The organism is Roseomonas sp. USHLN139, assembly GCF_037145735.1.
Classification (GTDB): Bacteria; Pseudomonadota; Alphaproteobacteria; order Acetobacterales; family Acetobacteraceae; genus Pseudoroseomonas.
Genome location: NZ_JBBCWY010000003.1, coordinates 388,111 through 490,846 on the forward strand (window position 1 = coordinate 388,111; position 102,736 = coordinate 490,846).

A 102,736-nucleotide genomic window follows, 5' to 3' on the forward strand; every position below is an offset into this window, starting at 1 on the left:
CGACGGCGGGCATCGCGCTGGGCTTCGACCGGCTGGCGATGCTGGCCGCAGGGGCGGAAACGGTGGCGGAGACGCTCTGGCTGGGCGGCTGGCCCTACGGGGCGGCCACCGGCTGACCCCCCGGCTGGCCCACCGGCTCCAGCGTCGGGCCGGCATAGGCCTCGATCGGCCGCCAGGCGCCGTTCAGCAGGATCTCGCTGGGCTGGAAGCGGGCCTTGTAGGCCATTTTGCGGCTCAGCGGCACCCAGTAGCCGAGATAGACATAGGGCAGGCCGAGCTGCAGCGCGCGCTCGACCAGCCAGAGCACGGCATAGGTGCCGAGCGAGCGCTTCTCCAGCCCCGGCTCGTAGAAGGAATAGACGGCGGAGAGCCCGTCGCTCAGCCAGTCGGTCAGGCAGGCACCCATCAGCCGGCCGTCGGGGTCGCGGAACTCGATCAGCCCGGTGGTGATCGGCGTGTCCTCGACCATGGCGCGGTAGTCGTAGAAGCCCATGGCCGCCATGTCGCCATCCTGGTGCCGCGCCTTCTGGTAGCGCTGGAACAGGGAGAACTGCTCGGCCGTGGCGCGGGCCGGCACCGTTTCGCCGCGCAGCAGGGCATTGGCGCGGGCGATGCGGCGCTGGGTGCGGTCGGGGGTGAAGCGGGCCGCGTCGATGCGGATCGGGATGCAGGCGTTGCAGCCCGGGCAGACCGGCGAATAGGCGATGTTGTGGCTGCGGCGGAAGCCGGCGCGGGAGAGGCGGTCATGCAGCGGCTCCGCGTCCGGGCCGGTCAGCTCGGTCACGATCTTCCGCTCCGTCCGGCCCGCCAGATAGGGGCAGGGCAGCGGCGCGGTCGTATAGAAGAACTGGGGGCGCTTGGTCGAACGGTGCAGCATGGCTTTGGCGCTCAGTGTCGCGGGCCGCGCGCCCGGACGCAACGGGAGAAGCGGCGGCCGGCCGCCACGCGGCAGAATTGAACGCCGCGACGCCCCCGTCCAGGCTAGCGCGGCGCCAGCACCAGGCTGCCGCTTGAGGCCTCCGGCACCGCGCCCAGCCGCAGCAGCTTGACCCCGTCCGGCGCCAGCCCGGCCCAGATCCGCGCCTGGTCGTCCCAGTGCGGCGACAGCGGATGGCCCGACTGGCCGGTTCCGATCACCGCCCAGATTCCGTCCGGCGAAGCCAGGTCGGCGACCAGGCGCAGCCCCGGCCCATGCACCTGGCGGAAGTCGCCATCCATGGCATGGCTCATGCCACCGCGGTTGACGGTCTGGTCGTCGCCGGGGCTGGGCAGGCTGATCGACGTCCAGTCGCCGAGGCCGGGGACGAAGCGCAGCAGCGGATGCTCGAAGCGGGTGCGGTGCGCGGCGCCCCAGCGCCAGGCGGTGGGATCGGGGCCGTGGATCGGCGACAATTCCTCCACCGCCTGGCGCAGGGCGGTGGCGACCAGCGCGGTGCAGGCGCCGCCCTGGCCGAAGGCGGGGACGGGCTGCGGCTGGGCCTCGCCCTGCGGCCTGCACCAATGCGCGCCGCGGCCATCAGGATTCAGCGCGAAGCGCAGGAACTCGCCCATCACCGGCCAGCCGCCCTCGGGCACGCCGCCATTGGCCATGGCCAGCCGCGCGGCGATCGGCCACCAGGCGTTGAAGATCAGCGGCTGCGGCCGGTCGATGGCGGCCTCGCCATCCCAGGCCAGCAGCAGGTCGCGGGCGACGCCGGCGGCGCCGGCCGGGCGCGGGATGGCGCGCAGCGCCGGCAGCAGTTCCTCCGCGAAAAGGCTGCGGGCGTCGCGCTGGATGGCGGCCAGGTCCTCCGGGCGGTGCCGGGCGCGCTGGCCGAGCAGCGCGTGGATGCGGCGGAAGCGCCAGTCGCCGAACCAGTCGCGGCCCAGATAGGGCTCGGCCCCGGCGGGCTGGATGCGGTTGTTGGCGTTCACCAGCGTGCCGCCGGCCGGGTTCTCCGCATGCGGCAGGTCGTCGAACGGCACGAAGCCGGTCCAGTCATGGCTGCCGTCCCAGCCGGGGGCGGGCAGGCTGCCATCGCCGGCGCGGCGGATCGGGGCGCGGCCGGTCAGGTACAGGGCGATGCCGCCGGCCGCATCGGCCACCATCAGGTTCTGCGGCGGCGAGGTGATGGCCTCGGCCGCCCGGCGCGCCTCGGCCAGGCTGGCAGCGCGGTTCAGCTGGTGCAGCCCCGCCGCCGCCCGGTCGCCGGGCTCCAGATTGGCCATGGCGACGGCCAGCACGGTGCCGGCCTGCGGGGTGGCGCCCAGGCCGGCGCCGAGGTCGCTGACCACCGGGCCGTGCCGCGTCTCGCGCACCGTCAGCTTCTCCGGCTCGGCGATGCCGCGCACCCGGATCAGCTCCTCGCGCAGCGTGAAGGGGCGCGGGCCGTCCGGGGTCTCGTAGCCGTCCGAGCCGGCCAGCCGCTCGACGAACAGGTCCTGGGTGTCGGAATGGGTGGTGGTGAAGCCCCAGGCCAGGCGCTCGTTGCGGCCGATGACGATGAAGGGCACGCCGGGCGAGGAGGCGCCGGCCAGGAAGCGGCCGCCCGGCAGCTCGATCCGCACCAGGTACCAGAGGATCGGCGCCTGGAAGCCCAGATGCGGATCACTGGCCAGCAGGGCGCCGCCGCTCTCCGAGCGCGCCGCCGAGAGCGTCCAGGCATTGGAGGCGGAGCTGGGCAGCGGCGCCTCCTCGGGGAAGCGCGGGATGGCGGCGGCCAGGCGGTCCAGCATGCCCTGGTCGAGTGCCGCCATCTGGTCCGGGCGGCCGGGGCTGTCGTCGGCGGGCCAGAGCTCGGCCAGGCGCTCGGGCGCGATGCGCTGGGCCAGGCGGGCGCGGTCCAGCTCGGTGCGCCAGTTGCCGGAGAGCCAGAGGCCCATGGTCTTGGCCCAGAGCAGGCTCTGCCAGGGCTGCCACTTCTCCGGCGCGCCGAGCGCCAGGAATTCCGGGGCGGCCAGCATGCCCTTGGCCTCGATCCAGCCGTTCACCCCCTCGGCATAGGCCTCGAGCACGGCGCGCGTCTCGGCGGGCAGGGCGGCGAAATCGGCCTCGGCGCGGCGCGGCAGGCCGAGGGTGCGGTTCAGGCGATCGAGCCGCAGCGCGGCGCCGCCGGCGATCTCGGCCAGGCGGCCGGAGGCGTTGCGGCGCATCAGCTCCATCTGGAACAGGCGGTCGCGGGCATGCAGCCAGCCCAGCGCGCGGGCGGCGTCCAACTCGTTGGCGGCGGTGATGCGGGGGATGCCTTGGGCGTCCTCCAGCACGGTGACCTCGGCCGAGAGGCCGGCCAGGTCGATGCGGCCCTCGCGCGGCGGCAGGCTGAGCCAGAGCAGCCCGCCGGCACCCGCCAGCACCAGGACCACCAGGAGCATGGCCGTGATCAGGCCACGCTTGAGGAAACGGCGCAGCCGGCCGGGGCGTCTCTGCATGGCCTCCGGTGTAGGGCAAGAACGGGTGTCCCGCAGCCCGGCTTGCGTGGAGTCGCGACCGCGTGAAGACTGGCGCCATGCCGCCACCCTCCCGCGCCGAGGCCGAAGCACGGGGCCGCCTGGCCGAGGCGCGCGTCGCCGAGCGTCTGTCGTCAGAGGGTTGGCAGATCCTGCAGCGCCGCTTCCGCAGCGGCGGCGGCGAGATCGACCTAATCGCCGAGCGCGACCATCTCCTGATCTTCATCGAAGTGAAGCAGCGAGCGACGCTGGCGGCGGCGGCCGGGGCGCTGACGCCGCGCCAGCAGGCGCGGCTGTGGCAGGCCGCGGAAATCTGGCTGGCGGCGAATCCGGGTCACGGTGCGGCGGGGATGCGTTTCGACGTCGTCCTGGTCGACGCCACGGGCGCGATGCGCCGGATCCGCGACGTCATCCGCGCCACCTGAGAACGGGCAGAAAAAAGATGGGGGTCCAGGGGGAATTCCTTCCCCCTGGCCTTGCTTCTCTCAGATCGGCGCGATCCGCACGGCCGAGATGATCACGACCGCCTGCGCGTAGGGGTATTCATCCGTCATGGTGAGCGTGATCTGCGCCCCGTGCCCCTGCGGCGTGATGGCGTCGAGCCGCTTGGCGGCGCCCCCCGAGAGCCGCAGCGAGGGCTGCCCGGTCGAGAGGTTGATCACGCCCAGGTCGCGCCAGAAGACGCCCTGGCGGAAGCCGGTGCCGAGCGCCTTGGAGGCGGCCTCCTTGGCGGCGAAGCGCTTGGCGTAGGTGGCGGCGCGCAGGCTTTCGGTGCGGCTGTCCGCCTTGCGGCGCTCGGCCGGGGTGAAGAGCCGGTCGATGAAGCGGTCGCCGTGCCGGGCCAGCACCTTCTCGATGCGGCGGATGTCGATGATGTCGTTGCCGAGGCCGATGATCATGGCGTCAGGTTACTCCCGCCCCTGGTGACTGTCGCCCCTGGTGATTGCCGCACTGGCGGCGCGTCACCCCTTGCTGCGCTCGACCTGGATGATGCCGGGGCAGGCGCGCAGCGCGGCGATGACATTGGACAGGTGGCGCAGGTCGGAGACCTCGAGATCGACCACCACCTCGGCGTAATCGGCGGCGCGATGGGCGAAGCGCAGGTTGTGCAGCTTGCCGTTCTGCTTGGCGATGGCCACCGTCATGGCGGCGATGGCGGAATCCTCATTGCTGGTCAGCACGTCGAGGCGGCCGAGATGCGCGCCGGCCGAGCCCGCCTCGTAGTCCCAGTCGATGTCGATGAAGCGCTCCGGCGTCGCGGCCAGCGCCTCCAGGTTATGGCAGTCGTTCTTGTGGACGGTGACGCCCTTGCCGGTGGTGACGATGCCGACGATGCGATCGCCCGGCACGGGATGGCAGCAGCCGGCGAACTGCACCGCCATGCCGGCGACCAGGCCGCTGATGCCGGAGGAGGCCTCGCGCCGCCGCTCGGTGCGGACCACGGTGGCGCCGGGCTTGCCGCGGGCGCGCGCCAGCGGCAGCACCTCCATCGGCCGCGGGGGGCCGCGCAGCTCGGGGATGGCGGCGTGCAGCACCTCGCGGGCGCCGATATTGCCGTTGCCGACGGCGACGCAGAGCTCCTCGAAGCCGGGCTGCTTGAAGACCTTCAGCGCCGGCTCGACCAGCTTCTCGGAGAAGTCGAGGCCTTCCTGGCGGAAGGCGCGGGCGATGGCGCTGCGGCCCTGCTCCTGGAACTCGCTGCGCTGGCGGGCCATGGCGAAGCGCTTGATGCGCGCCTTGGCCTTGCCGGTGACGACGAAGCGTTCCCAGGCCGGGTTGGGGGTGCCGCCGCGGGCGGTGATCACCTCGACCTGGTCGCCATTCTCCAGCTGGTGGCGCAGCGGCACGATGCGGCCGTTGATCTTGGCGCCGACGCAGGCGTCGCCGACCTGGCTGTGCACCTGGTAGGCGAAGTCGATCGGCGTCGCGCCGCGCGGGAGCGCGATCAGGTCGCCCTTCGGCGTGAAGCAGAAGACCTGGTCCTGGTGCAGCGCCAGCTTGGTGTGCTCGAGGAAGTCGCCGGGCTCGGCGGCTGTCTCGAGGATTTCCAGCAGCTCCTTGACCCAGGGGTAGCGGCGGCGCTTCGGCGCGTCGTCGGGCGCGCCCTGCTTGTACATCCAATGCGCGGCAACGCCGTATTCGGCGACCTCGTGCATGTCGGGGGTGCGGATCTGCACCTCGATCTTGGCGTTGCGGCGCTCGGGGACCGTCACGCCGGTGTGCAGCGACTGGTAGCCGTTCGGCTTCGGAGTCGAGATGTAGTCCTTGAAGCGCCCCGGCACCACGCGATAGGCCGAGTGGATGGCGCCGAGCGCCGCGTAGCAGTTGGTGCGGTCGGTGGTGACGACGCGGAAGGCCATGATGTCCGAGAGCTGCTCGAACTCGACCTTCTTCTCGTGCATCTTCAGCCAGATCGAGTAGGGCGACTTCTCGCGCCCGGTGACCTCGATGATCGGCACGCCGGCGGCGGCGAGCTTGGCCTTCAGGTCGGCGGCGATCTCGTCGATCAGGTCGGCGCCCTGGCCGCGCAGAAAGGCCAGGCGCGCGGTGATGGTCTGGTAGGCATCCGGCTGCAGCTCGCGGAAGGAGAGCGACTGCAGCTCGGTCTTGACCGCGTCCATGCCGATGCGCTGGGCCAGCGGCGCATAGATCTCCATGGTCTCGCGGGCGACGCGGGCGCGGCTTTCCGGCTTCGGCTTGAAGCTCAGCGTCCGCATGTTGTGCAGCCGGTCGGCGAGCTTGACCAGCAGGACGCGGATGTCCTCGCTCATCGCCAGGACCAGCTTGCGGAAATTCTCCGCCTGCTTGGTGCGCTCGGATTGCAGCTCGAGGCGGGTCAGCTTGGTGACGCCGTCGACCAGGCGGGCGATGTCGGTGCCGAAGCGCTTCTCCAGCTCGGCCAGGCCGAAGCTGGTGTCCTCCACCACATCGTGCAGCAGGGCCGTCGCGATGCTGCCGGTGTCCAGGCGATAGCCGGCCAGGATGCCGGCGACGGCCAGCGGATGGGTGATGTAGGGATCGCCATTCTCGCGCGACTGCGAGGCATGGGCGGTCGCGGCGAGATTGTAGGCCGCCTCGATCAGGGCGACGTCGGCGCGCGGGTCATAGGCCGCGACGCGGCGGGCGAGCTCGGTGCCCGGGGTCTCGATCGGCGGGGGCGCCTGGATCGGCGCGGGCGGCAGGGGTGCCGCAGGAAGCGTCGGCGTGGCCGGGGTGCCGGCCAGCCCTTCGGGCGCGCGGGGCGCCGGGGCAGAATCGATCCCGGCGCCGGCTTTCAAGCGCGCCCCCGGCTCAGCGGCGGCCGCCGGCGAGCTCGGCGGCGATCGCCGCCTCGATATCGTCGGGCGAGAGGTCCTCGAGGCCGGCGGCATCCGGCAGCGGCTCGTCGTTCACGTCCATCACGCCGAAGATGTTCTCGTCGGTGGCGATCAGGTCGATGACCTCTTCCTCGACCGGCTCCGGCTCCGGCGCGCGCAGCAGCGACTTGATCAGGTCCTGCTCCAGCTCGGCCAGCGAGACGGTCTCGTCGGCGATCTCGCGCAGCGCGACGACCGGGTTCTTGTCGTTGTCGCGGTCGACGGTCAGCTCCTCGCCGCGGCTGATGTTGCGGGCGCGCTGGGCGGCGATCAGAACCAGCTCGAAGCGGTTCGGGATCTTCAGGATGCAGTCTTCGACCGTAACGCGGGCCATGGGGCGGCCTCCAACTTCAATACCGACGGAACCCCTCAGATAGCCACCGCACCCGCGAAAGGCAAGCGCGCCGGTGGGCCCAGGGCAGGGGGAGCAGGCTGGCGCAGGGCAGGGTCAGAGCGGCAGCATGGCCGCTTCGGGCAGCGATGCCAGCAGCGCCTCGACGCTCTGGCCCAGCGCCGGATGCACCCAGCCGGGGGCGACCTCCGCCAGCGGCTGCAGCACGAAGCGGCGCAGATGGGTGCGCGGATGCGGCAGGATCGGGTCGGGTGCGTCGCGGACGAGCCCGCCCATGGCGATGATGTCGAGGTCGAGCGTGCGCGGCGCATTGGGGAAGGGGCGCTGGCGGCCGGCGGCGTTCTCGATGGCCTGCAAGGCGGCCAGCAGCGCCTCGGGCGTCATCGCCCCTTCGCAGCGGACCAGGCCGTTGACGTACCAGGGCGCGCCGGGGCTGGGCGGCTCCGGCGCGGTCTGCCACCAGCGGGAGACGGCCTGGAGGCGCAAGCCGGGGATGGTGGCAATGGCCCGGACCGCGGCCTCGCAGGAGGCGCGGGGGGCGCTGCCGTCGATCCCGGGCAGGTTGGCGCCGAGAGCGATCAGGATCATCGGCCGGCGAAGTCCGGCGCGGTCTGCAGCGCCTCCGGCGTGTCGAAGTCGCGCAGCACGGCGTCGTCGCCCATCTCCACCTCGACCACCCGCTCGGCATGCCGGGCGGCGAGATGCCGGGCGCCGACATCGCCGGTCAGCGCCAGCATCTCGGGGATGAATTCGCGCGCCCAGAGCATCGGATTGCCCTGCTTGCCGCGGAAGGTCGGCATGACGATGGCGCGGCCTTCCTCCGGGTCGAAGGCGGCCAGCATCCGGTCCAGCATGGCGCCGGTGACCAGCGGCATGTCGCCCAGGCAGACCAGCACGCCCTCGGCCTCCGGCGGCAGTGCCGCCAGCCCCGCCTTCAGCGAGGCGGAAAGGCCCTCGGCATAATCCTCGGCCTCGGCGAAGAGGACACCCTTGCCCTGCAGCGCCGCCTCGACGCGGGCGCGCTCATGGCCGGTGACGACGACCACCGGGCGGGCGCGGCTGTCCAGCACATGGGCGACGACGCGGGCGACCATGGCGCGGCCCTCGCGGTCCTCGACCAGCAGCTTGTTCAGCGGCGCCATGCGGCGGGAGCGGCCGGCGGCCAGTACCAGCGCGGCCACCTGGCGCGGCCGGCGCGGCGCCTTGCCGGGGGCAGGGGCGTTGCGCGGCGCGGCCTCGCGCGGCAGCGGGCGCAACTCGATCTCCTTCAGCAGGCCGCCGACGCCCATGCCGGCGATCTCGGCGCGGCCGACCGGAAGATCCGCGAAGAGCCGCTGCAGCACCCAGTCGAAGCCGTTCAGCTTCGGGCTGCGGGCGCAGCCGGGCAGGACCAGCGCCGGGATTGGGCCGATCCGGCCCAGGCAGATCAGGTTGCCGGGATCGACCGGCATGCCGAAATGGACGATCCGCCCGCCGGCGCGGACGATCGCCGCCGGGCCGGCATCGCGGCGGTCAACCACGGCCGAGGCGCCGGCGATCAGCAGCAGCTCGGCGCCGGCCCTCTGCAGCCGGGCCAGCGCCTCGGCGATGGCGGCTTCCTCGTGCCGGCAGCGCTCGGGCGGCAGCATGGTGCCGGTCAGGCCGGTGACGCGCTCGGTGGTGGCCTCGACGGCCCCCTCCATGATGCTTTCCTTGAGGCCAGGCAGCTCGGTCAGCACCAGCCCGACCTTCAGCGGGCGGAAGGGATGCACGCGCAGCGCCGTGCCGCCGCGGATCACCGCCTCGGCCACCTGCAGCACCATGCCCGGCACGGCGAAGGGGATCACCTTGACCGTGGCCAGCATCTCGCGCGCGGTGACCGGGGTGTAGTTCGGCAGGGTCGCCAGGGTCAGGCTCTCGTCAATGGCGTTCAGCCGGTCGACCAGCGCCGCATCCACCACCAGCAGCCCGGCGGAATCGGCCAGGAGATTGACCCGGCCGGTGGCGGCGCGGGAACGGGCCATGAGAGGGGCCAGCAGCGCCTCGCCCAGGCGGTGGGCGGCCTCGTTCTCGGGCACGTCGCCGGGTTCGAGGCGCGCGGCGATGACCTCGCGCTTCCCCGCCTCGCGCAGCGCCGCGATGGACTCGGCGTCCAGCACCGTGCCCTTCTTCAGCACGCGGCCGGGCAGGCGCTGGGTATGCGCCAGCACCGCGCCCTGGGCCTCGTCCAGCCGGGTCGCGCCGAATATCATGTTTTTTCCAATTCAGGCGCGCTGCGCCTGCCAAGGGCGGCGCCGCGCCGGGCGGCGACCACCTCGGCCATGATCGACAGCGCGATCTCGGGGGCGGTGACGGCGCCGATGGCCAGGCCGACGGGCGCGGCGATGCGGGCGCCGTCGGTGGCGGTGAGCCCGGCCTCGGCCAGCCGCGCCAGCCGCTTGGCATGGGTCTTCCGGCTGCCCAGCGCGCCGATATAGAAGGCGGGGCTTCTCAGCGCGACCTCGAGCGCCGGGTCGTCCAGCTTGGGGTCGTGGGTCAGGGTGACGACCGCGGTGCGGGTGTCGGGGGCGAGGCGCGCCATGGCCTCGTCCGGCCAGTCATCGACCAGGGTGACGCGGGGGCCGAAGCGTTCCTCGGTGGCGAAGGCGCGGCGCGGATCGACCACGGTCACCGCATAGCCCAGGCCCACCGCCATCGGCACCAGCGCCTGGGCGACATGCACGGCGCCGACCACGATCAGCCGCAGCGGCGGGTTGTGCGGCTGAATGAACCATTTCTGGCCGTCGTCATCGACGGTCCTTGCCGCATCCGCCGCCAGGGCCGCCTCGGCCGCCGCGGCGAGCGCCGGCGGCAGGGTGTCCTCCGGAAACAACCGCTGCTCGCCATCGGGCAGGCGGGTCAGCAGCGCGACCGGGCGGCCCCCGGCACGGGCGGCCTGCAGCCGGGCGAGGGTCTCGGCCTTCATGCCCGGGCGCCTTCCAGCTTCTCGACAAAAACCTTCAGCTTGCCGCCGCAGGCCAGGCCGACCTCCCAGGCGCGCTCGTCGCTGATGCCGAAGTCGAGCAGCTGCGGCTGGCCGCTGGCCATGGTCTGCTGGGCGACCTCGGCGACGGCCCCCTCGATGCAGCCGCCCGAGACGCTGCCGGCGAGTTTCCCGGAGGCCGTCACCGCCAGCTGCGAGCCGGCCGGGCGCGGGGAGGATCCCCAGGTCTCGACCACCGTCGCCAGCGCCACGGTCTCGCCGGCCTCGATCCAGCCGGCGGCCACCGCAAGAATATCGTCCTGGTCGCTCATGCACCCGATCCCCTGAAAGGGCGCGGCGGGGCGGCCGAGAGGCTGGCCACCAGCGCGCGCAGGCTGTCTATGTTGTGGACCGGCCGGTGCTCATGCACCAGGGGCAGCATGGTCCGCACCCCCTGCGGCCGCGGCTGGAAGCCGGAATAGCGCAGCAGCGGATTCAGCCAGATCAGCCGGCGGCAGGAATGCCGCAGCCGGTCGGTGGCGGCGGCCAGGCGCGCCAGGTCGTCGGCATCGCCGCGCTCCAGCCCGTCGGTGATCAGCAGCACCACCGCCCCCTGGCCCAGCACGCGGCGGCCCCATTCGCGGTTGAACCGGTCCAGCGCCGCGCCGATCCGGGTGCCGCCCGACCAGTCGGGCACGATCTGCCCGACCATCTGGAAGGCGACCTCGGCATCGCGGTGGCGCAGCTGCCGGGTGATATTGGTGAGCCGGGTGCCGAAGAGGAAGGTGGTCACCCGCTCGCGGTCATTGGCCACCGCATGCAGGAAGGTCAGCAGCACCTGGGCATAGCGGCTCATGCTGCCCGAGATGTCGCAGAGCGCCACCAGCGGCGGCGGCCGCTCCACCCGCTCGGCATGGCTGATGGAAAAGATCTCGCCGCCCTGGCGCAGGCTGGCGCGCAGCGTGGCGCGCAGATCGGCGCGCTGGCCGGCCGGGTCGGGGCGGAAGCGGCGGGTCGGGCGGGCGTCCAGCGGCAAGGCGAGGCGGCGGATCTCCTGCCGCGCGGCCGCCAGCTGCGCCGCGTCCATCGCCTCAAAATCCATTTTTTTCAGCGCCTCGCCGGCGCTGACGGTCAGGCTGGCATCGACTCTCTTCTCGCTCTCCGGCGGCGGGGGCGGCGGCGGCGCCATGCCGCCCAGGGCTTCCGCCAGCCGTCGTGCCCCGGCCCCCGGTTTCCGCTCGGCGCCGTCCTCGTCCTCGCCCGCCAGCTCCGGCTTCGCCGGTGCCCGCCACCACAGCCCGAAGGCATGGTCAAACAGGAAAAAGAATTCGGCGCGGTGGACCAGGGTGGCGCGCAAGGCGGCCTGGACCTGCGCGCGGTCGCCGAGCTCGATGTGGGTCAGCGCCTCGGCGCCCGCCAGCAGCTCGGCCGGGCCCACCGGCACCCCGGCGCGGCGCAGCAGCCGGCCGAAGCCCAGCAGATTGGCGGCGAGCCGGCCGCCCTCCGCCGGCGCGTCCATCAGAAGGGCAGGGCGGCGGCGGGCGCCTGCTTCACCGCCTCGACCAGCCGGGCGGCCTCGGCGCCGCGCAGCTTGGCGATGTCGTCCTGGTATTTCAGCAGGGCGCCCAGCGTCTCGTCGACCAGCACCGGCTCCAGCTCGGTGGCGTCGAGTGAGGCGAGCGCCGCCGCCCAGTCCAGCGTCTCGGCGACGCCGGGGAACTTGAAGAAATCGCCGCCGCGCACCTGCTGGACGAAGTCCACCACCTGGGCCGAGAGCCGCTCGGGCAGGCCCGGCATCCGCTGCGCCAGGATGGCGCGCTCCCGCGCCGCATCCGGGTAGTCGACCCATTGGTAGAGGCAGCGCCGGCGGATGGCGTCATGCACCTCCCGCGTGCGGTTGCTGGTCAGCACGACGATCGGGGGCGTCTCGGCGCGGATGGTGCCGAGCTCGGGGATCGACAGCTGGAAGTCGGCGAGAATTTCGAGAAGGAAGGCCTCGAAGGGCTCGTCGGCGCGGTCGAGCTCGTCGATCAGCAGCACCGCGGGCGGGCCGGAGAGGGCGGCCAGCAGCGGCCGCTCCTGCAGGAAGCGGCGGTCGTAGATGCCGGCCTCGCTGGCGGCCTCGCCGCCCAGCTTGCCATTGGCCTCGGCCAGGCGGATGGCCATCAGCTGGCGGGCATGGTTCCACTCATAGGCGGCGGCCGAGAGGTCGAGCCCGTCATAGCATTGCAGCCGCACCAGCCGGCGGCCGAGGCCGCCCGCCAGCACCTTGGCGATCTCGGTCTTGCCGGTGCCCGGCTCGCCCTCGAGGAAGAGCGGCCGGCCCATCGACAGCGCCAGGAAGACGGTGGTGGCCAGCGCCCGGTCCGCGACATAGCCGCCCGCCGCCAGCAGCCGCTCGGTCTCGGCGACGGAGGCCGGAAAGGACGCGGCCATGCCTCAGCCCAGCACGAAGAGCAGGAACAGCACCACCATGAACACCGCCGAGCCGCCCCAGAACAGCAGCGGCAGGCCGAAGACCTCCTCCGGCAGCAGCGAGAAGATCGACAGCGCCGGGGCCGGGGCGGCGACCGGCTTGGCATAGCCGCGCGCGGCCACCGGGGCAGCCTGGCCATGGCCGGCCGGGGTCCCGTTCGGCGTGCTCACCGGGGCCGGGCGGCCGCCGGGCGGCGTCTCGCCGGAATGCTCGGTGAGGCCAGCGCCCACCAGGGTCGCGGCGCCCAGCCGCTCGACCGGGCTGGCATCGCCCACCTCGGTGCCCGGCGCCGGGGTCGGCACCGTGCCCTCGGGCAGCGAGGCGGTGTGGCTCGGCCGCACCGGGGTGCCGTCGGGCAGGGTGGTCGGCTCGGCCGCGGCCGGGGTCGAGACGGTGGCGGCGAAGCGGTCGAAGAACTGGTCCGCCATCTGCTTGGCCGTGCTGTCGATCAGCCGGGCGCCCAGCTGCGCCATCTTGCCGCCGACTTGGGCCTTGACCTGGTACTTCAGCAGGGTGGCGGAGGGGCCAACCTCCTCCAGCGCCACATCGGCGCCGCCCTTGGCGAAGCCCATGGCGCCGCCATTGCCCTCGCCGCTGATGGTGTAGCCGGCCGGCGCGTTGATGTTGGACAGCTGCACCTTGCCGGTGAATTTCGCCGCCATCGGGCCGATCTTCAGCGCGACGCGGGCCTGGAAGGCATCCTCCGCCGTGCGCTCCACCGATTCGCAGCCGGGGATCGAGGCGCGCAGCACCTCGGGGTCGTTCAGCCCCTGCCACACGGTCTCGCGGGGCGCCTCGATGCGCCGTTCACCCGTCATTTCCATCCACTGTCTCCCCGGAATGCAGTCCCGCGTCCTGGCATGGAAGCTAGGGCGCCCGGACGGGTTCGGAAAGGGTGGGGCTGACCGGGCCGCGGTCCGGGTGTAGGGCGGGGGGGCAATCCGACGGAGGGAGAGGGGCATGCGAGGGGCCGGCAGGACAGGGTTGGCGGGCGCGGCGGCGCTGCTCGGCATGGCGGCGATGGCACCGCCGGCGGCCGCGGCCGAGGCGGGCGGGGCGATGACCAGCCTGGCCTGGGGCCTGCCTTTCGCCGGGCTGCTGCTGTCGATCGCGCTGCTGCCGCTGCTGGCGCCGAAGCTGTGGCATCCGCATTTCGGCAAGATCGCCTTCGCCTGGACCGCGCTGTTCCTGGTTCCCTATGCCGGTGTCTTCGGCCTGGGGGCGGCGGGGGATGAGCTGGCGCATGTCATGCTGGGCGAATACCTGCCCTTCATCGCGCTGCTGCTGGCGCTGTTCACCACCGGCGGCGGGGTGCTGCTGCGCGGCCACCTGGTCGGCACGCCGGTGGTCAACACCACCATCCTGGCGGTCGGCACGCTGCTGGCCAGCGTGATGGGCACCACCGGGGCCTCGATGCTGCTGATCCGGCCGATGCTGCGCGCCAATGCCGGGCGCCGCCACCGCATGCACAGCTTCGTCTTCTTCATCTTCCTGGTCAGCAATATCGGCGGCGTGCTGACCCCGCTCGGCGACCCGCCGCTCTACCTCGGCTTCCTGCAGGGCGTTTCTTTCTTCTGGCCCACTCAGCACCTGTTTGGCGAATTCCTGTTCTGTGCCCTGCTGCTGCTCGGTGTCTATTTCGTCATCGACTCGCTGGCCTATGCGAAGGAGAAGCGGGCCGAGGTCGAGGCGGGGGCCGAGGCGGCGGAGCATGCCGAGCATGCCGAGGCGCCGCCGGGCGAACGCCTGGCCATCTCCGGCTGGGTCAATGTGGCGCTGCTCGGCGCCGTGCTGGCGGTGGTGCTGATGCAGGGGCTGTGGCAGCCCGGCGTTATCTCGCTCGCCGGCCAGTCGATCGGCGTCGAGCGGCTGGTCGCCATGCTGCTGCTGCTGGCCATCACCTTCGCCTCGATCCACTGGACGCCGAAGGCGCTGCGGCACGAGAACGACTTCAGCTGGGACGCCATGCAGGAGGTCGCGAAACTCTTCGCCGGCATCTTCCTGACCATGGCGCCGGTGCTGGCGATGCTGAAGGCGGGCACCGCGGGGCCGCTCGGCGGGCTGGTGGCGCTGACCTCGGACGCCGCCGGGCGGCCGGTGCCCTGGGTGTATTTCTGGCTGACCGGGGCGCTGTCCAGTTTCCTCGACAATGCGCCGACCTATCTGGTCTTCTTCAACCTGGCCGGCGGCGACGCGGCGCGGCTGATGGCGGAAGGCGCGCCGGTGCTGGCGGCGATCTCGGCGGGGGCGGTCTTCATGGGCGCCAATTCCTATATCGGCAATGCCCCCAACTTCATGGTCAAGGCCATCGTCGAGGCGCAGGGTGTCCGGATGCCGAGCTTCTTCGGCTATTGTGGCTGGGCCCTGGTCTTCCTGGTGCCGAGCTTCGCCCTGGCCACGCTGATCTTCTTCGTCTGAACGATAAGGGAAAAACCGTCCAATGCCCTATGTCATCGCCGACGACCTGCCCGAGGCGCCCGCCGGCCAGCGCTTCCGGGCGCTGCTGGAGCGGCCGCAGATCCTGCGCATGCCGGGCGCGCATCTGGGCATCGCGGCGCTGCTGGCCAAGCAGGCGGGGTTCGAGGCGCTCTACATGTCGGGTGCCGCCATGTCGGCCACCATGGGCCTGCCCGATCTCGGCATGATCACGGTGGACGACGTCGCCTGGCACATCCGCCAGGTGGCGCGCGCCAGCGCCCTGCCGGTGCTGGTCGATGGCGACACCGGCTATGGCGAGGCGCTGAACGTCATGCACATGGTGCGCAGCTTCGAGGAGGCCGGCGCCGCCGCCGTCCACCTGGAAGACCAGCTGCTGCCGAAGAAATGCGGCCATCTGAACGACAAGAAGCTGGCCGATGCGCATGACATGGCGGCCAAGGTCGCCGCCGCCCGCAAGGCGCGCCGCCACCTCTATCTGATCGCCCGGACGGACGCCGCCGCCTCCGAGGGCATGGACGGCGCCGTCGCCCGCGCCAAGCTCTATCTGGAGGCCGGCGCCGACGCGATCTTCCCCGAGGCGCTGACGACGAAAGAAATGTTCGTCGAATTCGCCCGCCGCATGCCGGGGGTGAAGCTGCTGGCCAACATGACCGAGTTCGGCCGCACGCCCTTCTTCACCGCCGAGGAATTCGAGGCCATGGGCTATTCCATGGTGATCTGGCCGGTCAGCCATCTGCGCGTCGCGGCGCGCTCGATGGAGGAGCTCTACGGCGCCATCAAGGCCGATGGCGGCACCCACAACATGCTGCCGCGCATGCAGACCCGGGCGCAGCTCTACGAGACCATCCGCTACCACGACTACGAGGCGCTCGACAGCACGCTGGTCAGGACGGTGATCCCGACCGGCATGCCGCAGGACGCCTGAGGCGGGCGGGCGGGGGAGGCTTCTCCCCCGCCCGGAGGCGCGGGCTGCCCCGCCTGCGCCTGGTGGAGATTCGATGGTCCACCGCGCGGGGCCGGTGACGAGGCTTGCCGTCGTTGCGACAGGGTGACAGCCTCTGGCGCGAAACGTGCAAGCCACCGGGGTCCATGACGCCTGCGCTGGAGGTCACCGACCTCGCCATCACCTTCCGCACCGACCGCGGCCCCTTCACGGCGGTGCAGGGCATTTCCTTCGCCGTCGAGCCGGGCCGGACGCTCGCCATCGTCGGCGAGAGCGGCTGCGGCAAGTCGGCCACCAGCCTGGCCATCATGGGCCTGCTGCCCGGCAGCGCCCGCATCGAGGGCAGCATCCGGCTTGCCGGGCAGGAGATCGCCAGCCTGCCGCCGGAGCCGCGCCGCCGCCTGCGCGGCCCCGCCATGGCGATGATCTTCCAGGAGCCGATGACCAGCCTGAACCCGGCCTTCACCGCCGGCGAGCAGGTGGCGGAGGCGCTCCGCCTGCATCGTGGCCTGTCCCGCCGCGAGGCCGCGAAGGCCGCCGTCGCCGCGCTGGAGCAGGTGCATATCCCCGAGCCCGGCCGCCGCGCCGCGCAATACCCGCACCAGCTCTCGGGCGGCATGCGGCAGCGGGTGATGATCGCCATCGCGCTCGCCTGCCGGCCGAAGCTGCTGATCGCCGACGAGCCGACCACCGCCCTCGACGTCACCGTCCAGGCCCAGATTCTTGCTCTTCTGGCCGAGCTGAAGCGGGAAACCGGGACAGCGACCATCCTGATCACCCATGACCTCGGCGTGGTGGCGGACCAGGCCGACGAGGTCGTCGTCATGTATGCCGGCCAGGTGGTGGAGCGCGCGCCCGCCGCCCGGCTCTTCGCCAACCCCGAGCATCCCTATACCGTCGGCCTGCTCGGCGCAGCGCCGCGGCTGACCGGCGGGCGCGGCCGGCTTGCCAGCATCGAGGGCACCGTGCCCGATCTGATGGCACCGCCCCCCGGCTGCCGCTTCGCCGCGCGCTGCCCCTTCGCCGTCACCCTCTGCCACCTGACGGCGCCGCCGCTGCGCAGCCTCGCCCCCGGCCACCAGGCCGCCTGCCACCGCGCGCCGCTCTCGGCCATCCTGGGCGAGGCCGCATGACCGCCCCCATCCTCGCGCTGTCCAAGCTGAAGAAGCACTTCCCAGTGCGCGACGCCTTGGGAAGGAAACGCGGCGCGGTGCATGCGGTGGATGGCGTGGACCTCTCGATCCGCGCCGGCGAGGTGCTGGCCGTGGTCGGTGAGAGCGGCTGCGGCAAGTCGACGCTGGGCCGGCTGATGCTCGGCCTGATCGAGCCCGATGCCGGCGAGGTCCGCTTCCGCGGCGAGGCGCTGGGGGAACTCTCCGCCAGGGCGCTGCGGGCGCGACGGCGCGACATGCAGCTGATCTTCCAGGACCCCTATGCCAGCCTGGACCCGCGCATGACGGTGGAACAGGCGGTGGCCGAGCCGCTGATCCTGCACCGCACCGTCCCCCGCGCGGAAATCCCCGCCCGTGTCGCCGCGCTGCTGGAGCGCGTCGGCCTTCGCCCCGAGCTGGCCGGCCGCTGGCCGCATGAATTCTCCGGCGGGCAGCGGCAGCGCGTCGCCATCGCCCGCGCGCTCGCCTCCGGCCCGGCGCTGGTGGTGGGCGACGAGCCGGTCTCGGCGCTGGATGTCTCGGTCCAGGCCCAGGTGATCAACCTGCTGCAGGGGCTGATCCGCGAGCTCGGCCTGACCTTCGTCCTCATCAGCCACGACCTGGCCGTTGTCCGCCATGTCGCCGACCGCGTCGCGGTGATGTATCTCGGCCGCATCGTCGAGGCCGGCCCGGCGGCCGAGGTCTTTGCCAACCCGCGCCACCCCTATACGCGGGCGCTGCTGGCCGCGGTGCCGGGGCAGGGGCGTCCGGCCGCCCCGCTGGCCGGCGACATGCCGAGCCCGATCGAGCCGCCCGCCGGCTGCCGCTTCCACACCCGCTGCCCGCATGCGGTGGCGCGCTGCCGCAGCGAGACGCCGCTGCTGCCTGACGCCCCGCACGCCGCCGCCTGCCATCTGCAGGACAGCCTGCCCCCCGCCCTCCCGCCGGCCGAGGCCGATCCGGGGGGCGCGCGGCTGCGCCGGCTGCAGGCCTTCTTCAACCCCGACACCCAGGCCGCCAGGCCGCCTGCCGGAGCATCCCGATGAGCCGACCTTTCCTTGCCGCCCTGGCGCTGGGCCTCGGCCTGGCCACCGCCGGCACTGTGCTGGCGCAGCCGGCCTCGCAGCTGCGCATCGGCCTGCGCGAGGATCCCGACATCCTCGACCCGACGCTGGCGCGCACCTTCGTCGGCCGCATCGTCTTCGCCAGCCTTTGCGACAAGCTTTTTGATATCAACGAGAAGCTCGAAATCGTTCCGCAGCTGGCGACGGGGTACAGCTGGGAAGACCCCAAGACGCTCCGTATCACCCTGCGCCCAGGGGTGAAGTTCCATGACGGCGAGGCGATGGATGCCGAGGCGGTGCGCTATTCGCTCAACCGCCACCTGACCCTGCAGGGCAGCTTCCGCCGCAGCGAGATCGGCACCATCGACGCCATCGAGGTGGTCGACCCGCTGACCGTGCGCATCCGGCTGAAGGCGCCGTCCTCGCCCTTCGTCTCGCAGTTGACCGACCGCGCCGGCATGATCGTCAGCCCGAAAGCGGCCGAGGCGGCGGGGCGCGACTTCGGCGCCCGCCCGGTCTGCGCCGGCCCCTACCGCTTCGTCGAGCGCGTGGCGCAGGACCGCATCGTCGTCGAGAAATTCGCTGACTACTGGGATGCGGGGCGGATCCACATCAACCGCATCTCCTACCTGCCGATCCCCGACAGCTCGGTCCGCGTCGCCAACCTGCAATCGGGCGCGCTGGACATCGTCGAGATCGCCCCCTCCGACCTGCCGGCGGTCAAGGGCAATCGCCGGCTGCGCGTCGCCACCCGCGAGGACCTCGGCTACCAGAGCATCATCTACAATGTCGGCAACGGGCCGCGCGCCGACACGCCCTTCGGCCGCGACCCGCGCGTGCGCGCCGCCTTCGAGCTGGCGATCGACCGCGAGGCGCTGAACCAGGTGGTCTTCGAGGGGCTGATGGTGCCGACCGCCCAGCCGGTTCCGCCCGGCAGCCCCTTCCACGACCCGAACTTCAAGCCCGAGCCGCGCGACCTGGCCCGCGCCCAGGCCCTGCTGAAGCAGGCCGGCGTCGCCCTGCCGGTGGTGGTCGAGATGACGGTGCCGACCAATCCCGAGCTGCGCCAGGCGGCCGAGGTGATCCAGGCCATGGTCAAGGAGGCCGGCTTCGATCTGCGCATCGCGGCCATGGAATTCGCCTCCTCGCTGCAGGCGGCGCAGCGTGGCGAGTTCCAGACCTATCTCTCCGCCTGGTCGGGCCGGCCGGACCCCGACGGCAACACCTGGGCCTTCCTGCACAGCCGCGGCGCGCAGAATGACGGCAAGTCGGCCAATCCGGAGGTCGACCGCCTGCTCGACGCCGCCCGCGAGGAGACCGACGTGGCCAAGCGCCGCGCCCTCTACGCCCAGGTCTGGGCCATCGCGCTGCGCCAGGACCGGGTGCGCGCCTATCTCTGGCACCGCGAGATCATCATGGGCTACGCCGCCCGCGTCGCCGAGTTTTCGCTGCTGCCCGACGGCATCATCCGCCCCCAGGGCATCCGGCTGAACTGAGGGGCTGACAGAAAGATGGGCATCTGGCTGCTGCGCCGGCTGGGGCAGATCATCCCCACCCTGCTGATCCTCTCGGTGCTGATCTTCGGCCTGCAGCAGCTGATGCCCGGCGACCCGGCGCTGATCCTGGCCGGCGAGGAGCGCGGCGACCCGCAGGTCCTGGCCGAGATCCGCGCCGAGCTGCTGCTCGACCGGCCGCTCTGGCAGCAATACCTGGCCTGGCTGGGCCGCGTGCTGACCGGCGATTTCGGCTTCTCCTGGCGCATCCGCATGCCGGTGGCGCAGCTGATCCTGGAGAAGCTGCCGGTCACCCTGCAGCTCGCCCTGATGGCCTTCGTCATCGCCGTGCTGATCGGCGTGCCGCTCGGCATTGTTTCCGCCGTCTGGAAGGACCGCCCCGTGGACTGGGCAGCGAACGGCGTGGCGCTGGCCGGCATTTCCACGCCGAACTTCTGGCTCGGCATCATGCTGATCCTGCTGTTCAGCGTGCAGCTCGGCTGGCTGCCGCCCTCGGGCTATGTCTCGCTCTTCGAGGACCCCTGGCAGTCGCTGGCGACCACCATCATGCCGGCCTTCGTGCTGGGCAATTCCATCGCCGGCGTGCTGATGCGCCACACCCGCGCCGCCATGCTGACCGCGCTGAGCCAGGATTATGTCCGCACCGCCCGCGCCAAGGGCCTCACCGAGCGCATGGTCGTGGTCAAGCATGCGCTGCGCAACGCGCTGATCCCGGTCGTCACGCTGGGCACCATCGAGCTCGGGCGGCTGCTGGCCGGCGCGGTGCTGACCGAGCAGATCTTCACCATCCCAGGCTTCGGCAAGCTGATCGTCGATGCGGTCTTCAACCGCGACTACCCGGTGGTGCAGGGGGTGGTGATGGCCACCGCGCTGATCTTCGTGCTGCTCTCGCTGCTGGCCGACCTGCTCTACATGGCGATCAACCCGCGGCTGAGGTCGGCATGAGCTCGACCCTGGACAGGCTGCGCCAGGCCGCGCCGCCACCCCCGGCGCCCCAGGCGGCGCCGCCCGCGCCGCCGCGCCGGGCGGCGCAGGACAGCCCCGGCCGCCGTGCCCTCCGCCGCTTCGCCCGCCACCGCCTGGCCATGCTCGGGCTGGCGATCGTCCTGGTCTTCGTGCTGGTGGCGCTGCTGGCCCCGCTGATCGCGCCCTATGACCCGATCGCCACCTCCTGGTCGCGCATCCGCAAGCCGCCCTCGGGCGCCTTCTGGTTCGGCACCGACGAGAATGGCCGCGACGTGCTCTCCCGCGTCATCTGGGGGGCGCGCGCCTCGCTGATGGCCGGCATCGTCTCGGTCGCCGCCGCCATCGGCCTCGGCGTGCCCTTCGGCCTCTGGGCGGGGCTGGCCGGCGGCTGGGTGGATGCGGTGATCAGCCGGGTGGCCGATGCCATGCTCTCGGTGCCCTTCCTGATCCTGGCGATCGCGCTGGCCGCCTTCCTCGGCCCGGCGCTGGAGAACGCCATGCTGGCCATCGCCATCTCGGCGACGCCGATCTTCGTCCGCCTGGCGCGCGGCATGGCGCTGGAAGCCAAGGCGGCCGACTGGGTCGAGGCCGCCCGCGCGCTGGGCAACCCGCCCTGGCGCACGGCGCTGCGCCATGTCCTGCCCAACATCGTCCCGCCGCTGCTGGTGCAGGGGACGCTGGCCATCGCCGAGGCCATCATCGCCGAGGCCTCGCTGTCCTTCCTCGGGCTGGGCCAGCAGCCGCCATCGCCCTCCTGGGGCTCGATGCTCAACGCGGCGCAGCGCTTCCTGACCCAGGCGCCCTGGATGGCGATCTATCCGGGGCTGGCCATCTTCCTCGTCGTGCTGGCCTTCAACCTCGTCGGCGACGGGCTGAGGGATGCGCTCGATCCCAGGAGCGACAAAGGCAAGTAAGGTCGGGGGAAAGAATTCCCCCCGCGAACCTGCAGGTTCGCGCCCATCTTTTTTCTGACTCCCGGCGGCGCCGAATAAACTTGCGCGGCCACCCGGCAAGGCCAAACTCAGGACCATGCGCGCCGCAGCCCTCGCCATCCTCCTGCTCGCCGCGGCCCCCGTGGCACAGGCCCAGCCGGCCGCCACGGCGGAAGCCCGCCGCAGCGAGCTCAACCGCCTGCTCGATGCGCTGCCCGCCGCGCCCGACGACACCGCCGCCGCGGCGCTCGAGGCGCGCATCCGCGGCCTCTGGGCGCAGGGTGCCTCGCCGGCCGTGATGCTCCTGCTGCGCCGCGGCGCCCGCAACATGGAGAGCGAGGCCCCGGCCGACGCGGTGGAGGATTTCGACGCCGCGCTGATCCTGCAGCCCGACCATGCCGAATCCTGGCTGCTGCGCGCCCAGGCCCAGGCCGCCACCGGCGACATGCAGGCGGCGCTGCGCGACCTGCGCCAGGTGCTGGTGCTGGAGCCGCGGCATTTCGGCGCGCTGGCCGTGCTCTCGGCCTTCCAGGAACAGCTGGGCGACAACGAGGCCGCGCTGCGCTCGATGCAGGAGGCGGTGACCCTGCACCCGCGCCTCCCGGGCGCGGCCGAGCGGCTGAAGCGCCTGCACGCCAAGGTCCATGGCGAGGATGCCTGATCGGCCGCCTGCCCGCAGGTGACGGCGGGTGCCGGGCGCCCCGCGGCATCGTGACCCGGCCGCGGTTGCCGGGCCTGACGCCCTGCCTATCCTGCCCGGCGCATGACCGAGATCGATCTCGCGACCCTCCCGGCCCGCCCCGAAGCGCTGACGGAAAACCTCGACTGGCTGACCGCCCTGCCGCCGGCCCTCGAAGGCGGCGATGCCGAGCGGCCCCGCCTGCCGCCTGAAGGGGCGCTGGGCCTCTTCCTCGGCGCCCGCGTCCTGCTGCGCGGCGGCCGCGGCGCCGAGGCCTGGGACTGGATCGAGGCCGCCATCGAGGCCTATGCCCGCGCCCATCCGCCCGGGCACCGCTACCATGTCTGGGGCTCGGCGCTCGGCAATGCGCTGGGCGGCTGCAACAATCTGCGCCTGGTCGTGGTCGAGGCGCTGATCGCTGGCGGCCGCTGGGCCGAGGCCGCCCAGGCCATGGCCGATCTCTCGGCCGCCGCGCTGCGCCATGACAGCCCGCCACATCTGGACCCGGCCCTGCTGCGGGAGCATCCGCTCGGCCCGCTCTGGCACGACCTCGACTGGCAGATGGCGCAGCTCTGCCAGCTCTGCGCGCCCGGCCGGCTGGATCCGCGCAAGGCCACCACCTGGTCGCTGCGTGCCGATTTCTTGATCGTTGCCCTGAAGACCGGCGCGACCGACGAGGCGCGGGCCTTCGTCGAACGCCACGCCGTCGAAGCCTGGCCGGTCGAGGACCGCAGCCATTACGGCTTCAACGCGCTCTGCGTCCTGGCCCATACCGCGCCCGAGGCGCAGGCGGTGGCGGCAGCGCGCGAGCTGGTCCGCCGCGGCTACGACCTGCTCTGGCGCTTCGACCGCGCCGCCGTCGAGCAGATGCCCTGGACCAGGGCCACCGGCCAGCTCGACTGGCTGGCGCCGCTGGAGGCTTCCGCCGGCTTCGCCGCCCTGCGCGCCGTCCAGCTCGGTCCGGCGCCGGCGGCGATCGCCACGCCGCGGCCCGGGCCTTTCAAATCGATCCGGCGCGACACGCTGGGCGGCAAGGCGCGCAAGCGCTGCGCCCTGTCGCGCCGGCTGATCGCGCCGGGCGAGCCGGTGGTCCGCTTCCGCCTGTTCCACGAGCAGGTCCAGGACGCGCCCACCATCGCCGCCGCGGAAGCCTTCGAGGCCTCGGAGCTGGCTCCCTGGCGCGACCGGCACGAGGCCGACAACTATGCGCCCGCCGATTTCGCCCGGCCGCGGCATCGTGGCGCCCGGCCGTCGCTTGATGCGCCGGCGGCCGCGGCCTTCCTGTTCGACCTGGGGGAGGGGGCGGCTTTCGATGCCGCGGCCTTCCTCGAACTCATCACCACGGCGCCGGTCAATCCGATGCGCTTCTACTGGCTGCAGGGCCGGGCGCAGCGCGAGGCGGCGCCGCCGGACGGCTTCTGGTGCAACGACGCGCATGCCGGCGATTATGTGTCCCTGACCTGGATGATGCTGCGATCAGGCCGTGGCGAAGAGATCCTGGAGCGGCTGCGCGGCTGGCCGACGGAGCGCGCCGATCCGGTGATGGCGATGCTCGCGACCTTCGACCGTCCGGCGCTGCGCGCGGCAGCGGCGGCACATTTCGCCGCGCCCGACCTGCCGGACGTCCTGTCGCTGATCTTCCAGAGCCGGCACGGCCTGAAGGATGTGCTGCGGATCTCGGCCTTCGGGCGCGACCAGCCGCGCTTTGCCGCAGCCATGGCGGCGGCGATGGCGCGCTGGAACCTGCACCTCTATTCCAATGGCCATCCGCAGGTGGACTGGTACCTGCAGGACCTCGAGCATTACAGCGTGGCGCATGGCACCCGGCTGGCCTGGCTGTTCATCGAGGCGCCGGAGCGGCTGCCGGTGCTGGCGCGGATGCTGGAGACGGGCTGGCTGCCGACGGGCGTCGGCGCCGGCGGCTATGACGGCTACAGCAACACCAGCCATGCGCTGTTCCGCGCCGCCGCGATGAACCGCGCGCTGCTGGCGCCGGAGGAGGTGGCCTATTGGCTGGAGACCGAATGGATCACCCGCCTGATCCATGCGCCGGTCCTGCGCGAGGTGCAGAAGCAGACGGCCGCCATCGGCGGCCGTCCCTGACAGAAAGAGAAGGGGGTTGCAGGGGGAATTCCTTCCCCCTGCCGCTTGCCTACTTGATGGCGGCGACCCGCAGTGCGTTGGTCGTCCCCGGCGTCCCGAAGGGCACGCCCGCGGTGACCACGATCTCGTCCCCCGCCTGCGCGAAGCCTTCCGCCTGCGTCGCGCGGATCGCCTTGGCGACCATGTCGGTCATCGAGTGGGGCTCGGCCGAGACCAGCGGGTGGACGCCCCAGACCACGGCCATGCGGCGGGCGGTGGCCTCGCTGCTGGTCAGCCCCAGGATCGGCGAGGCCGGGCGCTCGCGCGCCACGCGCAGCGTGGTCGAGCCGGTGGAGGTGAAGGTGGCGATGGCCTCCGCCTCGATGGTCTCGGCCACCTGGCGGGCGGCGGCGGCGATGGCGCCGGCCGAGTTCTTCTCCGGCGCGGGCCGGGCGGCGTCGGTGATCTGCCGCCAGCCGGCATCCTGCTCCACGCGGGAGAGGATGCGGTCCATCATGTTGACCGCCTCGAAGGGGAACTGGCCGGCGGCCGATTCCGCCGAGAGCATCACCGCATCGGCGCCATCGAAGACGGCGGTGGCGACGTCGGAGGCCTCGGCGCGGGTCGGGGCAGGGGCGGAGATCATGCTCTCCAGCATCTGGGTGGCGACCACCACGGGCAGGCCGCGGGCGCGGGCCTCGCGGACGATGCGCTTCTGGATCAGTGGCACCTCCTCGGGCGGGCATTCGACGCCGAGATCGCCGCGGGCGACCATGACGCAGTCGGTGAGATCGAGGATGCCTTCCAGGTTCTCGACCGCCTGGGGCTTCTCCATCTTCACCATGACCCAGGCGCGGCCATCGGCGATGGACTTGGCCTCGGCCACGTCCTCGGGGCGCTGCACGAAGGACAGGCCGATATATTCGATGCCCAGCGGCAGCACGAAGTCGAGGTCGGCGCGGTCCTTCTCGGTCAGCGCCGGGATGGCCAGCGCCACGTCGGGGACATTGACGCCCTTGCGGTCGGACAGCGCGCCGCCGACCAGGATCTCGGTCTCCAGGTGGTCGTCGCGCTTGTGGACCACACGCAGGCGCAGCTTGCCGTCATCCAGCAGCAGGGTGGTGCCGATGCGCGCCGCCTCCATGATCTCCGGATGCGGCAGCTGAACGCGGCGGACGTCGCCGGGGGTCGCCGACATGTCCAGGCGGAAGCGCTGGCCGGTCTGCAGCTGCACCCGCCCGCCCTGGAAGCGGCCGACGCGCAGCTTCGGGCCCTGGACGTCGGCCAGGATGCCGATCGGCCGGCCGACCTTCTTCTCGAGCTCGCGGATCATGAGGATGCGCGACGCATGGTCCTCATGGCTGCCATGGCTGAAGTTCAGGCGGAAGACATCGGCGCCGCCGCGATAGAGGCGCTCGATCACCTCCAGCGTGGAGCTGGCCGGGCCGAGGGTGGCCACGACTTTGGTGCGGCGGTGGCGGCGGAGCGGGATGCGCGGGGCCAAGGTGTCTTCCTTCAGTCTGCAGTGTCGCGCCCCGAGAGGTGGGGCCAGGCGTCAGGCGATCAATATCGCCCGGAAATCATTCACATTCGTCAGCGTAGGACCGGTCACGATGCAGTCACCCAGGCGATCGAACAAGCTCTGGCTGTCATGCCCGGCCAGCATGGCGCGCGGATCGAGTCCCAGGCGGCGGGCGCGGGCCAGGCTGTCGGGGGCGAGGAGGGCGCCGGCATTGGCCTCCGAGCCGTCGATCCCGTCGGTATCGCCCATCAGCGCCCAGATTCCTTCTGTCAGTTCCGGCGCGGTGGCGGCGGCCAGCGCCAGGCCGAGCAGGCATTCGGTGTTGCGCCCGCCGCGCCCCGGCTTCTGGCCCGGCCGGATGGTGACGGTGGTCTCGCCGCCGGAGAGCAGCACGGCCGGGCCGGCGACCGGCTGGCCATGCGCGCGGACGCTGCGGGCGATGCCGGCCAGCGCGGTGCCGAGGATGGCGGCCTCGCCCTCCAGCGCGTCGCCCAGCAGCAGCGGCGTCAGGCCGAGCGTGCGGGCCTCGGCGGCGGCGGCTTCCAGCGCCAGCTGCGGCGTCGCGATCATGCGGTATTCGGCCCGCGCCAGGCGCGGGTCGCCGGGCTTCGGCGTCTCCTCGGCGGCGGCTTCCAGATGCGCGGCGACGGCGGGCGGCAGGTCGATGCCGTAATGCGCGACCAGGGCGCGCGCCTCGGCGAAGCTCGACGGGTCGGGCACGGTGGGGCCGGAGGCGATCACCGTCGGGTCGTCGCCCGGCACGTCGGAAATCGCCAGCGTCACCACCCGCGCTGGGTGGGCCGCCGCCGCCAGCCGCCCGCCCTTGATCGCCGAGAGATGCCGGCGGAGGCAGTTCATCTCCTGGATGGTGGCGCCCGAGGCCAGCAGGGCGCGGTTCACCGCCTGCTTGTCGGCGAGCGTCAGGCCCGGCGCGGGCAGCGCCATCAGCGCCGAGCCGCCGCCGGAGATCAGGGCAAGGACCAGGTCGTTTTCCGTCAGCCCCTGCACGGCGGCCAGCACGCGGGCGGCGGCGGCCTCGCCGGCGGCATCGGGGACGGGGTGCGAGGCCTCGACCACCTCGATCCGCTGCGTCGGCACGGCATGGCCGTAGCGGGTGATCACCAGCCCGGAGAGATCGCGGTCGGGCCAGGCCTCCTCCACCGCGGCGGCCATGATGGCGGCCGACTTGCCGGCGCCGACCACGACGATGCGGCCCCCCTGCGGCGGTTCCGGCAGGTGGCCGGCCAGGATGGCGCGCGGATCGGCGGCCCGGATCGCGGTGTCGAACAGGCGCCGCAGCGCGGCACGGGCGGTCTCGTCGGTCCAGGGCATGGGGGCGGCTTTTCCTCCGGCGGTCGGGACCATTCTGGCCTGCCCGGCTGCCGCCGGCCAGGGGCAGGGGGTGGCCACCGGGGGGCAGGCCGCCAGAAACCCTGCCCCCCGCCACGGCAGCCCGCTGCCTCAGCCCAGCCGCCTGGCCACCAGCGCCGGCGACTGCATCACCAGGGCGGAATAATCATCCATCAGCGCCGTGGTGATCCGCCCCGGCGTGTAGGACAGCGCGCCGATCGCCCGCACCGGCGTCACCTCGGCCGCCGTGCCGGTGACGAAGACCTCGCTGGCGCGGGCGATCTCCTCAGGCGCGATCATCCGCTCGACCACCGGGATCTGCTGCTGCCGGGCCAGCGCCATCACCGTCTGCCGGGTGATGCCGTTCAGGAAGCCGTCCGGCTCCGGCGTGTGCAGCGCGCCATCCATGACGAAGAAGATATTGGCCCCCGTCGCCTCGGCCACCGCGCCGCGATGGTCGAGCATCAGCGCATCGTCGAAACCCTCGGCCTCGGCCTTGTGCTTGGACAGCGTGCCGATGGTGTAGAGGCTGCCCGCCTTGGCCGCCGTCGGCGCGCTCTGCGGCGAGGGGCGGCGCCATTCGGCATGGCCCAGGCGGATGCCCTTCATCCGCGCCTCGCCGAACAGGTTCGGCCAGGCCCAGCAGGCGATCGCCAGATGCGTCTTCGTGTTCTGCGCCGAGACCGCCAGCATCTCCGTCCCGCGCCAGGCCAGCGGCCGCAGATAGGCGTCCGTCAGCCCGTTCGCCGCCATCACCGCCACGCAGGCGGCATCGATCTCCTCGGCGCTCCAGGGCATCGCCATGCCCAGGATGGAGGCCGAGGCGATCAGCCGCTCGGTATGGGCGCGCAGCCGGAAGATATTTCCGCCGTAGGCCCGTTCGCCCTCGAAGACGCTGCTGGCATAATGCAGCCCGTGGGTCAGAACATGCAGCTTCGCTTCCCGCCAGGGCAGCATCTGCCCGTCCATCCAGATCCAGCCGTCGCGGTCGTCGAAAGGAGCCAGCGCCATGTGTGCCATCCTTCAAAGGGTTTCCACGAAATTTTGTTTCGTGGAATAGCCAGACCGTAAAACTTTCAACGAAGAAACGTCAATGACGCTGACCCAAAAGGGAAGCATGCCAGCCATGTCCGAAGCCCCGGAGTCCAAGCCCGTCGGCGCCGGCCGCCAGCTCCTCTTCCTGCGCGAGGAGGAGCTGCGGCTCGCGCAGGACCTGCTGTTCTTCGGCTATCGCGACTTCACCGCCGGCCCCGACGCCATCCTGGCCGAGCTCGGCATGGGCCGCGCGCATCACCGGGTGCTGCATTTCGTCGGCCGCCGGCCGGGCATCACGGTGGGCGACCTGCTGGCCATCCTCGGCATCACCAAGCAGTCGCTCGGCCGCGTGCTGACGCCGCTGGTCGAGGAGGGCTATGTCACCCAGGCGCCCGGCCGCAACGACCGCCGCCAGCGTCTGCTGTCGCTGACCGAGAAGGGGGAGGCCATGGAACGCCGGCTGTTCGAGCGGCAGCGCGAATGGGTGATGCGGGCCTATCGCGAGGCCGGCCCCGTCGCCGTCGAGGGCTTCCGCCGCGTCATGCTCGGGCTGATGGGGGCCGAGGCGCGCGCCCAGCTCGACCGCGCCCAGCCGGCCGCTTCCCCCGCCTCGCCGCGATCGCGGAGCGCGGCATGAGCGGCGAGCCGCATCTGCTGGTCGTCGATGACGATGCCCGGCTGCGCAACCTGCTGCAGCGCTTCCTGTCGGAGCAGGGCTTCCGCGTCACCGCCGCGGCGGATGCGGCGGCCGCCCGCCAGGCGCTGCACAGCATGGCCTTCGACCTGCTGGTGCTCGACGTGATGATGCCGGGCGAATCCGGCCTCGACCTGACCGAGGGCCTGCGCCGCGAGGGGCAGGACGTGCCGATCCTGATGCTGACCGCCGCCGGTGCCCCCGACGACCGCATCGCCGGCTTCGAGCGCGGCGCCGACGACTACCTGGCCAAGCCCTTCGACCCGCGCGAGCTGGCGCTGCGCATCCGCACCATCCTGAAGCGCGCCACGCCGGCCCTGCCGGCCAGCCTGCCGCTGGCGCCCGTGCAGCTCGGCCCGCACTGGTACGACCCCGAGCGGGGCGAGCTGCGCGGCCAGGACGGCACCCACCGGCTGACCGGCGGCGAGGCGGCGCTGCTCTCCGCGCTCGCCCGCCGCGCCGGCGAGGTGCTGACGCGCGAGGAGATCGCCGCCGCGCTCGGCACGCCCGAGGCCGGCGAGCGCGCCGTCGACGTCCAGGTCACCCGGCTGCGCCGCAAGATCGAGCCCGACCCGCGCGAGCCGCGCTTCCTGCAGACGGTGCGGCACCGCGGCTATGTGCTGAAGCCCGGCACGTGAGGGCCGGCCGATGAAGCCGACGCCGCAGCCGCTGCGTCCGGTGCTGCGCCTGCTGGCGGCGCCCTTCCGCCTGCTGTTGCCGCGCGGGCTGCTCGGCCGCGCGCTGCTGATCATCCTGCTGCCGCTGCTGATCCTGCAGGGCGTCGCGCTGCAGCTGTTCTATGGCGGGCATCTCGACGTCATCTCGCGGCGGCTGGCCGGCGGCGTCGCCGGCGATGTCGGCATGGTCACCGAGCTGCTGACCCGCCACCCGACCGAGCATGAGCGCGACTGGATCTTCCGCGAGGCGGCCTGGCGGCTCGACCTGTCGCTGGCCTTCGAGCCGGGGGCGACCATGGGCATGCCCGGGCAGCCGCGCTCCAGCTGGATGCCGATCCTGCCGCTGGAGGACGACCTGTCGCATGCGCTGCGCGAGCGCGTCGGCCTGCCCTTCGACACCGACTGGCAGTCCGACCCGCGCAGCGTGATCATCCGCGTGCAGACCCCGGACGGCGTGCTGCATGTCGAGGCGCCGCGGAAGAGACTGTTCTTCGGCACGCTCTACCTGTTCGTCATCTGGCTGGTCGGCACCTCGCTGCTGCTGTTCATCGTCGCCGCCCTGTTCATGAAGAACCAAGTGCGCGCCATCCGCCGGCTGGCCAGCGCCGCGGAGGCCTTCGGCCTGGGCCGCGAGCTCGGCCCGATCAAGCCGGAAGGCGCGGCCGAGGTGCGCCAGGCGGCGGCCGCCTTCAACCAGATGCAGAACCGCATCCGCCGCTTCATCAACCAGCGCACCGAGATGCTGGCCGGCATCAGCCACGATTTGCGCACGCCGCTGACGCGGCTGCGCCTCGGCCTCGCCATGCTGCCGGCCGGCGCCGAGCAGGACGCCGCCGAGATGACCGAGGATGTCGCCGAGATGGAGCGCATGATCGCCACCTATCTCGCCTTCGCCCGCGGCGAGGGGATGGAGCAGAGCCAGCCCGCCGATCTGGTCGAGCTGGTGATGGATATGGCCCGCCGCACCCGCCGCGACGGCGCCGAGGTCAGCGTCGAGGCGCCCGACAGCCTGGTGCTGCCGCTGCGGATCGACGCGCTGCGCCGCTGCCTGGGCAATATCCTGGACAATGCCCGCCGCCATGCCCGCCGCATCGCGGTCGGCCTGACCGAGAGCCCGCGCACCGAGCCCGGCCGCCCGGCCGGCCGCTGGGTCCACATCACCATCGACGATGACGGCCCCGGCATCCCCGGCGCCTCGCGCGAGGAGGCCTTCAAGCCCTTCACCAGCTTCTCCGCCGGCGGCACCGGGCTGGGCCTGGCCATCGCCCGCGACATCGCCCGCGCCCATGGCGGCGATATCGCGCTGGAGGCGAGTCCGCTGGGGGGCTTGAGGGCGCATATCCGGCTGCCTGCCTAGGCGGCGCGGCCGCATCGGCGATGGGCGGGAAGCGGACAGGACGCCGTTCCCATCGTCAAACATTGGGAAAGTCAGTAAGAGCAGGCGGCCGTATTCGGAGAGATGGACATGCGCCTGCGATCTGCCGTCCTGTCGTTGATGCTCAGCGGATCATTGGTGTCCTGTGGGACGGGTTCGGTTGCTCCCCAGGGAACGGACCGCGCATCAGCCGAGGCCGGCCAGGCATCCGATCCCACGCGCATGACGACGGCGCTGGCCATCCGTGTTTTCCGTGACCTCTGCATGGCCAATCCCACCCGTGAAGACGCCAGGCAGGTCTGGCTGCAGAAGATGGGCTTCCAGAGGGTGTCCGCCCCGCTCGCCAGCGTGCATCTCTCGGCGGGGCCTGGCACTGTCTGGCTGCGGCCGGACCCGGCGCCGGTTGGCTTTCCCATCGTCGTGGTGACCCGGCCCTCAGGCATTCAATGCGAGGTTCGCTCGCCCGTCGCGGAACCGGATTCGGCGGCCCAGGCTTTCGCCGACGCGGTGCAAGGGATCGCCACGCCAGGCCTGGTGATCCGCAAGGATGCTGATAGCCAGAGTCACCCTGCTGGTGGTCCTGGTCGCTACGTCGCCTTCCGCGTCGGAGCAGCACCCATCGAGAAGGGTGGGTTTCATTTCGCGATGTCCGCGCGCCCGCCGGAGCGAGGTCGCCTGGCCCTGCTGATGACCGCATCGCCCGCGGCGCCGGAATAGGCCCGGAAAGCCCCTTGCATCACGGTTCCAGGGCGCCCCTGGGGCGAAGGCGGTCGCTGGTGGCAAGATCACCAACGGCCTGGATCGTACGCGTGAACTAAGCCGCCCGCGTCACCCGCAGCGCCTCGTCCGCCATCCGCTCGGCGGCTTCGGCGACGGCCTCGACATCGACCGACCAGGCCTGGGTCGCGGCATTCGGCCGCACCAGGTACTGGACGTGCCGATGGCCGCGCAGGGCGGAGATCCGCGCGAAGCAGTGGCGCAGCGGGATGGCGGCGGACAGCACCGGCATCAGCTCCAGCACCGCAAGGCCGCGCCGCGGCCCGAGCAGATGTGCCAGCCCCGCGCCATGTGGCGCCACCACCAGCGCGGCATCCTGCACCAGCCCGATCTGCTGCGGCAGGCTGAGGCCGGCGAAGGTGGCGCAATGGAAGCCGGCGCGGGCCAGCCGCGCCTCCAGCGCCGCCTCGTTGCCCAGGGAGCGCTTCGGCGCGTCGCGGCGCGACAGGTAGAGCAGCTTGTGCCCGCCCGGCGCCGCCTGCGCCGCCAGCTGCTCGAACCCCGCCTGGTAGGCGCCCCAATGCGCGAGCCCTGCCGTCTCGCGGCTGGCGGCGTAGAGCCGGCCGACCCGCAGCGCGTCGCCGACCGCGATGGTCTCCGGCGCCGCGCCGCGCAGCAGCCCGAGCAGTGCCGCCTGGTAGCCCGGCGCGCGGTCGCCCAGCAGATAGGGCAGGGCACGCGCCTCGCCCTGCAGCGTCCAGAACAGCGAGGGCATCCACTCGGCGAACCAGTGGAAGAAGCCCGAAGCTTCCAGCGCATTGACCGCCGCGGGGATGCAGGGCGCGGTGGCCTCGGCGGCGCGGCAGGCCGGGTCGAGCAGCCGGCCGCCGCCATCCAGCACCGTGCCGTCGGCGCGCCAGATCTGGCCGCGGCGGTTGACGAAGACATCCTCGTAGAAGCGCACCCGGGGGCGGCGGGCGCGGCGCATCCGCTCGGCGAAGGCGGCTTCCTGGTGGCGGATATCGGCCAGGTCGGCCGCCGGCACCACCTCCGCGTTGAGGATTTCGAGCGGCGTCGCCGGATGCTGCGGCACCGCCGGCGCCGGGAAGGCGAAGGGCGCCTCGGGCGGCGGGGTGGCGGCTTTCTGCTCGCCCAGCAGCACCCGGCGCAGCACCGGCAGGCAGGCCTGCAGCGCCGGCGACTGCCGTGGCCCGCCGATCACCTTCAGCGCCATCAGGCATTTGCCGGCCAGCGCCGGGGTCTGCATCAGCGCCGGATCGGCCAGCAGCACGGCGAGCCCCGCCGCCGCCCGGTCGCCGATCGCCAGCCGCCGCGCCAGCTCGATGCGGGTTTCGGGCGGCAGATGCGGGCCGAGCCCGGCGGCGATGGCGGCCTGCAGGGCGGGTTCCGACCCGGTCTCCAGCGCCGCCGTGACGAGATAGAGCCAGGTGCGCGGGCTGACCGCCCCGGGCGGCAGGCGGGGCAGGGTGGCCATGACGCGCGCCACCAGCTTCGGCCAGTCGCCGCGGCGGGCCAGCATGCCGGCGGCGATCTCCAACGCCTGGGTGGGATCGCGCGGCGCGGGCGGGGGCGGCGGGTCGGACGGCATGCAGGCACCTGGGCTGGTCGGCCGCCCATCATGGCCGCAGCTTCACCATTCAGCAATCAGAGGCCGGCGCGCGGCGGTGCTACCCCGCCGTCATCGAGCGGTGCTCGACCGTCAGATGCGCCAGCTCGTGCACCGGCTGCAGCCGGGCGCGGATGGTCTCGGCATCGGCCGGGCCGGTGACGCTGACGATGGCGGCATGCGCCTCGGGCCCCAGGCGCCAGACATGCAGGTCGGTGATGCGGGTGTCGCCCACGGCCTCGGCATGGGCGCGGATCTCGGCCTCCAGCGCCGGGTCGCTGGCATCGAGCAGCACGGCGGCGGTGTCGCGCATCAGCCCCCAGGACCAGCGGGCGATGACCAGCGCGCCGACGATGCCCATCATCGGGTCCAGCCAGACCCAGTCCAGGTAGCGCCCGGCCAGCAGCGCGGCGATCGCCAGCACCGAGGTCAGCGCATCCGCCAGCACATGCAGATAGGCCGAGCGCAGGTTGTTGTCCTGCCCGCCGGCGCCATGGTGGTGGTGATGCCCATGATCGTGGCCGTCATGGCCATGGTGATGATGGTGATGCCCGCCGCCGGCCAGCAGCAGGGCGCTGACCAGGTTCACCGCCAGGCCGATCACGGCGACCAGGATGGCCTGGCCGAAGGCGACCTGCTGCGGCGCCAGCAGCCGGCCGAAGGATTCCACGGCGATGCCCAGCGCCACCACACCGAGGACCAGCGCCGAGGCGAAGCCGGCCAGGTCGCCCACCTTGCCGGTGCCGAAGCTGAAGCGGCGGTCATGCGCATGGCGGCGGGCGAAGGCATAGGCGCCGGCGGCGACCGCCAGCGCCCCCGCATGGGTCGCCATGTGGAGGCCGTCGGCCAGCAGCGCCATCGAGCCGAAGACCTGGCCGGCGATGATCTCGGCCACCATCATGACCGCGGTCAGCGCCACCACCCAGAGGGTGCGCCGCGCATTGGCGTCATGCGCCCGGCCGAGGAAGACATGCTCATGCGCCAGCGGGTGGGGAACGGGCTCGGACATGGCGTCTTCCCTCAGGGCGCGTAGCGGCGGATGACGGCGATCAGCTCTTCCGCCCCGGCGGCGCGCTCGGCATCCGACAGGCCCGGATGCGCCACATGCTCCTGCAGGTGCTCGGCGATGATCTCCTGCAGCAGCCCGTCGACGGCGCCGCGCACCGCGGCCAGGCGCTGCAGGGTGGTGGCGCAGTCGGCCTCCTCCTCCAGCGCGCGCTCGACGGCGGCGACCTGGCCGGCGATGCGGCGGATGCGGTTGATCAGCGGCTGCTTGCGGGCGGCAAGATGGCTCATACCATACCCCCCTATCGTATATTTCCCGGCGCGGGAAGCGGGCGCCCAGGCATGAAAAAAGGCCGGAGGCTTGCGCCCCCGGCCCTTGGTCACGCAACCGGCAGAAGAATCAGCCGCCGGACTTGTTCACCAGGCTCTTCACCTCGTCCATTGCCTCGGCGAAGCGCTTGTTCAGCAGGGACAGCGCCTCGGCATTGGATTTCTGGATGAGCTCGGCGATCTCCTGCATGTTGGAGACGGCGCGGCCATAGGTGGCCTTCAGCATCTCCGCCTGCTTGGCCGCCTTCTCCTGCGGGCTGGACTCGACCGAGACGCCCTGCATCGCCGAGGTCATGTCGGTCATCGACTGCTGCAGGATCTCCATATGGCGCCGGGCGACGGCCTGGGCGCCTTCCAGCGCCACCTTGTTGGCCGCCGACAGCGCCTCGAAATTGCGCCGCTGCGCCGCCGCCAGGCTGTCCATGTCCGGCATGGCGGGCATCCGAAAGTCCGAAAGCATCTTCATGATGTCCATCTCCGGCATGGGCTTGGGCGCGTCCGACATGGGCATCCTCCCGCTGTGTTATGGCTTGTGGGCAGCTTAGCCCCGCCCGGGTGTCCACCGGAAGCGCCGAGGCCACCACCGGGGATGATCTTTCCGGGACGGCGCGCCATAGTCCCGCCGCGATGCCGCGTCAGTCGATCGGATCGGGCGAGGCCGGGGCGCCAGCCGGCGGCGGTGCGGCCGGCGCCGCCTCCTCGGGACGGTCGCCCTCGCGGTCCAGCTTCAGCCAGCGCGCGGCGCGCTCGGCCTTGTCCAGCGCGCGGTCCAGCGCCGCCATGGTCTGGCCCAGGTCGATACTGTCATCCTTCTCCCAGGCGCGCAGCGTGGCGATCCACACGGCGCTGAGCCCCTTGACCCGCAGCGTGCCCAAGAGGCCGCAGCTCTCGATCCGCGCCCCCTCCAGCATCCAGGCCATCGAGGCGCCCAGCACCGGCGCCAGGGCCAGGCTGAGCAGCGGGTCGTGCCGCAGCTCGCGGCCGAAGCGCACCAGCCCGGCGCGGTGCGGCTGCAGCGCGTCGATGCGGCGCATCAGCGAGTCGAACAGCCGGTCGCGCGGGCTGCCGCCGGGGTTCAGCCCGGCATCGGCCAGCACCGCCTGGTCGACCAGCCGGGCGTGCCGGCACAGCAGGGCGAACTTGGTGGGCACGGCGCCGCGCAGCGTCGGCAGGTCGAGCCCCGCCCGCTCGGCCAGCGCCGGCAGGGTGGTGGACTGCCAGCCGCGCTCGGCCACCAGGGACCAGAGCGCGTCCATCAGCGCGGTGTCGTCGATGTGGGGGGCGGTGCTGTCGGTCATGGCTGGAAAGTGTGGGGTCCGGCGAGAGGTTGCACCAGGGGGATGGAACCCCCTGGAAAGTCAGCCGGCCAGCTCGCGCGAGCGCTCGGTGGCGGCGCCGATCGCCTGCGACATCAGCTGCGGCCAGGCCTCGGGCGCCATCAGCACGGCCAGCGCCCGCTCGGTGGTGCCCTTGGGGCTGGTCACGTTGACGCGCAGCTGCGCGGCGTCGAGCTCGCTCGCCGCCAGCAGCGCGCCGGAGCCGGCGACCGTCCTGCGCGCCATCCGGCGGGCGAGATCGGGCGGCAGCCCCTGCTCGATGGCCGCCTTCTCCAGCATTTCTGCCAATAGGAAGACATAGGCAGGACCGCCGCCCGAGACCGCGGTCACCGGGTCGATCAGGGCCTCGTCATCCACCCAGGCCACCTCGCCGATGGCGCCGAGCAGCCGGTCCGTCAGGACCTTCTGCGCGTCGGAGACGCCCGGCCCGCCGAAGCAACACGTAAAACCCTGGCGCACGGCGGCGGGGGTATTGGGCATGGCGCGCACCAGCCGGGCCTCGCCGCCCAGCAGCGCCGTCATGCCGGCCACCGTCTTGCCGGCCATGATCGAGATGAACAGGGCGCCGCTCCGCGCCAGCCCCGCCAGCGCCGGCAGGGCCTCCGCCGCCTGCTGCGGCTTGGTCGCCAGCACCACGGCACCCGGCGCGAAGCCGGCCGGGATCTCCGCCACCGAGGCGCAGAGCGTCACGCGGCCGGCGAAGGCGGCGACGGCGGCGGCCACCGGCTCGACCACCACGACTTGGCGCGCCCCCTGTTCCAGCCAGCCTTCCAGCATGGCGCCGCCCATCTTGCCGCAGCCGATCAGCAGCAGCGGGGGCAGGGTCTCGGCCACGCTCACGCCTCGCCCACGCAGTCGAGCATGGCCGCCGCCAGCGCCTCGGCCGGCGGCTTGCCGCCCCAGAGCACGAACTGGAAGGCGGGGAAGAACCGCTCGCATTCGGTGATGGCGATGTCCACCATGTCCTCCAGGCTCTCGGCGCTGGCGCCGCGGGCGCCGCGCAGCAGCACGGCATGGCGATAGACCGGGGCGCCTTCCTCGGCCTCGATGCCGAAATGGCCGATCCACAGCTTCTCATTGGCGAGCGCCAGCAGCTCGTAGAGCGGGCCGCGGCGGTTGGCCGGCACCTTCAGGTCGAAGGCGCAGGTGAAATGCATGGCGCTGATCTCCTGCGACCAGGAGAAGAACAGGCCGTAGTCGCACCACTTCCCCGGGGCCTCCACCGCCATCTCCCCGTCGGAGCGGCGGTCGAAGACCCATTCGTTGGCAGCAACGATCTGCTCCAACACGTCGAGCGGATTGCCGGAACGGTCGCGGTCAACGGTTTGCAAGCCGGACATCGCGGCACCTCCTTCCCGTTCGGGGGGCCGGGCCACCCAGATCTTGGGTGAAGCCGGGGCCCACACCACAAAGGTTGGCATATCGCGGCGGCAAATCGCGCCGCAAGGGCGAAGCGGCGAGTCCACCGCACCTCTGTCATTTTTCATCGCGCCGCAGCAATCGGCAGGCCAGAGGGTGCAGGGCAGCCTTGCGGGCCGCCCGGGGCTGCCGCCGATGTTCAGCCAGGGGGGCGCGGGCTAGGCTGCCGCATGCCCCAGGATTCCCTCGCCGCCGGCCTGCCGCGCGGCCCCGCCGTTCCCCCGGCTATGCCGCCCGCTGCCGCGTCGCGCGAGCGCGCCATCGGCCTGGCCTGCGCCTTTGCCGTCGTCATCGTCTGGTCCGGCTTCTCGCTCTCGGCCCGGCTGGGCGGCAGGCAGGCGCTGACCGGCTGGGACATGGGGGCGCTGCGCTACATGGGCTCCTTCGTCATGGGGCTGCTGCTGGTGGCGGGCTTCGGCTGGCCGCGCCTGTCGCTCGCCCGCTCCGCCGGGCTGGCGGCGGGGGCGGCCTATGTCTTTCCGCTGGCCGCCTATTTCGGCTTCCGCCACGCCCCCACCGCGCATGGCGGGGTGCTGCTGACCGGCCTGCTGCCCTTCGCCGCGGCGCTGCTCGGCTGGCTCTGGCTGGGCGAGCGCTGGACCCGGATGCGGGCGGTCTCGCTCGCCGTGGTGGCGGGCGGCATCCTGCTGCTGACGCTCGACACCTTCGGCAGCCATCCCGGCGCCTGGCGCGGCGACCTGCTGTTCATCCTGGGCTGCCTGGGCTGGGCGGTCTTCACCGTGCTGGTGCGCCGCTGGCAGGTGCCGGCGCTGACCGCGACCACCGTGCTCGCCCTCTACCCGCCGCTGCTCTACCTGCCCGTCTGGTACTTCTTCCTGCCCTCCAGCCTGGGGGAGGCCTCCGCGGGCGCGGTGATCTACCAGCTGATCTACCAGGGCATGGTCGCGGTGGTGATCGCCGGCTTCCTGTTCACCCGCGCGGTCAATGCCCTGGGCAGCGCGACGACGACGACCATCACCGCCCTGACCCCGGCGCTGGCCGCGCTGGTCGCTTGGCCGCTGCTGGGCGAGGCGCTGGGCCCGCTCGGCCTGGCCGGCGTCGCCATCGTCTCGGCCGGCATGGCGCTCGGCGTCGCCGGCGGCCCGGCGGCGGGCGGGCGGCGCTGATGCGCATCGCCGCCGCGCCGCTCGCCCCGATCGCCGGGGCGCTGGCCGCCAATGCCGCCGGCATCCTGGCCGCCCATGCCGCCGCGGCGCGGGCCGGGGCCGAGCTGCTGGTCACCCCGCTGGCCAGCCTGACCGGCGCCCCGCTGCACGACCTGCTGGCCGATGCCGCCTTCCACGAGGCGGCCGAGGCCGTGCTGCAGCAGCTGGTCGCGACGCTGCCGGCGGAAGGTCCCGCCCTGCTGCTCGGCACCGTCTGGCAGGAGGCGGGGGCGCCGCGCCAGGGCGTCGTGCTGGTCGAGGGCGGCCGCGTCGCCGCCCGCCGCCCCCAGCATTTCTTTCAGGCGCCAGACCCGTTGGGTCTGGCGGGCCGCTGCCGGCCGGGTCCGGCGCCGGGACCGCTGGCCTGCCGCGGGATTCGCCTCGGCCTGCTGCCTGGCGCCGATGCCGGGGACGCGGCCACCGCCGAGACCCTGCTGGAAACCGGCGCCGAACTGCTGCTGGCGCTGCCCGCCACCCCCTTCGACGCCACCGCCGCGGAGGACCGCGCCAGCGACCGCGCGCTCGCCCGGGTGGTGGAGACCGGCCTGCCGCTGCTCGCCCTGTCCCTGCGCGGGGCCGGGGAGGACCTGCTGTTCCCCGGCGGTGGCTTCGCCCTGAACGCCGACCATCGGCTCGCCGCGCGGCTGCCGGAATTCGCGGCCGACCTCTGGATCACCGACTGGGCCGAGGGCGCCGATGGCTGGGCCGCGGCGCCGCAGCCGCTGCCGCCGCTGGCCGGGGACGCCGGCCGGCTGGCCGCGGCGCTGCAGGCCTGGCTGCGCGCCATGGTGGCGCAGGGCGGGGCGGCGGGCGTCGTCGTGCCGCTCGGCGCCCCGGCCTCGGCGCTGCTGGCGCTGCTGGCCGCCGAGGCGCTGGGCTCGGCCGCCACCCTGCTCACCGCCGCGCCGGAGGATGCCGCGGCACGCCATCTGGCCGACCGGCTGCGCCGGCCGCTGCACCCGCTGCCGGCCGGGCGGGCCGAGGGCTTCGCCGCCGATCGCGGCGCGCTGCTGCTCAACCCGCTGGACAAGCGGGACGCGGCGCTCGGCCGCGCCGCCCCCTTCGGCCATCTGGCGCCGCTGCGCGACCTGACCCCCGGCGCCTGGTCGCCGCTGGCCGCGGCGCGCGGCCTGCCCGTCCCCGACCCCGATCCGGACGAGCCGGCGCTGCTCGCCCTGATCGAGGGGCGGCAGGGCATGGACAGCCTCGCCGCCGCCGGATACGACCCCGCCGGGCTGCGCCGGCTGGCCGCGGCGCTGGCCCGGGCAGAGCCGCTGCGGCGGCGCCTGCCGCCCGGCCCGGCGCTGGGACCGCTGGCCTTCGGCCGGCACCGGCGCTACCCCGCCCATCCCGGCCCCCATTCCCTGCAGGCGAGACCCGAAGCATGAGCGGCGATTTCGACCCCACCCTCTTCGCGCCGCCCGGCGGCTTCAGCGTGAACATCCGCGACCTCTCCGGCGGCAACGGCGCCGAGCCGGTCGAGACGGTGCGCAACTTCCCGACCCTGCTGCAGGCCAATGCCTTCGCCCGCCGCTATGTCCGCGACAGCCTGGAGCGCTGCCGCGCGCCGAAGCTGACGCCCGACGAGGTGCTGGCCGCCTGGTTCGCCTTCGGCGAGGATGCCGAGGTGGTCGGCGGCGAGGGCCAGGGCTGGACCAGCGGCGCCGAGATCCGCGACTTCGCCGAGAAGCCCTGCCGCGACCGCGAGGAGCGCAACTGGCGCGTGCTCGACCCGCGCCGCCAGGACGACGATGCCGCGCCCCAGGGCGAGGAGGAGGACGAGGCATGAAGCTGCGCTTCGCTCCCAGCCCGACCGGCTATCTGCATGTCGGCAATGCCCGCGTCGCCGTGGCCAACTGGCTGGTCGCCCGCCGCCAGGGCGGCCGCTTCGTGCTGCGCTTCGACGACACCGACACCGAGCGCAGCAAGCCCGAATTCGCCGCCGGCATCGAGGAGGACCTGCGCTGGCTCGGCCTCGACTGGGACGAGAGCTTCCGGCAGTCCGACCGGCTGGAGCGCTACGAGCTCGCCGCCGAGAAGCTGAAGAAGAGCGGCCATCTCTATCCCTGCCTGGAGACGGAAGAGGAACTCCGCTTCAAGCGCGAGCAGCGGCAGAAGCAGGGCCGCCCGCCGGTCTATGACCGCGCTGCCCTGAGGATGACCGCCGAGCAGCTGGAGCGCGCGCTGGCCAATGGCAAGAAGCCGCATTGGCGCTTCAAGCTGTCGACCCGCACCGTCGAATGGCAGGACGGCGTGCTTGGCCGCCGCCAGGTCAAGCTGCCGCCGATCTCCGACCCGGTGCTGATCCGTGCCGACGGGTCTTTCCTCTATACCTTCACCTCGGTCGTCGACGACCTGGAGACGGGTGTCAGCCACATCATCCGCGGCGAGGACCACGTCACCAACACCGGCGTGCAGATCGACATCATGGAGGCGCTGTCCGGCCGCAGCTGCGTCAAGCACTTCGCGCATCTGCCGCTGCTGACCGATGCCGATGGCGGGCCGCTGTCGAAGCGCCTGAACTCCATGGGCCTGCGCCAGCTGCGCCGCGACGGCATCGAGCCGGCGGCGCTGGTGGGCTATCTGGCGGCGCTGGGCTCCTCCGCCGATCCGGTGGCGGCGCCGGCGGCCGAGCTGGTCCGCGACTTCGACCTCGGCCGCATCTCCAAGAGCACGGCCCGCTTCGACCCGGCGCAGCTGCTCGGCCTCAACCGCCGCTACCTGCACGGCCTCGACTTCGCGACGGTGCGCGAGCGCCTGCCCGACGGCGCGGACCAGGCTTTCTGGGACGCCATCCGCGGCAATCTCGACCTGATCGCCGAGGCGCGCGACTGGTGGGACGTGGCCCAGGGCCAGATCGAGGTGCCCCCCCAGCCCGAGGAGGCCGAGCTGCTCCAGGCGGCGCTGGCGGAAATGCCGGCCGAGCCCTGGAGCCCGGAGACCTGGAGCGCCTGGACGCGGGCCATCGGCGCCGCCACTGGCCGCAAGGGCAAGGCGCTGTTCCTGCCGCTGCGCCGCGCCCTGACCGGCGAGGAGCACGGCCCGGAGCTCAAGACCTTCCTGCCCGTCATCGGCCGCGCCCGCGCCGAGGCCCGGCTGCGCGCCAGCCTGGGCCAGGGCTGACATGCCGGAGGGCCTGATCGCCGTCATCGGCGCCTCCGGCCGCTCCGGCGCCGCGCTCTGCCGGGCGCTGGCGCAGCGGGGCCTCCGCTACCGCCCGGTGGTGCGCGACCGCGCCCGCTGGGCGGCGCTCGGCCTGCCCGGCGAGCCGCGCCTCGCCGCCCTCGAGGACGCGCCGGCGCTCGCCGCCGCCCTCGACGGCGCGGCCCGCATCGCCAGCTGCGCCCATGCCCGCTGGACGCCGGCGATCCTGGCGGCCGCGCCCGAAGGCGCCACCCTGGTGCTGATGGGCTCCACCCGCCGCTTCTCGCGCTGGCCCGACGCGCATGGCGACGGCGTCCGCCTGGGCGAGGCCGCGCTGCTGGCCGGCCGCCACCCTGGCGTCATGCTGCACCCGACCATGATCTACGGCGCCCAGGGTGAGAACAACGTCCAGCGCCTGGCGGCCCTGCTGAAGCGGCTGCCCGTCGCGCCGCTGCCCGGCGGCGGCCGCGCCCTGGTCCAGCCGATCCACCAGGACGATGTCACCGCCAGCCTGATGGCCGCGCTCGACCGCGACTGGCCCACCCCGCGGGCCCTGGTCATCGCCGGGCCCGCGCCCATGGCCTATCGCGACTTCCTCGCCGCGGTGGCGGAAGCCGCCGGGCTGCGCGCGCCCCCGATCCTGCCGGTGCCCATGGCGCCGCTGCGCCTGCTGGCGCCCATCGCCGCGCGCCTGCCGGGCCTGCCGAAGATCGGCGCCGACGAGATCCGGCGGCTGACCGAGGACAAGGCCTTCGATATCGGGCCGATGACGGAAGAGCTGGACGTCCAGCCGCGGCCGCTCAGGGAAGGGCTGGCGGCGACCTTCACGCAGTAGAAGGCCAGGGGAATGAATTCCCCTAGAACCCCTTCTTTTTTCTATCCGTGCTGCCGCCCAGGGCGGGCAGGCGGGACGCCGGGCAACAGCAGCAGCGCCGCCCCGAAAGGCAGCAGCCAGGCCACCCGCGCCTGGTAGCGGTGGTGCGGCTTCGACAAAGCCCCCGTCGCCACCGCATTGCCCAGCACGCCGACCAGCACCAACGCCACGAAGCCCAGCCGCAGCGCGCCGCCCGGGCGCCGCAAGGCCCAGAGCAGGCCGGCCAGGCCCAGCACCAGCACCACCGGCTGCGGCCAGAGGAACGCCGCCGCGACGCCCGGCAGCCGGTCCGCGAACTGCAGCGAGGCGTCATGCCGCGCCACCTCGGCCGCCGGGAAGAATTCCACCAGCCGCGGCCGCACGGAGTCGCCCAGCGCATGCCGGCTGAGCGTGTCGCCGATCTCGACAAGGAACATCTGCCGCAGCGCATTGCCCGCCGCCGCCCGGGCCACCGCCCAGGGCTCGCGGGCCAGGGTCTCGGCGATGATCGCCCGCGCCTCCGGCGCCAGCCTTACCCCGCCCAGGAAGATGTCGTTCCCCGCCGCATCCCGGTTCATCGGGCTGAAGCCTTCCCACAGGAAGACATCGCTGTCCTCCGGCAGCCGCCCGGCCCAGGCGCAGAGATACCAGCCGGACTCGGGGCAGCGCGCTGAGATGGTCCGCGCCGCCGGCCCGTCGCCAATCAGCCGGGCGAGCAGGAAGGTGCTGCCATAGGGCGACAGCGAGGCCTGCCCATGCCCGATCCAGTTGGTCCCCAGCAGCAGGCCCAGCGCGATCAGCAGCGGCGCTGCGGCGCGCGCCAGTGGCCGCCAGGACAGTCGCAGCAGCCCGACCATCACCACCAGCGCCAGCGCCGTGGGGATGTTCGACAGGTGCGCGGCAATCCCGAGCGCCATCAGTGCAACCACGTAAACCAACTCGCCGCGGGACAGCCGCCCATAGGCCAACAGAAAAAACCCGAGCGGCAGCAGCCCTGAGAAGAAATCGGGCATCACCAGGCTGGCGACCCAGGGCAGGGCGGTCAGCGCCGCGAGGCCGCCGGTCAGCAGCAGATGCGCCGTCCAGGTGGCGGCGCCGCGGAGCTCGCGCTGGGCCAGCCAGAGCAGGTGCGAGACGACGACGACCTGGGCCAGGGCCGGCAGCCACAGCGTCCGCTCCCAGTGGAACAGATGCAGCAGCGGGCCGTAGATCCAGGGCTTGTCCCAGATCATCAGCGGCACCGTGCTCTGCGCCAGGAAGGCGCCGGTGTCGCTGAACAGGATCGGATAGTGGTTGAGCAGCGCCGGCCACAGCAGCAGCAGCGCGCCGGCCAGGATGGCGAGGAGGGCCGGCAGGCCCCGCATCAGCCCGCCCAGCGGGCAGCGGCCGCGTCGTCGCTGGCCTTTGCCTCGACCCAGCGTTCGCGACCGTCGGAAAATTCCTCGCGCTTCCAGAAGGGGGCGCCGGTCTTCAGCCAGTCGATCAGGAAGGCACAGGCCTCCAGTGCCGCCGTGCGGTGGCGGCTGGCGGCCAATACCAGCACGATCGGCTCGCCAGGCAGGATCCGGCCCACGCGATGGATCACCGTGCAGCCGGTCAGCGGCCAGCGCGACTCCGCTTCGGCCGCGATCTTTTCCAGGGCGCGCTCGGTCATGCCGGGATAGTGCTCGAGCACCAGCGCGGCGATCCCGTCATCGGCGCGGCACAGCCCGGTGAAGGCGGCGATACCGCCGACATCGATGCGGCCTTCGGCGAGCAGCGCCTGCTCGGCCGCCATGTCGAACGCCGCTTCCTGGACCAGGACCCGGGCCATGGCCTCAGCCCCCGGTGACGGGGGGGAAGAAGGCCACCTCGTCACCGTTCCGCACCGGGTGGTCCACGGCGCAGAATTCCTGGTTCACCGCGGCGCGGATCTGCCGAGCATTGGCGAAGGCGGCGGCATGGCCCGGGCTGCGCCCGGCCAGATGGCGGATCAGCCCGGCCACGTCGCGGACGTCGGGCGGCAGGTCGAGCGCCTCCTGGCCCAGCCCCACCTTCTGCCGCACCCAGGCGAAATACAGGATCTGCATCGCGCGGCGCTCAGCGCGGCGTCGGCACCTGCCGCACCGTGCCATCCTGGCCCAGCAGCGTGGTGGTCGCGCCCTGCGGCACCGCGATGCCCGAGGCGCCGCCGGGGGTGTTGTAGGTGCTGTAGCCGAGGCCGCCGCCGCTGGTCACCGCCGGACCCTGCGGCGTCGGGATCACCTGGCCGTCGCGGCGCGGCGGCGGCGGCGCCACCGGCGCGGCCGGCGGCATCACCGGATAGGGGCGGGCGACGGGCGGGAACTCGGTGCCCGGCGCCAGCAGGTCGGGCGAGGTCGAGCTGCCACGGCGCGTCGCCGGCATCGGCGTCGGGTCGCCTGGGCGCGGCACGATCTCGGGGCTGCCCAGCGTGGCGCGCGGCTGTTCCTCGGTCGGCCAGACATTGCCGGGGGCGGGCAGCAGCGGCGGCACCTCGGCCGGCGCGCCCATGATGCGCTGCACCGTCATGCTGTCGGTCGGCACGGCCTCGCGCGGGCCGGTGAAGCTCGCCGAGGTACAGGCGCCAAGCCCGAGCAGCAGCAGCAGGGCCGGCACCTTGCCGGTTTGCACGAACGGGCTCATCCGCCTCTCCTGATCTCTTGGCGCGCCGCGCGCGCCCTGTTCCCCAAGATGCGGCCGAACCCCGGCCGCCTCAAGGGCAGTCCTCAAGGAAGCGAGGAGGGCTTGGCCGCGGCGCGGGCGCCCGCCTCCCGCTCCAGGTCGCGCGCCTCGGCATGGCGCAGCCCGGCGCGGACATAGTCCCAGCCGGTGAACAGCGTCAGCACGGCAGCCAGCCAGAGCAGCGCCTCGCCGATCCAGCCGATCGGCAGGAAGCCCAGGCCCAGCACGCGCGCGCCGCTGTCGCCGGCCAGCAGCACGCCGAGCGCGGTCATCTGCACCCCGGTCTTCCACTTGGCCAGACGGGTCACCGGCAGCCCAACCTTCAGCCCGGCCAGGTATTCGCGGAGACCCGAGACCAGGATCTCGCGCAGCATGATGACGATGGCCGGCAGCAGCCCGGCCAGCGACAGGCCCGACAGCCCGGCCAGCAGCATCAGCGCGGCGCCGACCAGCAGCTTGTCGGCGATCGGGTCGAGCATCCGCCCGAAATCCGAGATCAGCTGCCGTTCGCGGGCGATCTTGCCGTCGAAATAATCGGTGATGGCGGCGGCCGAGAACAGCGCGCAGGCCGCGACATCGCCCCAGGGCGTGCGCAGCGCGGCCAGCAGCACCAGCACCGGCACCGCGGCGATGCGGGAAAGCGTCAGCAGATTGGGCAGGTCGGTCGGCAATTCAGTCTCTTCCCGCTGTGCGCCCGGCAGGCTTTCCCAAATTAGTCCCGGTTGCGCCAGGGTGGAAATGCTCATGGATGCGGGTCGCCATCGAGGGACCGATTCCCGGGCAGTTGCGCAGGTCCTCGGCGCCGGCCTGGCGCACCCCGCGGGCTGAGCCGAAATGGTTCAGCAGCCGCCGCTTGATGGCCGAGCCGACACCCGGGATCTCGTCCAGCTCGCTGCGGGTGATCGCCTTGGAGCGGCCGGCGCGGTGGGTGGTGATGGCGAAGCGGTGCGCCTCGTCGCGCAGCCGCTGCAGGTAGTAGAGCACCGGGTCGCGCGGCGGCAGCTGGAAGGGCGGATGCTCGGCGCGGTGGAACCATTCGCGCCCGGCATCGCGGTCCGGCCCCTTGGCGACGGCCACCAGGTTGAGGTCGCCGAGGCCAAGCTCCGCCATCACCTCGCGCGCGGCGGAAAGCTGGCCGGCACCGCCATCGATCAGCACCAGGTCGGGCCAGCCCTCGCCGGCGCGTTCCGGGTCCTCCTTCAGGGCGCGGCCGAAGCGGCGCTCGAAGACCTCCTTCATCATGGCGAAGTCGTCGCCGCCGCCGCTGGCCGCGCGCGAGCCGCCGCCCGCCCGGCGCGGCGCGGCGCCCACCAGGGGCGCAGCCGCGGGGCCCGCCGCCGGCGCCGTGGCCGAAAGCGTGGTCCCGTCCAGCGCGGGGTCCGCCAGGGCGTCGGGCACCTCGGCCGCCACCGCCACCGGCACCCGCGGCAGGCTGGTGCCCTGGATGGCGTATTTGCGGTAGGCGTTCTTCATGAAGCCGTCCGGCCCGGCGACGATCATCACGCCATAGGCATGGCTGCCCTGGATATGGCTGTTGTCATAGACCTCGATGCGGCGCGGCGGCTCGGCCAGATCGAACAGCCGGGCGACGCCTTCCAGCAGCGCGACCTGGGCGGTGCCCTCGGCCAGGCGGCGCTCCAGCGCCTCGCGGGCATTGGTCGCGGCATGCTCGACGGCCGAGCGCTTCTCGCCGCGCTGCGGCGTGGCCAGCTCGACCTTCTTGCCGGCCTTCAGAGTCAGCGCCTCGGCGATCAGCCCGGCATCCGGCAGGGCATGCGACAGCAGCACTAGCGGCGGCGGCGGCAGGTCGTCATAGAGCTGCGTCAGGAAGGCCGAGAGCACCTCCTCCGGCGCCGCGTCGTCCTTCAGATGCGACGGGAAGAACGACCGGTTGCCGTTGTTCCGACCACCCCTGAAGAAGAAGACCTGGACGCAGGACTGGCCGGCGATCTGGTGCAGGGCGACGATATCGGCATCGCCGACGCCGTCCAGGTTGATGTTGTTCTGGCCCTGCACATAGGTCAGGCCGCGGATACGGTCGCGCAGCGAAGCGGCGCGCTCGAATTCGAGCGACTCCGCCGCCTGCTCCATTTCCGCAGCCAGCGCCTTCTGGATCGACGGCGTCTCACCAGAAAGAAACTTCTTGGCGTCGCGCACCAGCCCGGCATAGTCGGGGCGGCTGATCCGCTCGACGCAGGGCGCCGAGCAGCGCTTGATCTGGTGCAGCAGGCAGGGCCGGTCACGGCTCTCGAACACCGTGTCGCGGCAGGAGCGCAGCAGGAAGACCTTCTGCAGCGCCGTCAGCGTCTGGTCGACCGCCCAGGCGCTGGCGAAGGGGCCCCAGTAGCTGGCGCCTTTCCGCTTCTCGCCGCGATGCTTGGTGATCTGCGGGTAGTCGTGGTCCTCGGTGATCACCAGCCAGGGATAGGACTTGTCGTCGCGCAGGACGATGTTGAAGCGTGGCCGCAGCTTCTTGATCAGGTTGGCTTCCAGCAGCAGGGCCTCGGCCTCGCTGCCGGTGGTGATGATCTCCATCCGCCGGGTGAGGTGCACCATGCGGCGCAGCCGCTCGGGCAGGCGCGGGATCTGCGTGTAGGAGACCACGCGCTTCTTCAGGCTGCGCGCCTTGCCGACATAGAGGGCATCGCCCTTGGCATCGAGCATCCGGTAGACGCCGGGGGCCAGCGGCATGGTGGCCAGCGCCGCCTCGATCACGGCGACGCCTTCCATCACCGATCCCGCCTCGGCGGTCAGCGCCAGCGGCTGGGTCTCGACGGCCGGGTCCTCGTCCTGCGGGGGCTCCGGGGGGGGGCCGGCATTCTGCATGGGCGGGGTGAACCACGCCCGGCGGCGCTGCTCAAGGGGTACCAGCACTTGTCCACCGAAGCTGTGGATAAGTCTGTGGACGTCTAGGGGGTTAACCCTGCCAAGTGGCTGTCATCTGCGGGTAACACGAGGTTGCCCAAGCTTTGGGCAAAACTTCACCCCATTGAAAACAAACGATATGACAGAAAATTTCCGCTTTCCCCCTCGTCAAGATCAACAATGGCATTGACCCGCGCGTGGCTTCGGGTGGTGGCGGCGGCCGGTGGATGAATCGGGCGGTTCCAAGTATTTGCCGCGCTGCAGCAAGCACTCGCTCTCCGAATCGCGAGCAATCGAAGGCACCCGGCGGGCTGCCGGCAGAACCGGTCCAGCCCTGCCGGCCGGCTGCTTTGCCGGAACAGGCCTGGACTTGACCATGGCGCGGCATCGCCTGCCTCGCCGGTTGGCAGGGTGGCGGGGCCCTGGGCTCGCGGTCCCGTGAGTTCTCCACAGAATTCGTGGAGAAGGATGTGGAAAACCCATGGGGAAAAGCGAAACCCTGCAGTGGCCCGCAGCAATCTCTGCAGGCGGGCGCTCAGCCCCGCCGCCGCTCCACCGTCACGCCGACGCCGGCGACATCGGCGATGATGTCCGGCTTCTCCACCGTCACCTGCACCGCCAGCAGCCGGGCATCGCTCTCCAGCAGGGCGCAGGCGATGCGCTCGGCCAGGGTCTCGGCCAGCAGCACATGGCCTTGCAGCGCGATGCGCCGCGCCAGGTTGGTCGCCGCCTCGTAATCCACCACCCGGTCCAGCCGGTCGGGGCCGATGCCGGCGGCCACCGCCTCATCCCGCGCCAGCAGCTCCAGGTCGATCAGCACGCGCTGCGGCGCCGCCTCCTCATGCGGATAGATGCCGAGATGGGCATCGACCGCCAGGCGACGCACGAAGACTCGCCGCAGGCCACGCGCGGCATCGGGAAGGAAGCTCATTCCGGCAGCACCTGCCCGCGATGCGGCGACCATTGCAAGTGCTGCCCGCCATCCAGCGCGATCATCTGCCCGGTCATCGCCGGCAGGGCCAGGATCGCCAGGATGGCGCCGGCCACCTCCGCCGGGCTGGTGCCACGGCCGAGCGGCGTGCTGGCGGCCTGCAGCGCGAACTGCTCCTCCGTCTGCCGCGGGCTGGGAATGGCGGGGCCGGGGCCGATGCCGTTCACCCGGATCCGCTTCGGGGCGAGCGCCAGCGCCAGGCTCTGGGTCAGCGCCCAGAGCCCGGCCTTGGAGACGGTATAGGTGACGAAATGCGGCGTCAGCGACCAGACCCGCTGGTCCAGCATGTTGAGGATGGCGCCCTCGGCCCCCTCCGGCAGCTGCGCCGCGAAGCCCTGCGACAGCAGGAAGGGGGCGCGCAGATTGGGCTCCAGATGGTGGTCCCAGCTCTCCCGCGTCGCATTGTCCCATTCGTCGCGCTCGAAGGTCGAGGCGTTGTTCACCAGCACCCCGAGCGGCCCGAGCGCCGCCACCGCCGCCGGCACCAGCCCGGCGACCTCTGCCTCCCGCTCCAGCGCGGCGCGCAGCGTCACGACCCGGCGGCCCAGCGCCCGGATCGCCGCCGCCGTCGCCTCCGCCTCGGCGGCGCTGTCGCGATAGTGCAGGACGATGTCGAAGCCGGCCTCGGCCAGCGCCAGGGCGGTGGCGCGGCCGAGCCGCCGGGCGCCGCCGGTGACCAGCGCCACCCGCGGGATCAGGGGCGAAATCTGCAAGGGGATCTGCATGGCCGGCAGACTTGCCGGCGAAGCGGCGCCGCGTCCAGGCCCCTCAGCCGGACGAGGGGACCGGCGCCACCGTGGTCACCGCATGCTCGCGATGCGCGACACGGTTCTTGCCGGCGAGCTTCGCCTCGTACATCAGCTCGTCCGCCGCGGCCAGCGCATGGTCGAGGTCGGAGGGCGGCGTCACGAAGCTGACCACGCCGACCGAGGCGGTGACGCCGCGCGCCCGCGCCGCCGGGCTGCCGGCGATGGCGGCGGCCAGCTCGGTGGCCAGCGCCAGGCTGAGCTCCGGCGTCGCGCCTGCCAGCAGCAGGGCGAATTCGTCGCCGCCCGGCCGCGCCGCCAGATCGCCCTCCCGCTGCCGGGCGGAGAGCACCTGCGCCACGCCGCGCAGCACGGCGTCGCCGGCGGCATGGCCCTCCAGGTCGTTGACCTTCTTGAAGCCGTCAAGGTCCAGATAGACCAGGGCGAAGGGCGTTCCGGCCCGGCGCTGCACGGCGATCGCACGGTCCAGCCCGTCGAGCAGCGCGGCCCGGTTGGCCAGCCCGGTCAGCGTGTCGGTCAGCGACAGGGTGCGGATGCGGTTCATCGCCCGCCGCAGCTCCAGCGTCGTCATCACCGTCTGCGCCAGCTGCCGCAGCACCGCCCGCTGCGACTCGCTGATGTCGCGCGGCGCGGTGTCGACCACGCAGAGCGCGCCCAGCGCCGCGCCCTGCGGGTTCACCAGCGGCACGCCGGCATAGAAGGTGACGTTGGGGGGGCCGCTCACCAGCGGGTTGTCGGCGAAGCGCTCATCGGCCCGCGCATCCGGCACCACCATCATCTGGTCGGGCGTCAGGATGGCGTGGGAGCAGAAGGAAAGCCCGCGCGGCAGCTCGCCCACCGGCAGGCCATGCGCCGCCATCGACACCTGGCGGTCGGCATCGATCAGGTTCACCACCGCTGCCGGGCAGCCGGTGAGCTGCGCCGCCAGGCTGGCGATATTGTCGAAGCTGATGTCGCAGGCCTGGTCCAGCACCTCGTAGGAGCGCAGCTCCGACAGGCGGGCGGCTTCCGTGGCAGGGATGGCAGCAGCCGGCATCTCGGCGTCTCTCCGCAAGGGGACCTGGCACGATGAGGCCGGCCAAGGCCCGACAATAGCGCGCGACAATAGTTTACGCCCGCATGATTCCGCTGCACGAAGATTGGAGCGGTCTGGTGGCTGGCCAGCCCCGCTGCCAGCCTCTAGGACGGGCGGGCGCCCGCTCCGGCGCATCCACCCGAGCTGCAGGGGCCGTGATGCCAAGTCTTTCGCCCTATTTCGACCTGAACGACGAGGCCCGGCGCCTCGGCGGCAAGCTGCCGCTGACCTGGGTGAAGGCGGATGCCGCCAGCCGTACCGGCAATTTCGGCGACACGCTGAGCGCCGTGGTGGTGGCGGCGATCAGCGGCCTGGTGCCGCGGCTGACCTCGGCCCAGGCGGAGACGCCGCGGCTGGCCGCCATCGGCACCATCGGCCAGACGCTGCGCCGCGGCACCGCGCATATCTGGGGCACCGGCTTCGACGCCAAGCTGCGCGCCTTCGGCGACACCGGCACGGCCTTCGCCGCCGCGCCCGAGACGCGCTATGTCGTCCACGCCGTGCGCGGCGCCCATAGCCGCCAGCTGCTGCTGGAGAACGGCCTGCACGCGCCGCCGATCTATGGCGATCCCGGCTGGTTCCTGCCGCGCATCCGCCATCCCCGGGTGGAGAAGACCATCGAGCTCGGCGTCATCCCGCATCTCTCCGCCATGAGGGAGAAGTCGGTCCACACCGTGCCGAAGCCGGAGCAGACCCGGTTGCAGGTCAGCGCCGCCGACGGCGTGAAGATCGTCCACACCTTCCACGATTCCAGCTGGACCGGCTTCCAGGCCAAGCTGGCCGAGCTGCTCTCCTGCAAGCGCATCGTCACCACCTCCTTCCACGGGCTGATCCTGGCGGATGTCTTCCGCATCCCCTGCCTCTATTTCCCGCTGCGCAACACGCCGGGGCATGAGGAGATCCCGCTGGAGCGTGGCCGCGCCGGCCTGGATTCGCGCATGGCCGATTTCTATGCCGGCGCCGGCCGCCGCAGCCTGCACGCCTATGGCCAGCCGCCGAAATCGACCACCGACTGGCAGGCGGTGATGCGCGCCGTCGACGCGCACTACCAGCCGCTGACCCATCCGGGCGAGGCGACGCTGCTGGAAGCCTTCCCCTTCCAGAAGGTGGTCAGCCTCGACGATGCCGACTGGAAGGTGCCGGATGCGCTGATGGAGCAGCTGCCCTGGTGAGCAGCCCTGCGCGCCACGCGGGCTGACATCCAGGCACCGCGGAACCACATGCCAGGGCGATGAGCGAACGCCCCTGCATCAAGGTCTGCGACTTCGAGGATGACACCGGCTGGTGCTTCGGCTGCGGCATGACCAAGGCTGAACGCAAGGCCTGGAAACATGTGCCGGGCTATCGGCCGGCGATCCTCGGCAACCTGCCGGCCCGGCTGCAGGCTATGGCCGAGGCCGGACACAGGACGGGCGAGGACGCGAAGCGGAAGAAGAAGTAAGGCCGGGGGAATGAATTCCCCCGGACCCCCATCTTTTTCTAATCCTTAAGCGAGCGCGGACTTGCGGACTTCCTCGCGGATTTCGGCCATCAGCCGGGCCTTGAGGTCGGCAAAGACCGGGCTCGTCTTCACTGTCCAGTCGCGCGGATAGGGCAGGGGAACCTCGACCTCGGCCTTCACCCGGCCGGGACGCGCCGACATCACCAGCACCCGGTTGGCCAGGAAGATGGCCTCGTCGATGTCATGGGTGACGAACAGCACCGTCTTGCGCGTCTCCGGCGTGTCGGCGCCCCAGACCTCCAGCAGCAGCTCCTGCATCAGCTCCCGCGTCTGGTGGTCCAGCGCGCCGAAAGGCTCGTCCAGCAGCAGGATCGCCGGGTCGTTCGCCAGGGCACGGGCCAGCGCCGTGCGCTGCTGCATGCCGCCCGACAATTGCCGCGGCCAGTGGTTCTCGAAACCCTTCAGCCCGGTCCGCGCGATGTACTTCGCGGCGATGGCGCGCGCCTCCTCCGCCGGGACCTTCCGTTCGCGCAGACCGAAAGAAATATTCTGCTCGACGGTGAGCCAGGGGAACAGGGTGTAGGACTGGAACACCATGCCGCGCTCCGGCCCCGGCCCGGTGACCTGGCGGCCGGCCAGCCGCACCGTGCCGGCGGTGCCGCGGTCGAGGCCGGCGACGATGCGCAGCAGGGTGGACTTGCCGCAGCCCGAGGGGCCGAGGATCGAGACGAATTCGCCCGGCGCCACGTCCAGGTCGGTCGGCTGCAGGGCGAGCGTCGGGCCGGCCGCACCCTGGCCGGGGAAGCTGCGGGTCAGGCCGCGGATCGACAACCCGCCCATCACAGCACCGCCCAGCGGAACAGGCGGCGGTTCATCGCCTTGAACAGGACGTCGGTAACCAGGCCGATCAGCCCGATGACGACGATGCCGAAGATCATCTGCCCGGTGTCGAGCAGCCGCTGGCTGTCCATGATCATGTGGCCGATGCCGCTCTGCGCGCCGATCAGCTCGGCGACGATGACGTAGGTCCAGGCCCAGCCGAGCACCAGGCGCAGCGCCTCCATCACCTGCGGCGCCGCGGCCGGGATGATCACCCGCTGCAGGATGCCGCGCTGGCGGGCGCCGAGGGTATAGGCGGCCTCGACCAGATCGATGCGGGTGGCGCCGGCGATGACGGCCACCATGATGACGATCTGGAAGACGCTGCCGAGGAAGATGACCGAGAGCTTCTGGGCCTCGCCGACGCCGGCCCAGAGGATCAGCAGCGGGATGAAGGCCGAGGCCGGCAAATAGCGGGCGAAGGAGATGAAGGGCTCGAAGAAGGCCTCGACGCCCTTGTAGGCACCCATCGCCAGGCCGAGCGGCACGGCGATCAGGCTGGCCAGCACGAAGCCGCCGAGCACGCGCCAGACCGTCATGCCGACATCACCGGCGAAATTGTATTCGGTGAACAGGCTGATGCCGGCGGCCAGCGCCTTCTGCGGCGAGGCCAGGAACAGCGGCTGGACGAAGCCGGTTTCGGTGGCCAGCGCCCAGGCGCCGATGAACAGCACGAAGAAGCCGATGCCCAGCGCGATGCGCGCCGGGGCGGAGACGGGTTTCAGGGGTTCCAAGGTGTTCCGCCAGCGCTCTCAGGGACAGAAATAGAAGGGGCGCAAACCTACAGGTTTGCGAGGGGAATACTTCCCCCCAGCCTGGCTTGCTTAAAGGAACTGCGTGTTCAGCAGCTTGGCCAGATCCGGCGCCGCCCTGACGACCCCGGCTTCCTTCTGCACCTCCAGCGCCTTGGTCATGAAGGCCGGCAGCCCGTCGGCGACGTAGCTGCGGTTCTTGCCGGCATCGAGCCATTCGATGAAGGCGGCGGAGGCCTTGAAGGACTCGCCGCTCTGGTTGACCCGCTTGCCCATGATCTCGAAGGATTTCTCCGGCTCGCGCTGGATCATGGCGAGGGCGTCGTACCAGCCCTTGACCACCGCCTTCACCGCCTCCGGGTTCTTGGCGACGAAATCCGGCGTGAAGGCCAGGGTATCGACGACGCAGGGGTGGTCGGTGGTGGTGGCCAGGATGCGGCCCTTGTCGGCGCCCATGGCGCGCACCTGGGAGAGGTAGGGCTCGTAGGTCGAGCAGCCGTCGAACTGGCCGGCGACGAAGGCCTGCGCCGCGGGCTGCGGCGCCAGGGTCGCGGTCTGCACCTCCTTGATGGAGAGGCCGTTCTCGCGAAGCATGTAGGCCAGCACGAAATAGGGCGTGGTGCCCGGGCCGTCGACGGCGATGGTCTTGCCCTTGATGTCGCCCCAGCCGCCGATCGCCGGGCGCACCGCCACGCCGTCGCCGCCGCGCGAGCGGTCGAGCACCAGCACCTGCACCAGCGGCATGGTGCTGCCCCAGAGGATCATGGTGTCGACGGTGGTGACGACGCAGTTCAGGGCGCCGGCGGCCAGCGCCAGGTTGCGCTCGCGCTGGGGGACGAACTTGGTCTCGACCTCGATGCCGGCGGCCTTGAACAGCCCGGCCTGCTCGGCCAGCGTCAGCGGCGCGAAGCCGGTCCAGCCGGACATGCCGATGGTGACCTTCGGCAGGGCTTGCGCCCGCGCCAGATGGGGCAGGGCGAGCGCGCCGGCGGCGGCGCCGAGGAGCAGGCGGCGATGCATGGAGAACCTCTCTGTTGTGGCCTGGCGGCGTCCCTTTGCCGCAGAGTAATCCGCTGTTCGCAGGGCGGGAAGCGATTCAGCGGCCAGCGGTCGGGCGGCAACTCTTTCTTGGCATTTTGCGGTGCAGGATCGGCGGGCGGACCAGAAGGGGACACGCCATGCTGCAGAACGCCGCGCCTTCGGACAATCGTGACATCAAGCCCGGCGCCACCGCCAGGCTGCTTGTCCTCGACCCTCGTGCGCCAGGCTGGTCGGAGCGCCTGATCGGCGCCGGCCCGTCCACCATGGTCCTGGTGCTGGACCAGGCCCAGGACGGGCTGGCCGAGCTGGCCGAGCTGGCCGCCGGGCTGGCGCCGCTCTCCTCCATCACGCTCTGCGGGCCTTCCGAACCGGGATGGATGCGGCTGGGCAGCGTCCTGCTGGATGCCCCCGCTTTGGCGGCGAACCGGCTGATGCTGGACGCCATCGGCCACTGCCTGGAGCCGGATGGCTTCCTGCAGCTGGACGGCGCGGCGGGGCAGGGGCTGGACGGGCGGCGGCTGCTGGTCGGGCTGGCCGTCGCGACCGGACGGGAGGTCTTCGGCCAGGAAAGTCCCGAGAGCGAGCAGCCGCTGCCGCCGCTCATTCCCTGGCCGATGGTCCGGCGGGGGCCGTGAGGCGGCCCCGGCCGGAGCCGCCTCCCGAGATCATGTAACGGCGCGCACTTAGATGGACTGCGCACCCCGTAGCCCCTTGATTTGCGGCGGGTGCCTCTACGGGTTCCACGGACAGGCGCACGGCTTTCTTCAGACCCGGAGCTAACGAGTGCGCCAATCCCGAGACCAGGAAATCTGCCAGTGATATCAGGGTGTTGATAGCCTGGCGGCGATGAGTCCTTGGCATCCTAACGCGCGCGGCCAGCTTTGGTGCCGGACGTGGCAAGAACGCATCTGAGCAGAAGCATTCAGATTTGAACTGGGGGGCAGGGGTTCACCGAACCTGCTCCAGTGCTGACCAACGGCGAGCTGCTCGCCGATCCGGCCAACGGACACAGATTCCGGTTAGGATCGAGGCAAGCCATCGTAAGGACGCCTCAGCTCATGGTAGAGCTCGCATCCATGCACCTGTTCGATCCTGGATTGGCTCAGGGGGCGTACGAAGCGACCTTCGCATGCTACCCCAGCACCCTGCTGCCCGCCCTACGCGCCCATGATAGCATTGGCACTCCCAAACTGGCTTGGCTGGCTGAACGGGACACCTTCAACCACGAAGTTGCCGAGAACTACGGCGCCGTCGTGGGTAAGCTCATGGGATTGACGTGTACGAACGAGCGGACCTGGACTGCAAGGTCGTTCCTGCACGACGTCCTCAGCATCGCTCAGACGGACTTTGCGGTGATTGACTGCAGGGCGGAGAGACGTGAGGACTCCCTCACTGGCTCCTTGATCACCCGGATCTGGACTGCGGCAGCCATGCTCAACATGCGGGTTGAGGAAAAGGAGGGCGGGCCACTTGGCCACGTCTGCTTGATAGAGCTTATTGGGCACGGCTTGGAGCAGAAGACAGGCGGTGACCTAGCACTCGTGCATGACAATGGTGACTGGCAACTCGGCTTCTGCTTTCAAGCCAAGCGGGTCAGGCACGGAGGGAAAGATGCCTAGATCGGGAAGGGACGCGAACCCGGCAAGGGTAATCCCGTCGATATGACGCAAATCGCGATTTTGCGTAAACTGGAAGCGCGTTGTCCCGCAATAAGAGCAGCGTACCTCCTCTACGACCGAACCCTTCGGCGAGAAGCCTTGCTACCTCTTGCCAAGCCCATTGATGCGATGGAGGAGAGCGTCGAAGTAAGTGGGTACACAGACCTCTCTGCCGGGACGTCTGACCTCGCAAGCTTCGTGACCTCGACTTTAGCTGACTCAGCAGATCAGGGCGGCCCCACCGGGTCATTTGAGGAGTTGGTTTCTGCTCTGGCCAACAAGAACCTGCGTTACTTGGTGTCTAACTCCTTGGACCGTGACTTCGGCCCGAAGCTTGCCCGGCGGTTGGCCGAGAGGCCGGGTGTTCGAACCACTTTCGCGCAAGCGGTGCTGCCGAGGCGTAGGTCTTGGCAAGCCGAGTCGGCCCCAACTTGGACTCCCAAGCCTGAGCCGTGGCCGCTCTCAGTCCCGACTGCGGTCCGGCGACGCTGATGATGGTCGTTTAGACTGCGTCTTTGGCAGATACGGCTCAAGCCTGAGCCCATATTCGTTTGCCAAACAGACGCAAAGTGCCAGTGCGTCCCCGTCCCGCATCACGATGGTCATCGGTCGGCACTCGACGCCTTTCTTTGTCCGGCGCACCAGTGTTCCAGCTACGTGTGCCAGACCACCGAGCGACTGGAGACGGACATCGAAGTACTGTCGCGCGGAACCTGACAACTCGATGCTATAGCCCTCGCCATCCGCCTCGATGGGGCTTGGCACGCTAGAGGGTGCTTCGGCGTCCAGTTCTGCGTCTAGCGCCGCGCCATCGTTGAACATGGACCCGCCCCCTTCCTGAACCCCACTGAACTAGGGTCTCGGACAATCATCTGATCCAGATGCAGGACCAAGCAAGCTTCACGCAGCTTGATCGCTGTCGGACCTCTTCGCCACCCTCCGTGCCGCACACCCTCAAGGGCTCCGCGCGGCCAACTCGCGCGCCGCGCGCCTGTACTCCGCCACCGCGCGCACGACCTCCTTCCCGCCGCCGTTGGGCAGCGGCGTCGCCCAGCGCACGATGCCCTCGGTGACCTTCTGCGTCGCCGCCTTGACGTCCGTGACATGGCGCCGCCGCATATGGTCGAGTTCATGGTGGAACCCTGTGGGCCAGTTCCGAACCGCTGCCAGAGCACGGGCCAGCGCCTCGTGCGGCGGCACCTCGACATCGCCCATGTTCTCGAAGCCAAAGAAATACCGTCGCGGGCGCGGTGCCACCGCATCGAGCCCGAGGCGGACCAGGAACTCGACAATGTGGGCGGGCGCCATGTTCCGGAAGGGCGGCAGGGCACGGACGGCCGCTGCCTCCACTGAGAACTGCGGGTCACCCAGCAATCCTTGGACGCAGGCGGTGGCGTTCGCCTGCTCAGGCGTGACCGGCGCCGCCGGGATCCTCCTCAGGTCGCCGCCTTCCTTGCAGCCGCACCAGGCCACATCGTTGCCTTTCCACGTGATCGGGCCCCCGCATGCGAGGCATGTGTCCACGAGGACCTTGCGGTGGATGGGGCAAGCCGAAACGAAGGATAGATCCCAGACCGCAAGGTGCCGCCCATGCTCGGCCAAGCACTCGGGGCAGATCTTGCGACCCGTATTCACCTGGAAGTCGAGGGCGCTGCCAGGGAGCGAATGCCCCCAGAACAAGACGAGGGGTGAGTGCGGATTTCCGCGCCAAAGAGGCAGCAAGGACTCGAGAGGAATCCCGGCCTCCTCAGCCAGCCTCTCGACTGATTCGCGCGATGCCCGCGAGGCGAGGCCCGTGAACCCCAGTCGCTTGCTCAGGACGTTCGGCGTCTCCGTCCGCCGCCGCCGAGCGAGTCGAAAGACGTAGCTCTGAAGGCTCTCATCCGCGGCTGGCATGAGGCCGAGGCTGTGGGGGCGTGGCCTATCCCCTGGCGGCAGGCGCGGCTGTGGCGGAAGCGGCATGGGCTCGGACACTACAAGGACAGCACGCCTGCAGTCGATCGGGTACGGGGAGGATGCTGTGGTGCCTTGGGCGTGGTTGAGCTCCGTCTTCCATCCGCCTGCACGTGACGATAGGGTGCATCGGCCCCCACTGGGTCGGAGTGCCTGTGTTCAGCAAGCTCACCTACCCGAACGCCATCGGGTTGCTCTCCGCCGTCGCGGCGGCCCTCGCCATCTACCTCGCCCTCGTTGACAAGGTGGCCGCCGCCGCCACGATGGGCGGCCTCTTCCTGGTCATGGCGGTCGTTCACCAGCTGCCCCGCTTCAAATCCTTCAAGGCGTTCAGCGTCGAAGCCCAGCTTCAGGACCGCCTCGAGCGCGCCGATGAGCTCATCGAGCAGCTCCGGTCGCTGAGCCTGCTGGTCGCCAAGGCGGGCTATGCGAGCACGGGCATCTCGACGATGGCCTTCGGAGGTGTGCAAGGGAGCGGGGACAAGCTCACCAGGGACTTCGACGAGTTGCTAGGGCGCCTGAAGCTGTCCCGGGCCGAGCTCGCCGATGTGCGCCAGCCACTTGTTCGTGGCATCGGGTTCCGCCTCTGCGCGAACTTTCAGCAAGTAATCTCCTCGCTGCCGTACCATGAAGGACTGGTTCCTCGAAACATTGGCGAGATGATGACATCCGAGCATGCGCGGCTGTTGAGCATAGACAGCGGCGCCGACTTACGGACCATGCTCGCCATGTACCCGCCCGGCGGACTGTCCCAGGCCCAGCGGTCGGCAGCCGACCGCTACATTGATCGGCTCGTGTCACTCTACGAGGGCTGCCAAAAGGCAGGTGGCCCGACACCGGAGTTCATGGCCTTGGAGGCCCGGGCCCTGTCTGGCATAGACGCAGGCGAGGCCGCGCTGGCCATCTTCGAGGGAAGGGCATCGAGCGAGCTAGCCTGATGGCTCGGCCCGTCCGCAGGCGTCGTGATGAGCCGACTCATTCACTGCGGGGTGCGCACGCCCTGAACCGGCAACGGACAGGCGCCGACACAACACGAGCGTGACTCATCCTGCAGGATCCGCCTAGAAACGGGAAACCGTTGGCGCGAGAAGCATGGCATTCACCAGCGTTCCCAAAGGTACCCGCGACGGGGTTCATGGAAAGGCTTCGGTTGTCGAGGTGCGAGATGAGTTCGGGGCCTTCGTCGGGTACGAGGTTCGGCTGAATGGCGTCGCTGTGGGTGAAGGCGGCTGGTTCTCCGAGGAGGGTGAGCTTGGTGCCGCCCTGCTGGCGGCCCTCAACCTTGCGACGACGGGTACTGCTGAGGGTCCGGAGGAACCGGCGTCGGTGCCGGGGAGCCGTCGCAGCCCGTAGCCATGGCCTCGCGTGCGGATTTCCTCAAGCGGCAAAGCATCAGCCAATCCTGGTGGCTGCGGTCGAGCAGGGAGAGCGCGCCATGCTCAGCCTCGTGCGCCTCCGCACCTGGCAGCCAAGCAAGAGCCGTTGCCAAAGCGGCTCGAGCGCCCGCGTCATGAGCTGCCTGACCCAACGTCACCGGGTCGGACGCAAGGATACGCGCAAGGGGGACGTGGCGCATCGCAACCGCGCGAGCGAGGGCGTCGATGTGCGCCTCCTCCCAGTCCTTGTGGTGGTTGCTCAAGCCTCCAGGTTCGACGTGCGTTCCGGCTGTCATCGTGCGCTCCCTGTGTCCCACCGCGACCGACGCCAAACAGAGTGCGTCAGCGGGAAGGCGCTCATCGAGAATGCCGCGGCTTGGCCCGCTTGAGAGCCCGTCTGTGCATGGAGGGCAGGGCCTGCAGGTACTCGGCCGCGTCTGCACCGGACTGATAGGACGACCTCTACGTGGTCTGCGGCCAGGCACAGAAGTGCGTCCGCTGGCGGGACGACGCCGAGGCGCTGTTCCGCCACCTGCAGTCACGCGGGGGCAAGCGCCTGGCGCGCGCGGCCCCGAGTCGGTTCGAGCGGGGCGAGGTATCCGCCCTGCGGAAGCTGGAAGGCAGGCACCGAAGCTCCGAGCGCGAGTTCGCCGCCTTCATCGTGCAGCCGGGCCTGTTGCGGGCACTGGCCGAGGGCGAGCACCTGGAACTCCTGGCGGCGACGGAGACCTACTTTGGCGGAGACGTGGGGGCTGCCGCTGGGCGTCATAGCCAGCCAGTGATGGTCGTGGGTTCAGAGTAGCCTGCCGCCATTGACATGGCCCGCCGACCATCCCCCAGTTCCAGGTGCGCTCAGGTCTGGGCGTCTATCTTATTGGAGGTCGCTTCGGTGTTGCCTGTCGAAGGATACCCTGGAGGCTAGGTACTGACCTGCGACGCGATCTCTCTTGCCACGACACGTCGCAACCTGAAGCCGTGCAGGCGAGATGGTTGGGACATGCCGAGGGTGCTGTTGATCGAAGTCTCCTCGACCGAAGCTTTGCCGCTCGAAGAGTGTTGTGAGGCGGTTCAGCTCCCAGCAGTCATCGACGATGTCATGGCGGCCGCCCGCAACATGCTCTTGCTGGATGCCTCGCTGCGTCTCGAGCATCCCAAGCGGGTGAGCGATGGCTACGAAGTTCCGCTTGGTGCCCCCGGATGCGCCGCCTGGATTGCCGAGGTCGACGGCAGGACCGCAAAGTCGTGGCGCAAATTTTGGGACAGTATTGGCAAACAGCGCCCAGAGACCGGGGGCATCGCGCTCCGCCCAGATGACGAGCGCCTGTCGGAAGCGCTGAGCGAGTTAATGTCTGAAGTCTCGCCTGAGGAAATGCGTTCGTCCCTCCTGGGCTCCTTTTCCCACGCTTCTGACGGATGATCGTGTTGAGGGAGAGACGCAATGCATGACATCGAGATAGTCACCGTGCGCGCGGAAACCCACTGCGGGCCCCTCGACTTGGCCGTCCGTCGGGTTCGGCAGTCTTTGGGAGAGGCGGGCAGACTGGGCTTGATTGAACGCGCGCTTGAGGTCGGCGACTCTGACCTTGCCGTTCAGTACCTGAGGGATTGGGCCACTGTGCTCGAGGCAAGTCCGGATAACAGTATCATGGACCGCGTCCGGCTGGCCTCGATGAAACTACAAAAGCTCCTGACGCACGAGGTCGTCCATGGTCGTTTCAGCCTGCTCGACCGCACAGCGCCGGAAATCGTGAGGTATGAACAGGAAATGCGTTGGCGAGGATTGCAGTCACGGTACAGCCCTCACCTGGAAGGCGTGCGGGCGGAACCGCGTGCAATCTGTTCAACGGCCGCTGAATAGTTGGCGGCCGCATCTCGAAAGAGAATGCGGCCTTCTCCAGGCTTGCTCACATCGACAACGATGCACGGTTCGTTGGGTGCACCGGCTCCCAGCGAGTAGATTTCCACATCGTAAGGCACGTCCGTTGGATCGGCAGCAACTTCGACCGCGAGGTTCTCGGACTGATAGGTTTCAAGCGCGGCCTGCTTTTCATCCGCTTGGGAGTCCTGGCCGCTCGCACGAAGGTCCGCAATCTCATCCACCTTCGCGCCAATGTCAGTCTCGAACTTGACTACCGCTTCGTGCGCCTCGTCAATGGAGCCGCACTTACGTGCCAGAGGACGGCCAAAGGCAAACGGGATGTAGTGCCATCGACCCGAGATCCAGATTGCCTGCGCCGAGGAGTCCTCGGGAGGTACATTGTCGTAGTCGAGCCACCACGGTAGCTGCCGAGAGGCCATGTTCTTCCCCGAGCTAGGGCGCTTTCTTAATCCTCGGTGTCCGGTGCGACAACAGGCTGCTTCAATCCGGTTCCGGACCCATCCTCCACGAGTCCTTTCCTGAAGAACGCCTGCCGCCCACCGTCCACCCCCGGCCCGGTGACCGGCAGCACTCCCACCGCACGCAGGTCCGCCGCCAGCTTCCGCGGCGACGTGCCGCGCTCCCGCGCCAGTTCCGCGCCGGAGACGTACACCGCCCGGAAGCGGTTGAGCTCGGTGGCCGTGACGGCGCCGCCCTCGGTCCTGAGCAGGCCGCGCCGGATCAGGTGCGCCACCACCTCGCGCTTGAGGCCGAGCAACGAAGCGGTGGCGTAGGCGCTGAACGGACCCCGCTCGAGAGGGGCCGCCGCCCGACGCACGGCCGCCCGGTCGAACCGCAGGCGCTTGAGGCCGACCGCGGCATGGTCGTAGGCGGCCACTGGCAGGTGCCCCGCGAGCACCATGCCCACGAACTCGGGCAGCTTGACGCCGCGCCGCTGCAAGGCGCCCGCCGCCTCCTCGAAGCCAAGGAGTCCCGGCTCGAGGCCGGTGTCAGCCGGGGCGCCCGCCGCCATGCGACCCGGCAGCGCCTCGATGCTGGCGCGCCGGAACGCCCACCGGCCCCAGCCATCAGCGGCGGCCCGATGGACCGCCTCGAGAACGCCTGCCTCCGTCAGCCGCCGCACCCGCGCCCTGGATACGCCCAGGGTGGCTGAGGCTTCGTCCAGTGTCAGCGCGTCGCGTAGTTCGGCCGCCAATCCTTCCACCTCCGCGCGGTCGATCACCGCCGGTAGGCCGCGTCCGCCACCGTCGGGCATGGGCAGCAGGCCAGCCTCCGCCATGCGCTTGGTCGTCTCCACGGACCTGCCCACCATGAGCGCGACCTCCTTCAGGGCGACGCCGTCACCCTGGACGCCCAGCAGCAGCGAGCGGTGCATCCGGCGTCCGAGGACTGGGTCGGCGGCAAGGAATTGGCGGGTCGCCTCGGCCAGGGCGTCGCGGAACGGCCCGGCCTCCAGCATGGAGAGCCAGCCGTAATAGGCGCCCATGGTTTTGGTGGCTCCGAAGCGTCCGGCGCGGGCGGCCTCCTCGGCCCGCGTCGTCGCCAGGAAGCCATGCAGGGGTACGGGCCAGCCCTCGACCGCGCCCAGGCCAGCACCGACATCGCGGGCCACGGCTTCTGGCCTGGACGCGACCAGGGTCTCGATGCGTCTCTCCTTGCGCCAGCCGGTCAGGAACATGCCGGTGACCATGACCAGGCGCACGAGGTCGGCCGGTCCAACTGCCAACAGAGCAGGGGGTAGCCATGGGACCGTCTCGCCCGTGGCCAGCGCCAGCACGCGGGCGCTCGCCTCAGCCTCGTCTGAGGGGACTGGCGTTCCGGCGAGCGCCAGCAGGTCGGTCCCGCAGGCGCAGCGGGTGACGTCGGTTCCGTTCCACCCCAGGCCCCGGCATCTGGGTCTGTGACACCTGTCCACGAAGCGCAAGGCGTGGTGGGAGCAGGCGGTCACCAGGGCGCAGTCCCAGGCGGCACGCTGAATGGGCGCCGCGGCGAGACAGGCTGGGCAGGCGCGTCGCCGTGAGATGTCGATGAACTCGCGGTGGAGCTCACCGCCAAGGAAACGGTGGTGGGCGAGGCGGCCGGTAGGGCGGTAGGCGGCGGCTTCGAGGGCTGAGGAATCGGCGCCCGAGATGGTGGCAAGGGCGGACATGTCGTCGCCCGAAGCGGCCGAGCCGGGCTGGCGCAGGCCGACATGGATGGCGAGGCGGTCGGCGCCGGGGAAGCGGGCACGGCCCGCGAACCGCATCATGAAGCCTGGTATGCTCTCGCCCGGCACGATGCCCATGCCGAGCGAGAGTGGCTGTCTGCCCATGTGCTCAGGGCCGGAAGTTGTGGTGGCGGTCGCTGCGGCGGGTGCGTCCGCGCAGGCGGGTCTTCTCGGGTCCCGTGTCGATGGTAGGCCCGACTGCCTCGGGGAAGGCGGGGCGCTCTGCTGTCCACACCGCCGACTTGCCGTATGCCTTCACCAGGTGGGCGTAGGTAAGCCTGTCCGCCTTCCCGGACGCCATGTCGTAGATGGCTTCCGCGGCGGCGTTCTCGATGAGGGTCGCCATGTCGCCAAGATATCCCGATGCGGCGCGGCAAAGCGGATAGGCCACCTTGGCATCCGCAAGGCCGGACAGCGCGCCGAAGATGTTGTCCCTGAGGAACTCATCCCATTCCATCAACACGTCCTGCAGGAACTCGCGGCTTTCGGCGATGTCCCAGTCCAGCGGCAGGAGCTCGTGCCGGATGCTCGCCCGCCTTCGAAATTCCGGGTCGGCCTCCCTGAGTAGCAGGAGGGATGCCGTACCGGCGATGATCAGGGACGGCCCGCCCTTGGCGTTCACGATGTACCGGCAGAGACTGGCGATGCGCTTGATGGCAGCGGTGTCCTTGCCTTCGAGGCACTGGCTGAACTCGTCAGCGACGACGAGCCTGTTCCCCACTTCGCGACCTACTGCGACGATGTCCTCCTGGATGACGAGGCGCTTGCGGCCCCGACCCACGATGTGGTCGATGCTCTGGCCCGTCAGCGCGGCCAGCCAGACCTCGGCGACGTCCTTCTCGCTTCCATTCGGAACCTTGAAGTACAACACGTCCTTGCGGTCAGCGAATGCGCCATCCGGGCCAACGATGGCGCGTGGTTGGTCGGGGAACTGCCTGGTGTAGTCCAAGACGAGCTTAGACTTGCCGCTGCCTGAGCCGCCGACCAGGAGGAGGATGCCAGCCTCGCCCGACGACCCATGGTCGCGGTGGTGGAGGCGGCGGATGTCCCGCTGGATCTCGTCCGACTTGTCGGTCGGGAGGTAGAGCTCGCGGAACCCGCCCGAGAGCCTGGTGAGACGGTCGATTTCGTTCTGGTCCATGGTGCTCATTGCCCTTCGTCGCCGCGCATGCGCTTCGCCTGCCGCCGCGGACGTGCCGCGCGGCTCTCGTCGACCGTGTTCTCGGGATTGCTGGTCGCCGCCTGCGGCTCGCTGGCGTCTGGCTGCGGCTGCACGTCGCCGGTGTCGTCGCCGGACGGTTGGTTGCTGTTCATCGTCAGGAAGCGGACCAGGGCATTCCGCTGGCGCTTGGACAGTGACTTTCCGTCCGCCAGCAGCCGTGTGGCGTCCTCCACCAGCGCTGCCTTTGTGGCGCGCAGCTCGTCGGTGTCGTAGGTCCGCTCCAGACGCTTGTTGAACTTGAGGGTGATGTCGTGCTGGTGGAGGGTGAGGCCGACCATCAGGCGACGGTTGAAGGGTTCGACCTTTGCGATCGCACCCGTGAATGGGTTGACGACCCAGGCTTGCGACACATCGTGCTCGTCGAACAGGACCTGAACCTTTTGGCCCTTGCGGTAATTCGGGTTGGCGACGATCTGCCGGATGGCCTCGCCGTGCCACGTGAGACCCTGGGTGGTGACCCTTCCGCGCAGCGGCAGGCACATGTGCCGGTGGGTGAGCAGAACAGTCAGGTCGTGCTCGCTGCGGAGTGCCCGCAGCAGGCGCTTGTCCGTGTGCTCCTGCCAGCGGCGAAGGGGCACGTCGTCGATCCCGGTGTGCCACGACTTGGCGTAGACCATGGCGACCCAGGTCCAGAGGCGACGCACGAGGTCGGAGTACCGGATGATGGCATCCGGCTTCTCGGGGTCGTTATCCTCGCGGTGGCTGGGCGGGTTGGGTCCCGCAAGCGGCCGCTCCGCCTGTTCGCGGAAGTTCCGGATGAAGCGCTCGATGCACGCCTTGAGCTGCGGGTTCTCGCCCTCGGCGTAGTCCATGATCATGTCCAGGACCAGGGACGCGTTGCGCACATGGTCATTGTTCGTCGCCGCGGCCTGGTCGAAGAAGAACGACATCGGAACGCCGGTCGGGAACTCGTAGTCGAGGTTCGGCACGAGCTTCTTGAGGAAGCCCTTGGGCGTCATCGTCATACGCAGGACGCTGAACCCGATGCCGAGGGTCTCGCCCGCGAAATGGACGATCAGCGCGAGCGGCATGCGGGTGAAGTGGTCGTAGGCGATGGAGACCCAGGCGCCGCCCATGTCCAGGCCGCTCCGGTCGTCCAGCACCCTGATCCGCCGCAGGCGGAAGTGATCGACCTCGACACGCTCCAGCGGGAACGTCGTGACCACACCGTTGCCGATGGTGCGGACCTTGTCGAACTCCTTCTTGCCCTTGCGACGGCGGAGGGCGACGTGCTGGTCAACCTCCTCGCGGATGTAGCGGGCCACCTGGCTCTCGCTGGGACACCAGAGCTGGTTGTCCGGGTTCGCCTTGTTCCAGTTCGTCACACGGTCGTTGAGCGCGCTCCAGACCTTCGACTTGCGGTTCTCCTGCCGCGTGAGCCAGATTACGGTGATGGTCTCGATCAGCCACTGCTCGACCATGGCGGGCATCTTGCGCCCGCGTGGGCCCTGCCTGTCGAAACGGGGCGCGAGGGCGCGGATGTCCCCGGCCGCCTGCTTCAGCGTGGTCAGCCAGCCGTAGAACGTACTGACGCCCGGGGCCTTCTGCCCGGTCGCCTCCGCGACCTGCTTCAGGAAGGCGAGGAGGGTTGCCTTGGAGACGCGACCGCCGAGGTCGATGCGCTCGGCGACGGGGAGGTCCGGCATCCTCTCGCGGTAGAAGCGCTCCGGGTCGCGGTACGCCTCCACGAAAACGGCGCTCCACTGGACCTTGGCCTTCATTGAGCTCGGCAAGCCGTCGAGCGGGACACGGAGCACTTCCCGGATGCGCTCCGGCAGGTCCGCGTCAGGTGAATCGACGACCCAGCTCTCTCCGCGCCAGCACTCCTCCTGCCAGGCGATGGAGTTGACGACGGCGGTCTCGTCGGTTTTGACGTTCTCCAGGTGGATCAGGCCGCTCTTGAACAGCTTCACGCGCCAGACGCTGCCCTGGCGGTGGATGTATGTGCCGCGGACGAGGCGTCGCCGGTCCAGCGGCTTCGGGACCGTTGGCTGGCGCAGGCTGCCGTTTTGCCAGTGGAGGATCCAGGAGGCGAGGCCCCAGGTCAGGAGCTCGCCGGTCATCAGGTTCCGCAGATCGAGTCCATCGTTGTCGAGGCGCTCGACCTTCCACGGATGGCCGTCCCAGCGGACGATCTGGCCCAGTCGGGGCAGGTACCGGTTGCTCATGTGCGCCACCCCTTGGTGCGGCAGGCGAGCACGGGATTGTCCGGCCCAAGCCCGGCCGAGACGTCGGCCACCACGAACCCGTTGGCGACCATGGACAGCAGCTGCTGCCAGGTGGCGAAGCCATCCAGTAGCCGGTGCAACTCCCCGAGGGTGGCAGGTGCGTGACGCTCGGCCACGGTCGACACCGTGAAGGGCAGGGAGTCCGGCCACTGCCAGTATCGGTAGTAGAAAAGGTCCTTGGCGCCGGGCAGCGCGGCGTCCTCGGTGACTTCGTCGCGGTTCAGGTGAACGAAGCCCAGACCCTGGCGCTCGCAGGCCCCGCGCATGGCGGCGAGGCGCTTCTTGCGGCGCGCGTCCGGCTTGGCCAGCGGGTGGAGGATGGTCAGCGCATAGGAGCGCGTCTCCTCATGCACGATGAAGTCGGGGATGAATTTGAAGTCCTTGCCTTCCCAGTGGACTTCGATGGCCTCGGCTGTGGAGGTCCAGCCCAGCACCTCGTGCCGGGCGTCCAAGAGGAACGCTGCGTCGCGATGGTGATAATTCCGCAGCCGTTCGTAGCGCTGCGCGCCCTTCGCAGGCGGGTAGTAGGTCGGGACCTGTGCCCGGGTCTTGGGCTGGTCCTGTTCCTCTTCGTCCGGCTCCTCGCCCTTCTCTTGCTTGCTGGCAGTCTTGTCCTTGGCCTTCGCCTTGGGGGGCTTGGCCGAAAAGTGGGGGTTCCAGTTGCCGTGCGTCGGCACTGCCCCCAATGCGAACTTGCGCATCGTAGCTTCCAATCCTTCGAGCGTTCGGGATGCCGCTGGTGGGCGGCGTCAGACGGCGCGGGAGCGACGTCTCAGGGCGGTGAGGCCGAACGCGGCCCGGAAGGCGGGAAGGAGACGGCGTGCGCGGCCACACGGCGCGCGGTGCGCCCATGCGGGCGCAAAGGATTTGTGCTGGGGCATGATGTGCTCCGCGGTGAGGCCAGAAAAGCTGCAGGCGGGCACGGCAACATCGGCGCCGTGCCGCAAATCCTCAGTCTCTGGCTCTTCGCATGGCGGAGGTCATGGCTGCAGGTACGCGCGATCCCGGTGTTGGTTGCATCGCCGCTTCGGGCTTCGTCCCCCTGCCCGGGATGCGGTCCTTGAAGCGGGTCCGTCATGGCCGCACCCTCCGGAGGCGGCGACCGGCGCCGCGCGGTCGGCAATCCTTCGTGGCCGCCTCGGACGCCGAGACCAGGGCCTCGATCTCGGCGCCCGGCACTGTCTCCTTGGCGACCAGCAGGTCCGCCAGGCGGCAGATGGCCAAGCCGTGGCGCCGGACCACCGACCGCGTCTCGGCGTAGGCCGCATCCAGCATCTCGCCGACCCTGCGCGCGACGTCCGGCCGCGCCGCGAGCAGGGCGGGGACACCGGCCGCGTCCGGCAAGCCTCGCCAGACCAGGGCGCCGCCGCCCTTGTCGAGGCCGAGCGCGGTCACCGCCGCTGTCGCGAGGCGCGTCGCCGTGGCGAGGTCGCTCTCGGCGCCGCCGCCGCTCCCGGCAGAAGCCTCGCCGAGCAGCTCCTCCTCGGCCGCCCGGCCCGCCAGCGCCTCGCGCAGCAATGTTGACAGGGCCGCGCGGGTGACCGTGGTCTGGCCATCGGCGGGCTCCGTCCAGAGCACCCGGCCCGCGCGGTCGCCCTGCGCCAGCACGCTGGCCGAGATCAGGGCACCCGGCCTCCCCAGCGCCGCGACCACGGCGTGCCCGGCCTCGTGGATGGCGACGCGGCGCAGCACCTCCGGGGCCGGGCGCGACCCGTTGCCGCGCAGTTCCGCCTCCAGGTCGGCCAGGGTCGCCTCCCGCCGGTCGTGCCGCGCCCGCCGCCGCATTCCACGGACCCAGCGCTCGGCCTCGGCGCCGGTGGACCCGAGGCCCAGCAGCGCAAGGCGCGACAGGTCGGCGCCGGGCAGGTCGCCGCCGAGGTGGTGGCGCAGGATGGCGGCCAGCGCCGCCTGGTCCGGCAGCGGCACCCCGATTAGGCGCTCCAGGCGGCCCGGCCGCAGGATGGCCGGGTCGATGCGGCTGGCGTCGTTGCAGCAACCCAGGACGACGACGCCCTCGCGCGTGGCGGCGCCGTCCAGTTCCTCGAGGAAGGCGTTGACCACCTGTACCGAGTAGTCGCGGTCGTGGTGGCGGAAGGTGGTGCGGTTGCCGAAGCTGTCGATCTCGTCCACGAGCAGGATGCAGGGCGCCGCCTTGCGCGCCGCCTCAAAGGTCCCGCGCATGGCGCCGAGGGTCGTGCCGAGGTGGCCGTCCTTGGCGCCCTGCCACTGGCCCAGCGAGCCGGTCACCAGCGGCACCCCGCACTGCGCCGCCAGCGCCCTGGCGAAGGTCGTCTTGCCAGTGCCGGTGGGACCGACCAGCACGGCGCCGCGGTCCACGTCGTTCCAGGTCAGCGCGCCTCTGGCGTAGTCGGCGAGGTCGCGCGCCACGTCCTTGCCCCAGCGCGTTGCCTCCTCCATCCCGTGCAGACCGTCGAGCGTCAGCGGGCGGACGGAGAGCCGCTGAGACGCCAACTCCGCCAGCCGCCGGAGGTAGTCGTCGGCGTCCTGGTGGGGCAGCCGGGCCAGCCACAGGTCACCGACGGTGACCAGCCGCGCCACCTCCGGCGGTACGGACGCGGTGACCGGCGCGGCGCCCGTCAACATGGTCGCCGCCTCGGCCAGCGCGGCCGGATCCAGCGGGCCGACGGCCACCGTCGCCGTGGCGGCTCGCAGCAGGTCCGATGGCAGGCAGCGGGCGGGCGCCGGGCTGAAGCCGTAGACCGGGCGCCCGCTGGCGACCATGGTGCGGACGGCGCCGTTGCCGTCCTCGGGGCGGTGCCAGCGGTCGGAGCCGTCCCGGCGGAACTCGGCCCAGCTCGGCTCAATCTTGCTGATCCGCCGATAGGGCCGATCCTGCGCGTCGTCGCCGTCGAACGGTACCTCGTCCGTGCCCTGGATCAGCATGCGCCAGGTCTCGGCGACGGGAACGACCCACTCGGCGTCCGGCACCTCGACCACGAGGACCGCGCCCGGCTCCCGCGCCCTGCCGTGCAGGGTGGGGTCGGCCTCAAGCAGTCGCCGGATCATGGCGTGGGCTGCGGCCTCGGCGGGGTCCTCCAGGCGCACCCGCGAGGGCCGGTGCGCGGGCGGCGGCTGCGGCTTCCGCGCCTGCGGCGGGATGGGGCCGAGATGGAACGGCTCGTGGCCGATCTCCTCCTCGACGGCTTCGGCCAGACCTTCGATGGCGAGGTCCAGCGCGTCGCCGGTCAGGGCGGCGGCGCCACCCATGCTGCCGGGCGGTAGGGCAGGTGAGGGGGTGGATGCGGAGGTGTTGGGGATGGGGTTCGGCATGGTGTCACCGCAGGCCCAGGGAGCAGGTCCGGTCGGCGGGCGGCGGCACGATCGGCATGGGCGCGCGCGGGGCGCCGAGGCGATAGAGGCGGTTCAACGTACGCGCCCAGCCCACGGTCGGCGCGAATGCCCAGAGGTCGGAGGTGCGGCAGAAGGGGCCGTCCAGCAGCGGATGGCCGGTGACGGCGCCGACGAGGCACATGACTGGGCGCGAGGTCACGGCCCAGCCCTCCAGCAGCGGCGCCTCCGACAGCTCCGCCGCCGACGGCATCCCGACGGCGGCCAGGCGCCGCAGGTCGGCGGCCAGCGTTTCCAGCCTGCTGGCTTCCGCCTCGACGTCGCCGCGCACGGTTCCTCGTTCACCGATGATGAGCATGGTGCCTCCTGTTCCTGATGGGTGGAAGTTCGGGTGTTGGTGGCGGCCCGCGCGCGCGGCCGCCGGGCGTCCTATGCGGGCGCGGGAATGACGACCCAGTGCCCGTTCCCGCATTCGCCGATGTGCTCCGCCGGGCCAGGCGGGCCCGGTTCAGTCGCCTCGGAGAAGGGAGCGGCGGTCGTCATGCCAAGAACAGAAGCGGAACATTCGGCCCGGTGCAATAGGCATGCGTCGGTGTGATCTGCCAGCAGAGGAGGCATCACAGGCTGCCTTGAGACGGGGTGACAATCCCTCCCGCAAGCAGATCTACTGCCATGAATCCTTTCGGTTTTCCTTGCAACATTCATGGCGTCGCGGGCCGATGCGACACGTTCGGTGTTGCTGGCCGCCGATGGCCATGCCCGAAATCTCGTAGGATCAGATACCTAGTAGAGGGTGCCGAGTACGCCAATCCGGAGACCGTGTGTCGACCGAGCGCTGAACTGCAAGGTTGAATATGGTGCCGACCAAGATGCGGCCAGGCACCCACTGTCATCCCGACCCGGCATATCGCTCCGCGGATCGTGAACATGGCGTCAGAGAGCTACGACCTCGAGCCCGGGGTAGCGCTGGGTTCGACGACGCTCAGTTCACACAGAGGGCGGGGTCAGGATTGAGTTGTCACTTCAGTCGTCAACTCGTGTAAGTTGCGGCGGAGGAGAGCTGAGATGGCAACATGGCAAGCCGCCGAGGCGCGGCACCGGTTCAGCGAGGTGGTCGATTCGGCGGTCGCGGGCGAGCCGCAGGTCGTTCGGCGCCGAGATGGGCGGGAGGTGGTCGTCGTCTCGAAGGAGTACTTCGAGCGGACCCGGCCGAACCTGAAGACGTTCCTGCTGACCCAGGGCTACGCCGCTGAGGAAGAAGACGAGTTCGACCGCGCGATGAAGGACATCCGCGCCGAGGGGGGTGCCTTCTTCGGGCCGCGCAAAGTCGATATCTGATGCGCTACGTTCTCGACACGAACATCCTCAGCCCCTTCCGAAAGAAGAAGCGGCCGCCCTCATTGACGAGGTGGGTGGCTGCCATCGGCTGGCAGGACCTTGCGACAACGGTCGTGACCATCGCCGAAATCCAGTGTGGTGCGGAGCGGGCGCGCAAGAACGGCGCTGTGGACGTGGCCGCGGACATAGACGGGTGGCTCGACCAGATGCTGGCGGATGGCGGCTTGCAGATCCTGCCCATGGGCATCCACGCCGCGCGGTTGCTCGGCAAGATGTATGAGACGCCATCGCTGCGTGACTTCACCGTCGCCGATCCGCAGGCCAAGAACGCCGCCACGGGAGCCGACTTGGCCGTCGCGGCCATCGCGATCGCCGAGGGCGGAGTGGTTGTGACGGACAACGTCGCCCATTTCGTGAGGATCCACAACGAGTTCCAGCTGCCGGGACTGTTCAATCCCCTCGACGGCGAGTGGCACGTTCGACCGTTGGATAACCTGACGCTCTCCTGAGCCGACGCGGACCGGCCCCGACGAGATGGTGGGGTGGCACCGTGGCGCGTGGTTCAGGAGAGCGGCGGAGGGCAGCCTGTCGCCCTCCGGAGCGCGGCGAGCGCCCACATACAATCCCGCCGTAGCGCGGTGGCCTGCTTGCTGCGCCGCGGCCCCAGAATGCGTGGCCATATCCTCCACGGTGGCTGGCCCGGCGAGCGCGAGCGCGACGTTAACGCGCTGGTGGGCAGCCTGGGCAGATACGCGGCGGCGCGATCAGCCATTCCCCCACGACAGCCCATGCTAGTCAGGGCATCGGCGGTAGCAGGCGCGGCGCCGGTCTCAGCCCCGGTGCAGGCGTCTGTCAATGGCCCGCCGACGCATCAGCCAGCTTACGGTTGACCCTGCGCAGATCTGGATTGGACTCGGGGTACGCCGCATCTGGGAGAGCTGGCACGAGGCCCACGTGAGGAGCACGATACAGCCGCCAGTGCATCGATGCCGACGCGCGGCATGACTGTTCGCGCGGCATGACTGTTCCGGCTGGTTGACGAGAATCACCGCATCAGCGACCATCGCGAAGCGTCAGGTCCCGCCGCTGTTGCGCCGCATGGCACCACCGCATGTCGCACCTGCCACCTTTGGAGCCGTGTGTTTCATCTCGGAGTTCAGTGTGCTCAAGGGTGCCACCATAGAAACTGACCTCGCGCCTGGTCAGTCGTGACCATCACCCCCGATATCAGTGCCGCGCGCCACCGGGATGCTGCCCGAGTGCTGCTCATCATCGACAAGGCGGGTAAGCCACCGAGGGCGGCGTCCACGCCCGACTGTGTGAAGGTGCTGGAAGCCGAGAAGCGCCTTCAGGCACTCGACTTCTGGGTACGGTATCCGGACTACCTCGCGCACGAGTTCCTCAACCGCTACGAGACGGGTGGTAAGCAGGACCAGCGCCTGCTGCAGGTCGCGTCCGAGATCATGGACGGCCCGGAGCCCGAGCTCCGGCGCCTGTACATGCTGCGCTACCTGTTCGGGGCCTTCCAGGTTGTTGACGATGCCCTTGCGCGCCTCGTCTCACACGGCTTGGTCAAGCGACACCGGCTCCTCACGCCGGATGGCGGGAAGATCCGGAAGACGTCCTACCACCTCACCGAGGCAGGTCAGCGGGCGGCGCTCGGCATGGCCGCCCAGGCACCCCTGAACTGGTACGCCCGCCGCGCCGAGCTGGCCGCTGAGATCGCCGGTGACGACAGCGGCGACAAGCTGAAGAGGCGCCAGTACACGGTGGATGCCTACGGGCTGCAGAGGTGGGGGCGGGTCATCCCGCCCATCGACACGGAAGTGAGAGAGCGTCTACGGCGCCTGGAGGAAGCGTGAGCGATTTACCCTTCGCGGATGCGGTGGCCGCGCGCGCCTCGGTGGACGTCGAACGCGCGGTCGAGGTGCTCGACAAGTACCGGGTGACGGCAGCGCCGCAGCCTCCCGTCGCCAGGGAGCTCCGGGTCCGCCGCATCCGCTTCTCGGGCACGAAGATGCTGACGGAGACGGCGCCGACCCCTTTCGCGTTCGATTGGGAAGTCGACAGTGCCGGTTTGTGGATGCTGGCCAGCGGCGACAACCTGGTCGGCAAATCCACGGTGCTGCAGGTGGCCCTCTGGGCTTTGCGGGGACGTCCCAAGTACCTGACCGCCACCGCGCGCGGCTGGATCGAGTCCGTCGCCGTCTCCTTCCTGGCGGGCGGCAAGGTCATCGACGTCGCCTTCAGCAATTCAGACGGCGCAGTGTCAGGTACCGTGACGCTGACGACTGGCGGGAAGCCAGAGATGCTGCGGTTCGAGAACGAGGGGCAATTTGCCCGCGTGATGCAGGACGTGATGCTCGAAGCGCTCGCCCTCGAGCCCGTTCCGGCATCGCGCGCCACCGCCAGCGGCCGCGTGGAATCCCACGACGATGGCTGGCTCGCCTACACGGGTGCCTTCCTGAGCGACTCCCGCAGCAATGCGATCATCGGCGAGGCCACGCCCGGCACCGACCTGACGCAGCGCCTGCTCCAGGTCTACCTGGGCTTGCCGTGGGTGACGACCCTCTTCCAGGCACGGGCGAAGGCCAGGCAGGTCGCGGCGGAGGGCGAGCTCCGGCGAAAGCGGTTCCCCGCCCTCGGCGGTCGGTCGCTGGATGAACTCGAGGAGCAGCTTGCCGGGGTGCGGCGCCAGATCTCGGACGAGGCGTTGAGGAGCACCGCGGCGAAGCTCCTGGTAGAGGCCCAGGCCGAGTTCGATCGCCATCTGGAAGGGCTGCGGAGAGCACGAACCGCCAGGGACGATGCGGAAGAGGAGGCACGGGGCGCCGAAGCACTGTCGGTGATGGCGCAGCGCACGGTGAATGCCCTGCGCGAGGACCACGAAGCCGCGCGGTTCATCCGTCGCCTGGCGCCGACGTGTTGCCCACGCTGCGACAAGCCGATTTCGCAGGCCCGCCTGGAGGCGGAAATGTCCGAGCGGAGGTGCTCGATTTGCACAGAGGACCTGCCCGAGCGGCCCGACGAGGAGGCTAACGCTATCATCGCCGAGGCGGCCGACCGGGCGGAGCAACTCAAGGCCGGGGTGCGGGACACCAGGAAGGCTGCCAAGGCCAAGGCTTCCGAGTTCGAGCAAGCGCAGGCGTGGCTGGATGATGCTGGCCTCAGGCTTCAGGCCGCGACGGGTCTCGGCACTGCGGCGGACCTCCAGGTGCTCACCCGTCAGGAGGCGCGTTTGGAGGGCGTCCTCGAGGTCGCGCGCACGCTCGCCGCGTCTGACGGGGTGAGCCAAGAGGAGGTGAGCGTCCTGGAGGCGGCCGAGCAGGAGGCCAGCGGACGCGTGCAGGCCGCGGCCGACAGGGTTCTCGACGCGGTCTCGGACGAGATGAAGCGCATGGTGACCAAGCTGGGCATGGGAGACGTCGGGAGCATCAGGCTCAAGCGGAACGCGCATGTCGATGTCGAGCAGTCTGGCAAAGTCATAGGCTGGAAGGACATCGCGTCCGGTGAGCAACTCCGCCTCAGGTTGGCCGCCGTCGTGGCGCTTGTGCGCTGCGCAGCCCGCGAGGGCTTCGGGCGCCACCCAGGCCTACTGCTCATCGACTCGCCCGGCAACGAGGAGATGAACAAGGGCCGCGTCTCCGATTTCCTTGCCGAGGTTGCGGCTTTGGTCGGCGAGACCCCCGAAGTCCAAGTCATCATTGCGATGGAGGGGATCGAGAAGGCCGAGGGGGTGGTGCCCCCTGAGCGCCTGAAGACGCCGTCGCAAGGCAAATACATGTGGTAGGACGCGTGCCAGGAGCGGGATCAGAGTCTAGAATCGGGCCATGAGCGACAGTTCGCCAGCGTTGGGAGGGGTTGAGGCTGCTGTTCGCGTCGCCCTGGCGCGCGGCGAACGGCCGTGCCTCGAGGATCTCGGGGGAGAGGAGGCTGTCGTCCGGGAGACGGTGTCGCTCTCGACCTCACGCGACTTCGACGTTGTGTTCCAGGCGCTGGTGGCGGCGTGGGCGGACCTGCGGGACCGGCGTGCCGCGCTGGACTTCCTCCAGCTCGGCCTGCGTAGCAACCCCCACCAGGAATCCTTGGCGTCCGCGCTTGATGCGCTGCCGGGCCTCCCGGCGGCCGACCTGCGGCCGGTGATTCGCGCCTCGGAGATCAGGGTCCGGGATGCCGCGACCCCGCCGATGGCCCGAATGGAGTTTGCCAAGGCGTTGTTGCGGCTTGCCCTGGACGACGCGCACTGGGGCGCGTCAGCGGTTTCGGCGATCCTGTCGCTCGACGACATCAGGGACGAGTACGCGGGCCCGCGGATATGCCGCCTGGCGGCCGTGGCCTACGAACGGTTCCGTGATCATGGCCTCCTTGCGATGCTCGAGGAATTCAGCCACCAACTGGACACCGGCGCCCAGGCATCGGCCGAGCGTGGCCTCGTCGGGTTCATGGAGGCACTGGATGGCCCAGACCTGCCCGCCATCGCCACCAAGCTGAAGGCGGCGCAGGAATGGCTGGAGAAGGCCGTGGATTGGGATGGAGACCAGCGCGACGCTCAGGTCTACCTTCTGCTCGTCCGCATGCTCGTGCCGTTGGCGGAGGGACGTGCCATCGCTGATCCAGCGGTCGCGGAGCGACTGCGGGAGGAGGTGGTCGGACACCACATGTGGGATGAGCCCGCCGCGGGGGACGAGTGGTTGCGGCAAGGGCGCGGAAGCGAGCTGGAGTGGCTTCCGCTGACCGACAGGCTCCTGTCGCTTTCGCGGGACCTGACGCAACCGAGCTGGTTCGATGTCGCGGAAACGCTGACGGACGTCCTCGCCGTCTACACGAACACCCGTGCCGTTCGCCCGGGACCCGAGCGCGTGGTCGGACCAGCGATCGAGGCCGCCTTCATCCGGGAGCGGGGATTGCTGGCGCACCTGAACCAATGGCTCGAGCGCGCGGAGCGCAAGCATCTGGATGCCCGGGAGGCCAGGGTGCTGCGGGAGAACATACAGCGGAGGCTGGATGATCCGCCGGGAAAAGGCCGGGGGACGCTTCGGACCGGCAGGCAAGCCTCCCCTCGGATCTAACTGTCGGTCTCCGCGACGAGTCAGCCAGTGAGGTCCTCCGCGCGGGCGGCGACTACTATGCCCGCGTGCAGCTGAACCCAACCGCTACCAGGGTCTTCGAGTGGTTGGTCGCGGATCTGGAGCGCTCCGGCAACCGCGACTACCACGGTGCCTATGCCTCGCACTTCAACTGGCTTGTCCTCCTCCTGTGCCGCTTCGTCCAGACAAGGACGGATGCCCTCGGGAGCAAGTACCCGTACCTGGCGCGCATTCAGAGGGGCGCGTCGCCGCCGCTCGAGGCCGCCCTGCAGGGGGATCTGGAGGAGTTCCTCAACGGGTTCGGCATGCCGCAGGCCGAGCGCTCCGGCGTCACGGCGGGCCGTGCCGACCTTTACCTCCCTCAGCCGTGGCGTCGGCCCTTCCGCTTTGTGGTCGAGGTGAAGAGGCATCTGACCGCCTGGGACGACGACGTCTGCGACCCGTTCCTGCGCCAGACCACCGCCTACCAGCAAACCGACCTGAAGCTTGGTGTCCTCGCGGTTCTTGATCTGTCGGACCGTCCGTCCGGCGTGCCGGACTTCGAGGAGTGCTTCTGGGTGGCCGTTCGGCGCGTAAGCGGGCGCGACATCCGGCACGCCGTCGTGGTCAGGGTGCCAGGCAACAAGCGCACGCCATCGGACCATGCCGAGCCGTGAGGGCTTGGGCCTCCGTCTGCCTCCTTGCCGTCCCGGTCACCAGCCACGTTCGTAGCGTGGGCCATGACCTTGCTGGTGCCGCCACGCCCGGCGTTGCTCGCGTTCCTGCTCGATGCGCCAAGCCTCGCGCCGCGCGGCCTCGGCGATCCGGGCTTCGTCCCGTTCGCGGCGCCACTCGCGCCACTGCTGGCGCCGCTCCCAGTTGCCGTCGTACGGCCGCTGGTCCCAGTACTGCACGGTCTGCGCCACCGCTGGCGGGGCAGCCAGGGTGCTGGCAGCCGAAGCCGCGGACGCGTTGGGCGACGCCAGCGTGACCAGGCTCGCTGTCATTGCGGCTGCTGCCGCCAATACGATCCGACGCATCTGAACCTCCGGGGTGGGAACCTCGAGGCTGGCAAAGTCGCAGGACAGCTTGTCGGCTGTTGGGCTGAACGATGGCCGCCGCGAGGCAACCAAAGCCATCGCGGGGGCCGACCTGCTCGTCCGGCGGGGCTCCAAGCCAGCAAGTTGATGCTAAGCTGCCGCCTTCCTGAACCTCACCGGGGCCATGGACGGACCAGCCAGCTGCCACCTTTCCACCCCGCCGCCCCCGGACGGGGACGGCACCAAGCTCCCCTACGGCTTGGCCGAGGACGGCCGCTTGGCGCATGTGTCGGAGGTGGCCTCGGGGTTGGGGTGCCGGTGCCGCTGCCCCGGCTGCGGCGAGCGGCTGGTGGCCCGCAAGGGTGCCATCAAGGTTCACCACTTCGCCCACCACGTGGACCGCGCCTGCGTCGGCGCCTGGGAGACCACCCTGCACCGGCTGGCCAAGGAGATCGTGCTGGAGGCGCGCGACATCCTCCTGCCGGACGCAGTGGCCGAGGTCGACGGCCTGCGCCAGGACGTCGCCTTCGCCACCGTCTTCCCCTACGAGGCGGCGGAGGCCGAGGTCGACATGGGTGGCCTGCGACCTGACGCGGTCATCCGCGGCCGGGGCAGGGAGCTGCTCCTCGAGTTCCACGTCCGCCATCCCTGCGGCTCCGAGAAGCTGGCCCTCCTGCGGGAGCGGAACCTGCCCGCGGTCGAGATCGACCTCTCCCGTGTTCCCCGGCACGCGTCTCGTGCCGAGCACGCCGAGCTGGTCCTGCGCGGGGCGCCCCGCCACTGGCTGCACAACGCCAAGGTCGCCGCCGAGGAGGCGCGCCTGGGGCGCATCGCGGCAGAGCGGGCGGCGGTCGAGAGGCGCCGTTTGCACCGGCTCCATGGCCGCATCGCCGACGAGGTTGCGGGCGCATGGATCGAACCAGCGATGCCTGGCCATTCCAGCTGGCGGATCAGGGCCGTGGACGCCGGTTTCGGAGGGTTCGTCGGCCGCAGCGTTCCAGGGGCCGAGTGCTTCTCGGTGGTGGCCGAGACGTGGCAGGCGGCCTTCCTGGACCATGTCGCGATCAGCGCCGCGGGCCACCTGGTGACGGGCGACGCCGCACTCCGAACCCTCCAGAAGCGGCAGATGCTCAAGAAGCCATTCCAGATCCGGCGGAACTGGGAGCCGGAGCTGGTCGCGCACATCCAGGAGCGCGTGCCGGGCTTCCGCCCGCCCCACGAGGTCGTCGCCGACTACGCCGACTGGCTGGCGGAGTGCGGCCTGCTGATGCGCGTCCGCGAGGGCTGGGTGGCCGCTCAGACCGTCGGGTGGGAAGCCAGGCAGCGGATGGAGGCGGCGAGTGAGGCGAGGCGCCGCGAAGGTGAACTCCAGGACAAGCTGGGCAGCCTGCTGCAGGCGGCCGGGCTGCCCTGGGCCGACATGGCAGGTTGGCTGGAGAGGGTTGTCCCCGAGTTCGGGGTGGCGCCTCGTGTGCTGGCCGAGGAGGGCGGCGAAGGCTTCGGGCGCCTCATACAAAGGCTCGATGAGCTCGAGAGGATGGTCCAGCCGCACGCCAGCCCGTACGAGGGCGGCTTGCTGGGCCTGCCGCTGGATGCGGTGCGGCTAAGGCGCCGGGACGAGGCGCGTGCCCGGCAGGAGGCCGCACGCCTCGAGCGCGAGGAGTTCGCGCGGCAGGCTGCGGAACGCCGCCGCAAGGAGGCGGCGGATTTCGTGGCCACCCTGATGCTGGACGCCGTCGCCTTGATGGGCGAGGACGAAGGGGCGGCCTGGGTCAGGGAAGCGGTTCGCGCCGCGACTGGGCTGCCCCTCGACGAGGGCCGGTTCGCGCTGGACTGGCAGGCGAGGAACCGCATCAGCGAGGCGATGGCGGGCGAGCGGGACCGCATCATGGCGGTCCGCGAAGCCGAGAGGCGCCGCCTCGACAAGGAGGCGGAGGCCGCCGCCGCCGTGGCACGTTGGCGGAGCAGCCTCGAGGCCGAGGTGGTGGCCCGCTTCCCCGGCCAGTCGGACTGGGCGCAGATGTGGCTGCGCGGCAAGCACCCCGCGCTGGGTCGGTCACCCTGGGAACAGTGCGTCGACGAGCGGACGCTCGAACGCTGCAGACGCTTGCTAGACGCGGCGCGGCCCAAGGGCAGGCGGCGGTAGGCTGTCAACATGGGCTCCCGCAAGCAGGCGGCAGTGGTTGCTCGGCGCGTGATCGGAAGCACCAGTGCAGGACGCCCGCTGTCGTCGGTGGGCTGACAGGCTTGTGGCGCAAGGGAGCCGTGATCAATCATCGGATGGGCTTACCCAGACGATCAGGAGGCTTCCATGGGCGGTAGCGCGGAACATGCGATGGCTTCGATAGTCGGTGAGCTTTCCCGCTCCGCGTCGGCGCGGCGGTGGGGCTATCTGCACCTGAACGAAGCAAGCTTGCTCGACGCCATCGCCCTGGCGGAGGAGCGAGGGGCGTGGGCCGCCGTCCGGCGTTACCTCGGCTGCAAGGAAGCGCTCCATCTCGACGCCTCTGCCGAACCTTCGCTGGCAGCCCACATGCGTGAACTCCGGGCCCGCTTGGCGGAAGCAGAGGCTTACGAGGCCGTCCACGGGCAGGGGAGCCTTCGCAAGCCCGACCATCCGTTCAACATACGCATGGACGCGATGATGCGCAGGCTTCGGGAGAGTCAAAGGCGGGTCAGCTCCGAAAGCTAGCGAGGTCTACCCGGCCGACGAAGGTGACTGGTTGAAGCACGTGGCCGGACGGGTGCCGCAGCACCGCTTGGCCGGTGACGCGCACGATGCCGCCGCCCCGCTCGTAGACGAACGCGCATTGGCCGTCCTCGCCGCGCGCCAGCTCCAGCATCCACGATCCGTCTGGACCCTGCACCACCGGCGGCTTCCCCTCCGGCCGCTCCAGCGGGGCGGAAGCGTGGTTCTTGAAGGTCGTATCCTTGCCGGACATGCGTGATCCTTCTGCATCCACGCACCGCATCCTTGTGGTCTCCGATTTCGCCTCGCGGGCGTGCGGAGGCGAAGGTGGCGCCCCCGCGATCGCCGGTCCAATCACGCGTTCGGCGCCGCTTGGCGAAACGGGCCGCCGGAGAGGTGCCACGGCCACGCGGCGGCAAGCTCCGCCGGGCGTCAATCCTTCGAGGGTGCCTTGCTGCCGAATGCTTCCGTGACAACACGTACCATCATCTCAACGACCTCCGACCGGCTGCCCAGCCCGTTGTGGCGGGCCAGCGCGTCCAGCCACCCGGCGGTCTCGGCGTCGATGCGGATCGTGCGGAAGCCCCTCTCCCTGCGCACCTCGTCACGTAGCTTCGCGAGCAATCGCGCCCGTGTGGCCCAGGCGAATTCCTCGGTCACCAGCAAGTCGGGCGAGTACGGATCCAGCACGTGCCGCGCCAGCCAGTCCGCCTGCGCGACGCTCCGGGCTCCGCGCCAACCTGCGCGGCGCTCCGCGAACCCGGCTGCGAGCGCCTCGTGTTCCTCGTCGGACGCCTCGGGCGGGAAGGCCAGGACGGGTTCCGGCCCGCCAGCCTCACGGTACTGCCGGACGCGCCTCGCAACGCCCGGGTGCCGCGTGGCCACGCCAGCTTTGGCCAGCCACGCGAAGCATTCGTCGCCGACCTCCTGCTGAAGCAGCATGGCGGCCATCCTCTCGCGCCTGGGCGTCGTGCGGCGACCCATGGTGGCTGTCCTTTCCCCGATGGCGGCGTGGCGGGCAGCCCCGGCTACCCGGCGTCCGTCCCATCCTGTTTTCCTTCTGATGGCCGCATGCGCGTAACTGCGACCCGGGCCATCGCCTTCACCGTCACGGAGCGGCTCGTGGACCCGAATAGCCTGCCGCCGATCTCGTCCAGCCCGAGGGCCGTCCCCTCGGAAACGCGGACCGTCAGGACAGGTCCGCGGGCGATCCGCGCCCGGTCGCGGAGCTTGGCCAGCAGCCGGGCGCGCAGCGCTTTCGCCCGAACCGGCGGGAGCAGGCAGTCGGGGGACACCGGGTTCAGCACGTGGCGCAGCAGCCAGTCGTCCTCGTGGCGTTCGCGCGACTGGAGAAATCTTTGCCTGGCGGTTTCGCTTATCGGCTCCGACCCGCCACCGTCAGAAACCGGAGAGCGCGAGTACGCGTGCAGAACGTTTCTGAGCGCGTCCGAGTACAGTTCGGCGCCGTGCGCCCGAAGCCCGCCCTCGAGGTCGCTTCCGAACTCGGACCGCAGCAAGCGCAGCAGGTCCTTGTCGCGTTCTCCTGGCGATCGCGTGCCCATGTGGCGCCCAATCCTTGTGTCCGCGCACCACAACGGTACCGAGGACGCACGCGAATACCGTGGAGCTCCACGGTCGGCGAGGCTTGGGCGAATACCGTGGAACTCCACGGCAGGCAACACCTGGGCGCAGACCGTGGAGTTCCACGGTATCCGAGCAGGATCGACTGCCTGTCATGCCCGCCCCCGTCCGCCCAGCGAAACTGTTCGGAGGCGATCCGTTCCAGGCGCGATCCGTAGTGAAGTTCCGCGCGATCCGTAGGGGAAGAGCCTCGCAAGCGACTGATTCCTAAGCCGGAATCAGCTCCGAATCTTGAATAGGTTCCAGGAAGGCTCTGCGGTGCCGTTTCGACCCGCCGCACGCCTGCTCGCTGCCGGTCTTCGGTTGCTCAAGGGCCTCAACGGGTTGCTCCGGCGGCAACTCCGTTGAAGGCTGCGAAGCCGCCGTACACCCCGGCGTGGACTGGTCACCTTCACCACATGTGGCGCTTGGCATCTGGGCACCGCAGCCCGGTCGCCGGACCTGATAGCAGGCCACGGACCCGGCCAAGGCCGCCGACGGTTCAGTCACCTCTTGCCGGGGCAGCGGGATGTCAGCCAGCCACGGGTCCGAACAGGCTCCGGACCTGAGGCAGCAAAGTTCACGGAATTGCAACAAGACACCCTCGCGGCAGAAGGCTACGACGCTTCCACAAATATCGAAACGACCTTCGATGTGCGTCGAGCAGGAGTTCACGGCGATGGCGTTGAAGCCGACATCCGGCGCCGCAGTGGCCGGTAACGAGGGGCGGACCGGAGCCAGGAGCCTGGCGTCCGGCGCCGGTAGGCTGGCCATGCTGGCCGGGGCGGCGATGGCCGCCCTGACTGCGGTTGGGCCCGTGTTGGCTCAGACCCGGGAGGTCACCCAGGTGACCGGCAGCTCCACTGTGGCCCCGTTCAGCCGGGCGGTCGCGGAGGCGGTCGGCAAGGCGGCTGGCGGCGAGCGGGTGCAGGTGGCCAGCACCGGCACGGTCCACGGCTTCGCCCAGTTCTGCCGCAGCAACGGGCTTGGCAGCCCCGACGTGCAGGATGCCTCGCGCCGGATCACCGGGGGCGAGTTCGCGCTGTGCGTGCGGAATGGCATCAACGAGATCATGGAGATCCCCATCGGCTACGACGGCATCGTCGTCGCCCACCGCAGGGGCCTGGCCTCGCCGAACTTCACCCTGGCCCAGCTGTGGCTCGGCGTCGCCAAGGAGGTGCCCAGGGACGGGCGGCTGGTGCCGAACCCGTACACCTCGTGGCGCCAAGTCTCCCAGGACCTGCCGGACTGGCCCATCCGCGTCATCGGCCCGCCGCCGACCTCGGGCACGCGCGACAGCTTCACCGAGCTCGCGATGATGGCAGGGTGCCGGGCGGCGCCGGAGGTGACCGCCATCGCCGACGTGGCCGAGCGCAACCGCGTCTGCTCCACGGTGCGCGAGGATGGCCGCTGGGCCGACGCCGGTGAGGACGACCAGGCCATCGTCGGCCGGGTCGTGGACGGCGCCGACGGCACCCTGGGCATCTTCGGGTTCAGCTTCCTGGAGGCCGCCCGCGACCGCATCGAGGGTTCGATGGTCGGCGGCGTCGACGACACGGTGGAGACCATCGCATCTGGCCAGTACCCACTCTCCCGCCCGCTGTTCCTGTACGTGAAGCGGCCGAACATCGACCGCGTGCCCGGCCTCAAGGAGTTCCTCGCCGAGTACGCCTCGGACCACGCGCTGGGCCGGGAAGGCTACCTGGCCCGCATCGGGCTCGTGCCGCCACCGGCGGAGCGGCTCCGCGCCATCCAGGACGCGGTGCGCAACCGCGTCATCATGGACCGGCGCCCGGCGGGCTGAGGGCGATGCGCGGCCGTGACCCCAGAGACCTCGACCCGCCTGCTGCTGGTCGGCGCCCGTCGGCCGCCGGTGGCGGTGGCTGCGCCGGGCCGCGGCCCGCGGGGGACACAGCCGCGCCGTTCGACTATGGCGACAGCATGGAAGCCAACGAAGCCGCGTCCGTGTTCTCCGCCCTCGGCCAGGGTTCCCGCCTCGACCTGCTCCGCACCCTGCTGGACGCCGGGCCGGACGGGTTGCCAGCGGGCGTCCTGGCGGAGCGGCTCGGCATCGTCCCGTCCACGCTGTCCTTCCACCTCAGGGGCCTGGAGCAGGTCGGGCTGATCCGCTCCACGCGGCAGGGGCGCAGCCTCATCTACGCCGCCCAGATCGACCGGCTGCGGCACGTCGTCACCTTCCTGACCGAGACCTGCTGCGGTGGCCGCCCGGAACTGTGCGGCAGCCTGACTCCGGCACCGGCGGCAGCACCCCTGCGGGACGGCCCCATGGTCGCCGCCTTCAACGTGCTGTTCCTGTGCACCCGGAACTCGGCCCGCTCGGTCATGGCCGAGGCCATCCTGAACAAGCTCGGCGGCGGCCGCTTCCGCGCCTACTCGGCGGGCTCCGATCCGGCGGCGCGGCCAATGGCGGAAGTCCTGCGCAAGCTGGAGAGCCTCGGCCACGACGTCTCCGCGGTGCGCAGCAAGTCCTACCGCGAGTTCCAGGGGCCGGACGCGCCGAGGATGGATTTCGTCATCACCCTCTGCGACGAGCTCCAGGGCCAGCACTGCCCCGACTTCGGCGGGCAGGCCATCACGGCGTCATGGCCGCTGCCCGGCCCCGGCCGCTACGAGGCCGGGTCTCCGGACCGCCAGCTGATGGTCAACGAGCTCTACGCCAGCCTGCACCGTCGCCTCGGCATCCTCACCAATCTCAAGGTGGACGCGCTCGACCGGCTGTCCCTGCGCCACCGCGTGGACGACCTCGGCGAATCCCCTCTCACCGTCGCAAGGGAGCGCTGACATGCGCGTCGGCATCAACGGCATGGGCCGCATCGGCCGTCTGGCCTTCCGTGCCGCCATGGGCGGCGTCCACCGCGAGACGGACGACCCCCGCGCGGGCAACCGGCTGGACGTCGTCCACGTCAACGAGCTGAAGGGCGGCGTCGAGGCGACGGCGCACCTGCTGGAGTTCGACACCATCCACGGCCGCTGGCGCGAGCGGATCGCGGCGGAGGGCGGCGAGGCGTTGCGCCTCGGCGACCGGCGCGTCGGCTTCAGCGCCGCGGCGGCGCCGGGCGACCTCCCCTGGGGAGACCTCGGCTGCGATGTCGTCCTGGAGTGCACTGGCAAGTTCCTGAAGCAGGAGCAGCTCCAGCAGTACTTCGACCGCGGCGTGAAGCGCGTCATCGTGGCGGCGCCGGTGAAGGACCCGGCCGCGGCGGCCCTGAACATCGTGGTGGGCGTCAACGACCACGAGTACGACCCGGCCCGGCACCGGCTTCTGACGGCGGCGTCCTGCACGACGAACTGCCTGGCGCCGGTGGTGAAGGTCGTCCACGAGGCCATCGGCATCCGCCACGGCCAGATCACCACCATCCACGACCCGACGAACACCAACGTCGTGGTGGACGCCCCCCACAAGGATCTGCGGCGCGCCCGGTCGGCCATGCTGTCCCTGCAGCCGACGACCACCGGCAGCGCCACCGCCATCGCGCTCATCTACCCGGAACTCCAGGGCCGCCTGAACGGCCACGCCGTCCGGGCGCCGGTGCTGAACGCCTCGCTGACGGACGCCGTCTTCGAGCTGCGGCGGGAGACCACGGCGGAGGAGGTGAACGCCCTGTTCCGCGACGCCGCCGCCGGGCCGCTGGCGGGCATCCTCGGCTACGAGGAGCGCCCGCTGGTCTCCGCCGACTACGCCAACGACACCCGCAGCGCCATCGTCGACGCGCCCAGCACGCTGGTGACCGACGGCACCATGCTCAAGGTCTACGCCTGGTACGACAACGAGATGGGCTACGCCTGCCGGATGGTCGACCTCGCCTGCATCGTCGGGGAGCGCGGCGTCTGATGTCGGCCGTCCGCAACTACATCATCGTGACCGGCGCCTACTGGGGCTTCACGCTCACCGATGGGGCGTTGCGGATGCTGGTGCTGCTGCACTTCTACCAGCTCGGCTACACCCCCTTCACACTGGCCTTCCTGTTCCTGCTCTACGAGGCGGCGGGCATCTTCGCCAACCTCGGGGGCGGGTGGCTGGCCGCGAAGTTCGGCATCCCGCGGATGCTGGCCATTGGCCTGACACTGCAGATCGGCGGCCTGCTGATGCTGTCGGCGCTCGACCCGGCCTGGAGCGCCGCGGCATCTGTGGCTTGGGTCGTTTGCGCCCAGGGCATCTCCGGCGTGGCCAAGGACCTGACCAAGACGGCCTCGAAGTCGGCCATCAAGGCGTCCTCGCAGCAGGGCGCCGGTCAGTTGTTCCGCTGGGTCGCCTGGTTCACCGGCTCCAAGAACGCCATGAAGGGCTTCGGCTTCTTCCTTGGGGGCTTCCTGCTCCAGGCCGCGGGCTTCCGTCCGGCGCTCTGGGCGCTGGTGGCGTTGCTGGTGGTGGCCCTGGTGGGCGTGCTGCTGTCGCTCCCCCGGGAGCTGGGCAGGGCCAAGGCGTCCAGGAGCTTCAGGGAACTCTTCGCCAAGAACCGCGGCGTCAACCTGCTCGCGGCTGCCCGCGTCTTCATGTTCGGCTCCCGCGACGTCTGGTTCGTCGTGGGCCTGCCGGTGTTCCTGTATGGCCAGGGCTGGAACTACGTCGGCGTCTCGACCTTCCTGGCCGCCTGGACGATCGGCTACGGCGGCGTGCAGGGCCTGGCGCCGCAGGTGGTCCGCCGCAGCCCGGACGGGCTATCCCGCGAGGTGCCGGAGGCGCGGCTCTGGGGGACGGCGCTCGCGGCCATCCCCGTCGTGCTCGGCATCGTGCTGGCGACGGGCGCGGTCGGGCGCCCCGACCTCGTGGTGGTCGCCGGATTGGCCATCTTCGGCTTCGCCTTCGCTGTGAATTCCTCACTGCACTCCTACCTGATCCTGGCTTACGCCGGGTCCGAGAAGGCCGCCGAGGACGTCGGCTTCTACTACGCTGCCAACGCGGCCGGACGGCTGGGCGGGATCCTGCTGTCGGGCGTGCTGACGCAGTACGCCGGTCTGGAAGGATGCCTCTGGGGGTCGGCCGCGATGCTCGCCGCCTGCGCCCTCCTGACCTTCCTGCTCCCCAAGAGCCTCGTGGCACGTCACGCCCCCGTCTGACGCCCCGCTCGCAAAGCACGTGACAATCCGGCGAAAGGAGCGCCGAATGCAGGGCTGCAGGTAGAACCCGTAAGTGGGTCGCCTGGGGGTGGAACGAATGGCTCCAGCGTGCCCCGCAGGCCGAAGGGCCGTCCTGGCCGCCGTGGCCCTGGCCGGGCCGCGCAGGGCCCGTGCGACCTCTCTGGCCCCGGTCCGCTTCGGCCTCACCCCAGTCTTCCTCGAATCCGACCTTGCCCTGCTGCGGGCGCTGTCCAGCCAGATGGCGGCGGCGCTCGGTACCCCTGTTGAGCTCGTGAAGCGCCGGACCTACCAGGAGGTTGTCGCGCTCCTTCTCACGGGGCAGCTCGACGCCGCCTGGATCTGCGGCTTCCCCTACGTGCGGCACGCCGACAGGCTGTCGGTTCTCGCCGTGCCGGTGCACCGCGGGCGCCCACTCTACCAGTCCTACCTCATCGCGGACCCCAGCCTGCGGGCGAGGTCGCTCGCGGACCTCCGGGGCCGCAGCCACGCCTTCTCCGACCCGGACAGCAACTCCGGGTGCCTGACAACCCGTTGGCTCCTCGCGGGCGAGCACCAGTCCCCGGCGACGTTTTTTGGCGCCACCTTCTTCGCCTACGGCCACCGGAACGTGGTCCGGGCCGTGAGCAGCGGCCTGGCGGAAAGCGGGTCCGTCGACGGCTACGTCTGGGAGACCATGGCCGAGACGGAGCCTGGGCTCACCTCGACGACTGACGTTGTCGCCCGCTCCGCATGGCAGGGCTTCCCGCCGGTCTGCTGCCTCACCGTGTCGCGGCAGGGCGCCGCGGCTCGCGGCATCGAGGCGGCCCTGCTGGCGATGGCGGGTTCCCCGGCGGGCACCGAGATCCTCCGCGCGCTCCGCCTGGACGGCTTCATGCCCGGGAGCCCCGGCCTCTACGACGGCATCCGCGCGATGTCCCAAGACCTGGAGAGCCGGGCATGAGGCGTGCGGGACCGCGGCGGCTCCGGGCTCAGCTGGACCCACGACGTTGGCCGCTGCTGCTCACCGTTCCCTTGACGGTGGCGGCATTGGTGGCTGGCGTGGCCACCGTCACCGGGCAGGCGGTGCTGGCGCGTATGGAGGCGGACCAGGGGCGCCACCTGGCGGCCCTGGGGGCGGCCTTCCTCGACGGGCTGGCGACAGCTGTCCAGCCAGCCGCCGTGCGGGCCGACGTCTGGGAGGCGTTCGACGCCCTGGACCGTGCCAGCGGGCAGTACGAAGCCCTCCGGCCCACCCTGTCGGTTGTGGTCCTGCCAGACGGCTCGGTCCTGGCATCCTCGAGCCCGCGGGTGCTGCGTACCGGCGCCGCGCTGCCGCGGTCTCTGTCTGGCCCGGCTGACCAGGCCATCGCCTCGGGGTCGCCCGCCATCGACGAGCGGGCCGGGCGGGCTGTCGTGGCGCGGGTCCTGCTGGAAGGTGGCGTGCCGGTCGGTCGGCTGGTGGCCAAGGCCGACATCGGTGCGCTGCTGGCGGAGCGGGACGCGGTGGTCAGGGCGCTGGTCCTGGCGAACATCGGCATCGCGGCGCTGTTCGCCGCCGCAGGCGCGCTACTGGTCCGGCGCATCCTCCTGCCGACCGAGCGGCTCCGCCATCGGCTCCTCGAGGCCGCCCAGGGGAGGCGCCCCGAGCCCCTGGATGCGCAGGCGGGCTCCGGCCCTGAGCATCTGGCCCTGGTGAACGCGTGGAACGGCGCCGTGGCCGCCATCGCGGAGCGGGACCTCATGGCCGGGCGGCTGGCCCGGGAGGAGGGCCGCGCCCAGCTTGGGCGCCTGACGGCGGCCATGGCCCACGAGGTGAACAACCCGCTCGGCGGCCTGATGACGGCGGTGGACACCCTCTCCGAGTACGGCGACAGGCGCGACATCCGCGAGGAGGCCGTCGGCCTGCTCAGGCGGGGCCTGGACGACATACGCAAGGTGGTCCGCGCAGGGCTGTCATCCTGGAAGACGGGGCCGGGCGAGGCACCACTCGCGGCTCAGGACTTCGAGGACCTGCGGCTGCTCATCCGCCACGAGGTGTCACGCCGTGGCCTGACCCTCGACTGGCGCAACGACCTGCCGGACGGCGTGCGCGTCGACCGGACGCTGGCCCGGCAGATCGCGCTGAACCTGCTCCTCAACGCGGCCGCCGCCTCGCCGCCGCAAGGCGTCCTCGGCTTCCGCGCGCAGGGACTCAGCCAGGGCGGCGCGGTCATCGAGGTGGGCGATGTCGGCACCGGCCTACCCGCCGAAGCCGAAAGCCTCCTCGCGGACCCGGACGGCCCACCACCTTCTGGTGGCGGGCTCGGCCTCTGGACCGCCGCCCGGCTGGCGCGCAGCCAGGGGGGACGGATCACGCGCGAGCCGACACCGCGGGGAACGCGGCTGGTCGCCGAGCTGCCGGTCCCCTCCCACGCCAAGGAGGTCGCCCATGCCAGCTGAACGAGGCCAGATCCTCCTCGTCGAGGACGACCCGACGACGGCGGGCACCATGGCCCAGCGCCTGCGCATCGAGGGGTACGGCGTCGAGGTCGCGACCGGCGCCGTCGAGGCCGCTGCCTCGCTGGAGCGGCGGGTGCCCGACCTGCTGCTGTCCGACCTGCACCTGCCGGACGGCTCCGGGGAGGAGCTCTTCCTGTCCCAACGCAGCCGTCTCGCCGGGACGCCCGTGCTGGTGATGACGGCCTACGCTGGCGTCGACCAGGCCATCCGGCTCATGAAGGCGGGCGCCGACGACTTCCTGGTGAAGCCCGTCGAGATCCAGGACCTCCTCGGCCGCGTTGGTGCCCTGATGGCCCGGCGCGTGGTGCCCGCGGCAGACGCTACCCTGGGCGTCTCGGCCGCCATCCGCCGGATCGAGGCGACGGTGCGCCGGGCGGCGCCCAGCGACTGCCCGGTCCTGCTGCTCGGCGAGACCGGCACCGGCAAGGAGGTGGCGGCCAAGCTCCTGCACCGCCTGTCCCCACGTGCGGCGGCGCCCTTCGTCGCGGTGAACTGCGCGGCCATCCCGGCCGAGCTGGCGGAGAGCGAAGTCTTTGGCCACGAGCGCGGTGCCTTCACCGGCGCCGCCATGCGACGGATCGGCTGCGCCGAAAGGGCAGGGGCAGGCACGCTGTTCCTGGACGAGGTCGCCGAGCTGGCGCCCGGGCTGCAGGCCAAGCTCCTGCGGTTGCTCGAAGGGCGCGAGTACACCCGCGTGGGCGGCTCCGGCACGCTGGCGTTCCACGCGCGCGTCGTCGCGGCGACCAACGCCGACCTGGACCAGCTTGTGCGCGACGGCCGCTTCCGCGAGGATTTGCTCTACCGGCTCGACGTGATCCGCATCGAGATCCCGCCGCTCCGCATGCGTCGCGACGACATCGTGCCGCTGGCGCGCCAATTCCTTGCCAACGCATCCCTGGCTTCGGCCCGCGGCATCCGGGGCTTGGACAGCCGGGCGGAGCGCGCCTTGGAGGAAGCGGACTGGCGCGGCAACGCCCGCGAGCTCCGCAACAGGGTTGAGCGGGCCGCCGCCTTGGCGGACGGGCCCTGGGTCGGTGTCGACGACCTCCTGGGGGGCACCGCGTCCAACGGCGCCAGCCCCGTGGCGGCGGTCGGGACGCTGGCCGAGGCGGTCACGGACGCCGAGCGGCGGGCGGTCTCCGCCGCGCTCGCCGCCGCGTCCGGCGAGGTGGAGGTCGCGGCGGGCATCCTCGGCGTCGGCCGCTCGACGCTGTTCGAGAAGATCCGGAAGCTGGGTTTGCGGTGATCGGATGAAGCCTGAGCGGACGGTGGTTCGCCCAAACTGACAGGCAGCAGCGCTTACACCAGGCTCCGAAACAAGCGCTCAGGGCTAATCACGTTCCATGGCTCGTCTGAACGCCCATTCATTGTAGTCTTCTTCGTCGCACTCGTCTTCGTCATCCCTCTCCGGTTCCTCTGGCGGCTCAGGATCATCTGGATCCTCGAAGAAGGCTTCCACGGCGAGGAACTGCTTCGCCGCCTCGTTCAGTTCCACCTGCACGATGTGGGTCTCGATCTCGTTGGACTGTTCTTCCGCAGGGATGAGCTTGGCGTACTGGTAGGTGAGCCACGGGAAGAAGTGGTTCATGACTCCGTGAGGTGTGTGAGTTGTACCCCAGACACCAATTTGGGAATCCGGTTGGCTCTTTTCATAACTCCCGTAGTAAACGTCTATCTTGCGAAGACCCAGGGTCTTGTTGACCCAGAAGTCGAAACTGAAGAAGACTTCCTTGTCTCGGTATTCCTCCATGTCTGCTTTGTCGGCCGCGAAGCGATAACGCTTGATCGACGCACGGTCCGTGCCGATCCCGCTGGCGAGGGCGGGCTTCGCCTTCTCATCCAGCACGTTCCGAGAAGGGATGTGGATGGCCCAGCCCTTCTTTGTCTGCCTTGTCAGATGGCGTTCAACACGTTGCCAGAGGGTGAGGCCGGTTTCTGGATTGTGGAGGATCAGAAACACTGGGAGGGAGTGCCGCAGCCAGTACTCGAGGTGGCGAGGCTCACCGTAGAACGTGTACCCCTCTGCATCCTTGTGCTGGAAGAAAGAGGTGCCCGACTTAACCTGAAGCGCAATCAGCTGTCCCGTTGGCTCTCCCTCTTCGTCAACAATCTCGACTTCCGCATCGACACCAAAGTCGCTGATCGTCTGCTCGCGGAAGAACCACTTCAGGCGCTTGGTGAAGATGAGGTTCACTTCCTGAACGCCGACGCGCTCTGTCAGTGCCGTTGATGTTCTGGCCATGGGATGCATCACTGATAGCAGAAGGGGCGCAATACTACACACGACGTGCGGCGTCGGGCGAGGCCCCGACCACGATGTCACGTAGGCGCCGCAACGGTCCAGGATGCCTTTCGTTCTTGCCTTGCGAGCGGGGGCGCAAAGTCCAGCCTTCTGGACCCGGACGGCGCCAAGTCCAGCTTCCTGGACTCCGGTGACGGTCCGGTGACAGCAATCCTCCGTCAACATCCTGATTTCCAAGGCACCGTAAGCCACCGCCGTCACGGGCGCCGTTGGCACGCCCGCTGCAATGCTGTCGTCGCCTGAGAGCGGGGAGACGGAAATGTCGGGTTGCAACAAGCTTACGGAGAGCGGCCGCCGCTTCTTCCTGGGACGGGGGGCGCTGGCGGTGGCTGGCGCGGCGGCGGCCTCCACGGTGCCGCAGGCGCCCGCCAAGGCGACACCGGCCCTGGCGCGCGTGGCGTACCCGGTCAGCAGGCTGGGCAACATGCGCGACCTGAAGGTCAACGAGCCCATGGACATCAGCTACCCGGACGCCGACAGCACGGGCGTGCTCATCAAGCTCGGCACGCGGGTCGAAGGTGGCGTCGGCCCGGACGGCGACGTCGTCGCCTTCTCGAACCTCTGCCCACACAAGGGCTACCCCATGTTCTACCAGGCCGACGACCGCACCCTGAACTGCCCCGGCCACTACAGCCGCTTCGACTGCGAGAAGGGCGGCCTGCAGGTCTGGGGCCACGCGACCCAGAACCTGGCCCAGTTCCGCCTGCGCGTGGACGCGGGTGGCGACATCCACGCCGAGGGCGTGGACGAGCTGCTGTACGGCCGCCACTCCAACGTGCTGGCCTGAGGAGGGCGGGAACATGGCTTACAAGCGCAACATCGACCGCCTGCCGATCCCGCCGCGGGACGCCAAGGTCAACAACGTCGTCTGCCACTACTGCATCGTGGGCTGCGGCTACAAAGCCTACTCCTGGCCCGTGAACCGCCAGGGCGGCCCGGCGCCGGACGACAACGCCTACGGCGAGGACATGCGGGGCCAGCTCGGCGCCGACAGCGCCGCCTGGGCGGCGCCGTCCATGTACAACGTCGTCCGGCACAACGGGCAGGACGTCCACATCGTCATCAAGCCCGACCACGACTGCGTGGTGAACTCCGGCCTCGGTTCCATCCGCGGCGCCCGCATGGCCGAGATGTCCTACTCCACCGTCACCGGGACGCAGCAGGCGCGCCTGACCGACCCGCTGGTCTGGCGCTACGGCACCATGTCGCCCGCCTCCTGGGACGACAGCGTCGCGCTGGTCGCCGAGGTCACGCGCCGGGTCATCGAGGAGCAGGGCGAGGACGGCCTGCTGGTCTCCGCCTACGACCACGGCGGAGCGGGCGGCGGCTACGAGAACACCTGGGCGACCGGAAAGCTCTACTTCCAGAGCATGAAGGTGAAGAACATCCGGATCCACAACCGTCCGGCCTACAACTCCGAGGTGCACGGCTCCCGCGACATGGGCGTGGGTGAGCTGAACAACTGCTACGAGGACGCCGAGCTCGCGGACACCCTGTTCATCGCGGGCGCCAATTCCCTCGAGACCCAGACCAACTACTTCCTGAACCACTGGGTGCCGAACCTGCGCGGCTCGACGCTGGACAAGAAGCAGAGCCAGCTGCCGAACGAGCCGCACGCCGCCGCCCGCATCATCGTGGTGGACCCCCGCCGGACGGTGACCATCGCGGCCTGCGAGGCCGAGGCGGGAAAGGAGAACGTGCTCCACCTGCGCATCAACAGCGGCACCGACCTCGTGCTGTTCAACGCGCTGTTCACCGAGATCGCGACCAAGGGCTGGGCCGATAAGGCGTTCATCGCCACCAGCACCAGCAACTACGACGCCGCGATCGGCGCCAACCGCACCACGGTGGAGGAGGCGGCCCGGCTCACCGGTGTGTCGGCGGAGGACATCCGCAAGGCGGCGGCCTGGATCGCGGAGCCCAAGCAGGGTGGCGCCCGGCGCCGCACGATGCTCGCATACGAGAAGGGCATCATCTGGGGCAACGACAACTACCGCACCAACCAGTCTCTGGTGAACATCGCCCTGGCGACGGGCAACATCGGTCGCCCCGGCGGCGGCTGCGTCCGCCTCGGCGGTCACCAGGAAGGCTATGCCCGCCCCTCCGACGCCCATGTCGGCAAGCCCGCCCAGAACGTCGACGAGCTCCTCATCGGCGGCAAGGGCGGCATCCACCACGTCTGGGGCTGCGACCACTTCAAGACGACCCTGAACGCCTCCGAGTTCAAGCGCGCCTACCAGCGCCGGACCAACATGGTGAAGGAGGCGATGGACTCCGTCCCCGCCGGTGACCGCGCCGCCCAGGTGGAGGCCATCATGAAGGCCATCCGCGCGGGCGGCCTGTTCAGCGTGGACGTGGACATCGTGCCGACCCAGATCGGCTCCTGCGCGCACGTGGTCCTCCCGGCGGCGACCTCGGGGGAGATGAACCTGACCTCCATGAACGGCGAGCGCCGCATGCGCCTGACCGAGCGCTACATGGACCCGCCGGGCAACGCGATGCCGGACTGCCTCATCGTCGCGCGCCTGGCGCAGGCCCTGGAGCGCTCCTTCCGCACGGCCGGGAACGCCGCCGTGGCCGACCGCTTCCGGGGTTACGACTGGAAGACGGAGGAGGACGCGTTCATGGATGGCTACCACCAGCACGAGAAGGGCGGCGAGTTCGTCACCTACGCCCGGCTTCGCGCCATGGGCACCAACGGGTTCCAAGAGCCCGCAGTCGGGCTGGAGACCACCGGCGCGGTGGCTGGTGGCACGACCACCGGCGCCTCGCCCGGCATGGTGGTGCAGGGGCCCGGCATAGAGGGCGCCCGCGGCCGCGAACCCGTCCAGCAGGCGGCGCCGGGCGCCGGTGCGACCGGCACACCGGCGGCGACCACCGGCGGCAGCGAGCGAATCCTTGGGACCAAGCGCCTCTACGCCGACGGCAAGTTCAACCGCCCGGACGGCAAGGCGGTATTCGCCGCCACCCCATGGCGGGGGCTGCAGGCCCAGGGCAAGCAGGCAGAGAAGGACTCGCAACGCTTCCTGGTGAACAACGGCCGCGCGAACCACGTCTGGCAGTCGGCCTACCTCGACCAGCACAACGACTTTGTTCGCGACCGCTTCCCGTACCCCTACATCGGCATGAACCCGGATGACATGGGCGAGCTGGCGCTAAAGCCGGGCGACCTCGTCGAGGTCTTCAACGGCAACGGCGCCACCCAGGCGGTCGCATGGCCGGAGGGGGGCCTCGGCCGCAACCAGACCTTCATGCTGTTCGGCTACCCGACGGGCGTGCAGGGCAACGTGGTCAGCAAGGCGACCAACGAGTTGGTCATACCAAACTACAAGCAGACCTGGGCGAACATCCGGAAGCTCAGCGACGCCCCCGAAGCCGTCCGCCACCTGTCTTGGAAGACCCAGGAGTACCGGGCCCAGACTTGAGATCGGGCACCCTGCGACGCGGCCGCCCGGCTGCGTCGTCACGCTCCCCCTGCCATTGGAGACCCCATGCGAGTCCTTGCCTCGGCCCTGCTCTGCGTGCCGCTCCTCGCCTTCCCGGCTCTCGCCCAGACCGTCCCGTCGGGCGAGCAACTGTTCCGCAGCCAGTGCGGCGCCTGCCACGGCGTGGACAGCCGCAACCGCGTCGGCCCCGGCCTCGCCGGAGTGCTGGGCCGCCGCGCGGCAGCCGTCGAGAGCTTCCGCTACTCGAACGCCATGCGCACAAGGGCGGCGGAAGGACTGACCTGGGACGAGGCGACGCTGCACGCCTACTTGCAGGCCCCCAAGCAGGTCGTGCCCGGAGGCAGCATGTCCTATGTTGGCATGAAGGACGAGGCACGCCTGAACGCTTTGCTGGCCTATCTCAAGGAGAATGCGGGGTCGTGACCACCAGCCTCGCGCCCCGCCCCGCATGCTCCGATTGCGACCTGCAAGCGGGCCTTGTGGACGTCGAGATCGCGCGCGCACGGCTTCTCGCCGACGTCCATCCGGTGCGGGGCGTCGAGCTCGTTTCATTGTCGGCGGCGGCCCGGCGGGTGCTGGCGAATCCTGTACTGGCGACATCGGACATGCCGCCGTTCGACCGCGCCGCCGTGGACGGCTATGGCGTCGGCGGGCCGGGGCCCGGCCCCTTCCAGGTCGTCGGCTACCTTCCGGCGGGCGCGGGTGGCCTGCCGCGTGTGGGCGCCGGTGAGGCGGTGCGCCTGCTGACCGGCGCCGCCGTCCCCGAGGGCGTCTGGGCGGTCGCGATGCAGGAGGGCTGCCGGGTGGACCCGCACTCCGGTGTCGCGTCGCCGACGCTCCTGCAGGATGCCAACATCCGCCGCCGGGGTGAGGATTTCCAAGCGGGCGAGGCGGTGCTGGAGGCGGGCACCCGGCTCGACCCGCGCCACCTCGCGTTGCTGGCTGCGGTTGGGGTGGGCGACGTCGCGGTCCGGCGCAGGCCGCGGGTCGCCGTGCCCTCCGCCGGTGACAAGCTGCTCGAGCCGGGCATGCCGCACGCGCCGGGCGCCATCCACGACAGCAACCGCCCCATGCTGGCCGCCTTGCTGCGGGGCATGGGCGTCGAAATCCTTGGCCTGGGCCTGCTGCCTGACCGGCGATCCGACATCGCGGCCGCCCTGGAGCGGGCGTCCGGGTGCGACGCCATCGTCGCCTCGGGCGGCGTGTCCGGCAGCGAGGCCGACCACTTGCTGGGCGCCCTGCATGACGCCGGTGGCCACGGCTCCTGGTGCGCCGTGGCGCTGAAGCCGGGCAAGCCACTGGTGTTCGGCGGCATCGGCACGGCGCGCTGCCTGTTCCTGCCCGGCAACCTGGTGGCCGCGCTGGTTAGCGGCATCCTGTTCGGGCGCCCGCTGGTAGCTCGGCTTACCGGGGCTGTGGACGGCGGCCTGAAATCCTTGCCAGCGCGCCTGGCGTCCGGCTGGGACCGGAAGCCGGGGAGGGAAGAGTTCGCCCCCGCGATGGTCGGGCCGGACCTCGTGGTCGAGCACATCAGCAAGCCAGGGTCGGCGCGACTCATGCCGCTGGTAGCGGCCGATGGCTAGGTCAGGGTAGGTCGAGACGTCGGGATGCTGCGGGCCGGGGACGCGGTCGCGTTTCTATCCCTAGCGGGAATCCTAAACGGGTAGGATGGCGCCCGTGCTCCTTCGTTGCCGCGGCGGTTTCGCCAGGTTTCGGAGGGCAGGGACTCCGGTGTTGCGTTCGGGTGTTTGGCAGCCTCTGGTCGATAGCCGCCTATCCGCTTCGGAAGGTGAGGCAGGGCAAAGCGGACCCTCCCTGCTGAAGGTCTCGCGATGGATGCCCTGCCGATGGCATGCGCCCCCAGTAAGTCCGCGGGCGCCGCACAAACACCATCAGCGCGCGGGCTGCAGCACCGGCGCAGAGGGTGCCGGAGGGTTGGCCTCCAGTTCGGCAATCAACTGCTTCATCTCGCCGATCTCCCGCACCTGGGCCGCGATGATGCTGTCGGCCAGTTGCCGGACGTGCGGGTCCCGGATCCGCGCCCTCTCGCTGGTCATGATGGCGATGGAGTGGTGCGGGATCATCGCCTTCATGTAGGCCACGTCGCCCACCGTCTGCTGGCTCCTGACCAGCCACAGCGACCCTGCGAACACCAGGACGCTGGCGCCGAGGATGGCCATGTTGGCGGTCCGGTTCCGGTACATGCCGAGCATAAACAGCAGCATGATGACGGCCATGGTCGCCCCCATCACGAGGGCCATCCAGGTCCGGGTCTGGCTGTAGAAGACGTGCTCCAGGGCATAGGTGTTCAGGTACATCAGGCCGAACATGACCACGGTCGACACCAGGATCATCAAACCGAAACGTGCGTAGCTCATGGCGAAGCCCTTTCTGGCCGCTGGCCGGGATGGCCCGGCTTCAGCGACAGGTCTCGATTGGCAGGAGCGCGACCGGTGCCCGCAGGCACCGGTCGCATTGGAGGCGGTGAGCCTGGCTAGACAGCCCCCGCTTGAACTCAGGCGATCGGGCCGCCGCTCTCCGGGAAGACGTACCAGGAGCCGAAGTCGCCAATGCCCTCCACGAAGCCCGGCGCCTCGGCGAACATGAAGTCGCTCTGCCGCAGGTCGTCCTTGGCGATGCCCTCGAGGAGGATGGACCCCGCGAAGGTGTCGTCCTCGCCCATGCCCCAGCCGACCAGGGCGCCCCCGGCTGTGTCCTGAATGACGACATCCGCAGGCTGGATGCCCTCCATGAAGGCGATGTGGTCGAAGGCGCCTTGGGCCTCGCCGGTCGCCTCGAAGTCCAGGACCACGTCGTGGCCGCTGTCCATCGACACCATGAAGGCGTCGGCGCCGGTGCCGCCGACCAGGGTGTCGTCGCCCATGCCGCCGTTCAGCATCCCGTGCGCGGCGCCCTCGTCGAGGTAGTCGTTCCCGTCGCCGCCCATGAGCTCGTCGGACTCCGCCCCGCCGAAGAGCCTGTCGTCGCCAGCCTCCCCCGTCAGGCGGTCCATGCCGTCGCCGCCCGCCATGGTGTCACGGTCGTCGCCACCCTGGAGATGGTCGTCCCCGGCCAGGCCTGAGATGGTGTCGTCTCCCGCCAGTCCGAAGATGGTGTCCGATTCCGACGACCCCGTCAGGGTATCGGCACCAGCGGTGCCGCGGAGGACGGCGTTCCCCTCGATGTCGAAACTCAAGGTGCGGTTATCGAAGACGTGGTCGGCCAAAAGGTCGAAGATGGCACCGGCCTGTGGCTCACCGGATACCTCGGGGCCCGCAACGCTGGGCGTCGGTGCCTCGTCGGCTGGGCCGTCAGGCACCCGCAGGCCGGGAGGCAGGTCGGCCGCGTCGCCGAACATGAAGTCGTCCTGCGCCAGGTCCGCCTTGAAGACGCCTTCCAGCAGGACTGAACCCCCGTCCCAACTGACCTGGACCCCATCTGCGGTGTCCGCAAAGGCAAGGTCTGTCCACTGGAGGCCGTCCATGACCGCCAGGTGGTCGAACATGCCGGGACCGGCGGTGAAGTCCTTGATGACGTCGTGGCCGCTCATCCGGCCGATCATGAAGGCGTCCGGGCCGCCTCCGCCAACCAGGGTGTCGTCGCCCATGCCGCCGTCGACGGTGCTGTGCCCCTCACCCTCGTCCAGGTGGTCGTTCCCGGGGCCGCCGCGCAGCGTGTCGGCGCCAGGGCCGCCGTAGAGGGTGTCATTGCCCTCGCCACCTTCGACCTCGTCGTCGCCCATGTTGCCGGAGACCACGTCGGCGCCCGCACCGCCGTGGAGGACATCGTCCATGCCGCCCCCGCCAATGCGGTCGTCGCCTTCGAGGCCCCAGGTGAACTCGGCGCCGTCGGTGCCGCCCAAGGTGTCGGCGCTCTCATCGCCGAAGGTGACGTTGTGGACGTGGCCACCGGCCTCGAAATCGAAGTGAAGCCCGCCCAGCGTGCCGTGCAGGGTGTCAGCCAGCCGGTCCGTGAGGTTCGTGAGCAGGCTGCTGAGATGTTGATTCTGGCTCATGCCGACGCTCCGTCAGAACGTTTTGATCTGCACGGGAAGCGTTTGCTTCCGGTGGAGGTGACAAGGACCGGACCCGCTGTCCGGTCCTTGTCCCGGCGTCAGGCGCTCATCTCGCGGCAGGACGCGGCGCACTTGCGGCACTGCGCGACGCAGTCCTCCATGCCACCCACGGCCTCGCAGCTTTTGGCGCACTCCTCGCAGATCTCGGCGCACTCGGCACAGGTGTGCTTATGGTGGGGCGTGCCGATCAGCATCATGTCGGCAGAGGTCTGGCAGATGGTGGCGCAGGCCATCATCAGCCTGAAGTGATGCGGCTCCACGTGCTTGCCGCCCGCTTCCAGGCAGTGGTTCATGGCCGTGCCCAGGCAGGTGGAGTGGCAGCGCAGGCATTCCTCGATGCAAGCCTGCATGGCGGGGGTCATCTGATGCATCTTTCTTCTCCGTTAGGATGTCCGTGAGGCGGGGTTCGCCAGCCTGCTCGGCAGGTCGGCTGCCCAATTGAGGTGACGAGCGTGGGTGCGGGCGCCCGTTGGACGGAGGGCTCGGCCATGCTCCGCCTTCCGCAGGCCCTGGGGCTCTGCGGAGACGCTCAGGACGCTTTATCGGGGTGGTGGAGAAGGAAGGTCGGAGAAGATGCCCGCGATCGAAGGTGGCGGCATGGCAAAGAAATCGCTGCCGCTGACCAGGAGCGTGACCTGCGGGCTGACCGGCGGCAGGAGGGCAGCGCCGCTCCCGCAGTGCCCGATGACGCAGCAGCCTGGCCGGACGGCATCGCCGTCGCAGTTCGGGCAGCACTTCTTGCCTGCCGTCCTTGCCTTCGCAGCCGGACCAGACATCCGGGCATGGTGGGGAGCGGGCGTGGCGTGACCAGCGTACGCGGACGCCTGGGTGAGGGCCGCAGGGGGGGACGTCGGGGACATGGCGTTATGTGCCACCGCAGGCACAGCAAGGATGGACACGCATATGGCGAGCACCAAAGCAGTCACAGCCTGGATCGCGCTTTCCGTCCAGCGCATCGGTTCATCCGCCCTACGAGCCTTCGCCAGTAAGCGTCCGTCTGCCGGATGGTTTCCTATTCGGCTTGCGAAGAACGCGGCACATCGGAGATTTCCGCACCTGCGCTGCCTCGCTTAACCTCGCTTCGAATGCGACCACGACGCCTGGAGCTGCGGGGCATCGCAGGCCGGATGTCATTGCTGTCGCCTTGCAGCACCGGCGTGCTCGCCCTGGCGGCCGGGGGCGAGCACGCCGATGCCTTCACAGGACCAGGCGGGCCTAATCCTGCAAGCGGACGGCCCGCAGGCGCAGCGCGTTGCCGATGACCGAGACAGAGCTCAGCGCCATGGCCAGGGCCGCCACGATCGGGCTGAGCAGCAGGCCCAGGACCGGGTACAGCACGCCCGCCGCCAGGGGCACCCCGGCCGCGTTGTAGACGAAGGCGAAGAACAGGTTCTGCCGGATGTTGCGCATCACCGCGCGCGACAGGAGCCGCGCCCGCGCGATGCCCGCGAGGTCGCCCTTCACCAGGGTCACGCCCGCGCTCTGCATGGCGACGTCCGTCCCGGTGCCCATGGCGATGCCGACGTCGGCCTCCGCCAGCGCCGGGGCGTCGTTCACGCCGTCGCCCGCCATGGCGACGACCTTCCCCTTGGCGCGGAGCTCCCGGACGATGCGGTGCTTGTCCTCGGGCAGGACGTCGCCCTGGAAGTCCTCGATGCCGAGCCTGCGGGCCACCGCCTCCGCCGTCGTGCGGTTGTCGCCCGTCAGCATGACGATGTGGATGCCGCTGGCGCGCAGGCTCTCCAGCGCGGCGGGCGTGCTCTGCTTGACAGGGTCGGCCACCGCGATGACGCCGCCCGGCCTGCCGTCCACGGCCAGGAAGAGCGCCGTGCCGCCCTCACGCCGGAGCTCGTCGGCCCGGGTGGCGAGACCACCCAGGTCGACACCAAGCTCCTGCATCAGCCGCGCGTTGCCCAGCGCGACTTGGCGCCCCCCCACCGTGCCGGTCACGCCCTTGCCCGTGACGGACGCGAAGTCGGCAGGCTCGCGGAAGGCCATGCCGCGTTCCTTGGCGGCGGCCACGACCGCGGCCGCCAGCGGGTGCTCGCTGGACCGCTCCAGGCTGGCGGCCAGCGGCAGCACCTCGGCCTCGGTCAGGCCGGGTGCCGGGACCACGGCCACGACCTTGGGCTTGCCCTCCGTCAGCGTGCCGGTCTTGTCCACGACCAGGGTGTCGACCTTCTCCATGTGCTCGAGCGCCTCGGCGCTCTTGATGAGCACGCCCGCGGACGCGCCCTTGCCGACGCCGACCATTATGCTCATGGGCGTTGCCAGGCCGAGCGCACAGGGGCAGGCGATGATGAGCACCGAGACGGCCGCGATCAGCCCGTAGGAGAGCGCGGGACTCGGGCCCCAGGCTGCCCAGGCGACGAAGGCCAGCGCCGCCACGGCGATGACCGCCGGGACGAAGTAACCGGAGACCGTGTCGGCCATGCGCTGGATGGGCGCCCGACTGCGCTGCGCCTCGGCGACCATGGCGACGATGCGGGACAGCATGGTGTCGGAGCCGACCTTGCCCGCCCGCATGACCAGCGCGCCGGTGCCGTTCACGGTGCCGCCGATGACCTTGGACCCCGGCGCCTTCTCGACCGGCAGGGATTCACCGGTGACCATGGACTCGTCCACGGCGCCGCTCCCTTCCAGCACCGCGCCGTCCACCGGCACGCTCTCGCCGGGCCGCACGCGC

Annotated in this window: 99 protein-coding genes (1 of these 99 cut by a window edge); 47 read left to right on the top strand and 52 right to left on the bottom strand. The window is 70.7% G+C overall.

What is annotated here, in order from left to right:
* Positions 1 to 116: the final stretch of an EF-P lysine aminoacylase EpmA gene (epmA, locus tag WFI16_RS12290; protein ID WP_419898125.1), read on the top strand. The gene continues 955 nt to the left of window position 1, outside the view; only the last 116 of its 1,071 coding nucleotides appear in the window; its start codon lies beyond the left edge, outside the window; the stop codon is at positions 114 to 116.
* On the opposite strand, the gene WFI16_RS12295 is transcribed toward epmA, so the two are convergent.
* Positions 95 to 877: an arginyltransferase gene (locus WFI16_RS12295; RefSeq protein ID WP_419898126.1), complete on the bottom strand. Its 783-nt coding sequence runs from the start codon at positions 875 to 877 to the stop codon at positions 95 to 97. The two genes, epmA and WFI16_RS12295, sit on opposite strands and share 22 nt — an antisense overlap.
* Positions 878 to 981: 104 nt before the next feature.
* Complete coding sequence (locus tag WFI16_RS12300; RefSeq protein ID WP_419898127.1) at positions 982 to 3,408, bottom strand: penicillin acylase family protein; 2,427 nt, start codon at positions 3,406 to 3,408, stop codon at positions 982 to 984.
* A gap of 77 nt (positions 3,409 to 3,485) precedes the next feature.
* Between WFI16_RS12300 and WFI16_RS12305 the strand changes: the two genes are divergently transcribed.
* Positions 3,486 to 3,851 (top strand): YraN family protein, encoded by a 366-nt coding sequence (locus tag WFI16_RS12305; RefSeq protein ID WP_419898128.1) that lies wholly within the window; start codon positions 3,486 to 3,488, stop codon positions 3,849 to 3,851.
* 60 nt (positions 3,852 to 3,911) lie between these two features.
* On the opposite strand, the gene acpS is transcribed toward WFI16_RS12305, so the two are convergent.
* The 10 genes from acpS to WFI16_RS12355 form a co-directional block, all read right to left on the bottom strand.
* Positions 3,912 to 4,325 carry a holo-ACP synthase gene (gene acpS / locus WFI16_RS12310; RefSeq protein ID WP_419898129.1) on the bottom strand — a complete coding sequence of 138 codons (414 nt, stop codon included), beginning with the start codon at positions 4,323 to 4,325 and terminating at the stop codon, positions 3,912 to 3,914.
* A 63-nt stretch (positions 4,326 to 4,388) separates the two neighbouring features.
* On the bottom strand, positions 4,389 to 6,797 hold the full coding sequence (locus WFI16_RS12315) for a RelA/SpoT family protein (RefSeq protein ID WP_419898130.1): 2,409 nt from the start codon (positions 6,795 to 6,797) through the stop codon (positions 4,389 to 4,391).
* Entirely contained in the window at positions 6,718 to 7,116 is a 399-nt protein-coding gene (rpoZ, locus tag WFI16_RS12320; protein WP_419898131.1) for a DNA-directed RNA polymerase subunit omega, read from the bottom strand. The genes WFI16_RS12315 and rpoZ overlap by 80 nt, the downstream gene beginning before the upstream one ends.
* Before the next feature lie 114 nt (positions 7,117 to 7,230).
* The gene (gene folK / locus WFI16_RS12325) at positions 7,231 to 7,722 is read right to left on the bottom strand and encodes a 2-amino-4-hydroxy-6-hydroxymethyldihydropteridine diphosphokinase (protein WP_419898132.1); all 492 of its coding nucleotides are present in this window, start codon (positions 7,720 to 7,722) and stop codon (positions 7,231 to 7,233) included.
* On the bottom strand, positions 7,719 to 9,365 hold the full coding sequence (locus WFI16_RS12330; RefSeq protein ID WP_419898133.1) for a molybdopterin-binding/glycosyltransferase family 2 protein: 1,647 nt from the start codon (positions 9,363 to 9,365) through the stop codon (positions 7,719 to 7,721). The genes folK and WFI16_RS12330 overlap by 4 nt, the downstream gene beginning before the upstream one ends.
* Entirely contained in the window at positions 9,362 to 10,078 is a 717-nt protein-coding gene (locus WFI16_RS12335) for an XdhC family protein (RefSeq protein ID WP_419898134.1), read from the bottom strand. Before WFI16_RS12335 ends, WFI16_RS12330 begins: the two co-directional genes overlap by 4 nt.
* The gene (locus WFI16_RS12340) at positions 10,075 to 10,407 is read right to left on the bottom strand and encodes an XdhC family protein (RefSeq protein WP_419898135.1); all 333 of its coding nucleotides are present in this window, start codon (positions 10,405 to 10,407) and stop codon (positions 10,075 to 10,077) included. The genes WFI16_RS12335 and WFI16_RS12340 overlap by 4 nt, the downstream gene beginning before the upstream one ends.
* On the bottom strand, positions 10,404 to 11,594 hold the full coding sequence (locus WFI16_RS12345) for a vWA domain-containing protein (protein WP_419898136.1): 1,191 nt from the start codon (positions 11,592 to 11,594) through the stop codon (positions 10,404 to 10,406). The genes WFI16_RS12340 and WFI16_RS12345 overlap by 4 nt, the downstream gene beginning before the upstream one ends.
* Positions 11,594 to 12,511, bottom strand: coding sequence for an AAA family ATPase (locus WFI16_RS12350; RefSeq protein WP_419898137.1), 918 nt, complete (start codon positions 12,509 to 12,511; stop codon positions 11,594 to 11,596). The genes WFI16_RS12345 and WFI16_RS12350 overlap by 1 nt, the downstream gene beginning before the upstream one ends.
* Before the next feature lie 3 nt (positions 12,512 to 12,514).
* Complete coding sequence (locus tag WFI16_RS12355; RefSeq protein WP_419898138.1) at positions 12,515 to 13,375, bottom strand: SRPBCC domain-containing protein; 861 nt, start codon at positions 13,373 to 13,375, stop codon at positions 12,515 to 12,517.
* Between the two features lie 136 nt (positions 13,376 to 13,511).
* Between WFI16_RS12355 and WFI16_RS12360 the strand changes: the two genes are divergently transcribed.
* From WFI16_RS12360 to WFI16_RS12400, 9 genes are all read left to right on the top strand, one after another.
* Positions 13,512 to 14,969: a sodium:proton antiporter gene (locus WFI16_RS12360; protein ID WP_419898139.1), complete on the top strand. Its 1,458-nt coding sequence runs from the start codon at positions 13,512 to 13,514 to the stop codon at positions 14,967 to 14,969.
* 22 nt (positions 14,970 to 14,991) lie between these two features.
* Entirely contained in the window at positions 14,992 to 15,915 is a 924-nt protein-coding gene (gene prpB, locus WFI16_RS12365) for a methylisocitrate lyase (protein WP_419898140.1), read from the top strand.
* Positions 15,916 to 16,079: 164 nt separating this feature from the next.
* Entirely contained in the window at positions 16,080 to 17,066 is a 987-nt protein-coding gene (locus WFI16_RS12370; RefSeq protein WP_419898141.1) for an ABC transporter ATP-binding protein, read from the top strand.
* The gene (locus WFI16_RS12375) at positions 17,063 to 18,130 is read left to right on the top strand and encodes an ABC transporter ATP-binding protein (RefSeq protein WP_419898142.1); all 1,068 of its coding nucleotides are present in this window, start codon (positions 17,063 to 17,065) and stop codon (positions 18,128 to 18,130) included. The genes WFI16_RS12370 and WFI16_RS12375 overlap by 4 nt, the downstream gene beginning before the upstream one ends.
* Positions 18,127 to 19,644 (top strand): ABC transporter substrate-binding protein, encoded by a 1,518-nt coding sequence (locus WFI16_RS12380; RefSeq protein WP_419898143.1) that lies wholly within the window; start codon positions 18,127 to 18,129, stop codon positions 19,642 to 19,644. The genes WFI16_RS12375 and WFI16_RS12380 overlap by 4 nt, the downstream gene beginning before the upstream one ends.
* A gap of 15 nt (positions 19,645 to 19,659) precedes the next feature.
* Positions 19,660 to 20,607, top strand: coding sequence for an ABC transporter permease (locus tag WFI16_RS12385; protein ID WP_419898144.1), 948 nt, complete (start codon positions 19,660 to 19,662; stop codon positions 20,605 to 20,607).
* Positions 20,604 to 21,542, top strand: a complete 939-nt coding sequence (locus WFI16_RS12390) for an ABC transporter permease (RefSeq protein WP_419898145.1) — start codon at positions 20,604 to 20,606, stop codon at positions 21,540 to 21,542. The genes WFI16_RS12385 and WFI16_RS12390 overlap by 4 nt, the downstream gene beginning before the upstream one ends.
* Before the next feature lie 115 nt (positions 21,543 to 21,657).
* Complete coding sequence (locus WFI16_RS12395; RefSeq protein ID WP_419898146.1) at positions 21,658 to 22,221, top strand: tetratricopeptide repeat protein; 564 nt, start codon at positions 21,658 to 21,660, stop codon at positions 22,219 to 22,221.
* A 102-nt stretch (positions 22,222 to 22,323) separates the two neighbouring features.
* The gene (locus WFI16_RS12400) at positions 22,324 to 24,342 is read left to right on the top strand and encodes a hypothetical protein (protein ID WP_419898147.1); all 2,019 of its coding nucleotides are present in this window, start codon (positions 22,324 to 22,326) and stop codon (positions 24,340 to 24,342) included.
* A gap of 49 nt (positions 24,343 to 24,391) precedes the next feature.
* On the opposite strand, the gene pyk is transcribed toward WFI16_RS12400, so the two are convergent.
* The 3 genes from pyk to WFI16_RS12415 form a co-directional block, all read right to left on the bottom strand.
* Entirely contained in the window at positions 24,392 to 25,825 is a 1,434-nt protein-coding gene (pyk, locus tag WFI16_RS12405; RefSeq protein WP_419898148.1) for a pyruvate kinase, read from the bottom strand.
* A 51-nt stretch (positions 25,826 to 25,876) separates the two neighbouring features.
* Positions 25,877 to 27,175 carry a glycerate kinase type-2 family protein gene (locus WFI16_RS12410; RefSeq protein ID WP_419898149.1) on the bottom strand — a complete coding sequence of 433 codons (1,299 nt, stop codon included), beginning with the start codon at positions 27,173 to 27,175 and terminating at the stop codon, positions 25,877 to 25,879.
* Between the two features lie 129 nt (positions 27,176 to 27,304).
* Positions 27,305 to 28,204, bottom strand: coding sequence for a branched-chain amino acid aminotransferase (locus tag WFI16_RS12415; RefSeq protein WP_419898150.1), 900 nt, complete (start codon positions 28,202 to 28,204; stop codon positions 27,305 to 27,307).
* A 115-nt stretch (positions 28,205 to 28,319) separates the two neighbouring features.
* Between WFI16_RS12415 and WFI16_RS12420 the strand changes: the two genes are divergently transcribed.
* The 4 genes from WFI16_RS12420 (at position 28,320) to WFI16_RS12435 (ending at position 31,691) form a co-directional block, all read left to right on the top strand.
* Complete coding sequence (locus tag WFI16_RS12420) at positions 28,320 to 28,865, top strand: MarR family winged helix-turn-helix transcriptional regulator (RefSeq protein ID WP_419898151.1); 546 nt, start codon at positions 28,320 to 28,322, stop codon at positions 28,863 to 28,865.
* Complete coding sequence (locus tag WFI16_RS12425) at positions 28,862 to 29,560, top strand: response regulator (RefSeq protein WP_419898152.1); 699 nt, start codon at positions 28,862 to 28,864, stop codon at positions 29,558 to 29,560. Before WFI16_RS12420 ends, WFI16_RS12425 begins: the two co-directional genes overlap by 4 nt.
* Before the next feature lie 10 nt (positions 29,561 to 29,570).
* Positions 29,571 to 30,956, top strand: a complete 1,386-nt coding sequence (locus WFI16_RS12430; protein ID WP_419898153.1) for an ATP-binding protein — start codon at positions 29,571 to 29,573, stop codon at positions 30,954 to 30,956.
* Between the two features lie 102 nt (positions 30,957 to 31,058).
* A complete protein-coding gene (locus tag WFI16_RS12435) occupies positions 31,059 to 31,691 on the top strand; it encodes an NMCC_0638 family (lipo)protein (protein ID WP_419898154.1) in 633 nt (210 codons plus the stop codon).
* 97 nt (positions 31,692 to 31,788) lie between these two features.
* On the opposite strand, the gene WFI16_RS12440 is transcribed toward WFI16_RS12435, so the two are convergent.
* The 7 genes from WFI16_RS12440 to WFI16_RS12470 form a co-directional block, all read right to left on the bottom strand.
* Entirely contained in the window at positions 31,789 to 33,300 is a 1,512-nt protein-coding gene (locus tag WFI16_RS12440; RefSeq protein ID WP_419898155.1) for a glycosyltransferase family 61 protein, read from the bottom strand.
* 79 nt (positions 33,301 to 33,379) lie between these two features.
* Positions 33,380 to 34,327 (bottom strand): CDF family Co(II)/Ni(II) efflux transporter DmeF, encoded by a 948-nt coding sequence (gene dmeF, locus WFI16_RS12445; RefSeq protein WP_419898156.1) that lies wholly within the window; start codon positions 34,325 to 34,327, stop codon positions 33,380 to 33,382.
* Positions 34,328 to 34,338: 11 nt separating this feature from the next.
* The gene (locus tag WFI16_RS12450) at positions 34,339 to 34,614 is read right to left on the bottom strand and encodes a metal/formaldehyde-sensitive transcriptional repressor (protein WP_419898157.1); all 276 of its coding nucleotides are present in this window, start codon (positions 34,612 to 34,614) and stop codon (positions 34,339 to 34,341) included.
* A gap of 109 nt (positions 34,615 to 34,723) precedes the next feature.
* On the bottom strand, positions 34,724 to 35,158 hold the full coding sequence (locus WFI16_RS12455) for a phasin family protein (protein WP_419898158.1): 435 nt from the start codon (positions 35,156 to 35,158) through the stop codon (positions 34,724 to 34,726).
* Between the two features lie 130 nt (positions 35,159 to 35,288).
* Complete coding sequence (locus tag WFI16_RS12460; RefSeq protein ID WP_419898159.1) at positions 35,289 to 35,951, bottom strand: TetR family transcriptional regulator; 663 nt, start codon at positions 35,949 to 35,951, stop codon at positions 35,289 to 35,291.
* 60 nt (positions 35,952 to 36,011) lie between these two features.
* Positions 36,012 to 36,824, bottom strand: a complete 813-nt coding sequence (gene proC / locus WFI16_RS12465) for a pyrroline-5-carboxylate reductase (protein ID WP_419898160.1) — start codon at positions 36,822 to 36,824, stop codon at positions 36,012 to 36,014.
* 2 nt (positions 36,825 to 36,826) lie between these two features.
* Positions 36,827 to 37,330 carry a YbjN domain-containing protein gene (locus WFI16_RS12470; RefSeq protein WP_419898161.1) on the bottom strand — a complete coding sequence of 168 codons (504 nt, stop codon included), beginning with the start codon at positions 37,328 to 37,330 and terminating at the stop codon, positions 36,827 to 36,829.
* A 249-nt stretch (positions 37,331 to 37,579) separates the two neighbouring features.
* Here WFI16_RS12470 and WFI16_RS12475 point away from each other — a divergent pair, with 249 nt between their 5' ends.
* Genes WFI16_RS12475 through WFI16_RS12495 form a run of 5 tightly spaced genes read left to right on the top strand, consistent with a single transcriptional unit; the run spans position 37,580 to position 42,554 of the window.
* Positions 37,580 to 38,536: a DMT family transporter gene (locus WFI16_RS12475; RefSeq protein ID WP_419898162.1), complete on the top strand. Its 957-nt coding sequence runs from the start codon at positions 37,580 to 37,582 to the stop codon at positions 38,534 to 38,536.
* On the top strand, positions 38,536 to 39,963 hold the full coding sequence (locus WFI16_RS12480; RefSeq protein ID WP_419898163.1) for a nitrilase-related carbon-nitrogen hydrolase: 1,428 nt from the start codon (positions 38,536 to 38,538) through the stop codon (positions 39,961 to 39,963). Before WFI16_RS12475 ends, WFI16_RS12480 begins: the two co-directional genes overlap by 1 nt.
* On the top strand, positions 39,960 to 40,364 hold the full coding sequence (locus WFI16_RS12485; RefSeq protein ID WP_419898164.1) for a hypothetical protein: 405 nt from the start codon (positions 39,960 to 39,962) through the stop codon (positions 40,362 to 40,364). Before WFI16_RS12480 ends, WFI16_RS12485 begins: the two co-directional genes overlap by 4 nt.
* Complete coding sequence (gene gltX / locus WFI16_RS12490; RefSeq protein WP_419898165.1) at positions 40,361 to 41,698, top strand: glutamate--tRNA ligase; 1,338 nt, start codon at positions 40,361 to 40,363, stop codon at positions 41,696 to 41,698. Before WFI16_RS12485 ends, gltX begins: the two co-directional genes overlap by 4 nt.
* A 1-nt stretch (position 41,699) precedes the next feature.
* The gene (locus WFI16_RS12495) at positions 41,700 to 42,554 is read left to right on the top strand and encodes an SDR family oxidoreductase (RefSeq protein ID WP_419898166.1); all 855 of its coding nucleotides are present in this window, start codon (positions 41,700 to 41,702) and stop codon (positions 42,552 to 42,554) included.
* Positions 42,555 to 42,595: 41 nt separating this feature from the next.
* Here the strand turns inward: WFI16_RS12495 and WFI16_RS12500 are convergent, their stop codons facing one another.
* The 9 genes from WFI16_RS12500 to WFI16_RS12540 form a co-directional block, all read right to left on the bottom strand.
* A complete protein-coding gene (locus tag WFI16_RS12500) occupies positions 42,596 to 43,936 on the bottom strand; it encodes a hypothetical protein (RefSeq protein WP_419898167.1) in 1,341 nt (446 codons plus the stop codon).
* A complete protein-coding gene (locus WFI16_RS12505) occupies positions 43,936 to 44,385 on the bottom strand; it encodes a molybdenum cofactor biosynthesis protein MoaE (RefSeq protein WP_419898168.1) in 450 nt (149 codons plus the stop codon). Before WFI16_RS12505 ends, WFI16_RS12500 begins: the two co-directional genes overlap by 1 nt.
* Before the next feature lie 4 nt (positions 44,386 to 44,389).
* A complete protein-coding gene (gene moaD, locus WFI16_RS12510; protein ID WP_419898169.1) occupies positions 44,390 to 44,641 on the bottom strand; it encodes a molybdopterin converting factor subunit 1 in 252 nt (83 codons plus the stop codon).
* A 10-nt stretch (positions 44,642 to 44,651) separates the two neighbouring features.
* Positions 44,652 to 45,215 carry a hypothetical protein gene (locus tag WFI16_RS12515; RefSeq protein WP_419898170.1) on the bottom strand — a complete coding sequence of 188 codons (564 nt, stop codon included), beginning with the start codon at positions 45,213 to 45,215 and terminating at the stop codon, positions 44,652 to 44,654.
* Between the two features lie 83 nt (positions 45,216 to 45,298).
* On the bottom strand, positions 45,299 to 45,925 hold the full coding sequence (gene pgsA / locus WFI16_RS12520) for a CDP-diacylglycerol--glycerol-3-phosphate 3-phosphatidyltransferase (protein WP_419898171.1): 627 nt from the start codon (positions 45,923 to 45,925) through the stop codon (positions 45,299 to 45,301).
* A gap of 1 nt (position 45,926) precedes the next feature.
* On the bottom strand, positions 45,927 to 48,080 hold the full coding sequence (gene uvrC / locus WFI16_RS12525) for an excinuclease ABC subunit UvrC (protein WP_442970681.1): 2,154 nt from the start codon (positions 48,078 to 48,080) through the stop codon (positions 45,927 to 45,929).
* A 574-nt stretch (positions 48,081 to 48,654) separates the two neighbouring features.
* Entirely contained in the window at positions 48,655 to 49,050 is a 396-nt protein-coding gene (locus WFI16_RS12530; protein ID WP_419898172.1) for a dihydroneopterin aldolase, read from the bottom strand.
* Positions 49,047 to 49,829 carry an SDR family oxidoreductase gene (locus tag WFI16_RS12535; RefSeq protein WP_442970683.1) on the bottom strand — a complete coding sequence of 261 codons (783 nt, stop codon included), beginning with the start codon at positions 49,827 to 49,829 and terminating at the stop codon, positions 49,047 to 49,049. The genes WFI16_RS12530 and WFI16_RS12535 overlap by 4 nt, the downstream gene beginning before the upstream one ends.
* 49 nt (positions 49,830 to 49,878) lie before the next feature.
* Positions 49,879 to 50,913, bottom strand: coding sequence for a GGDEF domain-containing protein (locus tag WFI16_RS12540; RefSeq protein ID WP_419898174.1), 1,035 nt, complete (start codon positions 50,911 to 50,913; stop codon positions 49,879 to 49,881).
* A 197-nt stretch (positions 50,914 to 51,110) separates the two neighbouring features.
* On the opposite strand from WFI16_RS12540, the gene WFI16_RS12545 reads away from it, so the two are divergent.
* Positions 51,111 to 52,124, top strand: a complete 1,014-nt coding sequence (locus tag WFI16_RS12545) for a polysaccharide pyruvyl transferase family protein (protein WP_419898175.1) — start codon at positions 51,111 to 51,113, stop codon at positions 52,122 to 52,124.
* A 59-nt stretch (positions 52,125 to 52,183) separates the two neighbouring features.
* A complete protein-coding gene (locus tag WFI16_RS12550; protein ID WP_419898176.1) occupies positions 52,184 to 52,393 on the top strand; it encodes a DUF1289 domain-containing protein in 210 nt (69 codons plus the stop codon).
* A gap of 45 nt (positions 52,394 to 52,438) precedes the next feature.
* Here the strand turns inward: WFI16_RS12550 and WFI16_RS12555 are convergent, their stop codons facing one another.
* The 3 genes from WFI16_RS12555 to WFI16_RS12565 all read right to left on the bottom strand — a co-directional run bounded on the left by WFI16_RS12555 (position 52,439) and on the right by WFI16_RS12565 (position 55,044).
* Complete coding sequence (locus tag WFI16_RS12555; protein ID WP_419898177.1) at positions 52,439 to 53,233, bottom strand: ABC transporter ATP-binding protein; 795 nt, start codon at positions 53,231 to 53,233, stop codon at positions 52,439 to 52,441.
* Positions 53,233 to 54,006 (bottom strand): ABC transporter permease, encoded by a 774-nt coding sequence (locus WFI16_RS12560; protein ID WP_419898178.1) that lies wholly within the window; start codon positions 54,004 to 54,006, stop codon positions 53,233 to 53,235. Before WFI16_RS12560 ends, WFI16_RS12555 begins: the two co-directional genes overlap by 1 nt.
* 90 nt (positions 54,007 to 54,096) lie before the next feature.
* The gene (locus WFI16_RS12565) at positions 54,097 to 55,044 is read right to left on the bottom strand and encodes an ABC transporter substrate-binding protein (RefSeq protein WP_419898179.1); all 948 of its coding nucleotides are present in this window, start codon (positions 55,042 to 55,044) and stop codon (positions 54,097 to 54,099) included.
* A gap of 158 nt (positions 55,045 to 55,202) precedes the next feature.
* Between WFI16_RS12565 and WFI16_RS12570 the strand changes: the two genes are divergently transcribed.
* Positions 55,203 to 55,700 carry a DUF4347 domain-containing protein gene (locus tag WFI16_RS12570; RefSeq protein WP_419898180.1) on the top strand — a complete coding sequence of 166 codons (498 nt, stop codon included), beginning with the start codon at positions 55,203 to 55,205 and terminating at the stop codon, positions 55,698 to 55,700.
* A 441-nt stretch (positions 55,701 to 56,141) separates the two neighbouring features.
* A complete protein-coding gene (locus WFI16_RS12575) occupies positions 56,142 to 56,684 on the top strand; it encodes a hypothetical protein (RefSeq protein WP_419898181.1) in 543 nt (180 codons plus the stop codon).
* A gap of 501 nt (positions 56,685 to 57,185) precedes the next feature.
* On the opposite strand, the gene WFI16_RS12580 is transcribed toward WFI16_RS12575, so the two are convergent.
* Entirely contained in the window at positions 57,186 to 57,545 is a 360-nt protein-coding gene (locus WFI16_RS12580) for a hypothetical protein (protein WP_419898182.1), read from the bottom strand.
* A 132-nt stretch (positions 57,546 to 57,677) separates the two neighbouring features.
* The gene (locus tag WFI16_RS12585; RefSeq protein ID WP_419898206.1) at positions 57,678 to 58,685 is read right to left on the bottom strand and encodes a TniQ family protein; all 1,008 of its coding nucleotides are present in this window, start codon (positions 58,683 to 58,685) and stop codon (positions 57,678 to 57,680) included.
* 146 nt (positions 58,686 to 58,831) lie between these two features.
* Here WFI16_RS12585 and WFI16_RS12590 point away from each other — a divergent pair, with 146 nt between their 5' ends.
* From WFI16_RS12590 to WFI16_RS12600, 3 genes are all read left to right on the top strand, one after another.
* Complete coding sequence (locus WFI16_RS12590; protein WP_419898183.1) at positions 58,832 to 59,614, top strand: hypothetical protein; 783 nt, start codon at positions 58,832 to 58,834, stop codon at positions 59,612 to 59,614.
* Positions 59,615 to 60,518: 904 nt separating this feature from the next.
* Positions 60,519 to 60,854, top strand: a complete 336-nt coding sequence (locus WFI16_RS12595; RefSeq protein ID WP_419898184.1) for a hypothetical protein — start codon at positions 60,519 to 60,521, stop codon at positions 60,852 to 60,854.
* Between the two features lie 204 nt (positions 60,855 to 61,058).
* Positions 61,059 to 61,469 carry a hypothetical protein gene (locus WFI16_RS12600; RefSeq protein WP_419898185.1) on the top strand — a complete coding sequence of 137 codons (411 nt, stop codon included), beginning with the start codon at positions 61,059 to 61,061 and terminating at the stop codon, positions 61,467 to 61,469.
* A gap of 383 nt (positions 61,470 to 61,852) precedes the next feature.
* Here the strand turns inward: WFI16_RS12600 and WFI16_RS12605 are convergent, their stop codons facing one another.
* The 7 genes from WFI16_RS12605 to WFI16_RS12635 all read right to left on the bottom strand — a co-directional run bounded on the left by WFI16_RS12605 (position 61,853) and on the right by WFI16_RS12635 (position 71,254).
* Complete coding sequence (locus tag WFI16_RS12605) at positions 61,853 to 62,350, bottom strand: hypothetical protein (RefSeq protein ID WP_419898186.1); 498 nt, start codon at positions 62,348 to 62,350, stop codon at positions 61,853 to 61,855.
* A 26-nt stretch (positions 62,351 to 62,376) separates the two neighbouring features.
* Positions 62,377 to 64,215 carry a helix-turn-helix domain-containing protein gene (locus WFI16_RS12610; RefSeq protein WP_419898187.1) on the bottom strand — a complete coding sequence of 613 codons (1,839 nt, stop codon included), beginning with the start codon at positions 64,213 to 64,215 and terminating at the stop codon, positions 62,377 to 62,379.
* 31 nt (positions 64,216 to 64,246) lie between these two features.
* Positions 64,247 to 65,287, bottom strand: a complete 1,041-nt coding sequence (locus WFI16_RS12615; protein WP_419898188.1) for a TniB family NTP-binding protein — start codon at positions 65,285 to 65,287, stop codon at positions 64,247 to 64,249.
* Positions 65,284 to 67,527 carry a hypothetical protein gene (locus WFI16_RS12620; RefSeq protein ID WP_419898189.1) on the bottom strand — a complete coding sequence of 748 codons (2,244 nt, stop codon included), beginning with the start codon at positions 67,525 to 67,527 and terminating at the stop codon, positions 65,284 to 65,286. Before WFI16_RS12620 ends, WFI16_RS12615 begins: the two co-directional genes overlap by 4 nt.
* Positions 67,524 to 68,288, bottom strand: coding sequence for a hypothetical protein (locus WFI16_RS12625; protein WP_419898190.1), 765 nt, complete (start codon positions 68,286 to 68,288; stop codon positions 67,524 to 67,526). Before WFI16_RS12625 ends, WFI16_RS12620 begins: the two co-directional genes overlap by 4 nt.
* A 373-nt stretch (positions 68,289 to 68,661) precedes the next feature.
* Positions 68,662 to 70,878, bottom strand: coding sequence for an AAA family ATPase (locus WFI16_RS12630; RefSeq protein ID WP_419898191.1), 2,217 nt, complete (start codon positions 70,876 to 70,878; stop codon positions 68,662 to 68,664).
* Positions 70,879 to 70,882: 4 nt separating this feature from the next.
* Positions 70,883 to 71,254, bottom strand: a complete 372-nt coding sequence (locus WFI16_RS12635) for a DUF6634 family protein (RefSeq protein ID WP_419898192.1) — start codon at positions 71,252 to 71,254, stop codon at positions 70,883 to 70,885.
* Between the two features lie 707 nt (positions 71,255 to 71,961).
* Between WFI16_RS12635 and WFI16_RS12640 the strand changes: the two genes are divergently transcribed.
* The 6 genes from WFI16_RS12640 to WFI16_RS12665 all read left to right on the top strand — a co-directional run bounded on the left by WFI16_RS12640 (position 71,962) and on the right by WFI16_RS12665 (position 77,977).
* Complete coding sequence (locus WFI16_RS12640) at positions 71,962 to 72,234, top strand: type II toxin-antitoxin system Phd/YefM family antitoxin (protein WP_314216829.1); 273 nt, start codon at positions 71,962 to 71,964, stop codon at positions 72,232 to 72,234.
* On the top strand, positions 72,234 to 72,743 hold the full coding sequence (locus WFI16_RS12645) for a PIN domain-containing protein (RefSeq protein WP_314216830.1): 510 nt from the start codon (positions 72,234 to 72,236) through the stop codon (positions 72,741 to 72,743). Before WFI16_RS12640 ends, WFI16_RS12645 begins: the two co-directional genes overlap by 1 nt.
* A 750-nt stretch (positions 72,744 to 73,493) precedes the next feature.
* Positions 73,494 to 74,096, top strand: a complete 603-nt coding sequence (locus tag WFI16_RS12650) for a hypothetical protein (RefSeq protein WP_314216831.1) — start codon at positions 73,494 to 73,496, stop codon at positions 74,094 to 74,096.
* Positions 74,093 to 76,024: a hypothetical protein gene (locus WFI16_RS12655; protein WP_314216832.1), complete on the top strand. Its 1,932-nt coding sequence runs from the start codon at positions 74,093 to 74,095 to the stop codon at positions 76,022 to 76,024. The genes WFI16_RS12650 and WFI16_RS12655 overlap by 4 nt, the downstream gene beginning before the upstream one ends.
* A 40-nt stretch (positions 76,025 to 76,064) precedes the next feature.
* Complete coding sequence (locus WFI16_RS12660; RefSeq protein ID WP_314216833.1) at positions 76,065 to 77,303, top strand: hypothetical protein; 1,239 nt, start codon at positions 76,065 to 76,067, stop codon at positions 77,301 to 77,303.
* Between the two features lie 104 nt (positions 77,304 to 77,407).
* Entirely contained in the window at positions 77,408 to 77,977 is a 570-nt protein-coding gene (locus tag WFI16_RS12665) for a hypothetical protein (protein ID WP_314216834.1), read from the top strand.
* A gap of 36 nt (positions 77,978 to 78,013) precedes the next feature.
* Here WFI16_RS12665 and WFI16_RS12670 read toward each other — a convergent pair whose 3' ends face one another.
* Complete coding sequence (locus WFI16_RS12670; RefSeq protein ID WP_314216835.1) at positions 78,014 to 78,439, bottom strand: hypothetical protein; 426 nt, start codon at positions 78,437 to 78,439, stop codon at positions 78,014 to 78,016.
* Between the two features lie 187 nt (positions 78,440 to 78,626).
* On the opposite strand from WFI16_RS12670, the gene WFI16_RS12675 reads away from it, so the two are divergent.
* Both WFI16_RS12675 and WFI16_RS12680 read left to right on the top strand, forming a co-directional pair.
* On the top strand, positions 78,627 to 80,486 hold the full coding sequence (locus WFI16_RS12675) for a competence protein CoiA family protein (protein ID WP_442970684.1): 1,860 nt from the start codon (positions 78,627 to 78,629) through the stop codon (positions 80,484 to 80,486).
* A 165-nt stretch (positions 80,487 to 80,651) separates the two neighbouring features.
* Complete coding sequence (locus WFI16_RS12680; protein ID WP_314216837.1) at positions 80,652 to 81,032, top strand: hypothetical protein; 381 nt, start codon at positions 80,652 to 80,654, stop codon at positions 81,030 to 81,032.
* Here the strand turns inward: WFI16_RS12680 and WFI16_RS12685 are convergent.
* The 3 genes from WFI16_RS12685 to WFI16_RS12695 form a co-directional block, all read right to left on the bottom strand.
* Positions 81,016 to 81,282 carry a hypothetical protein gene (locus tag WFI16_RS12685; RefSeq protein ID WP_314216838.1) on the bottom strand — a complete coding sequence of 89 codons (267 nt, stop codon included), beginning with the start codon at positions 81,280 to 81,282 and terminating at the stop codon, positions 81,016 to 81,018. The genes WFI16_RS12680 and WFI16_RS12685 overlap by 17 nt on opposite strands.
* Positions 81,283 to 81,461: 179 nt before the next feature.
* Positions 81,462 to 81,971: a hypothetical protein gene (locus tag WFI16_RS12690; RefSeq protein ID WP_314216839.1), complete on the bottom strand. Its 510-nt coding sequence runs from the start codon at positions 81,969 to 81,971 to the stop codon at positions 81,462 to 81,464.
* An 86-nt stretch (positions 81,972 to 82,057) separates the two neighbouring features.
* Positions 82,058 to 82,591 (bottom strand): hypothetical protein, encoded by a 534-nt coding sequence (locus WFI16_RS12695; RefSeq protein ID WP_314216840.1) that lies wholly within the window; start codon positions 82,589 to 82,591, stop codon positions 82,058 to 82,060.
* Between the two features lie 710 nt (positions 82,592 to 83,301).
* On the opposite strand from WFI16_RS12695, the gene WFI16_RS12700 reads away from it, so the two are divergent.
* From WFI16_RS12700 to WFI16_RS12730, 7 genes are all read left to right on the top strand, one after another.
* Complete coding sequence (locus WFI16_RS12700) at positions 83,302 to 84,453, top strand: substrate-binding domain-containing protein (protein ID WP_419898194.1); 1,152 nt, start codon at positions 83,302 to 83,304, stop codon at positions 84,451 to 84,453.
* 137 nt (positions 84,454 to 84,590) lie between these two features.
* Positions 84,591 to 85,451 (top strand): metalloregulator ArsR/SmtB family transcription factor, encoded by an 861-nt coding sequence (locus WFI16_RS12705; RefSeq protein ID WP_265886002.1) that lies wholly within the window; start codon positions 84,591 to 84,593, stop codon positions 85,449 to 85,451.
* 1 nt (position 85,452) lies between these two features.
* Positions 85,453 to 86,502 carry an ArsJ-associated glyceraldehyde-3-phosphate dehydrogenase gene (locus WFI16_RS12710; protein WP_109517860.1) on the top strand — a complete coding sequence of 350 codons (1,050 nt, stop codon included), beginning with the start codon at positions 85,453 to 85,455 and terminating at the stop codon, positions 86,500 to 86,502.
* Positions 86,502 to 87,728, top strand: a complete 1,227-nt coding sequence (arsJ, locus tag WFI16_RS12715; RefSeq protein ID WP_099095880.1) for an organoarsenical effux MFS transporter ArsJ — start codon at positions 86,502 to 86,504, stop codon at positions 87,726 to 87,728. The genes WFI16_RS12710 and arsJ overlap by 1 nt, the downstream gene beginning before the upstream one ends.
* Positions 87,729 to 87,870: 142 nt before the next feature.
* The gene (locus WFI16_RS12720) at positions 87,871 to 88,689 is read left to right on the top strand and encodes a substrate-binding domain-containing protein (RefSeq protein WP_245906461.1); all 819 of its coding nucleotides are present in this window, start codon (positions 87,871 to 87,873) and stop codon (positions 88,687 to 88,689) included.
* 98 nt (positions 88,690 to 88,787) lie between these two features.
* Positions 88,788 to 90,167 carry an ATP-binding protein gene (locus tag WFI16_RS12725; protein WP_146201918.1) on the top strand — a complete coding sequence of 460 codons (1,380 nt, stop codon included), beginning with the start codon at positions 88,788 to 88,790 and terminating at the stop codon, positions 90,165 to 90,167.
* A complete protein-coding gene (locus WFI16_RS12730; RefSeq protein WP_099095883.1) occupies positions 90,157 to 91,473 on the top strand; it encodes a sigma-54-dependent transcriptional regulator in 1,317 nt (438 codons plus the stop codon). Before WFI16_RS12725 ends, WFI16_RS12730 begins: the two co-directional genes overlap by 11 nt.
* An 84-nt stretch (positions 91,474 to 91,557) precedes the next feature.
* On the opposite strand, the gene WFI16_RS12735 is transcribed toward WFI16_RS12730, so the two are convergent.
* Positions 91,558 to 92,955 (bottom strand): DUF4365 domain-containing protein, encoded by a 1,398-nt coding sequence (locus WFI16_RS12735; protein WP_245870329.1) that lies wholly within the window; start codon positions 92,953 to 92,955, stop codon positions 91,558 to 91,560.
* On the opposite strand from WFI16_RS12735, the gene WFI16_RS12740 reads away from it, so the two are divergent.
* The 4 genes from WFI16_RS12740 (at position 92,954) to WFI16_RS12755 (ending at position 97,558) form a co-directional block, all read left to right on the top strand.
* Positions 92,954 to 93,316 (top strand): arsenate reductase (azurin) small subunit, encoded by a 363-nt coding sequence (locus WFI16_RS12740; RefSeq protein ID WP_245870330.1) that lies wholly within the window; start codon positions 92,954 to 92,956, stop codon positions 93,314 to 93,316. The two genes, WFI16_RS12735 and WFI16_RS12740, sit on opposite strands and share 2 nt — an antisense overlap.
* Before the next feature lie 13 nt (positions 93,317 to 93,329).
* On the top strand, positions 93,330 to 95,954 hold the full coding sequence (locus WFI16_RS12745; protein ID WP_099095886.1) for an arsenate reductase (azurin) large subunit: 2,625 nt from the start codon (positions 93,330 to 93,332) through the stop codon (positions 95,952 to 95,954).
* A gap of 66 nt (positions 95,955 to 96,020) precedes the next feature.
* Positions 96,021 to 96,398 (top strand): c-type cytochrome, encoded by a 378-nt coding sequence (locus WFI16_RS12750; RefSeq protein ID WP_099095887.1) that lies wholly within the window; start codon positions 96,021 to 96,023, stop codon positions 96,396 to 96,398.
* Positions 96,395 to 97,558: a molybdopterin molybdotransferase MoeA gene (locus WFI16_RS12755; protein WP_099095888.1), complete on the top strand. Its 1,164-nt coding sequence runs from the start codon at positions 96,395 to 96,397 to the stop codon at positions 97,556 to 97,558. Before WFI16_RS12750 ends, WFI16_RS12755 begins: the two co-directional genes overlap by 4 nt.
* Before the next feature lie 309 nt (positions 97,559 to 97,867).
* On the opposite strand, the gene WFI16_RS12760 is transcribed toward WFI16_RS12755, so the two are convergent.
* The 3 genes from WFI16_RS12760 to WFI16_RS12770 form a co-directional block, all read right to left on the bottom strand.
* Positions 97,868 to 98,353 carry a DUF305 domain-containing protein gene (locus tag WFI16_RS12760; protein WP_099095892.1) on the bottom strand — a complete coding sequence of 162 codons (486 nt, stop codon included), beginning with the start codon at positions 98,351 to 98,353 and terminating at the stop codon, positions 97,868 to 97,870.
* Between the two features lie 137 nt (positions 98,354 to 98,490).
* The gene (locus WFI16_RS12765) at positions 98,491 to 99,990 is read right to left on the bottom strand and encodes a calcium-binding protein (protein WP_244311088.1); all 1,500 of its coding nucleotides are present in this window, start codon (positions 99,988 to 99,990) and stop codon (positions 98,491 to 98,493) included.
* Positions 99,991 to 100,088: 98 nt separating this feature from the next.
* Positions 100,089 to 100,421, bottom strand: a complete 333-nt coding sequence (locus WFI16_RS12770; protein ID WP_099095893.1) for a four-helix bundle copper-binding protein — start codon at positions 100,419 to 100,421, stop codon at positions 100,089 to 100,091.
* A 202-nt stretch (positions 100,422 to 100,623) separates the two neighbouring features.
* Between WFI16_RS12770 and WFI16_RS12775 the strand changes: the two genes are divergently transcribed.
* Entirely contained in the window at positions 100,624 to 100,857 is a 234-nt protein-coding gene (locus WFI16_RS12775; RefSeq protein ID WP_099095894.1) for a hypothetical protein, read from the top strand.
* Between the two features lie 408 nt (positions 100,858 to 101,265).
* On the opposite strand, the gene WFI16_RS12780 is transcribed toward WFI16_RS12775, so the two are convergent.
* The coding region (locus tag WFI16_RS12780) for a copper-translocating P-type ATPase (RefSeq protein ID WP_419898195.1) at positions 101,266 to 102,736 on the bottom strand (1,471 nt) is incomplete at its 5' end.

What these genes read in the sequence shown, in the direction of transcription:
- WFI16_RS12575 (WP_419898181.1), top strand. Translation starts at nt 56,142, where the DNA reads ATGCACCTGTTCGATCCTGGATTGGCTCAGGGGGCGTACGAAGCGACC.
- WFI16_RS12515 (WP_419898170.1), bottom strand. Translation starts at nt 45,215, where the DNA reads ATGAGCCCGTTCGTGCAAACCGGCAAGGTGCCGGCCCTGCTGCTGCTG.
- WFI16_RS12375 (WP_419898142.1), top strand. Translation starts at nt 17,063, where the DNA reads ATGACCGCCCCCATCCTCGCGCTGTCCAAGCTGAAGAAGCACTTCCCA.
- WFI16_RS12350 (WP_419898137.1), bottom strand. Translation starts at nt 12,511, where the DNA reads ATGGCCGCGTCCTTTCCGGCCTCCGTCGCCGAGACCGAGCGGCTGCTG.
- WFI16_RS12370 (WP_419898141.1), top strand. Translation starts at nt 16,080, where the DNA reads ATGACGCCTGCGCTGGAGGTCACCGACCTCGCCATCACCTTCCGCACC.
- WFI16_RS12730 (WP_099095883.1), top strand. Translation starts at nt 90,157, where the DNA reads ATGCCAGCTGAACGAGGCCAGATCCTCCTCGTCGAGGACGACCCGACG.
- WFI16_RS12685 (WP_314216838.1), bottom strand. Translation starts at nt 81,282, where the DNA reads ATGTCCGGCAAGGATACGACCTTCAAGAACCACGCTTCCGCCCCGCTG.
- WFI16_RS12360 (WP_419898139.1), top strand. Translation starts at nt 13,512, where the DNA reads ATGCGAGGGGCCGGCAGGACAGGGTTGGCGGGCGCGGCGGCGCTGCTC.
- WFI16_RS12635 (WP_419898192.1), bottom strand. Translation starts at nt 71,254, where the DNA reads ATGCTCATCATCGGTGAACGAGGAACCGTGCGCGGCGACGTCGAGGCG.
- moaD (WP_419898169.1), bottom strand. Translation starts at nt 44,641, where the DNA reads ATGCAGATCCTGTATTTCGCCTGGGTGCGGCAGAAGGTGGGGCTGGGC.
- WFI16_RS12700 (WP_419898194.1), top strand. Translation starts at nt 83,302, where the DNA reads ATGTGCGTCGAGCAGGAGTTCACGGCGATGGCGTTGAAGCCGACATCC.
- WFI16_RS12545 (WP_419898175.1), top strand. Translation starts at nt 51,111, where the DNA reads ATGCCAAGTCTTTCGCCCTATTTCGACCTGAACGACGAGGCCCGGCGC.
- WFI16_RS12670 (WP_314216835.1), bottom strand. Translation starts at nt 78,439, where the DNA reads ATGGCTTTGGTTGCCTCGCGGCGGCCATCGTTCAGCCCAACAGCCGAC.
- WFI16_RS12550 (WP_419898176.1), top strand. Translation starts at nt 52,184, where the DNA reads ATGAGCGAACGCCCCTGCATCAAGGTCTGCGACTTCGAGGATGACACC.
- WFI16_RS12640 (WP_314216829.1), top strand. Translation starts at nt 71,962, where the DNA reads ATGGCAACATGGCAAGCCGCCGAGGCGCGGCACCGGTTCAGCGAGGTG.
- dmeF (WP_419898156.1), bottom strand. Translation starts at nt 34,327, where the DNA reads ATGTCCGAGCCCGTTCCCCACCCGCTGGCGCATGAGCATGTCTTCCTC.
- WFI16_RS12585 (WP_419898206.1), bottom strand. Translation starts at nt 58,685, where the DNA reads ATGCCGCTTCCGCCACAGCCGCGCCTGCCGCCAGGGGATAGGCCACGC.
- WFI16_RS12735 (WP_245870329.1), bottom strand. Translation starts at nt 92,955, where the DNA reads ATGTTGCCCAGCCTGCTGACCGGGTACGCCACGCGCGCCAGGGCCGGT.
- acpS (WP_419898129.1), bottom strand. Translation starts at nt 4,325, where the DNA reads ATGATCATCGGCCTCGGCAACGACATCATCGACATCCGCCGCATCGAG.
- WFI16_RS12570 (WP_419898180.1), top strand. Translation starts at nt 55,203, where the DNA reads ATGCTGCAGAACGCCGCGCCTTCGGACAATCGTGACATCAAGCCCGGC.
- WFI16_RS12475 (WP_419898162.1), top strand. Translation starts at nt 37,580, where the DNA reads ATGCCCCAGGATTCCCTCGCCGCCGGCCTGCCGCGCGGCCCCGCCGTT.
- WFI16_RS12485 (WP_419898164.1), top strand. Translation starts at nt 39,960, where the DNA reads ATGAGCGGCGATTTCGACCCCACCCTCTTCGCGCCGCCCGGCGGCTTC.
- WFI16_RS12500 (WP_419898167.1), bottom strand. Translation starts at nt 43,936, where the DNA reads ATGCGGGGCCTGCCGGCCCTCCTCGCCATCCTGGCCGGCGCGCTGCTG.
- WFI16_RS12605 (WP_419898186.1), bottom strand. Translation starts at nt 62,350, where the DNA reads ATGGCCTCTCGGCAGCTACCGTGGTGGCTCGACTACGACAATGTACCT.
- WFI16_RS12530 (WP_419898172.1), bottom strand. Translation starts at nt 49,050, where the DNA reads ATGAGCTTCCTTCCCGATGCCGCGCGTGGCCTGCGGCGAGTCTTCGTG.
- WFI16_RS12695 (WP_314216840.1), bottom strand. Translation starts at nt 82,591, where the DNA reads ATGGGCACGCGATCGCCAGGAGAACGCGACAAGGACCTGCTGCGCTTG.
- rpoZ (WP_419898131.1), bottom strand. Translation starts at nt 7,116, where the DNA reads ATGGCCCGCGTTACGGTCGAAGACTGCATCCTGAAGATCCCGAACCGC.
- WFI16_RS12710 (WP_109517860.1), top strand. Translation starts at nt 85,453, where the DNA reads ATGCGCGTCGGCATCAACGGCATGGGCCGCATCGGCCGTCTGGCCTTC.
- WFI16_RS12305 (WP_419898128.1), top strand. Translation starts at nt 3,486, where the DNA reads ATGCCGCCACCCTCCCGCGCCGAGGCCGAAGCACGGGGCCGCCTGGCC.
- WFI16_RS12680 (WP_314216837.1), top strand. Translation starts at nt 80,652, where the DNA reads ATGGGCGGTAGCGCGGAACATGCGATGGCTTCGATAGTCGGTGAGCTT.
- WFI16_RS12410 (WP_419898149.1), bottom strand. Translation starts at nt 27,175, where the DNA reads ATGCCCTGGACCGACGAGACCGCCCGTGCCGCGCTGCGGCGCCTGTTC.
- WFI16_RS12705 (WP_265886002.1), top strand. Translation starts at nt 84,591, where the DNA reads ATGGAAGCCAACGAAGCCGCGTCCGTGTTCTCCGCCCTCGGCCAGGGT.
- WFI16_RS12480 (WP_419898163.1), top strand. Translation starts at nt 38,536, where the DNA reads ATGCGCATCGCCGCCGCGCCGCTCGCCCCGATCGCCGGGGCGCTGGCC.
- WFI16_RS12440 (WP_419898155.1), bottom strand. Translation starts at nt 33,300, where the DNA reads ATGCCGTCCGACCCGCCGCCCCCGCCCGCGCCGCGCGATCCCACCCAG.
- WFI16_RS12470 (WP_419898161.1), bottom strand. Translation starts at nt 37,330, where the DNA reads ATGTCCGGCTTGCAAACCGTTGACCGCGACCGTTCCGGCAATCCGCTC.
- arsJ (WP_099095880.1), top strand. Translation starts at nt 86,502, where the DNA reads ATGTCGGCCGTCCGCAACTACATCATCGTGACCGGCGCCTACTGGGGC.
- WFI16_RS12400 (WP_419898147.1), top strand. Translation starts at nt 22,324, where the DNA reads ATGACCGAGATCGATCTCGCGACCCTCCCGGCCCGCCCCGAAGCGCTG.
- gltX (WP_419898165.1), top strand. Translation starts at nt 40,361, where the DNA reads ATGAAGCTGCGCTTCGCTCCCAGCCCGACCGGCTATCTGCATGTCGGC.
- WFI16_RS12555 (WP_419898177.1), bottom strand. Translation starts at nt 53,233, where the DNA reads ATGGGCGGGTTGTCGATCCGCGGCCTGACCCGCAGCTTCCCCGGCCAG.
- WFI16_RS12385 (WP_419898144.1), top strand. Translation starts at nt 19,660, where the DNA reads ATGGGCATCTGGCTGCTGCGCCGGCTGGGGCAGATCATCCCCACCCTG.
- WFI16_RS12770 (WP_099095893.1), bottom strand. Translation starts at nt 100,421, where the DNA reads ATGCATCAGATGACCCCCGCCATGCAGGCTTGCATCGAGGAATGCCTG.
- WFI16_RS12390 (WP_419898145.1), top strand. Translation starts at nt 20,604, where the DNA reads ATGAGCTCGACCCTGGACAGGCTGCGCCAGGCCGCGCCGCCACCCCCG.
- WFI16_RS12300 (WP_419898127.1), bottom strand. Translation starts at nt 3,408, where the DNA reads ATGCAGAGACGCCCCGGCCGGCTGCGCCGTTTCCTCAAGCGTGGCCTG.
- WFI16_RS12315 (WP_419898130.1), bottom strand. Translation starts at nt 6,797, where the DNA reads ATGCCGCCGGCCTCGAGGACCTCTCGCCCGACGATATCGAGGCGGCGA.
- WFI16_RS12435 (WP_419898154.1), top strand. Translation starts at nt 31,059, where the DNA reads ATGGACATGCGCCTGCGATCTGCCGTCCTGTCGTTGATGCTCAGCGGA.
- WFI16_RS12775 (WP_099095894.1), top strand. Translation starts at nt 100,624, where the DNA reads ATGCCCGCGATCGAAGGTGGCGGCATGGCAAAGAAATCGCTGCCGCTG.
- WFI16_RS12395 (WP_419898146.1), top strand. Translation starts at nt 21,658, where the DNA reads ATGCGCGCCGCAGCCCTCGCCATCCTCCTGCTCGCCGCGGCCCCCGTG.
- WFI16_RS12760 (WP_099095892.1), bottom strand. Translation starts at nt 98,353, where the DNA reads ATGAGCTACGCACGTTTCGGTTTGATGATCCTGGTGTCGACCGTGGTC.
- folK (WP_419898132.1), bottom strand. Translation starts at nt 7,722, where the DNA reads ATGATCCTGATCGCTCTCGGCGCCAACCTGCCCGGGATCGACGGCAGC.
- WFI16_RS12645 (WP_314216830.1), top strand. Translation starts at nt 72,234, where the DNA reads ATGCGCTACGTTCTCGACACGAACATCCTCAGCCCCTTCCGAAAGAAG.
- WFI16_RS12750 (WP_099095887.1), top strand. Translation starts at nt 96,021, where the DNA reads ATGCGAGTCCTTGCCTCGGCCCTGCTCTGCGTGCCGCTCCTCGCCTTC.
- WFI16_RS12615 (WP_419898188.1), bottom strand. Translation starts at nt 65,287, where the DNA reads ATGAGCACCATGGACCAGAACGAAATCGACCGTCTCACCAGGCTCTCG.
- WFI16_RS12765 (WP_244311088.1), bottom strand. Translation starts at nt 99,990, where the DNA reads ATGAGCCAGAATCAACATCTCAGCAGCCTGCTCACGAACCTCACGGAC.
- WFI16_RS12610 (WP_419898187.1), bottom strand. Translation starts at nt 64,215, where the DNA reads ATGGGCATCGTGCCGGGCGAGAGCATACCAGGCTTCATGATGCGGTTC.
- WFI16_RS12745 (WP_099095886.1), top strand. Translation starts at nt 93,330, where the DNA reads ATGGCTTACAAGCGCAACATCGACCGCCTGCCGATCCCGCCGCGGGAC.
- WFI16_RS12690 (WP_314216839.1), bottom strand. Translation starts at nt 81,971, where the DNA reads ATGCTGCTTCAGCAGGAGGTCGGCGACGAATGCTTCGCGTGGCTGGCC.
- WFI16_RS12630 (WP_419898191.1), bottom strand. Translation starts at nt 70,878, where the DNA reads ATGCCGAACCCCATCCCCAACACCTCCGCATCCACCCCCTCACCTGCC.
- WFI16_RS12625 (WP_419898190.1), bottom strand. Translation starts at nt 68,288, where the DNA reads ATGCGCAAGTTCGCATTGGGGGCAGTGCCGACGCACGGCAACTGGAAC.
- WFI16_RS12565 (WP_419898179.1), bottom strand. Translation starts at nt 55,044, where the DNA reads ATGCATCGCCGCCTGCTCCTCGGCGCCGCCGCCGGCGCGCTCGCCCTG.
- WFI16_RS12295 (WP_419898126.1), bottom strand. Translation starts at nt 877, where the DNA reads ATGCTGCACCGTTCGACCAAGCGCCCCCAGTTCTTCTATACGACCGCG.
- WFI16_RS12430 (WP_419898153.1), top strand. Translation starts at nt 29,571, where the DNA reads ATGAAGCCGACGCCGCAGCCGCTGCGTCCGGTGCTGCGCCTGCTGGCG.
- WFI16_RS12415 (WP_419898150.1), bottom strand. Translation starts at nt 28,204, where the DNA reads ATGGCGCTGGCTCCTTTCGACGACCGCGACGGCTGGATCTGGATGGAC.
- WFI16_RS12425 (WP_419898152.1), top strand. Translation starts at nt 28,862, where the DNA reads ATGAGCGGCGAGCCGCATCTGCTGGTCGTCGATGACGATGCCCGGCTG.
- WFI16_RS12580 (WP_419898182.1), bottom strand. Translation starts at nt 57,545, where the DNA reads ATGTTCAACGATGGCGCGGCGCTAGACGCAGAACTGGACGCCGAAGCA.
- WFI16_RS12450 (WP_419898157.1), bottom strand. Translation starts at nt 34,614, where the DNA reads ATGAGCCATCTTGCCGCCCGCAAGCAGCCGCTGATCAACCGCATCCGC.
- WFI16_RS12380 (WP_419898143.1), top strand. Translation starts at nt 18,127, where the DNA reads ATGAGCCGACCTTTCCTTGCCGCCCTGGCGCTGGGCCTCGGCCTGGCC.
- WFI16_RS12460 (WP_419898159.1), bottom strand. Translation starts at nt 35,951, where the DNA reads ATGACCGACAGCACCGCCCCCCACATCGACGACACCGCGCTGATGGAC.
- WFI16_RS12740 (WP_245870330.1), top strand. Translation starts at nt 92,954, where the DNA reads ATGCGCGACCTGAAGGTCAACGAGCCCATGGACATCAGCTACCCGGAC.
- WFI16_RS12420 (WP_419898151.1), top strand. Translation starts at nt 28,320, where the DNA reads ATGTCCGAAGCCCCGGAGTCCAAGCCCGTCGGCGCCGGCCGCCAGCTC.
- WFI16_RS12540 (WP_419898174.1), bottom strand. Translation starts at nt 50,913, where the DNA reads ATGCCGGCTGCTGCCATCCCTGCCACGGAAGCCGCCCGCCTGTCGGAG.
- WFI16_RS12335 (WP_419898134.1), bottom strand. Translation starts at nt 10,078, where the DNA reads ATGAAGGCCGAGACCCTCGCCCGGCTGCAGGCCGCCCGTGCCGGGGGC.
- WFI16_RS12505 (WP_419898168.1), bottom strand. Translation starts at nt 44,385, where the DNA reads ATGGCCCGGGTCCTGGTCCAGGAAGCGGCGTTCGACATGGCGGCCGAG.
- WFI16_RS12345 (WP_419898136.1), bottom strand. Translation starts at nt 11,594, where the DNA reads ATGGACGCGCCGGCGGAGGGCGGCCGGCTCGCCGCCAATCTGCTGGGC.
- WFI16_RS12495 (WP_419898166.1), top strand. Translation starts at nt 41,700, where the DNA reads ATGCCGGAGGGCCTGATCGCCGTCATCGGCGCCTCCGGCCGCTCCGGC.
- WFI16_RS12455 (WP_419898158.1), bottom strand. Translation starts at nt 35,158, where the DNA reads ATGTCGGACGCGCCCAAGCCCATGCCGGAGATGGACATCATGAAGATG.
- WFI16_RS12330 (WP_419898133.1), bottom strand. Translation starts at nt 9,365, where the DNA reads ATGATATTCGGCGCGACCCGGCTGGACGAGGCCCAGGGCGCGGTGCTG.
- WFI16_RS12340 (WP_419898135.1), bottom strand. Translation starts at nt 10,407, where the DNA reads ATGAGCGACCAGGACGATATTCTTGCGGTGGCCGCCGGCTGGATCGAG.
- uvrC (WP_442970681.1), bottom strand. Translation starts at nt 48,080, where the DNA reads ATGCAGAATGCCGGCCCCCCCCCGGAGCCCCCGCAGGACGAGGACCCG.
- WFI16_RS12620 (WP_419898189.1), bottom strand. Translation starts at nt 67,527, where the DNA reads ATGAGCAACCGGTACCTGCCCCGACTGGGCCAGATCGTCCGCTGGGAC.
- prpB (WP_419898140.1), top strand. Translation starts at nt 14,992, where the DNA reads ATGCCCTATGTCATCGCCGACGACCTGCCCGAGGCGCCCGCCGGCCAG.
- WFI16_RS12355 (WP_419898138.1), bottom strand. Translation starts at nt 13,375, where the DNA reads ATGGAAATGACGGGTGAACGGCGCATCGAGGCGCCCCGCGAGACCGTG.
- WFI16_RS12660 (WP_314216833.1), top strand. Translation starts at nt 76,065, where the DNA reads ATGAGCGACAGTTCGCCAGCGTTGGGAGGGGTTGAGGCTGCTGTTCGC.